Origin of the sequence: Bacillus salacetis, from assembly GCF_049177075.1 — a bacterium.
Taxonomy (GTDB): Bacteria; Bacillota; Bacilli; order Bacillales; family Bacillaceae_B; genus Rossellomorea; species Rossellomorea salacetis_A.
In genome coordinates this window covers 57,672-170,000 of record NZ_CP185377.1, presented here as the reverse complement: position 1 = coordinate 170,000, position 112,329 = coordinate 57,672, and the positions used below count along the sequence as shown (strand labels likewise).

Sequence of the window (112,329 nt, the reverse complement as noted above, 5' to 3'; positions counted from 1 at the left end):
TCTTCGGACATGCATATGTTAGAACAGGAAATCGTCTCTTGGAGGGATAGTATGAATGCTTTTTACACATTAAATGCCCGAAAAATAAAACAGGGTGTTCTTATTCTGGTCATTTCTTTTTTCACGGCTTTATTCATTTTTACCGGAACCCTTTCCGCTTTACCTGTTTTTTCGACAGAGGATGGACCGAAGGCCATTTATAAAGGGGATAAAGGGATAGCCCTCACATTCAACGTTGGGTGGGGTGACGAAAAAGCTGAACCTATTCTTGAAGAACTTAAGAAGCAGGGAGTGCAGTCTGCTACTTTCTTTCTTTCAGGCGCGTGGGCGGAAAGGCATCCTGATATAGTAGAGAAGATCAATAAGCAGGGGTATGAAATCGGAAGCCTTGGATATGCTTATAAAGATTATAGTGAAATGGAAGATGCCAAGGTACGGCAGGATATCCTAAAATCACAAGAAGTGTTTGAGAAGCTGAATATTAAAGATGTCAATCTTCTCCGCATGCCGACCGGCCATTTCGACAAGCGCGTTTTATCCATTGCTGATAAGCTGGGGTTTACTGTCGTTCACTGGAGTGTCAATTCCCAGGATTGGACGAATCCAGGAGCAGAGCAAATAGTTGAAAATGTATCTTCCGCAAAAAAAGGAGATATTGTTCTTCTGCATGCCTCGGATTCCGCTAAACAAACCCAAAAGGCTCTTCCACAGATCGTGAAAACCCTTAAGGCCAAGGGAGAATTCATCAGCGTTTCAGAAATGATTGCAAACGGCAAAACCAAAACCACTTTGATTCCTTAAAATAAAAAGGACTGATCCTGCAGCGGATCAGTCCTTCTTTTATTTTTTCGCTTGTCTCTCTTCTTCCGACCGCTTGTTGTACTTTGGCAAAGCAAGCAGCTGATAGGCGTTACAGGACAATAGGGCAAATAACATCAAGAAAAGCCAATTGCTTTCTTTTGCCTGCAAGACCGGAAGCCATTCCAGGACCGTTACTACCACCATAAAGAAGATAGCAGAGACAAATGTGTTTTGCCCCGACTGTTTATTCTTCAAAAAAGCCACCACAAGTCCGGTTACGACAATCAATAAAAATAAGATGATATACGAATACTTGATATCCCCATCGATGGTAAATCCATCGAATCGGAAATAGATCAGATCAAATAAAACAAAGAGGGTTATAACAATTTGGACGCTGTTCCAAAAAGACCGGAACATGCCGAGACCAAACTGATGAACAGTCAAATACGCGAAGAAGCCCATTTGACTGATGACACTGAATGTAAACCCTACCACAATCAGCCATAAGAAAACAGATATAATTCTGCCCAGGTCAAAATCCGAGAACCAAGGCTCAAATTCATTCCACCTTAATATTACTCCTGAAATACCAGTAACAATTCCACCTACCATGAGAGTGGAGAAAAATAATCGAATCCAATTCCGGATAGTCACTTAAGAAATGCCTCCATTACAATTTTTTGCACTTCTTTGATTGTACCAAACGACCATTTGAAAAATCCACATCAACCTTATCCCCCGGTATATTTTTTTTCATTTGATCCATATTAACTGTAGGGATATTTTGAATTGAAAGGGGCTTTAAGATGAAAAAATTATCCTTTCTCTTTCTACTGCTGCCGCTTCTAATTCTTTCTGCCTGCGGTGGAGGAGGCGGACAAGCAAGCGCCAATCAGCCTGACTACGAAGAGACCAAGAAAATGGTTGTTGATATACTGAAAACAGATGATGGAAAAAAAGCTATACAGGATATTATGTCCGATGAAAAAGTGAAGCAGAAGCTCATCATGGATGAAGGGGTTGTAAAGGAGACCATCATAACCACCCTCACTTCCGACAAAGGCAGTGAATTCTGGAAGAAGTCGTTTGAAGACCCGAAATTCGCCGAAGCCATGGCAAAGAGTATGAAGGGTGAGAACGAAAAACTGTTGAAAGATCTGATGAAAGACCCGGAATACCAGGGAATGGTGATGGATATTCTAAAAGACCCGGAAATCCAGAAAGAAATTGGGGAAACCCTGAAAAGCAAAGAATATAGGGAACACCTTCAGCAAGTAATGACCGAAACCTTCGAAAGCCCGCTGTTTAAAGCCAAAATTCAAGATCTCCTGCTGAAAGCAGCAAGTGAAATGAAAAGCCAGGGCGGAGAACAAGGCGGCCAAGGCGGCGGTGAAGGCGGTGGAGGCGAATCCGGCGGCGGTGGAGGCAGTGCAGAGTCCGGCGGCGGAGAAGGAGCCTAAAGAAATAAAACAAGCGGCGTATATCTAAGCCGCTTGTTTTATTTCTTTTCCAGGTTAAATGTTTCCGTATTGCCATTCCATTCAACAGTTACCTCCACTTTCGTATTTTCATCTACTTTAGCATTGGTGGGATTCGCCTCATCAACATGTCGTATAGAACCGTTTTCCTCCAGCGTTACACCTTCCCGTCCAAATCCGCCGACACTTTCGACATGATAAGCAATCTCTCCAATAGAACTAATATCCTCCCCTTTATATTTCAATAAAAATTCCTGTTTTTGAAAACCACTGGATTGATTGACTTTTAATTCTGCTGACCAATTATCTGTTTCACCTGCAAAAGAAAAGGTTCTGGAATTGCATGCGGTTAACAAAAAGATTACAAGGATTAATAAGCTTAACGTTTTTTTATGCATCTGCACCCCTCCCATATTCCATTCCTATTACGTTTTTCCCTTAACATACCTTCAACTAACAAAAAGTTCCAAAATCAGCTCTAGCTAAAAAAAACAACGCCCCGTTATTTCAGGACGTTGTTCATCTTCTATGTTTCTTATGATAATAACTCAATCACTTTATAAGCAATATCTCCGTAAATCTTTCCAATTCGGTGATCCACGTCATATACGGATGGCGCAAAGTCTTCTTCATTCCAATCCGGCTGCTGAAGCGGAAGCTTTCCAAGAAGGTCGGTTCTCAATTCTTCAGCAAGCTTCTCTCCGCCGCCTCTTCCGAATACATATTCTTTCTCTCCAGTCGTCTTGCTCTCGAAATAGGACATGTTTTCGATAACACCCAAAATCTCATGGTCGGTGCTCAGTGCCATTGCTCCTGCACGAGCAGCAACAAATGCCGCTGTAGGGTGAGGAGTTGTGACGATGATCTCCTTACACTGTGGAAGCATTGTATGGATATCCAGGGCAACATCCCCTGTACCCGGAGGCAGGTCAAGCAGCAGGTAATCCAGGTCGCCCCACTCTACCTCACCAAAGAAGTTGTTCAACATTTTCCCAAGCATCGGCCCTCTCCAGATGACCGGCGCATTGTCTTCAACAAAGAAGCCCATGGAAATGACTTTTACTCCAAATCTCTCTACTGGAATGATTTTTTCTCCCCTGACAACAGGTCTTTTCACAATGCCCATCATATCAGGGACACTGAAACCATAGATATCAGCATCAACGAGTCCCACTTTTTTCCCTGCACGTGCCAAGGATACTGCAAGGTTAACAGAGACGGTTGATTTACCGACTCCCCCCTTACCGCTGGCAATCGCAATAAATGTTGTTTTGCTTCCAGGAGAGAGCAGGCTGCCCGACTCCTCGCCTTCCCCTTGGGAACCTCTGTGCTTCTCCAGCTCTTCCGGTGAAAGATCCGCAAAACGAATACCGACCGTTTCTGCTCCATTTTCTTTAAGGACTTTCACAATTTCCTGCTGCATCTTCATCTGTTCAGCCGTGCCGGTCTTAGCAATAGCTACCTTGACGCTGACATGGTTTTTCTCTTCTTTTATACTTACTTCAAGAACACCGTTCGTTTCCTCCAGCGTTTTATGTAAGAAAGGATCTTTCATTTTATATAATAAATCTTTAACTTGTTGTTCTGTTAACATGCTTACACCTTCCTTTGATCTTGAATTCGTTTTCATCCTATTTCAGTATAACATATTCTAATTGTATTGAATTGTCTTACAGCTTACAGAAATATAAAAAAACTGAGAGGTTACTCCTCATCAGTTTTCTCATCATAATACTCTAATACTCCCTCATAAATTGAAGCAGCAACTTTTTGCTGATATTTCTCGGTAATCAGGTTTGCCTTTTCTCCTGGATTGGACAGGAATCCGATTTCGACCAGTGCTCCCGGCTTGTTAATATTCTTCACCAAATAAACATTCTGGATGCCCTTTGCCTCTCTCTTCGTGTTCTCAAGATTCCTGATCAGCTCTGACTGAATCGCTTCCGCTATCTCTTTATTCTCTTTAAACTTTGGGTTGTAAAATGTTTGGGCTCCGCTCCACCTGCTTGAAGGAATTGCGTTCAAATGCACACTGAGATAAAGATCGGCCTCAGATGAATTGATCATTTCCAGCCGCTTTTTAAGATCTGCCGTTTTCCGTCTGCTGTATCCCTTCATTCCTTCAGGGGCTAAATCACGGTCATCTTCCCTCGTCAAAATGACAAGTGCCCCCTGCTCTTGAAAATAATCGCGCAGCATGAGCGACACATTCAGTGCTATATCTTTTTCCTGCACTTCATTATTTCCTGTACCGCTTTCCGCGCCTCCATCAGGGCCGCCGTGGCCGGGATCAATATAAATGATCTTGCCTGATAAAGGAAGATTCCAGGATTCCCATGTATCAGTATCGAGCAGCTTATATTGGAAAATCAAAAATATTATGATGACAATCCCGGCAAATCCCATCATCTTAAGTTTATTCTTCATCCAAATTCCCTCCCCCATCTCTATAAAAAATATGGGACAAGGAGTGATTTTAGAACTGCCGGAATAGAATTAATGCATTCTGAGTTTATGCCTCTTTATACCATTCTGATACCCTTCACTCCACCATGTCTCAACGAAGTGTTCACAGCTGTAGTAGAAGGATTCATCCACTGTATTGGAAACTCCGAGCTCTGACCAATAGAGCCAGAAATTATATAACGTATCTATATAGTGCTTCATTTCAGGATCGCACCGTTCTTGGACTTCTTGCTGCGACTCACCACTGTACCCGAATTTACTCAGCTTTCCGCCAAGCAAGTACGCTTCAATCGCCACATCAAAGCAAGCTTCATCAAAACCCTGCTGCATAAAGACACCGCCCTGGATCTTGATCTGCCCAAAATGCTTGCGGACACTTTCCTGCAGCATCTTTATCGAGATTTCCCGCAGCAGCTTTCTCTCATGCTGAATCTGCTTCTCTCGTCTCTTTGAATTAAATGAAGTAATAACGTTCAAAGGTATTCCCTCCCTTTGAACGTATTTTTTGCTTAAAGCTGTACTTCATTCGAGCAATGGTTTCCAATTCTGGCTGATTTGGCTCGTGACGGGTATGAGCCATGAATTGTTGAAATGATTTTTCTCGCTGGACGCGCGACAGACATCATTCCTTATGATCTGTTCATTTGATGTTCTAAATACCCCGTTTTCACTACATCATCTCGCTAGTTCCTTTTGTTTGATGTCCCTAAAACGCTCTTTTTACTACATCATTATCGTTACTCTCTACCTGTGATGTCCTTAATATCCTTCTTTGACTACATCATTTCTCTAATACACTGTACTTGATGTCCCTATTCACTCTCATTGACTACATCATCATTTCAAGGGAATGTATTTAATGTAGTCAAAAGAGTCTCTCCGCAAAAAGCTGATACAACAACAAAAAATCCCAGCTGGATAATCCAGCTGGGATTGAACGATAATAAAAATTAACGTTTTGAGAACTGAGGTGCACGACGAGCGCCTTTAAGACCGTATTTTTTACGTTCTTTCATACGAGCGTCACGAGTCAGTAATCCTGCGCGCTTAAGAGTTCCGCGGTATTCAGGATCTGCTTGAAGCAATGCACGAGCGATACCGTGACGGATTGCACCAGCTTGGCCAGTGTATCCACCACCGTGTACGTTTACCAATACATCGTAGTTGCCAACAGTTTCAGTTGCAACTAGAGGTTGTTTGATAACCTCACGTAGTGCTTCGAATGGGATGTAGTTTTCTACTTCACGATCATTAATAACGATGTTTCCGTTACCTGGTACTAGACGTACACGAGCTACTGAGCTCTTACGACGACCAGTTCCGTAATATTGAACTTGTGCCAAGATAATAACCTCCTCTTATTGATTATCCACGAAGTTCGTAAACTTCTGGTTTTTGTGCTTGGTGCGTATGTTCTGCGCCAGCGAATACGTGTAATTTCTTGAACATTTGACGGCCAAGAGAACCTTTTGGAAGCATACCTTTGATTCCAAGTTCAAGCATTTTTTCTGAGTAGTTTGTACGCATTTCAAGAGCAGTACGGGATTTCAAACCGCCTGGGTGTTGGCTGTGACGGTAGTAGATTTTGTCAGTAAGTTTCTTACCTGTTAATTCAATCTTAGATGCATTAATGATGATCACGTGATCACCAGTGTCAACGTGTGGTGTGAAAGTTGGTTTGTGTTTACCGCGTAAAATAGATGCTACTTCGCTTGAAAGGCGACCAAGAGTCTTGCCTTCAGCGTCGACAACGTACCATTTACGTTCGATTTCATTAGCTTTTGCCATATATGTCGTACGCATGAGTTACCCTCCTAATATTTATCATTCATATTTCATTAAAGTTCCGATAGTATATATCTTTAATCACAATAAGATTCCGGGGCTTATCGTGGGGTTAATAACATACCATATGTTATAATATCTTGTTCCCACTTGGATGTCAAGGGAATGTTACACCTGGATTAGTTGTTTTAGCAAAAAACTTTTCAGTAAAACACTTTCCATAGATATAACCCTTGCGGAGCAGCGGTTTTGCCTGCTGCATTCCGGTCTCTCGCCTCCAGCATGCCCCTTGCCTCTTCAGCAGTGTACTTGCCCCTGCCGACTTCGAGAAGCGTCCCTGAGAGGATTCTGACCATATTATAGAGAAAACCATTGCCTGTATATGAAAAGGTGATTTCTTCTTCATCTGCCTCTATTTTAATAGAGTATATCGTTCTGACCTTATCTTCAACTTCTGTCTTTGCAGAGCAGAAACTTGTAAAATCATGTTCTCCAATCAAATACCCCGCTGCTTTTTTCATTTCTGCTATATTCAACTGAAATGGATAATGCACCGCAAAATCCCTTTTGAAGGGATCAGTTGTTTTACTCCGATAAACCGAATAGCGGTATTCTTTTTTGACTGCCGAAAAACGGGCATGAAATTCAGCAGAAACGATTTCTGCAGAAGTCACCACAATCTCAGCTGGCAGCTTGCTGTTCAGCACTGTCGGCCACTTCTCTGCAGGGATGGAGAGCCCTGTGTCAAAGTGAAAGACCTGGCCCTTGGCATGGACCCCGGCATCCGTTCTGCCGGATGCTGTAATCTTCACTTCATCTCCTTTATGAATGTCAGAGAGAGCTTTCTCAATCTCCAGCTGGACCGTCCGCTTCCCAGGCTGTACCTGATACCCGGCAAACGGTGTGCCGTCGTAAGCCACTATACATTTTATTCGCTGCATAAGGACACTCCCATCAGCCTCTTAATACAATCAATATCGCTGCCAGGACGACAAGGGATCCAAGGACTGCCGTGTCCGTTCCTGTCCAGCGGAGAACCCTGTACTTCGTCCGGCCTTCGCCGCCTTTGTACCCTCTTGCCTCCATGGCTGTTGCCAGATCTTCTGCCCGTTTGAAGGCACTGACAAACAATGGGATCAATAAAGGAACAATCGACTTGATCCTTTCTTTTACAGGACCTGAAGCGAGTTCTGCTCCTCTGGCTGTCTGTGCTTTGATGATTTTGTCCGTTTCCTCCATCAAGGTCGGAATGAACCTTAGGGAAATACTCATCATCAAAGCCATCTCATGGACAGGAAACTTCACCTTTTTCAATGGGTCCAGCAGTGTCTCCAGGCCATCAGTAATCGAGATTGGCGATGTCGTGAGAGTCAGCAGCGTGGTCACAATGATTAGATAAGTGAAGCGCAATGAAATGAATACGGCCTGCCTAAGGCCCTCTTCATAAATTTTCAGGAACCCCAAGTCCAGCAGCACTTCTCCTTCTTTAGTAAAAAGAATATGGAGCAGGAAGGTGAAAAGCACAAGCCACATGACAGGCTTCAGCCCGCCAAGAAGGAATTTTAAAGGAACCTTCACTGATAGCATTGCTGCCAAGGTAAAAGCCCCCAGGACTGCATTAGTGGCAGCATTATTTGCCAGGAAAACAATACATATAAATGCAAAGACAAAAATCAGCTTGGAACGCGGGTCCATCCTGTGAACAAAAGAATCACTCGGTATATAACGGCCGAATATCATCTTATCCATCATGACCGTTCACCACGCTTCGTATAAGTCTTGATCTCATCTGCCAGTTCTTCGATTGTCAGGCAGGTCTTGCTGAACTTGTGCCCTAACTGCTGTTCCACGCTGTATTGGAATTTCACAACCTCAGGGACATCCAAGCCCATCGAGAATAACCATTCCGGTTTTGAAAAAATCTCTTGGGGCGATCCCTTTCCGACGAGCTTCCCTTTCTGCATGATGACAAGCTCATCCGCATACTGGGCAGCATCCTCCATGCTGTGAGTAACGAGGACTGTAGTAAGTCCCTTTTCAATGTGGATTCGATGGAACATGTCCATGATTTCCGTCCGCCCCCGCGGGTCAAGTCCTGCAGTTGGTTCATCAAGGACCAGAACATCCGGCTCCATAGCAAGAACACCTGCGATGGCCACCCTTCTCTTCTGCCCTCCTGACAAATCAAACGGGGAACGTTCGAGTATATCCTCGTTCAGCCCGACAGTGACAATCAGTTCCCTAGCCCTTCTTTCCGCCTCTTCCTCAGAAACACCGAAATTAAGGGGGCCATAGCAGATGTCTTTTAAGACAGTTTCCTCAAAAAGCTGGTGTTCCGGAAATTGAAATACAATGCCAACACGTTTTCTGATTGGTTTTAATTGTTTATTTTTCTTCTTAGGGGTTATTTCATAGTCGCCTATGACCACTTTGCCTGAAGTTGGTTTCAGCAATGCATTCAAATGCTGAAGGAGAGTGGATTTTCCCGATCCGGTATGCCCTATGATAGCTGTATACTTTTTTGAAGGCAGGAGGAGGTTGAGGTCCTCAAGTGCCAGCTTCTCAAAAGGGGTACCTGCCGAATACCGGTATTCTACTTGTTCGAGTGAAATGTCCATAAATCTCTCACCAATTCTTCTTGTGTTAAATAGGTTTCAGAAAGGGAAATGCCCCTTTTTCTCAACGCTTTTGCCATTCTGCCCGGAAACGGAATGTCCAGCCCTAAAGCTGTCAACTCCTCGTCCAGTTTAAAAATCTCCAAAGGAGACCCTTCTTTAAAGACTTCTCCCTTGTTCAAGACCAACATCCGGTCTGCCTTTGCAGCCTCCTCCAAGTCATGAGTGATCGAAATGACTGTCAGGTGACTGTTTTCCTTTAGTTCACGTATTGTTGCAAGTACTTCCTGCCGTCCTTGGGGATCCAGCATGGAAGTCGCTTCGTCCAATATAATGATATCAGGCCTTAAGGCTACAACGCCGGCTATGGCCACACGCTGCTTCTGGCCTCCTGATAAGTGGTGAGGTTCTTGATTAAGAAAATCACTCATATTGACCAGTTTAAGGGCACCCTTGACTCTCTCTGCCATAACATCCTGAGCGATTCCGTGATTTTCTAAACCAAAAGCCACATCGTCTTCTACTGTCGTACCGACAAACTGATTGTCAGGATTCTGAAAAACCATTCCTATCTTCGCCCTGATATCCCATACATTCTCTTCTGTAAGCGAGATGCCATCGACCGTAACCGTTCCTTTTTCGGGAAACAGCAGCCCGTTCAACATTTTAGCCAATGTTGATTTGCCTGACCCGTTATGGCCGACGATTGCAAGCCATTCAGAATCATAGACTTTCAAGGATATGTCATTTAAAGCATAGGTTTCCTGCTCATTATAACGATAGCTTACATTTTCTATGGAAATGAGTTCTTTCATCGTACCCCTCCTCTCATCTCTTCTATGCTCAATCTGTTCTCTTCTATTTTTCATTGAAATGGGAATGCTACTTGTAAAGCATAAAAAAGTCCCGAATACAAAAAAAAGCCTGCACCTCGTTCCATGGAAAGCAGCTGCTTTCTTGTTCACGGTATGAACGGACTTCTATCGGAATAGAAGCTGGAAGAGGTGCATGAGCTAGACGGGTCATTTCTAGGAATGCCCATCGTAACGCTCTGCTTTTTGTGTATTGACCAAGGTGTAAACAAAAAGGGCATAGAAGCAGTTAACAAAATAACTGTCCTGCCCTTGTTGTGTATGAATGAAATTATACTAGCTCAATGATGACCATTGGAGCACCGTCACCGCGGCGAGGTCCAAGCTTCATGATACGAGTGTATCCGCCTTGACGCTCAGAGTAGCGGCCAGCGATATCAGCGAACAACTTTTGGACTGCATCCTGGTTCTCTTCAGCATTAGCAACTTCATGACGGATGAAGCTTGATGCTTGACGACGTGCATGCAAGTCACCACGTTTTCCTAATGTGATCATTTTCTCAACAACTGAGCGAAGTTCTTTTGCACGAGCTTCTGTTGTTTCGATGCGTTCGTTGATGATTAGGTCAGTAGCTAAATCGCGAAGCATTGCTTTACGTTGAGCGCTAGTACGTCCTAACTTTCTGTATGCCATTTAAGATTCCCTCCTTTGTTAGATCGTTAAATAACTTGTTGCTTAACTCAGTCGTCCTTGCGTAAACCTAAGCCAAGATCTTCAAGCTTAACTTTTACTTCTTCCAAGGATTTACGTCCCAAGTTGCGGACTTTCATCATATCTTCTTCAGTCTTGTTAGCAAGTTCCTGAACAGTGTTGATTCCAGCGCGCTTCAAGCAGTTATATGAACGAACAGATAGATCAAGTTCTTCGATAGTCATTTCCAGAACTTTCTCTTTTTGATCTTCTTCTTTTTCTACCATGATTTCAGCATTCTGAGCTTCGTCAGTAAGACCGACAAAAATGTTAAGATGCTCATTTAGAATCTTAGCACCAAGAGAAATAGCTTCTTTCGGGCCAATGCTTCCGTCAGTCCAAACATCAAGGGAAAGTTTATCGAAATTAGTCAATTGACCAACACGAGTATTTTCAACTTGATAGTTAACGCGTGAAACTGGAGTGTAAATAGAGTCGATTGGGATCACGCCGATTGGCAGGTCCTCTCGTTTGTTTTGATCAGCAGGTGTATATCCTCGACCTCGTTGAGCTGTCAGACGCATGCGGAAGTTGCTGTTCGCAGACAATGTAGCAATGTGCAGTGCAGGGTTAAGAACTTCTACATCACTATCATGAGTAATATCAGCAGCTGTTACTACTCCTTCACCATTCACGTCAATTTCAAGCGTTTTCTCTTCATCAGAATAGATCTTCAGAGCAAGCTTTTTGATATTCATGATGATTGTCGTTACATCTTCCACGACACCTTCAATTGTTGAAAATTCATGCAGTACTCCATCGATTTGAATGGACGTTACAGCAGCACCAGGTAGTGAGGACAATAGGATACGACGTAAGGAGTTACCCAAAGTTGTACCATATCCACGCTCAAGTGGTTCCACGACGAATTTTCCAAATGCGGCATCATCGCTGATCTCAACCGTTTCAATTTTTGGTTTCTCAATTTCGATCATTAATATTTACCCTCCTTCAAAACGTCGAAATCCCGGCTTAGGCTGGGCCGAAATTTCCCATGTTTACGTTCCCGATTGTATACCAACAACTGGTTTAACCCTCTCCATGAAACGTATCATTTTATCATATCCATTATTGACAGGGATACGAAATTTATACAGAGAAATTAAACACGGCGACGTTTTGGTGGACGACATCCATTATGAGGAACTGGAGTAACGTCTCTGATTGCAGTAACTTCAAGTCCTGCAGCTTGAAGAGCACGGATTGCTGCTTCACGGCCTGCACCTGGTCCTTTAACGGTTACTTCAAGAGTTTTTAGTCCGTGTTCCTGGGATGCTTTTGCAGCAGTTTCAGCAGCCATTTGTGCAGCGAAAGGAGTAGATTTACGAGAACCTTTGAATCCTAAAGAGCCTGCACTTGACCATGCTACAGCATTACCATGAACGTCAGTGATCATTACGATTGTATTGTTGAATGTAGAACGAATGTGTGCAATACCAGATTCGATATTCTTTTTCACACGACGCTTACGAGTGTTAGTTTTACGTGCCATTTTAAGATGTAACCTCCTTTACCTATTATTTTTTCTTGTTCGCTACAGTCTTACGAGGACCTTTACGAGTACGAGCGTTGTTTTTAGTGTTTTGACCGCGAACAGGTAAACCTCTGCGGTGGCGAAGACCACGGTAAGAACCGATTTCCATTAGACGTTTGATGTTAAGGGAGATTTCACGACGAAGGTCCCCTTCAACTTTCAATTTGTCAACGATGTCACGGATTTTACCAAGTTCATCATCAGTTAGATCGCGAACGCGAGTGTCTTCAGAAACACCAGCTTCAGCAAGGATCTTTTGAGCAGTATTTTTACCAATACCATAAATGTATGTTAGTGAAATGACAATACGTTTGTCACGTGGGATATCTACACCAGCAATACGTGCCATATTAAGCGCGCACCTCCTTCTTTATTAGCCTTGTTTTTGTTTGTGTTTAGGGTTTTCACAGATAACCATTACTTTACCGCGACGGCGAATAACTTTACATTTTTCGCAGATCGGCTTTACAGATGGTCTGACTTTCATCTTATTCTAACCTCCTTGAGAGTACGGAGTGCAATAGATTATTTATAACGATAAGTGACTCTTCCGCGAGTCAGGTCATATGGAGATAGTTCAACAGTAACTTTATCTCCTGGCAGGATTCGGATGAAGTGCATGCGAATCTTACCGGATACGTGAGCAAGTACCGTATGACCATTTTCTAATTCTACCTTAAACATAGCGTTAGGCAAAGTTTCAACTACTGTGCCTTCCACTTCGATTACATCATCTTTCGCCATCGAATTCGTCTCCCTTCTTAACATCTTCTAAGACTTCGTTCAAAAACTTTGTTAATGCATAACGCAGTTTTCCGTTTGTCACTCGCCCAGTTTCTGCTAAACTGTTCTGAACTTCTGGAGAGATATAATTGTGAAAATAGAGATGTTGAATGTTTTTCTTCTTTGGACGATCAAACTTTCGTTTATCTCCATCAGCAATTAACACAAACCGTTCATCCACCTGCCGGATGACAACCGAGTACTGCCCGGCATCCCTTCCTTGTTTGGTTGAAACGATTTGCCCTATACACGGAGTCGTATCGGACTCGATCAATCAGATCACCTTCACTTAGGCTTTCGTTAAAATCTCGTAACCTTCTTCTGTAATAGCAATTGTGTGTTCAAAGTGCGCACACATTTTACCATCAACTGTAACAACTGTCCAGTTATCAGTCAATGTCCTTACATAACGACTGCCTGCATTCACCATAGGTTCAATAGCAAGTACCATACCAGGTTTAAGACGCGGACCTCTGTTAGGAGGACCATAATGAGGAATTTGGGGATCCTCATGTAAGTCTTGACCAACACCGTGCCCGACATACTCACGAACAATGGAAAACCCTTCTGCTTCAACAAAAGTCTGGATCGAATGAGAGATGTTCGATAGACGTTCACCTGGTTTTGCTTCTTTTAAGCCAAGATATAATGATTCCTCAGTTACATCCAGCAGTCTTTGAGTTTCGTCATCTATAGTTCCAACAGGATAAGTCCAAGCTGAATCGCCATGGTAACCCATATACTTCGCACCGATATCGATGCTGATTATATCGCCGTCTTTCAACGTACGGTCACCAGGAATTCCATGAACCAATTCATCGTTTACGGAAGCACAAATGCTGCCACGAAACCCATTATAACCTTTAAAAGAAGGAATTGCACCATTTTGACTTATGAATTTTTCAGCGATTGCATCCAATTCAAGAGTCGTTATTCCCGGGGCAATATGCTTTTGCAATTCCTTGTGAGTGAGTGCGACAATCTTACCTGCTTCACGCATGATGTCTATCTCACGAGGAGTTTTACAAATGATCATTAGCGGGAACTCCCGATTAGTTCATCGATTTCTGAGAATACTTCGTTGATGTCCCTCTGGCCATCGATGTTGACTAGGTAGCCTTTTTCCTGATAGAAATCAAGAAGCGGCTGAGTTTGTTTGATATTGACATCCAAGCGGTTCTGAACTGTTTCTGCATTATCATCAGCACGCTGATAAAGTTCTCCGCCGCAGCGGTCACAAACGCCTTCTTCGCTTGGAGGATTGAATACAAGGTGATAAGTCGCTCCGCAGTTTTTGCAGATTCGGCGGCCTGTCAGGCGTTCCATCAAGACCTCTTTATCGACCTGAATATTAATCACATAATCAATTTTTTTGCCAAGGTTATCAAGGATGTTCTCAAGAGCGTCTGCCTGTGCAACCGTTCTTGGGAAACCGTCCAAAAGGAATCCTTTATGTGCGTCTTCTTTGCTGAGACGCTCTTGAACGATACCGATCGTTACTTCGTCCGGTACCAATTCACCTTTGTCGATAAAAGATTTTGCTTTCAAGCCAAGTTCCGTTTCCTCTTTCATTGCGGCACGGAACATGTCGCCTGTAGAGATATGGGGAATCCCATACTTTTCAACGATTCTTTCAGCCTGAGTACCTTTTCCTGCACCTGGCAAACCCATTAATACTATGTTCACTCGAATTCCACCTCAGTCTCTATTGGGGTTTCAGGGAACAAAAGTCCCCAAAACCTTTTTTTATTTAATGAAGCCTTTATAGTGGCGTTTCACCAACTGAGCTTCCAGCCCTTTCATCGTTTCGAGTGCAACACCCACAACGATCAGCAAGCTTGTTCCTCCAATTTGAGCAGCAGGCGGTAAACCTGCGAACTTAATGAAGAAAACAGGAAGAATGGAAATGACAGCTAAGAATATCGCACCGACAAAAGTCAGACGATATAATACCCTTGTCAAATACTCTTGAGTGTTTTTACCAGGGCGAATTCCCGGAATATAACCACCTTGCTTTTTCAAGTTCTCTGCCATTTGCTCAGGGTTGACTTGAATGAAAGCATAAAAGTACGTGAATGCAATGATCAACGCAACATAAATGACCATACCGATCGGTTGAGTGTAATCAAATACATACTGAATCGTACTTGTTACATCATTCGTACCAAAGAATGATGCGATGGTTTGCGGTGTAATAATGAAGGAAATCGCGAAGATTACCGGAATTACACCTGCAGCATTAACTTTCAATGGCAAGTGAGTGGATTGTCCTCCGACAGGACTGCGGCCCACAAGACGCTTAGCGTATTGGATAGGGATCTTTCTCAGTGCCTGCTGGATGAAGATAACGCCAACCACGATTGCCACAATCGCTAATAGGATCAATAATGTCACAACGATGCGAAGGAAAAGGGCGTCGCCGGCTCCTTCAAGCTGTGATGCATAATATTGGTTTACTGCATTAGGAATAGCTGCTACGATACCTGCGAAAATCAAGATCGAAATACCGTTTCCAACACCTTTGGCAGTGATTTGTTCACCTAGCCACAATAAGAACGCCGTACCAGCAGTTAAAATTAATGCAATTAAAAGGTACGTCGTAATGCTTGGGTTCGGGATCAAGAATCCACCGTATAATTGGTTAAATCCATAAGACATACCCAGTGCCTGGATAAAACCTAATACGATAGTGAAATAGCGGGTAAACTGAGCTAATTTACGGCGGCCAACATCCCCCTGCTTAGACCATTCCGTAAATTTTGGCACAACATCCATCTGCAGTAGCTGCACAATGATAGATGCTGTGATATACGGCATGATCCCCATAGCAAAGATCGAGAAGTTCTTAAGCGCTCCTCCGCCGAATGTATTTAGGAAGCCGATCAATCCGGCTTGTTCTTGCATTTTCAGCACTTCTGCGTCCACGCTTGGTACTGGAATGAACGTACCTAAGCGAAAGACAACAAGCATAAGAAGGGTGAAAATAATTTTGTTTCTTATATCACCCACGCGCATAAAATTGGAGATTGTCTGAAACATTAAATCACCTCAGTTTTACCGCCAGCAGCTTCGATTGCTTCTTTAGCAGTAGATGAGAATTTGTTTGCTTTCACTGTAAGCTTTTTCTCAATATTACCTTTACCAAGAATCTTGATTCCAGCTTTTTCGCTGCTTACTACACCAGTCTCGATTAGAAGCTCAGGTGTAACTTCAGTTCCATCTTCAAAGCGATTTAATGCATCAAGGTTAACAATTGCGTATTCTTTACGGTTAATGTTTGTGAAACCGCGCTTAGGAAGACGTTGGAATAAAGGTGTTTGACCACCTTCGAAACCAGGACGAGTTCCACCGCCAGAACGAGCGTTTTGACCTTTATGACCTTTTCCGGCAGTTTTACCATTACCAGAACCGATACCACGGCCTACACGATTGCGCTCTTTGCGAGAACCTTTAGCAGGTTTTAATTCATGTAATTTCATGTCGGCACCTCCTTATTTACAAAGAATCTAATTAAGCTTCTTTTACCGTGACTAAGTGAGCAACCTTGTTGATCATACCGCGGATAGCAGCATTATCTTGTTGTTCAACTGTTTGATGAAGCTTACGTAAGCCTAGAGCCTTTACTGTTTCGCGTTGGTCTTTAGGACGACCAATCACACTGCGAGTGAGGGTAATTTCTAGTTTGTTTGCCATCGTTATCCCTCCCTTATCCTAACAGTTCTTCTACTGATTTACCACGTAGTTTAGCTACGTCTTCAGCACGTTTTAGTTCTTTCAATCCTTGGATTGTAGCACGAATCATGTTGATTGGAGTGTTGGAACCCAATGATTTAGAAAGGATATCCTGTACACCAGCAAGTTCAAGTACCGCACGGACCGGACCACCAGCGATGATTCCTGTACCGGCAGAAGCAGGCTTGATAAGGATCTCACCAGCACCAAAACGACCGATTACTTGGTGAGGAGTAGTTCCACCTACCATAGGTACTTCAACAAGATTTTTCTTCGCATCTTCAATCGCTTTGCGGATAGCATCAGGTACCTCTTGAGCTTTACCAGTACCGAAACCTACATGACCGTTCTTGTCTCCGACTACTACAAGAGCAGCGAAGCGGAAACGACGTCCACCTTTAACAACCTTTGCAACACGGTTGATCGTTACTACGCGTTCTTCAAGTTCTAGTTTGTTTGGATCAATACGACGCATCTATATGTCCCTCCTTTTTTATTAAAATTCTAAGCCGTTTTCACGAGCTGCATCGGCTAATGCTTTAACGCGACCATGGTATAGGTAACCTCCACGGTCAAATACTACAGATTTCAAACCTTTTTCAGTTGCACGTTTGGCAATTAGTTCACCGACTTGAGCAGCTGCATCTACGTTTCCAGTAGAATCAAGGTTGATTTCTTTATCTACAGTAGAAGCACTTGCCAAAGTTACACCATTAACATCGTCGATCAATTGAGCGTAGATGTTTTTATTTGAGCGGTATACGTTTAGACGAGGACGTTGTTCTGTACCAGTGATCTTTGAACGTACACGAGCATGTCTTTTCTTACGCGTTTTGTTTTTAGATGGCTTAGTGATCATTAAGGTCACTCCTTTCTACTGCCTAAGCGGCATTATTTACCTGTTTTACCTTCTTTACGGCGTACGTATTCGCCTTCGTAACGGATACCTTTACCTTTGTAAGGCTCAGGAGGACGTACAGCGCGGATGTTGGAAGCAATTGCACCAACGCGCTCTTTGTCGATACCTTTGATTGATACTTTTGTATTAGAAGGAACTTCGATTTCGATTCCAGCTTCTGGTTCGAATTCAACTGGGTGAGAGTAACCAACGTTCAATACAAGCTTCGTTCCTTGTTTTTGAGCACGGTAACCTACACCGATAAGTTCAAGGTTTCTTTCGAATCCTTTAGAAACACCTTCAACCATGTTAGAGATCAAAGCACGAGTCGTTCCGTGTAATGAACGATGTTCTTTTGATTCAGATGGACGAGTGATGCTTACTACGTTCTCTTGGATTTCTACATTAATATCCGGGCTGAATGTACGAGACAATTCACCTTTAGGACCTTTTACAGTTACTTTATTGGCATCAGTAGTAATTGTAACGCCTTCTGGCAACTCGATAGGTTTTTTACCTACACGTGACATACTGTTGCACCTCCATTCATTTCAAAAAATATTACCAAACGTATCCTAGTACTTCTCCGCCGACTTGCTTAGCGCGAGCTTCTTTGTCAGTCAACACTCCTTGAGAAGTGGAAACAAGAGCTACACCTAGTCCGTTAAGTACTTTAGGAACTTCATTAGCTTTTGCATATACGCGTAGACCTGGTTTAGAGATACGCTTTAATCCAGTGATTACACGTTCGTTGTTAGAACCATATTTCAAGAAAATGCGGATAACACCTTGCTTGTTATCTTCTACAAATTCCACGTCACGCACGAAACCTTCACGTTTAAGGATTTCAGCGATTTCTTTTTTGATGTTAGAAGCAGGTATTTCTAGCTTCTCGTGACGTACCATGTTCGCATTACGGATGCGAGTAAGCATATCTGCAATTGGATCTGTCAATGTCATAATAATTTACCTCCTTCCCAATGTAGGGTTTTACCAGCTAGCTTTTTTAACGCCAGGAATTTGACCCTTGTATGCAAGTTCACGGAAACAGATACGGCAAAGTTTGAATTTGCGGATTACTGAATGTGGACGGCCACAACGCTCACAGCGAGTGTATCCTTGAACTTTGTACTTAGGTTCACGTTTTTGTTTTGCGATCATTGATTTTTTAGCCACATTTTCGCCTCCCTTATTTAGAGATTACTTTTGAAATGGCATTCCGAATTGAGTCAATAACTCACGTGATTCTTCATCAGAGTTTGCAGTTGTAACGATAACGATATCCATTCCGCGTACTTTGGAAACTTTATCATAATCGATCTCTGGGAAAATCAGCTGCTCTTTAACACCAAGAGTGTAGTTACCGCGACCATCGAATGCTTTTTTAGAAATACCGCGGAAGTCACGTACACGTGGTAGAGATACAGAGATTAATTTATCTAGGAACTCATACATGCGTTCGCCGCGAAGTGTTACTTTCGCACCGATAGGCATACCTTCACGAAGACGGAAACCTGCGATAGATTTTTTTGCTTTAGTTACAACTGGTTTTTGACCAGTGATTAATGTTAATTCTTCAACAGCTGTGTCCAATGCTTTTGCATTTTGAACAGCATCGCCGACACCCATGTTAACTACGATTTTTTCGAGTTTAGGTACCTGCATAACAGATTTATAGTTGAATTTGCTCATAAGAGCTGGAGTAATTTCGTCATTAAATTTTGCTTTTAGGCGGTTCATTTGAGTACCTCCCTTCTACTTTGAACTATTTATCTAGAACTTCACCAGATTTTTTTGCTACACGTACATTCTTACCATCAACCTTCTTGAAACCTACACGAGTTGGTTCGTTCGTCTTAGGGTCAAGCAGCATAACATTCGATACATGAACAGGTGCCTCTTGGCTGATGATTCCGCCTTGCGGATTTGCTTGAGAAGGCTTTGAATGTTTTTTAATAACATTGATTCCTTCTACGATCACACGGTCTTTCTTTGGCAATGCTGACAATACGACACCAGTTTTGCCTTTGTCTTTACCTGTGATAACCATTACTTTATCGCCTTTTTTAACATGCATTAGTCGCACCTCCTCTTAACGCACAATGGGTTCTATTAAAGAACTTCTGGAGCTAAAGATACAATTTTCATAAAGTTGTTTTCGCGCAATTCACGTGCTACAGGTCCGAAGATACGAGTACCACGCGGTCCCTTATCATCACGGATGATTACACATGCGTTTTCGTCAAACTTAATGTAAGTTCCGTCTGTACGGCGAACACCGCTCTTTGTACGAACAACAACAGCTTTTACTACGTCGCCTTTTTTAACAACGCCACCTGGTGTTGCTTGTTTTACTGTACATACGATAACATCACCGATATTAGCTGTTTTACGGCCAGATCCGCCAAGGACTTTAATAGTCAATACTTCACGAGCACCAGAGTTGTCGGCAACTTTCAAACGAGATTCTTGTTGAATCATCTAGGTAACCTCCCTTCGGAAAACAAATATCCGAACATTTATTAGATAATTACTGCTTTTTCTACTACTTCAACTAAGCGGAAACGTTTTGTAGCTGAAAGCGGGCGAGTTTCCATGATACGTACGATATCGCCTGTTTTAGCTTCGTTTTGCTCATCATGAGCTTTGAACTTTTTAGAGTACTTTACGCGTTTGCCGTATAGTGAATGTTTCTTGTAAGTTTCAACTAGAACTGTAACTGTTTTATCCATTTTGTCGGAAACAACACGTCCAGTGTAAACCTTACGTTGGTTGCGTTCACTCATTCTGCAAACCTCCTCTCATTTATCGATTGTTAACGCCGATCTCTCTTTCATGGATTACAGTTTTCATACGAGCGATCGCTTTGCGCACTTCACGAATGCGGGCAGTGTTTTCAAGCTGTCCTGTCGCAAGCTGGAAGCGAAGGTTAAATAGTTCTTCTTTTAAGGATTTTACTTTTTGATCAATTTCGGCAGTGGTTAAGTCACGGATTTCATTAGTTTTCATTTGATTCACCACCAATTTCTTCTCGTTTCACAAACTTAGTTTTGATAGGAAGTTTGTGTGATGCAAGACGAAGTGCTTCACGAGCTACCTCTTCAGATACACCTGCAATTTCGAACATAATCTTTCCAGGTTTTACAACTGCTACCCATCCTTCAGGAGCACCTTTACCAGAACCCATTCGGACTTCTAGAGGTTTTGCAGTGTAAGGTTTGTGAGGGAAAATTTTAATCCAAACTTTACCGCCACGTTTCATGTAACGAGTCATAGCAATACGAGCAGCTTCGATTTGACGGTTAGTGATCCAAGAAGCTTCAACAGCTTGAAGACCGTATTCTCCGAACGCAACCTCTTGACCGCCTTTAGCGCGACCACGCATTTTACCACGATGTTCACGACGATACTTAACGCGTTTAGGCAATAACATAATTATTTTCCTCCTTCCTCTGATTTCTTCTTAGCAGGAAGGACCTCTCCACGATAGATCCATACTTTAACACCAAGTTTACCGTAAGTTGTGTCAGCTTCAGCATGAGCATAATCAATGTCAGCGCGAAGTGTATGAAGTGGAACTGTTCCTTCGCTGTAATGTTCAGCACGAGCGATATCTGCACCGCCAAGACGACCAGATACTTGAGTTTTGATACCTTTAGCTCCTGCGCGCATTGCACGTTGGATAGATTGTTTTTGAGCACGACGGAAAGATACACGGTTTTCCAGTTGACGAGCGATGTTCTCTGCAACTAGTTTAGCGTCAAGGTCAGCTCTCTTGATTTCAACGATGTTGATGTGTACACGCTTAGAAGTAAGCTCGTTCAAAGCTTTACGTAAAGCTTCAACCTCTGTACCACCTTTACCGATAACCATACCAGGTTTTGCTGTATGAATTGTAATATTGATGCGGTTTGCCGCACGCTCGATTTCTACTTTAGAAACAGATGCGTCAACTAGGCGTTTCGCAATATATTCACGTACTTTAAGGTCTTCGTGCAGAAGATTGGCATAATCTTTATCAGCGTACCATTTTGATTCCCAATCACGAATAACTCCTACACGCAGTCCGACTGGATGTACTTTTTGACCCACGAATTATCCCTCCTTCTTTTCTGATACCACGATAGTGATGTGGCTTGTGCGTTTGTTGATTTGGCTTGCGCGTCCCATCGCACGTGGGCGGAAGCGTTTCATTGTTGGACCTTCGTTAACAAAGGCATCAGAGATGACTAAGTTGTTCACGTCCATGTCATAGTTATGTTCTGCGTTAGCGATAGCAGATTTTAATACTTTCTCAACTACTGGAGAAGCAGCTTTAGGAGTAAGATTTAAAATCGCTACAGCTTCACCTACTTGCTTACCTCGGATTAGATCAACCACTAAACGTACCTTACGAGGAGCAATACGAACTGTTTTAGCGACAGCTTTAGCTTGCATTAGGATACCCTCCTCTCAATTAGCGTCTTGTTTTCTTGTCATCATTTCCATGACCTTTGTAAGAACGAGATGGTGCGAATTCACCAAGCTTGTGTCCTACCATGTCTTCTGTTACGTATACCGGTACATGTTTACGACCATCGTAAACCGCGATTGTATGACCGATGAAATTCGGGAAGATTGTAGAGCGACGAGACCAAGTTTTCACAACTTGTTTCTTCTCACCTTCGTTAAGCTTCTCGATTTTGTCCATCAAATGGTCATCAACAAAAGGTCCCTTTTTTAAGCTACGACCCATGTTTGAACCTCCCTTCGTGATTGTTCTACGGCTCTATTGGTGAACCGTAGGTCAATCCCGTTATTTTTTGCGACGGCGCACAATAAATTTGTCAGATTTGCTCTTCTTCTTACGAGTCTTGAATCCAAGAGTTGGTTTACCCCATGGAGACATTGGTGATTTACGTCCGATAGGAGCGCGTCCTTCACCACCACCGTGTGGGTGATCGTTAGGGTTCATTACAGATCCACGTACAGTTGGGCGCTTGCCTAACCAGCGAGAACGACCTGCTTTACCGATGTTGATAAGTTCGTGCTGTTCGTTACCTACTTGACCGACTGTTGCACGGCAAGATGAAAGGATCATGCGAACCTCACCAGAGTTCAAACGTACAAGAACGTATTTACCTTCTTTACCAAGAACCTGTGCAGATGTACCAGCAGAGCGTACCAATTGTCCGCCTTTACCTGGTTTAAGTTCGATGTTGTGAACTACTGTACCTACAGGAATGTTGATAAGTGGTAATGCGTTACCTACTTTGATATCTGCTTCAGGACCAGACATTACTTCTGTACCTACTTGAATTGTCTTAGGTGCAAGAATGTAGCGTTTTTCTCCATCCACATAGTTGATTAGTGCAATATTTGCTGAGCGGTTTGGATCATACTCGATTGTAGCAACGCGTCCTGGTATACCATCTTTATCACGTTTGAAGTCGATAACACGGTATTGACGCTTATGACCGCCGCCTTGATGACGAACTGTTAACTTACCTTGGTTGTTACGGCCGCCTTTTTTGTGTAAAGGCGCAAGTAATGACTTTTCTGGTTTGTCAGTAGTGATTTCTGCAAAATCAGAAGTAGTCATACCGCGACGACCATTAGAGGTTGGTTTATACTTTTTAATCGCCATGTTTTTCCCTCCTCTTCTAAATTTTAATTATTATACTTCAAAGAATTCGATTTCTTTGCTCTCAGCTGTAAGAGTGACTACTGCTTTACGACGTTTGTTCGTGTAACCAGTATGACGTCCCATACGCTTGAATTTACCTTTGTAATTCATAACGTTCACTTTTGCAACTTTAACGCCGAAGATTTCTTCAACTGCATCTTTAACTTGAGTTTTGTTCGCTCTAGTGTCGACTTCAAAAGTGTACTTTTTATCAGCCATAAGATCAGTTGAAAGTTCTGTAATTACGGGGCGCTTAATGATATCGCGTGCATCCATTATGCAAGCACCTCCTCTACTTTTTCAACTGCTGCTTTAGTGATGATTAGTTTATCATGAGCAACAACGTCCAGTACGCTGATTCCGTTAGCTGCAACAACTGTCACACCAGGAATGTTACGTGCTGATAGTGCTACGTTATCTTCTGAACCTTCTGTTACCACTAATGTTTTAGCATTAACTGAAAGGTTTTTCAATACGTTAGCGAATTCTTTTGTTTTTGGTGCATCAAAAACAAGAGATTCCAATACTAGGATGTTTTCTTCTGCTACCTTAGTAGATAGAGCAGATTTGATAGCTAAGCGACGAACCTTCTTAGGAAGCTTGTAGCTGTAGCTGCGTGGAACCGGTCCAAATACAGTACCACCGCCGCGCCATTGTGGAGATCTGATAGATCCCTGACGTGCACGTCCAGTACCTTTTTGACGCCATGGTTTACGTCCACCGCCTCTTACTTCAGAACGGCCTTTTACTTTGCTTGTACCTTGACGCTGAGATGCTCTTTGCATGATAACAGCTTCGTAAAGTACGTTTTGATTTGGTTCGATACCAAATACTGAATCATTAAGTTCTACATCACCAACTTGTGATCCGCTTTGGTTAAATAATGCTACTTTCGGCATTCGTGTTTCCTCCTTTCCAAAAAAGTTCTATTATTTTGTTGTTTTTACGCCAGTTTTAACTTTAAGCAATGCTTTTTTAGGTCCAGGAACGTTTCCTTTTACTAGAAGCAAGTTGCGCTCAGCATCAACTTTGACGATTTCAAGGTTTTGGATAGTGATCTGCTCTCCACCCATGCGTCCAGGTAATAGTTTACCTTTGAATACACGGTTTGGATCAACTGGTCCCATTGAACCAGGACGACGATGGTAGCGGGAACCGTGGGACATAGGTCCGCGGGATTGGTTATGACGCTTGATAGCACCTTGGAAACCTTTACCCTTTGAAATTCCTGTTACATCTACGATATCGCCTTCTGCGAAAATTTCTACTTTGACTTCTTGACCTACTTCATATTCTGAAGAGTTAACTCCGCGGAATTCACGGATGAAGCGCTTAGGAGCAGTTTCTGCTTTAGCAACGTGTCCTTTTTCCGGTTTGTTAGAAAGCTTTTCGCGTTTGTCTTCGAAACCGATTTGGATAGCTTCGTAGCCATCAACTTCTGCAGTTTTCTTTTGAAGAACAACGTTTCCAGCTGCTTCGATAACTGTTACCGGGATAAGATCACCGTTTTCAGCAAAAACTTGAGTCATACCGATCTTTCTACCTAAGATTCCTTTGGTCATAAGTCACACCTCCTGAGTTGTTTTTGTATAGTAATTAAAGTTTGATTTCAATATCGACACCAGATGGAAGATCTAAACGCATTAGCGCATCAACCGTTTGTGGTGTTGGGTTAACAATATCGATTAAGCGTTTATGCGTACGCATTTCGAATTGCTCACGAGAATCTTTATACTTGTGAACCGCACGAAGGATTGTGTAAACAGACTTCTCAGTCGGAAGCGGGATTGGTCCGGATACTGCCGCACCAGAACGCTTTGCTGTTTCAACAATTTTCTCTGCTGATTGATCAAGGATTCTGTGATCATACGCTTTTAAACGGATACGAATTTTTTGTTTTGCCATTATTTTCCCTCCTTTTTCGCCTACTTTAGATAGACATTCTCCACGGAAATTTCCCACACACTCGCCATGGCAAAGCGGCCGGGTGTGTCAGCAACCTTCCATTTCATCGCAGTCAAAGACCAACATTGTCTATTATACCTAAATCACAATCGATATGCAACCTTTTCTTGAATATCTTTATGATCAGTGCACTTTTACAATTATACAAATCTATTTGGGTGTTTGCAAGGGTACAATAAGAATTCAAAATATTTCTATTTGGGGTGTTTGGTTTTGTGCCGGGTTGGCAGGATAGGGTGATGCGGGTGTGGGGGTTATATAATAGAAGGAGTTGGTTTTTGAGTTTGAGGTTTATTTGGTTTAGAGGCGGATTTTTTCAAGGGCGGTCTAGTTGAGGGTAGGTTTTCGATAGCGAGCTCCAGATTTATATAATGGTAGGAACTGTTCTTTATTGGACCATTATCGCGTTATCCTCTTCTTTAAATGGTAGGATTCTTTGTTAATCGTACCACTAGCTGCTTATTCTCTTCCTATAATGGTACGTTTCTCCTCTAATCGTACCACTAGCTGCTTATTCTCTTCTTATAATAGTACGTTTCTTCTCTAATCGCACCACTACCGATTATTTCTCTTCTTATAATAGTGCGTTTCTCATCTAATCGCACCATTACCTGCTTATTCTCTTCTTATAACGGTACGTTTCTTCTATAATCGTACCACTAGCTGCTAATTCTATTCCTATAATGGTGCGTTTCTCACCTAATCGCACCACTAGCTGCTTATTCTCTTCTTATAATAGTACGTTTCTTCTATAATCACACCACTACCGATTATTTCTCTTCTTATAATAGTACGTTTCTTCTCTAATCTAATCTCCATGCCACTTTCTCAATACTAAAATAATAAGAAAAGCGGCCATCCCTGCATATCAAACCTATTCTAAGCATATAAAAAAGCAGATGGGCTCCGGATCCCATCTGCTTTATATTATCGTCAGAGTAAAATTACTCTTGGATAGAAGCAACTACTCCAGCGCCTACAGTACGTCCACCCTCACGGATAGAGAATTTAGTACCTTCTTCGATAGCGATTGGAGAGATTAGTTCAACTGTCATTTCGATGTTATCTCCAGGCATAACCATTTCTACGCCTTCAGGAAGATTACAGATACCAGTTACATCAGTTGTACGGAAGTAGAACTGAGGACGGTAGTTAGTGAAGAATGGAGTGTGACGTCCACCTTCTTCTTTAGAAAGAACATAAACTTCTGCTTTGAACTTTGTGTGTGGAGTGATTGTACCTGGCTTTGCAAGTACTTGACCACGTTGGATGTCTTCACGTGCTACACCACGAAGAAGAGCTCCGATGTTGTCTCCAGCTTCAGCATAGTCAAGAAGCTTACGGAACATTTCTACACCTGTTACAGTAGTAGATTTAGGCTCCTCAGAAAGACCGATGATGTCTACAGTGTCGCCGACTTTAACTTGTCCACGCTCAACACGTCCAGTTGCAACTGTTCCACGACCTGTGATTGAGAATACGTCCTCAACAGGCATCATGAATGGCTTTTCAGTGTCACGCTCTGGAGTTGGGATGTAAGAATCTACAGCTTCCATTAGCTCATAGATTTTTTCTTCCCACTGAGGGTCTCCCTCAAGAGCTTTAAGAGCAGAACCTTTGATTACTGGTACATCGTCACCAGGGAAGTCGTATTCAGAAAGAAGGTCACGTACTTCCATTTCTACTAGTTCAAGAAGCTCTTCGTCGTCTACCATATCACATTTGTTCATGAAAACAACTAGGTATGGTACACCAACTTGGCGAGAAAGAAGGATGTGCTCACGAGTTTGTGGCATTGGGCCATCAGCAGCAGAAACAACTAGGATTCCGCCGTCCATTTGAGCAGCACCAGTGATCATGTTTTTAACGTAGTCAGCGTGACCTGGGCAGTCAACGTGTGCATAGTGACGAGTATCAGTTTCATACTCAACGTGTGCAGTAGAGATTGTGATACCGCGCTCTCTTTCTTCTGGTGCACCATCAATTTGGTCATAAGCCATAGCTGTTCCACGACCATACTTCTTGTGAAGAGTAGTTGTGATAGCAGCTGTTAATGTAGTTTTACCATGGTCAACGTGACCAATTGTACCGATATTAGCATGTTGCTTGGAACGATCGAATTTTTCCTTACCCATTAGGAAATCCTCCTTTAAATTATAAGAAATTAAGTATATTTTATATGATAGTCAGAAGGCGGTCGCCCACCTTCATAGACACCATAGCTTACACTAGTATTTATACTTGATTACAGTGAATAAATCAATTATTCACCTTTATTTTTTTTGACGATTTCTTCAGCGATTGATTTAGGTACTTCTTCATAGTGGTCGAAGTGCATAGAGTATGTTCCGCGACCTTGCGTGTTAGAACGCAATGAAGTTGCATAACCAAACATTTCAGAAAGTGGAACGAATGCTTTAACTACCTGCGCGTTACCGCGGGCTTCCATTCCTTCAACACGTCCGCGACGAGAAGTGATATCACCCATGATGTCTCCCATGTACTCTTCAGGAATAACAACTTCAACCTTCATCATTGGCTCAAGGATTGCTGGATCACACTTAGAAACTGCGTTCTTAAGTGCAAGTGATGCAGCTACTTTAAAGGCCATCTCAGAAGAATCGACGTCATGGTATGAACCATCTACAAGTTTAGCTTTTACATCGATTAGCGGGTAGCCGGCGATAACACCATTTTCCATAGCGTCTGCAAGACCAGCTTGTACTGCAGGGATGTATTCACGTGGAACTACACCACCGACAATGCCGTTTTCGAATTCAAAGCCTTTTCCTTCTTCGTTTGGAGAGAACTCGATCCAAACGTGTCCGAATTGTCCACGACCACCAGATTGACGGGCAAATTTACCTTCAACCTTAGCAGAACCGCGGAATGTCTCACGGTAAGATACCTGAGGCGCACCAACATTTGCTTCTACTTTGAATTCGCGTCTCATACGATCCACGATGATATCCAAGTGAAGTTCACCCATACCAGCGATGATTACTTGTCCAGTTTCCTGGTCAGTATGCGCACGGAATGTAGGATCTTCTTCTTGAAGCTTTTGAAGTGCAGTCGTCATTTTATCTTGGTCCGCTTTAGACTTCGGTTCAACAGATAGAGAGATAACCGGTTCTGGGAATTCCATAGACTCAAGAATTACAAGACTCTTTTCGTCACATAGAGTATCTCCAGTAGCAGTGTCTTTCAGACCAACTGCAGCAGCGATGTCTCCAGCGTATACTGTTGAGATTTCCTCACGAGAGTTAGCATGCATTTGCAGGATACGTCCCACACGCTCACGCTTGCCTTTCGTAGAGTTTTGTACGTATGAACCTGAATCTAATGTTCCAGAATACACACGGAAGAATGTAAGCTTACCAACATAAGGGTCAGTCATAACTTTGAACGCCAATGCAGAGAAAGGAGCATCGTCTGTTGAAGGACGAGTTACTTCTTCTTCTGTGTCAGGAAGCATACCTTTGATGTCGGCTACATCAGTAGGAGCCGGCAGGTAGTCAATGACAGCATCGATCAATAACTGAACACCTTTGTTCTTGAATGCAGAACCACAAAGCACAGGGTAGAAATCTACTGTTAAAGTAGCTGTACGAACTGCAGCTTTAAGTTCTTCATTTGTGAACTCTTCACCTTCAAGGTATTTCATCATGAGTTCTTCATCAAGGTCAGCTACCGCTTCAATCAGCTTGCCGCGGTATTCTTCAGCTTGATCTTTGTACTCATCAGGGATATCACGAGCTTCTGCGCGTGTTCCAAGATCATCTTCATAGAAATAAGCTTTCATTTCCAGAAGGTCGATGATTCCTTCGAATTCATCCTCAGCACCGATTGGAAGCTGTACAGGATGTGCATTCGCTTGAAGACGGTCATGCAAAGTTCCTACAGAGTATAGGAAGTCTGCACCGATTTTATCCATCTTGTTTACGAATACAACACGTGGAACACCGTAAGTTGTTGCTTGGCGCCAAACTGTTTCAGTTTGAGGCTCAACTCCAGACTGAGCGTCCAGAACTGCTACTGCACCATCAAGTACACGAAGGGAACGCTCAACCTCAACAGTGAAGTCTACGTGTCCTGGTGTATCAATGATGTTGATACGATGGTCTTTCCAAGAAGCTGTTGTCGCAGCAGATGTGATCGTGATTCCACGCTCCTGCTCCTGCTCCATCCAGTCCATTTGGGAAGCACCTTCGTGAGTTTCACCGATTTTGTGAATACGTCCAGTATAGAAAAGGATACGCTCTGTTGCAGTTGTTTTACCGGCATCGATGTGAGCCATGATCCCGATATTACGAGTCTTTTCTAAGGAGAACTCTCTAGGCATGTCGTCTTTCTCCTTCCATTAATGAAAATTAGTTTATATAGTAGAAGATTACCAGCGGTAGTGAGCAAACGCTTTGTTCGCTTCAGCCATTTTGTGCATATCTTCACGCTTCTTAACAGAAGCACCTGTGTTATTTGCTGCATCAAGGATTTCGTTAGCTAAACGCTCTTCCATAGTCTTTTCACCGCGAAGACGAGAGTAGTTTACTAACCAACGAAGACCAAGTGTAGTACGACGCTCAGGACGAACTTCTACAGGAACCTGGTAGTTTGCACCACCAACACGACGAGCTCTTACTTCCAATACCGGCATGATATTTTTCAAAGCTTGATCGAATACTTCCATTGCATCTTTACCTGTACGCTCAGCAATGATATCAAACGCAGCGTATAGTTTCTTTTGAGCTTTACCTCTCTTACCGTCAATCATGATTTTGTTGATTAGACGAGAAACTAATTTTGAATTGTACATTGGATCAGGCAATACGTCTCTTTTTGCTACAGGACCTTTACGTGGCATGTGTTTTCCTCCTTTCAACGAAAGTTATCTATTCGTTAAGTTCGTGATTAATTATTTTTTAGCTGCTTTAGGACGCTTAGTACCGTATTTAGAACGGCCTTGCATACGACCTTCAACACCAGCTGTATCTAGCGCACCGCGAACGATGTGGTAGCGTACTCCTGGTAAGTCTTTAACACGTCCGCCGCGGATAAGCACAACACTGTGCTCTTGAAGATTGTGGCCGATTCCAGGAATGTATGCAGTTACCTCGATTCCGTTTGTTAAACGTACACGAGCGTATTTACGCAACGCTGAGTTCGGCTTCTTCGGAGTCATTGTACCAACACGAGTACAAACACCGCGTTTTTGTGGAGAAGAAAGGTTAGTGTTCACTTTTTTGAAGCTGTTGTAACCTTTGTTCAATGCAGGTGAGTTAGACTTTGTTGATTTAGATTGGCGTGGTTTACGCACTAATTGGTTAATAGTAGGCATGTATATATCCTCCCTTCTTGCATTTTATAAGCCCACACATCCAGGTGGTTCATTTTTGTGTAAAAACAAAGTCTTTGCAGTATCTGTGCTGCAAAAACTATTTTACTTAATAATAGCAACAGCTGCTGCTCCAACGTCTATTCCGCATGACTTCCCTAGCTTTCGCATGGAATCAACTCGTGCCACTGGAACGTTCATGTCGTTGGCTGCCTGTATCACCTTGGAAGTAACTTTGCGATCAGCATCATCGGCTACGACCAGTTGCGATACAAGACCGCTTTTAAGAGCTTTGACTGTCTGCTTTGTTCCTACAATGATTTCACTAGCCTGTGATACTTTTTCATAAGACATAAATTCATCCTCCAAAGTAACAGGTTACAATATAGGAGCAACCTTGAATATATTATCATCTTAGAAATCTATTGTCAACAACAGAAAGAAATAATTTATAAAGGCTGTGTATTTATATACTGTTTAAATAAGATTCTAAATGATTTCCGCTCTAGGTGCGCGACTCCGCGGGGCTCGCGGTGAGCCTCCTCGGCTTCGCCTGCGGGGTCTCACCTGTCGAGCTGATCCCACAGGAGGTCGCACACCTTACGCTCCAATCAAAATTGAGAGCAGAAAAGCGGTTAAATCATATTCGTATTCTTAATGACAGCATATGGATACACTGTGCCATTTATAAATTATTCTACTGTCACTGTTTCTTCTGTTTCTTCTTCCATCAAAGGTTCTGCTTTGCGGTAGCGCTGCATTCCTGTTCCGGCTGGAACAAGTTTACCGATGATGACATTTTCTTTCAGGCCAAGAAGTTCATCGCGCTTGCCTTTGATCGCTGCATCTGTAAGGACACGAGTCGTCTCCTGGAAGGATGCGGCAGACAAGAATGAGTCTGTTTCAAGAGATGCTTTGGTGATACCAAGCAATACAGGACGGCCAGTAGCTGGTACAGCACCTTCAAGGATCGCTTTTTCATTGGCATCCGTAAACTGGTGGATGTCGAGTAGTGTACCAGGAAGAACATCAGTTTCTCCTGCATCGATTACTCTGACTTTTCTCAGCATTTGACGTACCATTACTTCTACGTGCTTATCGCCGATTTCAACACCCTGCATACGGTATACTTTCTGAACTTCACGCAGCAAGTATTCCTGAACAGCATTTACGTCGCGGACTTTCAATAGTTCCTTTGGATCGATGGAACCTTCAGTAAGCTCCTGACCTCTCAACACACGGTCGTTAACACCGAATTTCAAGCGGGCAGTATAAGGAGCTGTGTAGGTTCTTGTTTCCACTTCACCCTGAACTGTGATTTCGTATTGACGATCCTTGCCTTCTGATATAGAGGTAATGACACCTTCAATTTCAGAAATGACAGCTTGACCTTTCGGATGACGGGCCTCGAAGATCTCCTGGATACGAGGAAGACCCTGAGTGATATCGTCTCCGGCAACCCCTCCTGTATGGAAGGTACGCATCGTAAGCTGTGTACCTGGCTCACCGATAGACTGGGCAGCGATGATACCGACTGCTTCCCCTACTTCTACCTTCTGGCCTGTAGCAAGGTTTGTTCCGTAACACTTCTCACACACACCATGGCGTGTGTTACATGTGAATGCAGAACGGATATAAACGGATTCGATTCCAGAATCAACGATTGTTTTGGCAAGATCCTGAGTAATCAGCTGGTTTTCTTCAACGATTACTTCATTTGACTCAGGATGCTTGATTCCCCTGCGGGAATAGCGTCCGATAAGACGTTCTTCCAAAGGCTCGATGATTTCTGTACCGTCTTTGATTGATGCAACATGAAGGCCGCGGTCTGTTCCACAGTCTTCTTCACGGACGATGACATCCTGTGCAACATCAACAAGACGGCGTGTAAGGTAACCTGAGTCGGCTGTCTTAAGGGCCGTATCGGCAAGACCTTTACGCGCACCGTGAGTGGAGATGAAGTACTCTAGTACTGTCAGACCTTCACGGAAACTTGATTTGATAGGAAGCTCGATGATTCGTCCAGCCGGGTTGGCCATCAGTCCGCGCATACCTGCAAGCTGAGTGAAGTTCGATGCGTTACCACGGGCACCGGAATCACTCATCATGAAGATAGGGTTGCTTCGGTCAAGAGTAGCCATCAATTTGCCTTGGATTGTATCCTTGGCAGCACTCCAGATGGAAATGACTCTGTCATAACGCTCATCTTCTGTGATCAAACCGCGCTTGAATTGCTTAAGCACGTTATCCACTTTGGATTGCGCCTCTTTCAGGATTTCTTCTTTTTCGCCCAATACCACGATGTCGGCGATACCAACCGTGATACCTGCTTTAGTAGAATATTTGAATCCAAGGTCCTTCATGCGGTCAAGCATGCGGGATGTTTCAGTGATCGCGAAGCGTTTGAAGACCTCAGCGATAACATTTCCAAGGAATCCTTTTTTGAACGGGTTGATCAATTCTCTATTTTTAAATTCTTCTTTAATGTCAGTTGTCGGGTCAACAAAGTAGTTCTCAGGTGTCACTGTTTCCAGGTTGCTCTGAGTCGGCTCGTTGATGTAAGGGAAACTGTCTGGAAGAATTTCGTTGAAAACAATTTTACCAACCGTTGTTAATAGCAGCTGCTTATTCTGCTTTTCAGTAAACGTCTTATTGTTAACGGAGCTGGCCGCAATCGCAATACGGCTATGCAAGTGAACATATCCGTTTTGGTATGCAAGCAGGGCTTCGTTTGCATCAGCAAATGTGCTTCCTTCACCTTTGGCACCTTCACGTTCCATAGTCAGGTAGTAGTTACCAAGGACCATATCCTGAGATGGTGTTACGACCGGTTTACCGTCTTTCGGGTTCAGGATGTTCTGAGCTGCAAGCATAAGCATTCTTGCTTCCGCCTGTGCTTCAGAAGACAATGGTACGTGGACAGCCATCTGGTCACCATCGAAGTCTGCGTTATAAGCAGTACATACAAGAGGGTGAAGACGGATTGCTCTTCCTTCTACCAATGTCGGTTCAAATGCCTGGATTCCCAATCTGTGAAGAGTCGGTGCACGGTTAAGCAATACAGGGTGCTCTTTGATTACCTCTTCAAGCACATCCCATACCTCAGGTTGAATTCTTTCAATTTTACGTTTTGCACTCTTGATATTGTGTGCAATGCCTTTTTCAACTAGTTCCTTCATGACGAATGGCTTGAACAGCTCCAGCGCCATTTCTTTCGGAAGACCGCACTGGTACATTTTCAAGTTTGGTCCAACGACGATTACGGAACGGCCGGAATAGTCAACACGTTTACCAAGAAGGTTCTGACGGAAACGTCCCTGTTTCCCTTTAAGCATATGGGAAAGAGATTTCAAAGGTCTGTTACCAGGACCTGTTACAGGACGCCCTCTGCGGCCGTTATCAATCAGCGCATCAACGGCTTCCTGAAGCATACGCTTCTCGTTTTGCACGATGATGCTAGGCGCGCCAAGATCCAGTAAACGCTTCAAGCGGTTATTACGGTTGATTACACGGCGGTAAAGGTCATTCAAATCAGATGTTGCAAAACGTCCGCCATCAAGCTGAACCATCGGGCGCAGTTCCGGCGGGATGACAGGAAGGACATCAAGGATCATCCAGTCAGGATTGTTTCCTGAGTTACGGAATGATTCAACTACTTCCAATCTTTTAATTGCACGGGTGCGGCGTTGACCTTGAGCTGTTTTCAGTTCTTCTTTCAAAAAGTCGGCTTCTTTATCCAAGTCGATGTCCTGAAGAATCTTTTTGATTGCTTCAGCACCCATTGCAGCCTGGAATTTCACCCCGTACTTTTCACGGTATGCACGATACTCTTTTTCAGATAGAAGCTGTTTCTTCTCAAGAGCTGTATCGCCAGGTTCTGTTACTACATAGGAAGCGAAGTAAATGACTTCTTCCAAAGCGCGGGGGGACATGTCTAAGACAAGTCCCATACGGCTTGGAATACCTTTGAAGTACCAGATGTGTGATACAGGTGCTGCAAGCTCGATATGCCCCATTCTCTCACGGCGCACTTTTGCTTTTGTGACTTCTACTCCGCATCGGTCACAGACAACACCTTTATAACGGACGCGCTTGTACTTACCGCAGTGACATTCCCAGTCCTTTGTAGGTCCGAAAATACGCTCACAGAACAAGCCGTCTTTCTCAGGTTTTAACGTACGATAATTGATTGTTTCCGGCTTCTTGACTTCACCATATGACCAAGAACGAATCTTGTCAGGTGATGCAAGGCCAATTTTCATATATTCAAAGTTATTAACATCTAGCAAGGGGCCTACCTCCCTTTTAATCTACAGGTTCTAACCCTAATTGCTCAGAATCCGATTACTCTTTTGACCCAACTGTTTCGGATTCCTGTTCATCCTTGTCTGCGATATTTAAAGTATCTGCCTGCTGTGATTCCTCTTCATCTTCCAAGTCACGCATCTCGATTTCTTCATCGTTGCTTGAAAGGATCTTAACATCCATACCCAAGCTTTGAAGTTCTTTGATCAATACTTTGAATGACTCAGGAACTCCAGGTTCAGGTACATTTTCGCCTTTGACAATCGCTTCATATGTCTTCACACGACCGACAACATCATCGGATTTGACTGTAAGGATCTCTTGCAGAGTATAAGCAGCTCCATATGCTTCGAGTGCCCATACTTCCATTTCACCGAAACGCTGTCCACCGAATTGAGCTTTACCGCCCAATGGCTGCTGCGTAACAAGTGAGTATGGTCCAGTTGAACGGGCGTGAAGTTTATCGTCAACCATGTGAGCAAGTTTGATCATGTACATGATACCCACTGATACACGGTTATCGAACGGTTCACCCGTACGACCGTCATAAAGGACTGTTTTGGCATCTCTCGCCATGCCAGCTTCTTCGATTGTAGCCCAGACATCTTCTTCACGGGCACCGTCAAATACCGGTGACGCCACATGGATTCCCAGATATCTTGCAGCCATACCAAGGTGAAGCTCAAGCACCTGTCCGATATTCATACGAGATGGAACTCCCAATGGGTTCAACATGATATCGATTGGTGTTCCGTCTGGAAGGAACGGCATATCTTCCTCTGGAAGGATACGTGAAATAACACCCTTGTTACCATGTCGTCCGGCCATTTTATCCCCTTCAGAAATCTTACGCTTCTGAACGATATATGCACGGACCAGCTGGTTGACACCTGGAGGAAGCTCATCGCCGTCTTCACGGTTGAAGACTTTGACATCCAAGACAATACCGCCGCCGCCATGAGGTACGCGAAGAGAAGTATCGCGGACTTCACGTGCCTTTTCACCAAAGATGGCATGCAGTAATCTTTCTTCTGCAGTAAGTTCCGTTACACCCTTAGGCGTTACTTTACCTACAAGAAGGTCGCCGTCTTTAACTTCAGCACCAATGCGGATGATTCCGCGCTCATCAAGATTGCGAAGGGCATCTTCACCGACATTCGGGATATCTCTTGTGATTTCTTCCGGTCCAAGTTTTGTATCTCTGGATTCTGATTCATATTCTTCAATATGGATAGATGTATAAACATCATCTTTCACAAGGCGTTCACTCATGATGATCGCATCTTCATAGTTGTAACCGTCCCAAGTCATGAAACCAACCATGACGTTGCGCCCAAGAGCAAGTTCACCTTTTTCCATTGAAGGACCGTCTGCAAGAATTTCACCTTTTGTCACCCTGTCGCCTTCACTTACGATCGGACGCTGGTTGTAACAAGTTCCCTGGTTGGAACGGATGAATTTCTGCATTCTGTATTTATCAAGATCGCCTTTAACTTCCTGGCCATCGATTTCTTTAACTTGGCGTACCCAGACCTGTTTTGCTTCAACGCGTTCCACAATACCTTCGTGTTTACAGATAACAGCAGCACCCGAGTCTTTAGCAGACACGTGCTCCATACCTGTACCTACGATAGGAGATTCAGGATTCATCAATGGTACAGCCTGACGTTGCATGTTCGCTCCCATAAGGGCACGGTTCGAGTCATCATTCTCTAAGAAAGGAATACAAGCCGTCGCAGCAGAAACAACCTGTTTTGGTGATACATCCATATAATCGATGCGTTCACGCTTAACGACTGTGTTCTCACCGCGGAAACGGGCAATGACTTCCTCATCAAGGAATGAGCCGTCATCACTCAAGCGGGCATTAGCCTGCGCCACAACATAGTTATCTTCCTCATCCGCAGTCAAGTAATCCATACGGTTCGTGACCTTTCCTGTATCAGGATCGACACGGCGGTAAGGAGTTTCGATGAAACCGAAACGGTTCACTTTCGCGAAAGAAGATAAAGAGTTGATCAATCCGATGTTCGGACCCTCTGGTGTTTCAATCGGACACATACGGCCATAGTGGGAGTAGTGAACGTCACGGACTTCGAATCCTGCACGCTCACGAGTCAGACCACCAGGTCCCAATGCTGAGAGACGTCTCTTATGAGTCAATTCTGCAAGCGGATTTGTTTGGTCCATGAACTGTGAAAGCTGTGAACTACCAAAGAACTCTTTAATAGAAGCAATAACTGGTCTGATATTAATCAATTGCTGTGGAGTGATTGTGTTCGCATCCTGAATGGACATTCTTTCACGCACTACACGCTCCATACGGGAAAGACCAATTCTGAATTGATTTTGCAGCAATTCACCAACAGAACGAAGACGTCTGTTTCCTAAATGGTCGATATCATCCGTATCACCGACTCCGTGAAGCAAGTTGAAGAAGTAACTAATAGAAGAAATGATATCAGAAGGTGTAATGTGTTTGATTTCTTCTTCTACGAACGCATTACTGATAATGTTGATTTCTTTTTCTCCTTCTTCATTCGGAGCATAGATTTTAATAGACTGAAGAACTACATCTTCTTCCAAAACTCCGCCAGATTGCTGGTAGGTCTTGAAGCCGATGCCGTTTTCTAAGTAAGGAATAATTTTGTCAAGAGCACGGCGGTCAAGCACAGTACCCTTTTCAGCTACAATCTCACCTGTTTCCGGATCTGCCAGCGTTTCCGCAAGAGTCTGTCCGAAAAGTCGGTTTTTGATGTGAAGCTTTTTGTTCATTTTGTAGCGTCCCACATTTGCAAGATCATATCTTTTAGGATCAAAGAAACGGGAAACTAAAAGACTCTTTGCATTTTCAACTGTAGGCGGTTCACCCGGACGAAGGCGCTCATAGATTTCAAGAAGCGCTTTCTCAATACCTTCTGTGTTATCCTTTTCGAGTGTATTGCGGATATACTCATTGTCGCCAATCAGATCGATGATTTCTTGATCAGAACCAAACCCTAGTGCACGCAAAAGAACCGTAACCGGTAATTTACGTGTGCGGTCAATACGCACATGCACTACATCTTTCGCATCTGTTTCATATTCCAGCCACGCACCGCGGTTTGGAATAACGGTAGCTGTGAAACCTTTTTTGCCGTTTTTGTCCATTTTGCCGCTGAAGTAAACACTAGGTGAACGAACAAGCTGTGATACAATGACGCGTTCCGCCCCATTGATCACGAATGTTCCCGTATCTGTCATTAACGGGAAATCACCCATAAATACATCCTGGTCCTTAACTTCGCCGGTTTCCTTGTTTAACAAACGGACCTTTACTCTTAACGGCGCTGAATATGTTACATCTCGCTCTTTTGATTCTTCCACCGAGTACTTTGGCTCTCCAAGGCTGTAATCAATAAACTCCAAGGAAAGATTACCAGTGAAGTCCTCAATCGGAGAAATGTCGCGAAACATCTCTCTTAATCCCTCATCAAGAAACCATTGATAGGAGGATGTTTGAATTTCGATTAAATTTGGTAAATCTAATACTTCACTGATACGCGCAAAACTTCTGCGTTGGCGGTGTCGTCCATACTGAACTAGTTGACCTGTCAACTGATTCACCCCTCAAATCAAACGTTTTGGTTGCCTCTATTGGTCTTAAAGCAGCACAACCACTCTACCATAAGACAAAAAGAAAAAGGGTTTTACTCCATAAAACCTCATTTTCCACATAACGAGCTATTATTTTATAATCTTTTCCATATAATCCATACTTTATACATATGGACATAATTCCGGAAAATAATATTTTTGCATTTTATAATACTAACATAGCCCCTATGTTACGTCAATTAATTTTCTTTTACGGATTTTAAAATCTGATAGCCTTTTTTCTTGGCCGCGACTTCTGCATTCCCGTAGACTTCTTCCATCTTTTTCTGCGCTGATGCGGCACCTTGCTTCTTCTGGATCACAACCCATAACTCGCCGCCTTCAGCCAGATGATCATAGCTGTCTGCAAGTATTTCATGAACAACCGATTTACCAGCCCTGATAGGCGGGTTTGTCAGAATGGCGGAGAAGTGATTCTCGCTGACATTCTCAAAGCAGCTGCTTTCATAAATTGAAACATTCGATATTCCATTACCACTCGCATTTTCTTTCGCAAGACCCAATGCTCTCTCGTTGACATCCACCATATGAACGGTGCGTTCCGGAAATGATTTAGCCATTGAAAGTCCGACCGGCCCGTAACCACAACCCACATCAAGAAGCGGCCCTTCAACTCCATTTTCCTTAAATGCATCGATCAGCAGACGGGAACCAAAGTCAATTTCATTCTTCGAAAAAACACCCTGGTCTGTCTTAAAACGAAACTTAAACTCTCTCAACACTGTTTCTACATTCTGAGGATCACTCTCCACCTCAGGTGTACGGGAATAATAATGATTTGTCATCAAAAGCCTCCCATCCGGTGTTTTCCAGCCAGACACTGAAACCCGGCTTGAATTATATGCGGGAATTCTCAACTAACAGAACAAAAAAGCTCGCTATATAAGCGAGCTTTTAAATCTGTCGTGAATTACTTAACTTCTACGCCAGCTCCAACTTCTTCAAGTTTAGCTTTAAGTTCTTCAGCTTCCTCTTTAGAAACGCCTTCTTTAAGCGCTTTAGGAGTGTTATCAACAAGTTCTTTCGCTTCTTTAAGACCAAGGCCTGTGATTTCACGAACAACTTTGATAACTTTGATTTTTTGAGAACCAGCGCTCTCAAGAACAACGTCAAATTCAGTTTGTTCTGCAGCAGCGTCTCCGCCACCAGCAGCGCCCATTGCTACAGGAGCAGCAGCAGTTACACCAAATTCTTCTTCAATAGCTTTTACAAGATCGTTTAATTCAAGAACAGACATTTCTTTGATAGCATCGATAATTTGCTCTTTACTCATTTTATATTTCCTCCTATATTATAAGGTTAATTTTAATTTTGTTTGCAAGTTAACTTGCAGGATTAAGCGCCTTGCTCTTCTTTTTGGTCCGCAACTGCTTTCGTCGCCAACGCGAAGTTGCGCATTGGTGCTTGAAGCACGCTGAGAAGCATGGAAAGAAGACCTTCGCGAGATGGAAGTTCAGCGATCGCTTTAACTTCTTCTACAGAAGTAACCGTGCCTTCGATAATACCCGCTTTGATTTCAAGAGCTTCGTGGTCTTTAGCGAAGTTGTTAAGGATCTTCGCAGGAGCCACAACCTCTTCTGTACTGAACGCAATTGCGTTCGGTCCAGTCAACACTTCATTTAAACCTTCGAAACCAGCCGCTTCAGCTGCACGACGTGTCATTGTATTTTTGTATACTTTGAAGTCGATTCCAGCTTCACGAAGTTGTTTACGAAGTTCAGTAACCTCAGATACGTCTAATCCACGGTAATCTACGATGATAGTAGATACACTGTTTTTCATCTTATCAGAGATTTCTTCAACTAGTTGTTTCTTTTGATCAAGAATGCTGCTCATCATTACACCTCCTGTAGATTTCTGATGAACATTCATACCGGTCTATCACAATAAAAATGCCTTCATATCGCAAATAGACATGAAGGCATTGCATACGAATTCTGTAAGAATCGTTATATCGCAATTACCTCGGCAGGATTTTAAGCTTGTCAGCCCCTGCTGTCTACGGTACAAATGTTATTTATTTTTTAACAACAGAATGAATTATATAACACCCAATCTGTTAAGTCAATATCAATTTTAAATTATTTTACAGCGAATGTTGAAGGATCTACTTTTACTCCAGGACCCATTGTTGAAGTAACAGCTACGTTTTTCACGTAAGTTCCTTTAGCAGCAGCTGGTTTCGCTTTAAGCATTGTATCGTACATTGTAGTGAAGTTCTCAACAAGCTTGTCTGTATCGAATGATACTTTACCGATTGGAACATGTACGTTACCAGCTTTGTCAGCACGGTATTCTACTTTACCAGCTTTGATTTCGTTAACCGCTTTTTCAACATCGAATGTTACCGTACCTGTTTTAGGGTTTGGCATTAGACCTTTTGGTCCAAGGACACGTCCAAGTTTACCAACTTCACCCATCATGTCAGGTGTAGCAACGATTACATCGAAATCGAACCAGCCTTGGTTGATTTTCGCGATTAAGTCTGATTCGCCTACGAAGTCAGCGCCAGCAGCTTCTGCTTCTTTTGCTTTCTCGCCTTTTGCGAATACAAGAACTTTTTGAGTTTTACCAGTTCCGTGTGGAAGTACAACTGCTCCACGGATTTGCTGGTCATTTTTACGAGTGTCTACTCCAAGACGGAAAGCCACTTCTACAGATGCATCAAACTTAGCAAAGTTTGTCTTTTTCACTAGTTCAACCGCTTCAGCTACATTGTAAGCTTGAGAGCGATCTACCAGCTTTTGAGCTTCAAGATACTTCTTACCTTTTTTAGCCATTATTATTTCCTCCTTGATTGTGGTTTTAGCGGAATAACCTCCCACGAATAAAGGTTGCGAGTGAAACAACCATTTCATCATCGCAACCTCGTCCAACATGCACATTCAACTAAACAGGTATTAGTCTTCGATGACAATACCCATGCTGCGCGCAGTACCTTCAACCATTAACATAGCCGCTTCTACGCTTGCAGCGTTTAAGTCAGGCATTTTCGTTTCAGCGATTTCACGTACTTTGTCACGTTTAACCGTTGCAACTTTGTTACGGTTTGGTTCACCAGAACCTGACTCGATACCAGCTGCTTTTTTAAGTAAAACTGCAGCAGGTGGAGTTTTAGTGATGAATGTAAATGAACGGTCTTCAAATACCGAAATTTCAACAGGGATAATCAAGCCAGCTTGATCAGCTGTGCGAGCATTAAACTCCTTACAGAATCCCATGATATTAACACCAGCTTGACCAAGTGCTGGACCAACCGGCGGCGCTGGATTTGCTTTACCAGCAGGGATTTGCAACTTAACAACCTTAACTACTTTTTTAGCCACGAGACACACCTCCTTAAAGTCCGTGATGTGGTAATAGGGCCAGTATTGCCCTCCCACTCAATGTAAAAAATGTCTTTATCAACATAAAGAACTTAATTTGTAGTACAGCAGTCTCTCTTGGAGACAGACTGACTTATGAAATATTATCACTTTTCAAATGTAATTTCAAGTTCTTTTAGATTATAATTTATCAATTTGTGTAAATTCCAGCTCTACCGGTGTTTCCCGGCCGAACATATTTACCAGTACTTTGACTTTCGCTTTAGCTGCATCGATCTCTTCGATTGTGCCTGTGAAATTGGCAAAAGGACCTTCTGTTACTGTAACCGTTTCGCCTAATTCGAAGTTCACATCGATCTTCTTCTCCACCATGCCCATTTGCTTCAGGAGCGTATTCACTTCTTCAGGAAGAAGCGGCGTCGGTTTAGAACCGGAGCCTGTGGAGCCAACGAATCCTGTTACTCCAGGTGTGTTGCGCACAACATACCATGAGTCATCCGTCATGACGATTTCCACGATCACATAACCAGGGAACACTTTCTTTTTGACTACTTTTTTCTTGCCGTTCTTAATTTCTGTTTCTTCTTCTTCAGGTACGACCACACGGAAAATCTTGTCTTGCATTCCCATTGATTCAACACGTTTTTCCAAATTTGCCTTTACTTTGTTCTCGTATCCTGAGTAAGTATGGACAACATACCAGTTCTTCTCCATTTATTAGGACTTAAAGTCCGTCCCTCCTCTAAATAAACATAATCAAAACTTTTTTTCGCCCAAATGAAAAAACCCGGTTTTCAACGGGTTCCTAGAAGTTTTGCGCTATTAAATGTCATTATACCATGAATTCTATCTCTATATACAATGCATTCTGCATTTCTCTATTATTGTGACAGGCCGCTATAAAACTATAGAGTTTTATCTGCCGGGAATAAGACGGATGATTTCAGAGATTCCCAAATCAATAACTGTAAAGAAAAGTGCAACAAAAATAACAGTAGAAATGACAGTAATTGTGTAGCGGGTAAGTTCCTTGCGTTTAGGCCAGCTTACCTTTTTCATCTCTGATGAGACATTGCTAAAGAATTTAAACATCTGTTGTTACCTCCAACTTGTATATATCACCGGGCATCTATCATAAAGTGTTCTTACTTGGTCTCTCTATGAATTGTGTGGGCATTGCATGTACTGCAAAACTTTTTCAACTCTAATCTATCTTGCTTTCCGCTTCTGTTATTGGGAGCGGTATAATTCCGGGAACCACATTCATTGCACGCTAAAACAATTTTGCTGCTCATAATTTCACCTGCTGTGCATAATACTAGTAAAGTCCTATCAAAAATAACACGGTGATGCCCTTATGTCAATAAGGCGCCGGGAGCCCTAAAGGGTGATTTCCCTTACTTCCAAGTACCTTTCAAGCTTTCGTTTGACCCTTTGCAGAGCGTTGTCTATCGATTTCACATGGCGGTTCAATTCCTCAGAGATCTCCTGATAGGATTGGCCGTCAAGATAAAGTGATAATACTTTCCGCTCAAGGTCACTCAAGAGTTCTGCCATCTTATCTTCCATGCTGTCAAACTCTTCCCTGTTGATGATCAGTTCTTCAGGATTGGTTATTTTGGCACCCGTTATGACATCCAGAAGGGTCCTGTCCGATTCTTCATCATAAATAGGCTTGTCCAATGACACATAGGAATTCAACGGAATATGCTTTTGCCGCGTCGCTGTTTTGATGGCTGTGATGATCTGCCTGGTAATGCAAAGCTCGGCAAATGCTTTAAAAGAGGTCAGTTTGTCCTCTTTATAATCGCGTATCGCTTTGTACAGCCCGATCATGCCCTCCTGAACAATATCCTCTTTATCCGCGCCAATCAGAAAATACGATCTTGCCTTCGCTCTCACAAAATTCCGATATTTTTTGATAAGAAAATCCAGCGCTTCACTTTCTCCCTGGTGAACCATCTCAATCACGGCTTCGTCGTCCATCGTCTCTAGTAGAGCTTTCAGTTCTCCTGTGCTGCTGTGAATGTCCACACATATCCCCCTCGCGCAAACAATAGATAGAAATATTATACAGTACAGTTTTTGTAAGCGTCAACAGGTCATCGCTGTCCTCTGCGCCATTTTTCAAAAATTTCTGCCACTTCTTCTGTCAGGGTGATCTTGGACGAAGGCTTGCCCTCAACCGTTTTCTTCACATTTTTTTCAATCTTTTTTTGTATGGACTGCCATTCATTAAAAAGTTCGCGCGCTGATTTCCGCAGTGCCCCCTGTCCGAATATGGCCCACTGCTCGGTGAAGTCGGAGGTAGCGACATAGATTTGGGTTTTAATATTGTTCAGCTCGATTGCCAGCTTTTCAATTCTTTCATCCGCTGTCTCGTTTTCCCTTGTATAAAAGACATCGACTCTGGAATTTTTATATTTTCTTTCAATACCACTTACATACTGAGCATCAAAAACAACAATGACCCTGTAACCTGTATACCCTTGATACTCGGCCATACATTCCACCAGGCGGTCCCTGGCCGCAGCAAGGTCTTTGTTCTTCAAATCCCTAAGCTCCGGCCAGGCCCCAATAATGTTGTATCCATCTACGAGGAGAATGTTCATCTTCCCCTACTCTCCCAAAGGATGGCGTTTGCGGTAGACCTCATACATCAGAATGCTGGCTGCGACAGAGGCATTCAATGATGTTACATGCCCAACCATAGGCATCTTAATAAGAAAATCACACTTATCTCTTATTAAACGGCCAATTCCTTTCCCTTCACTGCCGATGACAAGGCACATGGGCAAAGTCCCATCAAGCCTGCGGTAATCGTCGGCGCCTTTTGCATCCGTTCCGGCTACCCAGATGCCTTTATCCTTTAACTCATCAATCGTCTGTGCGAGATTAGTGACGCGTGCTACAGGAATATGTTCAATCGCTCCAGTCGATGCTTTTGCCACTGTAGCCGTAAGGCCCACTGCCCTTCTTTTTGGAATGATGATCCCATGGACACCCGACGCATCAGCCGTCCTCATGATCGAGCCAAGATTGTGGGGATCTTCAAGTTCATCCAACATTAAAAAGAATGGTGTCTCACCCCGCTGCTCTGCTCTTGCATACAGCTCGTCCATATCTGCATACTGGTAAGCCGCTACCGATGCGACAACTCCCTGATGGTTTTCCTTGACCATCCCTTCTATCTTCTGTTTCGGTACAAACTGGATCAGGACTTTCTTTTCTTTTGCCAGCTTGGTGATTTGCCCCATGGACCCTTTTTGCGAGCCTTCTGCAATCCAAATCTTATTGATTTCCCTGCCTGACTTAAGTGCTTCCATTACAGGATTTCTGCCAGCGATAAATTCACTGCTCATCATGATCCTCCTTTCTGGTCGGTGTTCTTATTATCTTCCAAAATCATTTGTATCAGTTCTTCAAGGCGTTCTTTCCGGTTCTGCAAAAATAAATAACCAATTAACGCTTCAAAAGCTGTGCTGTATCTGTAAGTCTGCACATCCGTATTCTTCGGGATGGTTCCGGATTTGGCGTTTCTCCCCCTGCGGACAATTGCCCATTCCTCTTCGGACAGCAAATCCCTGTCTGAAATAACTTTAAGTGCAGCCGCCTGTGCTTTTGCCGAAACATAGCCAGTCGCCGCCCGGTGCAGCTGGTTTGGTTTTACCCTCCCTGTCTGGAGAAGGAACTGCCGTACATAGGTTTCATATACGGCATCCCCCATATAAGCCAGAGTCAGGGCATTCATTTGTTTAGCATCGATATTTTCATTTTGCTGGTATAACATGATTATCCTCTTTTCCAGCGCGTTCCCTGTGCCGTGTCTTCAAGAATGATGTTCAAGTCTTTCAGCTTGTCGCGAAGCTCATCTGCGAGTTGGAAGTTACGGTCTTTTCTCGCCTGGTTGCGCTGGTTGATCATTTCTTCGATTTCTTCATCCAGCAATCCTGTTTCTTCGAGTTTCAGCCCCAGCACTTCGAAAAACTCCTGGAAATGCTTTATGAATTCATCGATCACTGTAACGGATGTATTCTTTTCCATAAGGTAATAGTTCGCTTGCCTGGAGAGCTCAAATAAAACAGAAATTCCGTTGGCTGTATTGAAATCATCGTCCATTTCCTTGATGAATTCGGTTTTCAGTGAAGCAATCTTTTCAAGCCAATCCTGATTATTATCAGTCAGCTCCGCGGATACTTCCCTTCTGTGTTTCAGGTTTTCATAAGATGTCTTCAGACGATCCAACCCTGTCTTGGCATTTTCGAGCAGTTCCAAGTTGTAATTGATCGGATGGCGGTAATGGACGGACAGCATGAAAAATCTCAGGACTTGCGGATCTTGTTCTTTAATGATGTCATGCACAAGAACAAAGTTTCCAAGCGACTTGGACATCTTTTCATTATCGATGTTAATATAGCCGTTATGCATCCAATAGCGGGCAAATGTCTGGTTATTGAGCGCTTCAGACTGTGCAATTTCATTTTCGTGATGCGGGAAGGCTAAATCCTGTCCGCCTGCATGGATATCGATCGTCTCGCCCAGATACTTCTTCGCCATTGCGGAGCACTCGATATGCCAGCCCGGTCTTCCTTGGCCCCAAGGGCTCTCCCAGAATATTTCACCTTCCTTGGCTGCTTTCCAAAGTACGAAGTCCAATGGGTCTTCCTTTTTTTCTCCTGCCTCAATCCTTGCTCCGACCTTCAATTCATCAATCGATTGATGGGAAAGTTTGCCGTAACCTTCAAACTTTCTTGTTCTGTAGTAGACATCCCCTTGAGATTCATAGGCATATCCTTTGTCAATCAAGGCCTGGATAAAATCAATGATAATGTCCATATTCTCTGTTACACGCGGATGGACATCCGCTCTCTGGCATCCCAGAGCCCCAGTGTCTTCATGATATGCCTCAATGAAACGCTCGGCGATGGTTGGCACGTCTTCTCCTAGTTCATTTGCAGCTTTGATCAATTTATCATCGACATCCGTGAAATTTGATACAAAGTTAACATCATAGCCCCTGTATTCAAAATAACGATGAACCGTATCAAAGACGATAGCCGGGCGTGCATTTCCTATATGAATATAATTGTATACCGTTGGACCGCAGACATACATCTTTACCTTTCCTTCTTCAAGCGGTTTGAATTCTTCTTTTTTCCTGGTTAGTGTATTGAAAATTTTAATGGTCATTTTGCCGGATATCCCCTTTCTTTTGCGCTTCTGCGAGCATTTTTTTCAGTGACAGTATTTGATTTTCCAAGTCGTTGCACCGGTCTGCCACCGGATCTGGAAGATCAGTGTGATTGAAGTCTTTCTCTTTTACCTTCACGCCGTCTTTAATGACGACTCTGCCTGGAATACCGACTACGGTTGAATTAGGCGGAACATCCTTCAGAACCACCGAACCTGCTCCTATTTTAGAATTCTCTCCAACAACGATTGAACCTAGTACTTTTGCGCCTGTGGCAACCAGTGCATTGTCTTTGATGGTCGGATGGCGTTTCCCTTTTTCCTTGCCGGTTCCACCCAGGGTGACTCCCTGAAAGATGGTCACGTTATCCCCGATTTCACATGTTTCCCCAATGACGACGCCCATTCCATGGTCAATGAAGAATCCTCTGCCGATCACCGCTCCAGGGTGAATTTCGACACCTGTAAAGAAGCGGCTTATCTGGGAAATCACTCTGGCAATGAAATAGAATTTCCGTTTATAAAATGCGTGGGCAAGTCTGTGGGCCCAAATCGCATGTAATCCTGAATACGTTAATATCACTTCAATTGAATTGCGTGCTGCCGGATCCTGCTCGAACACGGTCTGTATGTCTTCTCTTAGACGCTTGAACAACTGCGTTCCCTCCTTTCTTGCAACATATGCATGTTGATTTCCACTACAGGTGCTCGACTCCGCGGGGCGGGCGGTGAGCCTCCTCGGCTGCGCCTGCGGGGTCTCACCTGTCCCGCTAATCCCGCAGGAGTCGGACACCTTTCGTTCCAATCAACAAAATGATAACTAAGTGATTTCACTTCTTCCAAATCATAAGAATCAAACACCTTCATCAAAAATGATGTCAGCCTCCAATATACTCATTTCTCTGATTAAAACCAGAAACTACCGGTATTTTCAGGAAACAAAAAAACGCCTCTGTCCTTAAGACAGAGACGCTTTCGGCGCGGTTCCACTCTGTTTGGGTAAAACACGCAGTTCTCCCCCAACTTTATTCCTTGTAACGGAAGGAAACCGCCTTTACATACTATTTTCAATAAAGGACTCAGAGGTGCATTTCAAAAAACGAGAGGCTTAAACCACTTTCAGCCGGTGATGGTTCTCTCTGGAAAGCTTCGTTTTTTTACTTCTCCTCATCAACACTTTTTCATATTCGATTTATAGTACTTTTAATATATTACAATCTCGAGGAAATGTTAACCCAAAAGACTCTCAATTCGATGTTTTACTTTATCTTTCCCTAAAAGTTCAATGGCATTCGGAAGCTCAGGGCCATGTGTCTGGCCGGAGACTGCCGCACGGATCGGCATGAACAGCTTCTTCCCTTTTTGGCCGGTTGACTTTTGTACTGCTTTGATTGATTTTTTGATTTCCGCTGCTTCGTAATTTTCCAGCTGGTCGATTTCATTTACGAAAGCACGCAGTACTTCCGGCACCTGCTCTTCGTCAAGCACCTCTTTTGCCTCTTGGTCGTACTCGATATCGTCCTTGAAGAACATTCCGGAAAGCTCAACGATTTCAGCACCGTAGCTCATTTGCTCCTGATACAATGCGATCAATTTAAGTGCCCAGTCTCTTTCTTCTTCTGTAGGATTTTCACTGATTTTGCCAGCCTTCACTAAATGAGGGATCGCTAAAGCAGCAACCTGTTCAAGATCAAGATTCTTCATGTACTGGTTGTTCACCCAAAGAAGCTTCTGCTTATCGAAAACAGCAGGTGAAGTTGATAAGCGTTCAGGATCAAAGATATCTATGAACTGCTCTTTACTGAACAGCTCTTCTTCCCCTTTTGGAGACCAGCCCAATAATGCAATAAAGTTGAATAGTGCTTCAGGTAGATACCCAAGCTCTTCATATTGCTCGATGAACTGGATGATCGTTTCGTCGCGCTTGCTCAGCTTTTTACGGTTTTCATTGACGATCAATGTCATATGTCCATAAACAGGCGCTTCCCATCCGAATGCTTCAAAAACCATCAACTGTTTCGGCGTATTGGAAATATGGTCATCGCCACGGAGCACATGAGTGATCTTCATCAGATAATCATCGACTGCAACAGCAAAGTTGTATGTCGGAATTCCATTCTTCTTTACGATAACGAAATCGCCGATTCCATCCGATTCGAAGGAAACATCGTCTTTTACGATATCATTGAACTTGTATACTTTTCCTGCAGGTACTTTAAAACGGATGCTCGGCTGGCGTCCTTCAGCAGCAAGCTTCTCTTGGTCTTCCTGAGAAAGGTTGGCACATTTTCCGGAGTATCTTGGCATTTCGCCTCTTGCCTGCTGTGCTTCACGTTCCGCTTCAAGCTCTTCTTCTGTACAGTAACACTTATATGCAAGGCCTTTATCTAATAGCTCCTGATAATACTTGCTGTAGATATGGTTTCTTTCAGACTGGCGGTATGGGCCATATTCGCCGCCTTTGTCCACACTTTCATCCCAGTCGATGCCGAGCCATTGCAAGTATTTCAGCTGACTTTCTTCGCCGCCTTCAATGTTTCGTTTTTCGTCTGTATCTTCAACCCTGATAATGAACTTTCCGCCTGTATTACGGGCAAAAAGGTAGTTGAAAAGCGCTGTTCTGGCATTACCGATATGTAAATGTCCTGTTGGACTCGGAGCATAACGCACTCTGATTTCGTTTGTCATGAGTATTTCCTCCTCGATTCTCAGTATCTCTGCAATATTTTATCACCGTTGGGTTCATGAATAAAGTTATATTATTATTTTGTTGTTTTTACAACCAGCACGGTAGCTTGCGCGGCTATTCCTTCTCCTCGGCCGGTGAAGCCCAGTTTTTCTGATGTGGTTGCTTTTACGTTCACCTGGGAAATATCCGCTTCAAGGAGTTCCGCGATTCTTTCTCTCATTTGTGTGATATACGGAGCCATTTTTGGCATCTGGGCAATGATGGTGCAATCGATATTGGCCAGTTCATAGCCTTCCTCTTTCACCAGATTCCAAACATGGCTTAATAATTTCCCTGAGTCTGCATCTTTGAATTCAGGGTCTGTATCAGGGAAATGCTTTCCGATATCACCTGCCGCTATGGCACCAAGGCATGCGTCTGCAACTGTATGCAGGAGCACATCCGCATCAGAGTGACCAAGCAGTCCCTTTTCATAGGGGATGGTGATTCCTCCGATGATCAGCGGCCTCCCTTCCGTCAATTGATGAACATCAAACCCTTGTCCGATCCTGAACATGAATAATACTTCCTTTCCATAGCTAGTTATTTTGCCTTCTCTTTGCCAGGATTGCTTCTGCAAAGTATAAATCCTCCGGCGTTGTTATCTTAATATTATCATAGTCACTTTCAATAATTCCGACTTCCTCGCCCATCCGCTCTACAAGCGAGGCATCGTCTGTTCCTGTAAAGCCTTCCCGTTCAGCCCTCTGGTGGGCATCCATCAAAAGCTGGGTGCGAAAAGCCTGCGGAGTCTGGACCTGCCATAAGCTTGAACGCTCAATCGTCTCCTGTACTACACCATCCGCCGCTTTCTTAATCGTATCCTTTACAGGGGCAGCCGCGATGGCCGCTCCTCTTATTTCGGCTTCTTTCACCAGTTCTTTAATGACGCTTCCCGCAATGAATGGGCGGGCACCATCATGAACTAGCACCATTTCCGCATTTTCAACAGACTTAAGTGCATTGTATACGCTGTCCTGGCGTTCTTTACCGCCAAGGACCATGTTCTTCACCTTCGTTATTTCATGCGTTACGGCCAGTTCTGCCAATGCCTCTTTATCATCGGAATGAACTGCGAGGATAATTCCTTCACAATCAGAATCCCTTTCGAATACTTCCAGTGTATGAATAAGGATTGGACGCCCTTCTAATTCCAGCAGCAGCTTGTTCTTACCCGCTTTCATTCTTTTCCCCTGTCCTGCCGCCGGGATAATTACCTGGTATTTCATATGTATACTCCTATCTCCCTTATACTGATAAAAAGGCGGTGACGGAACTCTTTCCAGAGAACATTCGCCACCGCCGGTTTACCATGCTGTTATTTACACCTATGGATTATAACGCTTTTTCCAATTGTTTCGGTTTAGCAAAAATCATTCTTCCGGCAGAAGTTTGAAGTACGCTTGTCACAAGCACTTCAATGCTCTTGCCGATATAGTTCCTGCCTTCTTCTACAACAATCATTGTGCCGTCATCCAGGTATGCAATACCTTGCTTTTGTTCTTTCCCATCCTTAATGACCTGGACGCGCAATTCTTCTCCAGGCAGAACGACAGGCTTGACTGCATTTGCAAGATCATTGATATTCAAAACCTGCACACTCTGCAAGTCACATACTTTATTTAAGTTAAAGTCATTCGTTACGACAATCCCGTTCGTAATCTTTGCCAGCTTCACAAGCTTGCTGTCCACTTCCTGGATTTCCTCAAAGTCCCCCTCATAAATCTGGACTTCGATCGGAAGTTCTTTTTGGATCCGGTTCAGGATATCAAGTCCGCGTCTTCCCCGGTTTCTTTTTAACACATCTGAAGAGTCGGCGATATGCTGCAGTTCTTCCAGTACGAATTGCGGAATGACAATAATCCCTTCAAGGAATCCGGTTTGACAGATGTCGGCAATGCGTCCATCGATGATGACACTCGTATCCAGAATCTTAAGCGTCTTCTCCGGAGCATCAATCTCATCTTCAGACCCTTTCTTTTTCCCTTTGTCTTTGCTGCCCATCGAGAATAGGTTGATCAGTTCATCTCTTTTCTTGAACCCAACCTGGAATCCAAGATATCCCAGCAGAAGGGTCAGCAGGATCGGCACGACTGTATTGACAATCGGGATCTCCATAGAGTTAAAAGGAATTCCGAAGAGATAAGCGACGAATAAACCGAGAATTAATCCCAAGCTTCCGAAAAGGAGATCGGTTACCGGCGCTTTCACCAGCGTATCTTCAAACCACTTCACAAAGTTCTCCACGTACTTAACTGCCCAGAAAGTTAATATATAAAAAATAATAGCTCCTAAGATGGCAGTTATATAAGGGTTGTTTAATAACGGTTCATCTGACAAATTTATTAGTGTTAGTAAATCGGGAAGAAGAAAAATCCCTAATGTCCCCCCAAGAATAAGGAAACATGCTTGAACGATTCTCTTTAACATCCCCTCACCTCCTCCTACTCATTATAAACAATTTCCTATTTTTGAAACGTATAAAATCGCAATATTTTTTGAATGTAACTAAAAAGATACACTACTGTTATATTAGTATAGTTCCTTATGCTTCCAGCCTTTTTAAAAAGGCTAACACTTAATCAATAGGGTGTCAATTTTAAAAAAGTCATATTTTAACATAAAGCTGCTGGTGTGACAAATGACCTAAAGCTGCCTGTCCGCAAACGTTTGTTCCCTGATCAATTTCAACCCCTGTTTGATTTTGCGGGCCCTGACCTCCCCGATTCCTTCAACATCATCCAAAGCCTCTACGTCTGCTTTCAGGATATTCGGCAAGATCTCAAAATTGGTCACAAGGTTCTCAATGATGACGATCGGCAGCCTCGGGATTTTATTCAATACACGGTAACCTCTCGGACAGATGCCATCGTCCAAATGGATGTATCCATTATAGCCCAGCAGCTTGAGGAGCACCGTGTCATCCAGTACTTCGGAATGGACAAGCTCCTGAAACTTATGCAGAACATCGAATGGTTTGATATCCCGGGCATGGGAGTAATCTCTGATAATCAGCATCGCTTCCTCTTCTATGTCTGAAAGCAGTTCATTCATCTGCAGCCGGATCAGCCTTCCTTCTGTTCCAAGCTCACTTAAATAGGTCAAGAGTTCATTTTTGATCCTAAGGACCATTTCAAATCGGTGAAGGACCTGAAGGAGATCACTGTAGGTCACCAGCTCTTCGAATTCAAGCACGGAAAGGTTAGAGATGCTTTGGTCGAGCACAACCTTGTACTTCTCGAGCGTCTGGATCGCCTGGTTGGCTTTTGTAAGGATATTGGATATATCCTTCAAGGCATACCTGAAATTGCCTTGATATAAGGTGATGACATTTCTTCTTTGCGAAATGGCAATCACAAGGCACTTGGTCTGCTTGGCAACACGCTCTGCCGTCCGGTGCCTCATGCCGGTCTCAGAAGAAGGTACAGTGGCATCGGGGGCGAGCTGCGCATTGGCCAGGATGATCTTGGTCCCTGAATCATTTAAGATGATCGCTCCGTCCATTTTAGCCAGTTCATAAAGATAACTCGGCGAAAATACACTGTTTATATGAAAGCCGCCATCCACTAATGATTTCACTTTATCATTGTAGCCAATAACAATAAGCCCTCCCGTATTTGCTCTAAGGACATTATCGATGCCCTCGCGGAGCGGCGACCCCGGAGCAACGAACTGCAAGATATCGGACATCGACTTATCCTGTACCTTCTTTTCATTCATGTATTTATCCTCCTAAAATTTGCTTCAGCGCTTCATTGATATTTTTCACACCGATGATCTCAATTCCGGAAGGTGCCTTCCACCCCCCGATATTATTAGCAGGAATGATGACTCTTTTAAAGCCCAGCTTCGCCGCTTCCTGAACACGCTGTTCAATCCTGGACACACGGCGGATCTCACCCGTCAGTCCAACCTCGCCGATAATGCAATCGAATGGGTCGGATGACTGGTCCCGGAAACTGGAGGCAATGGATGCTGCAACCGCCAGGTCAATGGCAGGTTCATCAAGCTTTACACCGCCTGCCACTTTCAGGTAGGCATCCTGATGCTGAAGCAGAAAGCCGGCACGCTTTTCAAGAACAGCCATGATCAATGACACTCTGCTGTGGTCGATTCCTGTCGCCATCCTCCGTGGATTGTTGAAGCTTGTCGGCGTAACAAGTGCCTGGATTTCGACAAGAACCGGCCTCGTGCCTTCCATGGAGGCGACTACCGTCGAACCCGCAGCTCCCTGCGACCTTTCTTCCAGGAAAATCTCGGACGGGTTATCCACTTCCTCAAGGCCCAGTTCCTTCATTTCAAAGATTCCCATTTCATTCGTCGAACCAAACCGGTTTTTGACCGCTCTCAGAATCCTGTAAGCGTGATGCCTCTCGCCTTCAAAATACAGGACGGTATCGACCATATGTTCCAATAGCCTCGGACCTGCAATGGACCCCTCTTTTGTAACATGCCCGACTATAAATATCGCAATTCCTTTTGTTTTGGCAATCCTCATTAATTCTGCCGTACATTCCCGGACCTGTGATACACTTCCCGGGGCAGACGTCACTTCCGGATGGAAGATGGTCTGGATGGAGTCCACAATCACAAATTCAGGAGAAAGCTCCTCAATGGTCCCATGAATGGCTTCCAGGTTGGTTTCTGCGTATATATAAAGATCATCCGCTTTGATCTCCAAACGGTCTGCTCTCAGCTTTGTCTGTTTAATTGATTCCTCACCGGATATATATAGAACTTTATGTTTACCCTCAGCTAACTGGGATGAAACCTGTAAAAGCAAAGTCGATTTTCCGATACCTGGATCTCCGCCGATGAGGACAAGAGAACCGGGGACCACTCCCCCTCCAAGCACCCTGTTTAACTCTCTGGAATCCGTTTCTACCCGGGGCTCCTGTTTCGATTCAATGGATACAAGTTTTTCAGCTTTGGACGGACCCTGCTGTACGGAATGCTTAAAGGCCCCTCGAGGCTGTTTACCCGTGATCTCTACTTCTTCCACCATCTTATTCCATTCAGAACAGCCTGGACATCTTCCCATCCATTTTGCTGATTCATATCCACAGGACTGACACATGAATTTTGTTTTCTTTTTCGCCAACTGTATAACCTCTCTCTTTTATATCTATGTAAATTATTTTATTGAAATACTACTTAGGGAACGATTGCAGCTCATTTGCAGGATAGTGACAAATTAGGGGGGAGTAAAAAGACCCGGATAGCAATTTTCCTCTCTCAATCCAAGGGAATGTGGCAAATTGCCGCATCATTATGATCCTTTTGTAAAATGAAAAAAGGCAAGCCAAGAGCAGCCTTCCCTCTGATGGAACCCCTGCCTTGCAGCAGAGTCTTCCATCAGGGAATAAAGTGACTGCCCTTGATTGCTTGACCTGATCATTATGAAGGTGTGTTGCTCGTTTCTTTCATACGGACTGTGAACTCTTTATCTTCTACATCAATGACGACGTTTTGACCCGTAAGAACCGTTCCTTTCAGCAGTTCTTCAGATAGACGGTCCTCGATATGTTTCTGGATGGCACGGCGTAACGGACGTGCTCCGTACTCAGGATCGAAGCCTTCATCGGCAATCTTCTCTTTTGCCGCCTCTGTAAGCTCAAGAGAAATATCCTGTTCTTTCAGTCTGTTTGTCAATTGATCGGACATCAATGTCACAATCTCTTTCAGATGTTCTTTTTCCAGTGAATGGAAGACGATGATTTCATCGATACGGTTCAGGAATTCCGGACGGAAGGCTCTCTTCAGTTCCTCCATCACTTTTCCTTTCATATCTTTGTAATCCTGTTCCCCATCCTGGATGTTAAAGCCGACATATTTATTCTTCTTAAGTGATTCCGCTCCGACGTTTGACGTCATGATCAGAACTGTATTACGGAAGTCCACTGTACGTCCTTTACTGTCAGTCAACCGGCCGTCTTCCAATACTTGAAGAAGGATGTTGAACACATCTGGATGGGCTTTTTCGATTTCATCCAGCAGGATGACGGAATAAGGCTTGCGGCGTACTTTTTCGGTAAGCTGTCCGCCTTCTTCATATCCGACATAACCAGGAGGCGACCCGACAAGACGGGAAGTCGAATGTTTTTCCATGTACTCGGACATATCAATCCGGATCATCGAATCCTCATCACCGAACATGGATTCTGCCAGTGCTCTTGCCAATTCTGTTTTTCCTACACCAGTAGGCCCAAGGAAAACGAATGAACCGATCGGTCTTTTCGGATCTTTCAAGCCGGCTCTTGCTCTTCTTACAGCCTTCGATACAGCTTTAACCGCTTCATCCTGGCCGATTACACGGGAGTGAAGGATTTCTTCCAGCTTCAGAAGCTTATCCGTTTCAGTCTGTGCAAGCTTGCTTACAGGGATACCGGTCCAGCTGGATACAACCTTGGCTATATCCTCGACAGTCACTTCTGTGTTCTCCTGCCCCTGCTTTTCTTTCCAGGTTTTCTTCGTATCTTCAAGCTCTTCTCTCAAGCGCTGTTCCGTATCTCTTAGGGAAGCCGCCTTTTCGAATTCCTGGCTTTGGACCGCAGCATCTTTCTCTTTTCTAATCTCTTCAAGCTTCACTTCCAGCTCTTTCAGATTAGGAGGAGTGGTGTAAGAACGCAGCCTCACCTTTGAACCTGACTCATCGATAAGGTCGATCGCTTTATCCGGAAGGAACCGGTCTGAGATATAGCGGTCTGATAGCTTGACTGCCGCTTCAATCGCCTCATCCGTTATGGATACACGATGATGGGCTTCATAACGGTCACGAAGGCCTTTCAAGATTTGAATGGACTCTTCTGTTGTCGGTTCATCCACCTGGATTGGCTGGAACCTTCTTTCTAAAGCCGCATCTTTTTCGATGTATTTACGGTACTCATCCAGAGTCGTCGCACCGATACATTGCAATTCACCACGTGCCAATGAAGGCTTCAGGATGTTGGATGCATCAATGGCACCTTCCGCTCCGCCGGCACCAATCAATGTATGCAGCTCATCGATGAAGAGGATGATGTTGCCCGCCTGGCGGATTTCATCCATCACCTTTTTCAAGCGGTCTTCAAATTCCCCGCGGTATTTCGTTCCTGCAACAACCGTTCCCATATCCAGGGTCATGACGCGTTTGTCACGAAGGATCTCAGGAACTTCGTTATTGACGATCTGCTGTGCAAGTCCTTCAGCAATCGCTGTTTTACCTACCCCAGGCTCACCGATCAATACAGGGTTGTTCTTTGTTCTTCTGCTTAATACTTCGATGACACGCTGGATTTCCTTGCTTCTTCCGATTACCGGATCAAGGCTGTCTTCTCGCGCAATGGCTGTCAAATCTCTTGCAAGACTATCCAAGGTCGGCGTGTTCGCATTTGTGTTAGTGCCGCCCTGATGCCCATTTGATTCATTGCTGCCGAGCAGTTGAAGCACTTGCTGTCTGGCTTTGTTCAGACTGACACCAAGATTATTCAATACACGGGCCGCTACTCCTTCTCCTTCTCTGATCAGGCCAAGGAGGATATGCTCTGTCCCAACATAGGAATGTCCCAGTTTTCTGGCTTCGTCCATTGACAGTTCAATGACCTTCTTTGCTCTCGGTGTGTAATGGATCGTCTGGGAGTTCTCCTTGCCCTTCCCAATAAGGCTTTCCACTTCTTTCTGGATTTTTTCAGGGCTTAATCCAAGGGCCGTCAATCCTTTCGCTGCAATCCCTTCACCCTCACGAACCAATCCTAAAAGAATGTGTTCCGTACCAATGTTGCTGTGTGATAAGCGGATTGCCTCTTCCTGTGCTAAAGCCAACACCTTCTGGGCTCTTTCAGTAAATCTGCCAAACATCATATTCGTCTCCTCCTAACTACTTCTATTCTCAAGTTTAAGTCGTTCCCGAATAAATGCCGCTCTTCTTATGTCTCTTTCATCTGGGCGGAGCGGACCGCCTGAATATTGTTGTAAAAACCCTGGCTGGGTAAGAATCATTAATTCATTCAAAATATTGCGGGATATATTTTGTATATACCCTAAATCAATCCCCAATCTCACATCTGACAAACATTTAGCAGCTTCTTTTGACTCGATTACCCTGCAATTCTCAAGGACACCCAGAGAGCGGAACACTCTGTCTTCTAATTGTATGTTCGAAGTTTTCACTAATGCTTCCCGTGCTGATTGTTCTTGAGCAATAATCTGTTTGACGACTCCCGTTAAATCATCTACGATATCTTCTTCCGATTTTCCGAGAGTGATTTGATTGGAAATTTGAAAGATGTTACCTAAAGCTTCGCTGCCTTCACCATAAATTCCTCTAACAACCAGACCTAATTGGTTGATGGCAGGAATGATCCTGTTCATCTGCTGTGTGATGATCAAGGCAGGAAGGTGCATCATGACGGAAGCTCTCATTCCGGTTCCGACATTGGTCGGGCACGAAGTAAGATAACCGCTCTTTTCATGAAAGGCAAAATCCAGCTTGCTTTCCAGCCAGTCATCGATTTCATCAGCTTTTTTCAATGCCTCTTTCAACTGGAGACCAGGAAATAAACACTGAATCCGGATATGGTCTTCCTCATTTACCATGATGCTTATATCTTCTTTTTCTGAAAGCACAACTGCTCCATAGCTTGAGTCATCTGTGAGATTCGGGCTCACAAGATGCTTTTCCATCAGGACCCGCTTTTGAAGCGTCTGCATTTCTGACATTTTTAATAGTTCAAGATTCCCGTGCTCGCCTGATTCCTCGTCAATGCACCCCTGCACCTTTCCAAGAATCTTATTTGCTTCCTCTGAAGAAAAAAGTGTCGGAAACAAATATTCTTTTAAGTTGCGGGCAAGGCGGATCCGGGTGCTCAAAACGATATCTGAGTTAGGGCCGTCTTCACTCATCCAAGAGCTTGATGCCTGGCTCAAGAATTTCTCGATCGACATTACTGCTCTCCTCCCTCTTGGCGGATTTCCTTCTCAAGGGAGCGAATCTCATCCCTTACCCCTGCAGCCTGTTCAAATTCTTCATCCTGGATCAGCTGCTGCAGCTGTGCCCTTAATTCTGTAATCTTCTTCTTTAAATGGATGGTGCCTCCCATACGTGCGGGAACCTTCCCATGATGTTCGACATTCCCGCTGTGGACCCTCCGCAATATCGGGGTCAACTCATCTTTAAATGTCTCATAACAGTTCGAACAGCCAAAACGGCCTACATTAATGAACTGCTGAAAGGTCATCTTGCACTTATCGCATTGAAGCACTTCCTCTTGCTGTATCTGTGCTTCCTGCTGTTTCATTGCTGGACTCAAATTTAAAAGTCCTGAAAGGAGACTGTTGACCGAAAAGGCAGGAGATCCATCAAACATGAACATCTCCCCTTTTTCCTGGGCACATCTTTCACATAAATGGACTTCTGTCTTTTCCCCGTTCACTATCTTTGTAAAATGGAGAGTGGCAGGTCTTTCATTGCACTCCTGACAAATCAATTAACTCACCTCTCCTATTTATATTTTAAGGTAATCAGCATCGCCTTCAGCATCCTTGCCCGTAACTCATCCCTGTCAGGCAGATCAATATAAAGGACTGAGCGATCCATCACGCTTATCATTATTTTCGCTTCTCTTAAGGTAATAACCTCTTCTTCAACCAATCTATATACCAAATCTTCTGCAGTACTTTGAGAGACTCTATTATCTACCAGTGAAATCAACTGATCGACTAGATGGGCATGATCAAGGGACTGCACTTTCATAATGCGGATATATCCCCCGCCGCCCCGTTTGCTCTCGACCATATACCCTCTCTCAATCGTAAATCTCGTATTGATCACATAGTTGATCTGGGAGGGGACACACTGAAACTTGTCAGCAATCTCGCTGCGCTTTATCTCGACAATCTCATTGCCGCTTGACTCAAAAACCTTCTTAAGATAGTTTTCGATGATATCGGAAATATTCCTCATCAGGCCTCCTCCTCTTTTGACTTTGACTATATTTGACTAAGATTATACACCAGAACAACTTGTCATTGCAATCCATTAAATCTGCCTTAAAAGTTTTCCCAGGAGAAGGGGTTTCTTAAACCTGCGAATTGAGGTTTTATGTGGAATTAATGTGGCTGGTTGTTAACTTTGGAAGAATGGTAAAGGAGGAGGATGATATTTATCTACCGCTGTTGAGTTCATCGTACCGGATTTTATATTATCATGCTGGATCTGGAATTATTCTGTCTGAAAGCAGAAAAAACGTGCGAACAGACTTTTTTGTCGGGTAATGACGCTTTTTATTTTTGTTTATGCATGGATTTTGAGCGGGTATGCATCAAAGTACTTTCCGGATTGGGATTGAAAATAATTTCTTCACTTTTAATTGCTTCTAATTCTGAATTATTGCGTCGATTATTCTATAATTGCGTCTAATCAGAGGGGAATTGCGTCTAATTCCAAATTTTTGCGTCTAGCGCTTCTCCCCGCCCTAGTTCCTGCTTTTGCTGATATCCATAAAATAAGGGGTAAAATTCCCCTTAAACTGCATAACATGGCTGAGTTAGCGATAAATAAGGGTAAATTCTCCCCTTATTCCTGGCCCTTCTCCCCATTTTTCATGATTTTAAAGGAATAGCGGTAAAAACTCCCTTTATTTCAACTATTTTTTAGTGTCATTCCCTAAATAAGGGAAGTTTTTCCCCTTAATTTTAAACACAAAAAAAGAGCACCCATCAAGGTACTCTCTCATTTGCCTGGCGACGTCTTACTCTCACAGGGGGAGCCCCAACTACCATCGGCACTGAAGGCTCGGCCGGCGATGAGCGGCGAATCTCTTCGTCCGCTTCGCTCGTTCACATCCTCATGGGCAGAGCCCACTCCGGTGCTCTCTCCCTCGCGTCCTCGACCTTCTTGCTCCTCCCCGACCTCGCTCCTGCTTTTGAAGAATATTTAGGAAAGACCTCTCCAAACCTTTCGATTTCACCTCTCTTTAAACACAAAAAAGAGCACCCATCAGGGTACCCTCTCATTTGCCTGGCGACGTCCTACTCTCACAGGGGGAGCCCCCAACTACCATCGGCTCTGAAGGCTCGGCCGGCGATGAGCGGCGAATCTCTTCGTCCGCTTCGCTCGTTCACATCCTCATGGGCAGAGCCCACTCCGGTGCTCTCTCCCTCGCGTCCTCGACCTTCTTGCTCCTCCCCGCCCTCGCTCCTGCTTTTGATGAATATTCAGGGTAGTGCTTTCTAAACCTTTCGGTTTCATTCTTTCAAAACACAAAAAAAGAGCACCCATCAGGGTACCCTCTCATTTGCCTGGCGACGTCCTACTCTCACAGGGGGAGATCCCCCAACTACCATCGGCGCTGAAGAGCTTAACTTCCGTGTTCGGCATGGGAACGGGTGTGACCTCTTCGCCTTAATCACCAGACTATGTATGAAGTTGAAAGAACATCGTTCTCTCAAAACTAGATAAAGGTATGAAGAAAAGAAAGTATTCCGAGTTCGCTATAAATTGTGGTTAAGTCCTCGATCGATTAGTATCTGTCAGCTGCACGTGTCGCCACGCTTCCACCTCAGACCTATCTACCTGATCATCTTTCAGGGATCTTACTCACATAAAGTGATGGGAAATCTCATCTCGAGGGGGGCTTCATGCTTAGATGCTTTCAGCACTTATCCCTTCCGCACATAGCTACCCAGCGATGCCTTTGGCAAGACAACTGGTACACCAGCGGTGCGTCCATCCCGGTCCTCTCGTACTAAGGACAGCTCCTCTCAAATTTCCTGCGCCCACGACGGATAGGGACCGAACTGTCTCACGACGTTCTGAACCCAGCTCGCGTACCGCTTTAATGGGCGAACAGCCCAACCCTTGGGACCGACTACAGCCCCAGGATGCGATGAGCCGACATCGAGGTGCCAAACCTCCCCGTCGATGTGGACTCTTGGGGGAGATAAGCCTGTTATCCCCGGGGTAGCTTTTATCCGTTGAGCGATGGCCCTTCCATGCGGAACCACCGGATCACTAAGCCCGACTTTCGTCCCTGCTCGACTTGTAGGTCTCGCAGTCAAGCTCCCTTGTGCCTTTACACTCTGCGAATGATTTCCAACCATTCTGAGGGAACCTTTGGGCGCCTCCGTTACTCTTTAGGAGGCGACCGCCCCAGTCAAACTGCCCACCTGACACTGTCTCCCACCCCGATCAGGGGCGCGGGTTAGAAGTTCAACACAGCCAGGGTAGTATCCCACCGACGCCTCCACCGAAGCTGGCGCTCCGGTTTCCAAGGCTCCTACCTATCCTGTACAAGCTGTGCCAAAATTCAATATCAGGCTACAGTAAAGCTCCACGGGGTCTTTCCGTCCTGTCGCGGGTAACCTGCATCTTCACAGGTACTATAATTTCACCGAGTCTCTCGTTGAGACAGTGCCCAGATCGTTGCGCCTTTCGTGCGGGTCGGAACTTACCCGACAAGGAATTTCGCTACCTTAGGACCGTTATAGTTACGGCCGCCGTTTACTGGGGCTTCGGTTCGCACCTTCGCTTGCGCTAAGCACTCCCCTTAACCTTCCAGCACCGGGCAGGCGTCAGCCCCTATACTTCGCCTTACGGCTTCGCAGAGACCTGTGTTTTTGCTAAACAGTCGCCTGGGCCTATTCACTGCGGCTCTCTCGGGCTTGCACCCTACCAGAGCACCCCTTCTCCCGAAGTTACGGGGTCATTTTGCCGAGTTCCTTAACGAGAGTTCTCTCGCTCACCTTAGGATTCTCTCCTCGCCTACCTGTGTCGGTTTGCGGTACGGGCACCTTTTTCCTCGCTAGAGGCTTTTCTTGGCAGTGTGGAATCAGGAACTTCGGTACTATATTTCCCTCGCTGTCACAGCTCAGCCTTAACGGTGACGGGATTTGCCTCATCACCAGCCTAACTGCTTAGACGCGCATATCCAGCAGCGCGCTTACCCTATCCTCCTGCGTCCCCCCATCACTCAAACGGAAAAGAGGTGGTACAGGAATATCAACCTGTTATCCATCGCCTACGCCTTTCGGCCTCGGCTTAGGTCCCGACTAACCCTGAGCGGACGAGCCTTCCTCAGGAAACCTTAGGCATTCGGTGGACAGGATTCTCACCTGTCTTTCGCTACTCATACCGGCATTCTCACTTCTAAGCGCTCCACCAGTCCTTACGGTCCAGCTTCACAGCCCTTAGAACGCTCTCCTACCACTGACACCAGACGGTGTCAATCCACAGCTTCGGTGATACGTTTAGCCCCGGTACATTTTCGGCGCAGAGTCACTCGACCAGTGAGCTATTACGCACTCTTTAAATGGTGGCTGCTTCTAAGCCAACATCCTGGTTGTCTAAGCAACTCCACATCCTTTTCCACTTAACGTATACTTTGGGACCTTAGCTGGTGGTCTGGGCTGTTTCCCTTTCGACTACGGATCTTATCACTCGCAGTCTGACTCCCATGGATAAGTCTTTGGCATTCGGAGTTTGTCTGAATTCGGTAACCCGATGAGGGCCCCTAGTCCAAACAGTGCTCTACCTCCAAGACTCTTACTACATGAGGCTAGCCCTAAAGCTATTTCGGAGAGAACCAGCTATCTCCAAGTTCGATTGGAATTTCTCCGCTACCCACACCTCATCCCCGCACTTTTCAACGTGCGTGGGTTCGGGCCTCCATTCAGTGTTACCTGAACTTCACCCTGGACATGGGTAGATCACCTGGTTTCGGGTCTACGACCACATACTCATTCGCCCTGTTCAGACTCGCTTTCGCTGCGGCTCCGTCTTTCCGACTTAACCTTGCATGGGATCGTAACTCGCCGGTTCATTCTACAAAAGGCACGCCATCACCCGTTAACGGGCTCTGACTACTTGTAGGCACACGGTTTCAGGTTCTATTTCACTCCCCTTCCGGGGTGCTTTTCACCTTTCCCTCACGGTACTGGTTCACTATCGGTCACTAGGGAGTATTTAGCCTTGGGAGATGGTCCTCCCAGCTTCCGACGGGATTTCACGTGTCCCGCCGTACTCAGGATCCACTCAAGAGGGAACGAAGTTTCGACTACAGGGTTGTTACCTTCTGTGACGAGCCTTTCCAGACTTCTTCGTCTACTTCATTCCTTTGTAACTCCGTATAGAGTGTCCTACAACCCCAAGAGGCAAGCCTCTTGGTTTGGGCTAATCCCGTTTCGCTCGCCGCTACTCAGGGAATCGCGTTTGCTTTCTCTTCCTCCGGGTACTTAGATGTTTCAGTTCCCCGGGTCTGCCTTCCATACCCTATGTATTCAGATATGGATACTGCACCATTACGTGCAGCGGGTTCCCCCATTCGGAAATCTCCGGATCAAAGCTTACTTACAGCTCCCCGAAGCATATCGGTGTTAGTCCCGTCCTTCATCGGCTCCTAGTGCCAAGGCATCCACCGTGCGCCCTTTCTAACTTAACCAAAAGGTTAATCAAACAAAATATCTCATAAGAGATATCCTAAAACGGCGAATTCTCGGTTATTTCTTGACTTTCTTCATATATCTTTATCTAGTTTTCAAAGAACAATGTTTTAGATGGTGGGTTATTTTACTTTCGCAAAAAACCTTATTAAACCATCAAAACTGAACAAAACAAAATCAAATCGTCACGTCTCATATATCCTTAGAAAGGAGGTGATCCAGCCGCACCTTCCGATACGGCTACCTTGTTACGACTTCACCCCAATCATCTGTCCCACCTTAGGCGGCTGGCTCCAAAAGGTTACCTCACCGACTTCGGGTGTTACAAACTCTCGTGGTGTGACGGGCGGTGTGTACAAGGCCCGGGAACGTATTCACCGCGGCATGCTGATCCGCGATTACTAGCGATTCCAGCTTCATGCAGGCGAGTTGCAGCCTGCAATCCGAACTGAGAACGGTTTTATGGGATTTGCTGAACCTCGCGGTCTCGCTGCCCTTTGTACCGTCCATTGTAGCACGTGTGTAGCCCAGGTCATAAGGGGCATGATGATTTGACGTCATCCCCACCTTCCTCCGGTTTGTCACCGGCAGTCATCTTAGAGTGCCCAACTGAATGCTGGCAACTAAGATCAAGGGTTGCGCTCGTTGCGGGACTTAACCCAACATCTCACGACACGAGCTGACGACAACCATGCACCACCTGTCACTCTGTCCCCCGAAGGGGAAAGCCCTATCTCTAGGGTTGTCAGAGGATGTCAAGACCTGGTAAGGTTCTTCGCGTTGCTTCGAATTAAACCACATGCTCCACCGCTTGTGCGGGCCCCCGTCAATTCCTTTGAGTTTCAGTCTTGCGACCGTACTCCCCAGGCGGAGTGCTTAATGCGTTAGCTGCAGCACTAAAGGGCGGAAACCCTCTAACACTTAGCACTCATCGTTTACGGCGTGGACTACCAGGGTATCTAATCCTGTTTGCTCCCCACGCTTTCGCGCCTCAGCGTCAGTTACAGACCAGAAAGTCGCCTTCGCCACTGGTGTTCCTCCACATATCTACGCATTTCACCGCTACACGTGGAATTCCACTTTCCTCTTCTGCACTCAAGTCCCCCAGTTTCCAATGACCCTCCACGGTTGAGCCGTGGGCTTTCACATCAGACTTAAGAGACCGCCTGCGCGCGCTTTACGCCCAATAATTCCGGACAACGCTTGCCACCTACGTATTACCGCGGCTGCTGGCACGTAGTTAGCCGTGGCTTTCTGGTTAGGTACCGTCAAGGTGCCGCCCTATTCGAACGGCACTTGTTCTTCCCTAACAACAGAGCTTTACGATCCGAAAACCTTCATCACTCACGCGGCGTTGCTCCGTCAGACTTTCGTCCATTGCGGAAGATTCCCTACTGCTGCCTCCCGTAGGAGTCTGGGCCGTGTCTCAGTCCCAGTGTGGCCGATCACCCTCTCAGGTCGGCTACGCATCGTCGCCTTGGTGAGCCGTTACCTCACCAACTAGCTAATGCGCCGCGGGTCCATCTGTAAGTGGCAGCCGAAGCCGCCTTTCCACCATCCCCCATGCGGGGAAAAGAACTATCCGGTATTAGCCCCGGTTTCCCGGAGTTATCCCAGTCTTACAGGCAGGTTACCCACGTGTTACTCACCCGTCCGCCGCTGACTTCAGGGAGCAAGCTCCCATCAGTCCGCTCGACTTGCATGTATTAGGCACGCCGCCAGCGTTCGTCCTGAGCCAGGATCAAACTCTCCGATAGAAGTTTGACTTGCTCATTTGCTAATTTAAGTGTTAGCAACTTTGTAAGAACTAGGTTCTTACTAGAATTAACGTTGACGTTTTTTGTCTTGTTTTGTTCAGTTTTCAAGGTTCAATCTGAATGTGCTCTCAAGAGCAGCTTTTATATATTAACACCTTTGAAATGATGTGTCAATATGTTTTTTAATGAAGTTTATTTACTCGCTTTGCTTCGTAAAAAACTAAGTGGAGCCTAGCGGGATCGAACCGCTGACCTCCTGCGTGCAAAGCAGGCGCTCTCCCAGCTGAGCTAAGGCCCCGTATTGTAATAATTCATTGAAGTGGTCGGGAAGACAGGATTTGAACCTGCGACCCCTTGGTCCCAAACCAAGTGCTCTACCAAGCTGAGCTACTCCCCGATATATAAGGATATTTTAATGGCGCGCCCGAGAGGAGTCGAACCCCTAACCTTTTGATCCGTAGTCAAACGCTCTATCCAATTGAGCTACGGGCGCAATATTTTTTCTTTTCACCGAGAATAACATTCTGGTGCCGAGGACCGGAATCGAACCGGTACGGTAGTCACCTACCGCAGGATTTTAAGTCCTGTGCGTCTGCCAGTTCCGCCACCCCGGCAAGAAAACTGCAATGGAGCGGAAGACGGGATTCGAACCCGCGACCCCCACCTTGGCAAGGTGGTGTTCTACCACTGAACTACTTCCGCGTAAAAATATGGTGCGGGTGAAGGGAGTCGAACCCCCACGCCTTGCGGCGCCAGATCCTAAGTCTGGTGCGTCTGCCAATTCCGCCACACCCGCATATTATATATGTTTTCCAAGAAAGAAAACAATGGTGAGCCATGAAGGACTCGAACCTTCGACCCTCTGATTAAAAGTCAGATGCTCTACCAACTGAGCTAATGGCTCGTACAAATTAGAAGTGGTGCCGGCAAGAGGACTTGAACCCCCAACCTACTGATTACAAGTCAGTTGCTCTACCAGTTGAGCTACACCGGCAGGTGTTTTTATCTTGCAAGAAGTGATTATATTGATTTCTAAATAAGAATTCAATGTTAGTTTATGGCAGATTATTTTACTCCGCTTTGCTTTGTAAAAAATCATGGTGGAGGATGACGGGATCGAACCGCCGACCCTCTGCTTGTAAGGCAGATGCTCTCCCAGCTGAGCTAATCCTCCGATGTAAAGCCTGGCGACGTCCTACTCTCACAGGGGGAGATCCCCCAACTACCATCGGCGCTGAAGAGCTTAACTTCCGTGTTCGGCATGGGAACGGGTGTGACCTCTTCGCCTTAATCACCAGACTGTATGAAATTGAAAGAACATCGTTCTCTCAAAACTAGATAAAGGTATGAAGAAAAGAAAGTATTCCGAGTTCGCTATAAATTGTGGTTAAGTCCTCGATCGATTAGTATCTGTCAGCTGCACGTGTCGCCACGCTTCCACCTCAGACCTATCTACCTGATCATCTTTCAGGGATCTTACTCACATAAAGTGATGGGAAATCTCATCTCGAGGGGGGCTTCATGCTTAGATGCTTTCAGCACTTATCCCTTCCGCACATAGCTACCCAGCGATGCCTTTGGCAAGACAACTGGTACACCAGCGGTGCGTCCATCCCGGTCCTCTCGTACTAAGGACAGCTCCTCTCAAATTTCCTGCGCCCACGACGGATAGGGACCGAACTGTCTCACGACGTTCTGAACCCAGCTCGCGTACCGCTTTAATGGGCGAACAGCCCAACCCTTGGGACCGACTACAGCCCCAGGATGCGATGAGCCGACATCGAGGTGCCAAACCTCCCCGTCGATGTGGACTCTTGGGGGAGATAAGCCTGTTATCCCCGGGGTAGCTTTTATCCGTTGAGCGATGGCCCTTCCATGCGGAACCACCGGATCACTAAGCCCGACTTTCGTCCCTGCTCGACTTGTAGGTCTCGCAGTCAAGCTCCCTTGTGCCTTTACACTCTGCGAATGATTTCCAACCATTCTGAGGGAACCTTTGGGCGCCTCCGTTACTCTTTAGGAGGCGACCGCCCCAGTCAAACTGCCCACCTGACACTGTCTCCCACCCCGATCAGGGGCGCGGGTTAGAAGTTCAACACAGCCAGGGTAGTATCCCACCGACGCCTCCACCGAAGCTGGCGCTCCGGTTTCCAAGGCTCCTACCTATCCTGTACAAGCTGTGCCAAAATTCAATATCAGGCTACAGTAAAGCTCCACGGGGTCTTTCCGTCCTGTCGCGGGTAACCTGCATCTTCACAGGTACTATAATTTCACCGAGTCTCTCGTTGAGACAGTGCCCAGATCGTTGCGCCTTTCGTGCGGGTCGGAACTTACCCGACAAGGAATTTCGCTACCTTAGGACCGTTATAGTTACGGCCGCCGTTTACTGGGGCTTCGGTTCGCACCTTCGCTTGCGCTAAGCACTCCCCTTAACCTTCCAGCACCGGGCAGGCGTCAGCCCCTATACTTCGCCTTACGGCTTCGCAGAGACCTGTGTTTTTGCTAAACAGTCGCCTGGGCCTATTCACTGCGGCTCTCTCGGGCTTGCACCCTACCAGAGCACCCCTTCTCCCGAAGTTACGGGGTCATTTTGCCGAGTTCCTTAACGAGAGTTCTCTCGCTCACCTTAGGATTCTCTCCTCGCCTACCTGTGTCGGTTTGCGGTACGGGCACCTTTTTCCTCGCTAGAGGCTTTTCTTGGCAGTGTGGAATCAGGAACTTCGGTACTATATTTCCCTCGCTGTCACAGCTCAGCCTTAACGGTGACGGGATTTGCCTCATCACCAGCCTAACTGCTTAGACGCGCATATCCAGCAGCGCGCTTACCCTATCCTCCTGCGTCCCCCCATCACTCAAACGGAAAAGAGGTGGTACAGGAATATCAACCTGTTATCCATCGCCTACGCCTTTCGGCCTCGGCTTAGGTCCCGACTAACCCTGAGCGGACGAGCCTTCCTCAGGAAACCTTAGGCATTCGGTGGACAGGATTCTCACCTGTCTTTCGCTACTCATACCGGCATTCTCACTTCTAAGCGCTCCACCAGTCCTTACGGTCCAGCTTCACAGCCCTTAGAACGCTCTCCTACCACTGACACCAGACGGTGTCAATCCACAGCTTCGGTGATACGTTTAGCCCCGGTACATTTTCGGCGCAGAGTCACTCGACCAGTGAGCTATTACGCACTCTTTAAATGGTGGCTGCTTCTAAGCCAACATCCTGGTTGTCTAAGCAACTCCACATCCTTTTCCACTTAACGTATACTTTGGGACCTTAGCTGGTGGTCTGGGCTGTTTCCCTTTCGACTACGGATCTTATCACTCGCAGTCTGACTCCCATGGATAAGTCTTTGGCATTCGGAGTTTGTCTGAATTCGGTAACCCGATGAGGGCCCCTAGTCCAAACAGTGCTCTACCTCCAAGACTCTTACTACATGAGGCTAGCCCTAAAGCTATTTCGGAGAGAACCAGCTATCTCCAAGTTCGATTGGAATTTCTCCGCTACCCACACCTCATCCCCGCACTTTTCAACGTGCGTGGGTTCGGGCCTCCATTCAGTGTTACCTGAACTTCACCCTGGACATGGGTAGATCACCTGGTTTCGGGTCTACGACCACATACTCATTCGCCCTGTTCAGACTCGCTTTCGCTGCGGCTCCGTCTTTCCGACTTAACCTTGCATGGGATCGTAACTCGCCGGTTCATTCTACAAAAGGCACGCCATCACCCGTTAACGGGCTCTGACTACTTGTAGGCACACGGTTTCAGGTTCTATTTCACTCCCCTTCCGGGGTGCTTTTCACCTTTCCCTCACGGTACTGGTTCACTATCGGTCACTAGGGAGTATTTAGCCTTGGGAGATGGTCCTCCCAGCTTCCGACGGGATTTCACGTGTCCCGCCGTACTCAGGATCCACTCAAGAGGGAACGAAGTTTCGACTACAGGGTTGTTACCTTCTGTGACGAGCCTTTCCAGACTTCTTCGTCTACTTCGTTCCTTTGTAACTCCGTATAGAGTGTCCTACAACCCCAAGAGGCAAGCCTCTTGGTTTGGGCTAATCCCGTTTCGCTCGCCGCTACTCAGGGAATCGCGTTTGCTTTCTCTTCCTCCGGGTACTTAGATGTTTCAGTTCCCCGGGTCTGCCTTCCATACCCTATGTATTCAGATATGGATACTGCACCATTACGTGCAGCGGGTTCCCCCATTCGGAAATCTCCGGATCAAAGCTTACTTACAGCTCCCCGAAGCATATCGGTGTTAGTCCCGTCCTTCATCGGCTCCTAGTGCCAAGGCATCCACCGTGCGCCCTTTCTAACTTAACCAAAAGGTTAATCAAACAAAATATCTCATAAGAGATATCCTAAAACGGCGAATTCTCGGTTATTTCTTGACTTTCTTCATATATCTTTATCTAGTTTTCAAAGAACAATGTTTTAGATGGTGGGTTATTTTACTTTCGCAAAAAACCTTATTAAACCATCAAAACTGAACAAAACAAAATCAAATCGTCACGTCTCATATATCCTTAGAAAGGAGGTGATCCAGCCGCACCTTCCGATACGGCTACCTTGTTACGACTTCACCCCAATCATCTGTCCCACCTTAGGCGGCTGGCTCCAAAAGGTTACCTCACCGACTTCGGGTGTTACAAACTCTCGTGGTGTGACGGGCGGTGTGTACAAGGCCCGGGAACGTATTCACCGCGGCATGCTGATCCGCGATTACTAGCGATTCCAGCTTCATGCAGGCGAGTTGCAGCCTGCAATCCGAACTGAGAACGGTTTTATGGGATTTGCTGAACCTCGCGGTCTCGCTGCCCTTTGTACCGTCCATTGTAGCACGTGTGTAGCCCAGGTCATAAGGGGCATGATGATTTGACGTCATCCCCACCTTCCTCCGGTTTGTCACCGGCAGTCATCTTAGAGTGCCCAACTGAATGCTGGCAACTAAGATCAAGGGTTGCGCTCGTTGCGGGACTTAACCCAACATCTCACGACACGAGCTGACGACAACCATGCACCACCTGTCACTCTGTCCCCCGAAGGGGAAAGCCCTATCTCTAGGGTTGTCAGAGGATGTCAAGACCTGGTAAGGTTCTTCGCGTTGCTTCGAATTAAACCACATGCTCCACCGCTTGTGCGGGCCCCCGTCAATTCCTTTGAGTTTCAGTCTTGCGACCGTACTCCCCAGGCGGAGTGCTTAATGCGTTAGCTGCAGCACTAAAGGGCGGAAACCCTCTAACACTTAGCACTCATCGTTTACGGCGTGGACTACCAGGGTATCTAATCCTGTTTGCTCCCCACGCTTTCGCGCCTCAGCGTCAGTTACAGACCAGAAAGTCGCCTTCGCCACTGGTGTTCCTCCACATATCTACGCATTTCACCGCTACACGTGGAATTCCACTTTCCTCTTCTGCACTCAAGTCCCCCAGTTTCCAATGACCCTCCACGGTTGAGCCGTGGGCTTTCACATCAGACTTAAGAGACCGCCTGCGCGCGCTTTACGCCCAATAATTCCGGACAACGCTTGCCACCTACGTATTACCGCGGCTGCTGGCACGTAGTTAGCCGTGGCTTTCTGGTTAGGTACCGTCAAGGTGCCGCCCTATTCGAACGGCACTTGTTCTTCCCTAACAACAGAGCTTTACGATCCGAAAACCTTCATCACTCACGCGGCGTTGCTCCGTCAGACTTTCGTCCATTGCGGAAGATTCCCTACTGCTGCCTCCCGTAGGAGTCTGGGCCGTGTCTCAGTCCCAGTGTGGCCGATCACCCTCTCAGGTCGGCTACGCATCGTCGCCTTGGTGAGCCGTTACCTCACCAACTAGCTAATGCGCCGCGGGTCCATCTGTAAGTGGCAGCCGAAGCCGCCTTTCCACTCTTCCCCATGCGGGGAAAAGAACTATCCGGTATTAGCCCCGGTTTCCCGGAGTTATCCCAGTCTTACAGGCAGGTTACCCACGTGTTACTCACCCGTCCGCCGCTGACTTCAGGGAGCAAGCTCCCATCAGTCCGCTCGACTTGCATGTATTAGGCACGCCGCCAGCGTTCGTCCTGAGCCAGGATCAAACTCTCCGATAGAAGTTTGACTTGCTCATTTGCTAATTTAAGTGTTAGCAACTTTGTAAGAACTAGGTTCTTACTAGAATTAACGTTGACGTTTTTTTGTCTTGTCTTGTTCAGTTTTCAAGGTTCAATCTGCGTCGCTCGTTTTTGGCGACTTGATAATCTTAACATCTTTCAAAAGCCGAGTCAACAACTTTTTTAAAATGTTTTTTTGTGTTGGCCGCCGTGTTTCGCGGCAACAGATAATAATATACCACCTATTCGAAGGGCATGCAATACTTTTTTAAAATAAAATAAAAAAAGCTCTGGCTGATGACAGCCAGAGCTAACTATTAGTCACGGTGACGCATTAATGGGAATAACAGAACGTCCCGGATGGATGGTGAATTTGTAAGGAGCATCACCAGACGGTCGATACCAATTCCCAGTCCTCCTGTTGGAGGCATTCCATATTCCAGCGCTTCAATGAAGTCATCATCCATCATATGTGCTTCATCGTTTCCTTCTTCTCTTTCTTTCAACTGAGCTTCGAATCTTTCTCTCTGATCGATAGGGTCGTTTAACTCAGTAAAAGCATTCGCATGTTCACGGCCGACAATAAATAGTTCGAAACGGTCCGTGAAGCGCCCATCTTCATCATTCTTCTTTGCTAGCGGAGAGATCTCCACCGGATGGCCATAGATGAAGGTTGGCTGAATCAATTTATCTTCAACCTTTTGCTCGAAGAATTCATTCAGGATGTGACCGTACTGCATACTAGGCTTCACTTCGATTCCATGTTCCTTCGCAAGAGCATGGGCTTCTTCATCGCTCATTTCCTTCCAGAAATCGGCCCCTGTATGTTCTTTGACGGCATCCACCATGTGAAGACGTGTCCACTCTGGTTCAAGGTTTACTTCGTATTCCCCGTACTGGACAGTGGCAGAACCGAATACTTCTTTCGCAATATGAGCAATCAGATTTTCAGTAAGCGCCATGATATCACGGTAGTCAGCATATGCTTCGTACAGCTCTATCATTGTGAATTCAGGATTGTGACGAGTCGACACACCCTCATTACGGAATACTCGTCCAATTTCATAGACCTTCTCCATACCTCCGACAATCAGCCTCTTCAGGTGAAGCTCGATTGCGATACGCATGTACAGCTGCATATCAAGTGCATTATGGTGGGTGATGAATGGACGCGCGGATGCTCCGCCGGCAATTGCATGCATCATTGGCGTTTCCACTTCAAGGTATCCGTTGTTATCCAAGTATCTTCTCATGGATTGGATGATCTTGCTTCGGGCAATGAACGTCTGTTTGCTTTCCTGGCTTGTGATCAAATCCAGGTATCTTTGGCGGTAACGCTGCTCGACATCTTTCAGTCCATGGAATTTTTCCGGGAGAGGTCTTAAAGACTTTGTAAGAAGGATGAATTCCTTTGCTTTGATGGAAAGCTCCCCTACTTTTGTTTTGAAAACCGTTCCCGTGATACCAATCAAGTCGCCAAGATCAGCGGTGTTGAAGATTTCATATTCTTCGTCACCAACAGCATCTTTACGGACATATATCTGAATTTGGCCGGCAAGGTCCTGGACGTGGGCAAAGCCCGCTTTTCCTTTTCCTCTTTTCGTCATGATTCTTCCGGCAATTGTAACGGACTCTTCTTTCTCTTCCAATTCTTCCTTAGTGAAAGAATCATATTGTTCTTTGATTTCTTCTGAAGTATGTGAACGATCAAAACGTTTACCGAATGGATCCAACCCTTTTTGACGAAGGTTCTCCATCTTTTCACGTCTCACCCGCAGCTGGTCATTAATTTCTTCGTGACTCATTACTTTCACTCCTGTTCTATCTGCTAGTTTTAGATAAAGCTGCTTTATTCTAAAAGGATCTTTCTACACATGTTTACGAGAAGAGCCTTTTTAAATTAGCTTATATGATTTTATACCCTACTATTTTACACAATATATGTAATTCGAACACCCCTAAAGGTCTTTTTAATTGAAAAAGGTTGATTTTTGCTTATGAAAACTCTAATCCCTCTTCTTATCTTAAAAAAAGGACTGACAGCAAATATGCTTTCAGTCCCCTTCAGGTAAATCTGCCATGATTAGTTCTCTCTTTTAACACAATAATTTTATTGACCATCCGATGGTTCAAGATCTTCACGGTGAATCCCCAGGATTTCTGCTACTTCCTCCAGGAAATCTTCTGTCGGCAGACGGCTGCCTCTCTCGATTTCACCAAGGATGGAAACGGAAATGCCAAGCTTTCTGGCCAGTCCCTCCTGCGTCAACCCTTTCAGCTTTCTAAATGCACGTATACGTCTTCCCCACTTATCTGTTTCCATAACCGAACTCCTTCTTTATCAGGTATTTCGTCTAGAAGAGCACTCATAGGGGTATTGTACTTAGGATGTTTAAGTGTCTGGGACAGTTCCGCGAGAGGCACAAGCACAAATGCGCGTTCATGCATCCGAGGATGAGGAACAATCAGTTCTTCTGTTTCAATATTTTCATGATTATAGAGTAAAATGTCAAGGTCAATTGTTCTCGGCCCCCACCGGAATTCCCGCTCCCGCCCCAAGTCCTTTTCCACCTGAAGGCATTGGCATAGGAGGATTTCAGCCGGTAAAGATGTTTTAATCTCCAGCACTAAATTCAAGAATTGACCCTGTTCCGTGAATCCTACCGGATCGGTTTCATAAATGGAGGAAATCCTTGTCACTTCTATTTCATGGTGTTGATTCAGCAGTTTTATGGCATTTTTCAAGTATTGTTCCCTGTCTCCCACGTTGGAACCCAGCGATAGGTATGCGATTGATTCCATATCAGCGCCCCCTGGTGATTTCAACCGATACTGAACGATAATGTCCTGGAATCGGTGGATCAGGTTTGATGACCTCGACTGTACAATTTTCGACTTTCGAGAAATCATGGAGGATCCGCTCTGCCAGTTTTTCCGCCAATGCTTCCAGCAGTTTATATGGTTCGCCCTCCACAATTTCTTTACATAGGGAGTATACTTCCCCGTAATTGACAGAGTCCTGGAGGTCGTCGCTTTTCCCCGCTTGAGAAAGATCGACTTCAAGCGATAAACTGACACGGAACCTCTGCCCCAGTTTGGTTTCTTCAGGGAAAACCCCATGGTAGCCGTAAAACTCCATATCTTTTACCTTGATTTTATCCACCATATTCACCCTTCCCCAGCATAGCGTCCATCATGACAGCCATCCGTTTCATTTCTTTAACATCGTGAACACGGACCAACTGGCAGCCCTTCTGGATACCAAAACAAACGGTCGCCCCTGTTCCTTCCATACGCTCCTCAACCGGGAGGTCAAGAATGGTACCGATCATGCGTTTTCTCGATGTGGCCAGAAGGACCGGATAGCCCATTTCTACAAGGCGGTCAAGATTCCTCATCATTTCAAGGTTGAGTTTCAGGTCTTTCGCAAACCCGATTCCCGGATCCAGGATGATGTTCTCTTTTGGCACACCCGCTTTCAATGCAATGTCCACACTTTCCTGTACATCTTTCAGAGCGTCAGCGACAAAATCGCTGTAATCCATATTATCCCGGTTATGCATCAGGATGATCGGTGCATTGAACTCTGCCGCAACTCTCGCAATTTCAGGCTCTTTCTTAGCTCCCCAGACATCGTTGATAATATGGGCACCTGCTTCCAATGCTTTTCGGGCTGTTCCGGCTTTATAGGTATCAATGGAAATCGGTACATCCACTTCTCTTGAAATCGCCTCGATAATAGGACAGACCCTCTGGATTTCATCTTCTTCGGACACCGGAGCATGGCCCGGCCGTGTCGACTCACCGCCGACATCAATAATGTCAGCCCCTTCCGCTGCCATCTCCTTCGCACGTTGAACCGCTTGCTCCAGGGCGTTGTATTTTCCGCCGTCAGAAAAAGAGTCCGGAGTCACATTCAAAATTCCCATAATGAGTGTTTGTTTCTGATATTCAAGCTGATAAGGGCCGGCTTTAATCACTGAAGTCATGTTCATCAGCTCCCATGTAGTTCATTTTTTGTAAGTAACACGCCTGCGTCACGTTCATAATGAGTATATAAAGCTTTTGTTATTTCTCCCTCTTTACCAGGAAAAGCTTGTCCTGCAAAAGAATGAATCGGAATAATTTCCTGGACGGAATTCGTAAAGAAGGCCTCACTGGAATGAAGAAGATCTTCTGTCCGATATAACCCTGCCTCCCAGGTGATTCCGATTTTTTGGGCTACCTCAATGATATACTCCCTGGTAATTCCATTCAATATCCCTGTCTCCAGGGAAGGTGTATAAAGCGTCCCTTCCTTGACCCAGAAGATGTTTGACGTAACGCCTTCTGCCAGATAGCCGTTCTCTGTTAAAAACAACCCTTCTTTTCCGGGGTCGTCCCCAATTTCTCTTTTTGCCGCAATGTTATTGAAGTAGTGATGGGATTTGAGCCTCAAGGAAGTTTCAGGTGTATTCCTTTTCAGGTTCAGCAAGACTGCCTCCTTTTCCCGCAGCGGCATTAACGGGGGAAGCTCCTTTTGAAACAGGAGGATGTTCGGCTTTTCATACGGGGCTGTCCTCAAGCCTATTTCTCCATCGCCTGCTGAGATATTCAAGCGCAGATAGGAGTCCGGCAATCCATTCTTCTCAGAAAGGGAAGCAATCACATCCGGAATATCCAATGCCTTCAGATCCAGCTTGATATTCAACATATTCAATCCACTCTGCAGACGAACTAAATGATCGTCCAACAAAAAAGGGTGGCCATTGTAAGTCCTCATTGTTTCAAAAAGACCCATACCGTATAAAAATCCATGATCAAAGGGAGAAATTTTCGCTTCTTCTTTAGGCAGTATTTCTCCATTAAAAAATAAATACACCTATTCAGCCTCCTAAACGGGTATTGCTGATTTCTTGTAGGTAGTAAGGAAGTTGGCCAGGAGCTGCTTTCCTTCTTCAGTGATTATGGATTCCGGATGGAACTGGACTCCCTCAATAGGAAGGTGCTTATGCCGGATAGCCATAATTTCCTTATCTTCAGTTTCAGCTGTAATCTCCAGGCAATCAGGCAGCGTCTCTCTCTTTACAATCAATGAGTGATAACGCCCTGCTTGAAAAGGATTCGAGATGCCCTTAAAGGTAGTATTCCCATCATGAGTGACGGGTGATGTTTTCCCATGCATCAGCTTTTCAGCCTTTACTACTTGTCCTCCAAACACCTGGGCAATGGCCTGATGCCCCAGGCAGACTCCGAATATCGGGATCTTCCCGGCAAAATATTCGATTGCTTCCAGGCTGATCCCAGCTTCATTCGGCGTGCATGGCCCCGGGGATATCATCAAATAATCCGGTGCCAGCAATTCAATTTCGGCAATGTTGATTTCATTGTTTCGTTTGACGACAATCTCTTCGCCCAGCTCCCCTAAATATTGAACGATGTTATAGGTAAAAGAATCAAAGTTATCAATCATTAAAATCATTTGTCTGCACCCTCTGCCAGTTCTTTTGCTCTCCAAACAGCTTTTGCCTTTTTCAACGACTCTTTGTATTCGTGCTTTGGATTGGAATCAATGACGACTCCCGCTCCAGCCTGAATATAAGCCTGTCCATCCTTGGCAAACAGTGTCCGGATGACGATGTTCAGTTCCATATCTCCATTGAAGCCAATCCACCCAATCGAGCCTGTATAAATCCCTCTTCTCACCGGCTCCAGTTCTTCGATGATTTCCATCGTCCTGACCTTGGGAGCGCCTGTAATGGTTCCGCCTGGGAAGACGGACCGGATTAAGTCTTTGCCATTCTTGTTATTAGCGATCATTCCTCTAACATTGGAGACGATATGCATTACGTGTGAATACTTCTCAATGACCATAAATTCATTCACTTCTACAGTTCCATACTGACAAACCCGCCCAAGGTCATTCCGCTCAAGATCCACCAGCATGACATGCTCTGCCCGCTCCTTCTCATTATGGATCAGTTCATCCGCAAGTTGTTGGTCTTCGACTTCGTTTCCGCCGCGCGACCGGGTTCCAGCTATAGGTCTGGTACTGACCTCGCTCCCTTTCTTTTTCACAAGAAGTTCAGGAGATCCTGATGCAATTTGAAAATCAGGTGTATGGACGTAGCTCATATAAGGAGACGGATTCAATTCCCTGAGCTTTTTGTATATGGCATAAGGGGAAGCCGCCAATTTCTGTGACTGCCTTACCGATAGATTGACCTGGAAGACGTCACCTTCTCTTATATACTGCTGGATTTTCTCCACAGCCAAGATGAATTCTTCTTCTCTCATGGCAACTGATCGATCAACTGAACCCGCAGCTTCAAGAACTTGTTCTTTAATCGGAAGCGGCTGTTTCAAGGCTTCTTTCCATGATACGCAATAAGATTCAAAAGTTTCGGCTCGTTCATCATCCGCCATCAACCAGATCTCTTCTGTTTCATGGTCGTACACAGCCCACTGGTTAAATATCATATAATAAAGGTCAGGTAGTTTGAGATCATCCTTCGCCCTGGTTTCCAACTTTTCAATTTGACGTGCATAATCATAGCTGATGAACCCCATGGCCCCTCCTTGGAAATCAGGCAGCAGCGGGTCTCTATCTCTATGCCTCTTTTGAAGAAGACTGTACAAAACATCAAGAGGATCTCCATTAACGGTGTCGAATTTGCCGTTTTCGTGTATCTCCACTCGATTATCCTTTGCATCTATTATGGATACCGGGTCGAACCCGGCAATGCTGTATTTTCCGCCCCGGCCGCTTTCCAGAAGGATATGATGACTGATTTCTGCCGTCAGCATTTCATAGGCATGAAAAAAATCTTCTTTCGAGGAACGTATTTTTTCATAATGAAGTTGTTTGGTCTTCACGGATGGTTCACTCTCCTAGTTTTTCTCTCCCTACATCATACATGAACAACAGTGTTGTTTCATAGTCAAAATCATTGCTGTGCCTTATGGTATTTGTTGAAAATCGGCCATCAAAAAAGGACCAGGGAGATTCCTGGTCCTTCATGATTAGTCTTCAAATTGGTATAGAGGCGTGCTTAGATATCTTTCACCGTTACTTGGAATGACGGCCAAGACTTTCTTTCCTTTGCCTAATTGTTTGGCGACTTTCAATGCGGCACTGATGGCAGCACCTGAAGAAATTCCTCCGAGGATTCCTTCTTCTTTAGCAGCGCGGCGGGCAAAGTCAAATGCTTCCTCATTTTGGACGGTGATGACTTCATCATAAACATTCGTGTTCAAAGTGTCAGGAACAAAGCCTGCACCGATTCCCTGAATTTTGTGAGGTCCCGGGCTTCCGCCTGATAACACAGGGGAATCAGCCGGCTCGACAGCATAGATTTTTACATTCGGGAAATTTTCCTTCAGCACCTGGCCTGCGCCTGTAATGGTGCCTCCAGTACCGATACCAGAAATGAAGGCATCCAAACTGTCCATCTGCTCAACGATTTCCTTTCCTGTCGTTCTTCGGTGGACTTCAGGGTTGGCTTCATTTTTAAACTGCTGAGGCATGAAATAGCCTTTTTGTTTGGCGAGCTCTTCCGCTTTACGGATGGCACCGCCCATTCCTTCAGAACCAGGTGTAAGAACCAATTCAGCCCCGTAAGCACGGAGAAGATTCCTTCTTTCCATACTCATTGTATCCGGCATAACGAGTACCGCTTTATAACCTTTTGCGGCAGCAACCATCGCAAGCCCGATCCCCGTGTTCCCGCTTGTCGGTTCAACGATCGTATCACCCGATGTTAAATTCCCGGATTCTTCAGCAGCTTCGATCATCGCAAGGGCGATTCTATCTTTAACACTGCTCCCAGGGTTCATGTATTCTAATTTCAAGTAAACATCTGCACTATTCTCATCCACGAGGCGATTCAATTTTACAATTGGCGTTTGTCCTACTAAATCTGTGATGGAGTTTGCTATTCTTGCCATGGTACCCCTCCTAATCCCAAGTAATTCGATTGGGTTTTAGTTAAAATTATCAATTTTCTGTCAAAGTGTCAATTAATTGGATTGACCAGCTAATACTGACTTAGCAAGTTTCTGCTGGTTATCAACTTTCAAAAAAGAAGCCGGCAATAACCTGACTTCTTTTTGGGTAATAGATTTAAAGGCTTCCTTCATAAAACCAATCGACATCAAGCTCTTCCCAGAAGTCTTCGGGCTTTATTGATTTTTCCACCTGTTCAATTGCAAGTCTGCGACGGATTTGGTCTTTCACATCTTCCAGGGAGTAATCATGGGCTTCGAGCATATCATTCAACTGGAATATGTAATAGTTCCCTTCCAATTCGATGACATCTGATACCTCGCCTTTATCCAAGGATTGAATGGATTTGCCGGCTTCCCCTGCTAATATATGCGAGACTGCTGGAATATATCCGATATTTCCGCCTTGGACAGCTGAGATATCATCGATGGAACGCTCCATTGCCAAAGCCTGAAAGCCTGACCCATCTTCTATTTCATTTGCTATTTGATCTGCTTCTTCCTTAGTTGAAGCAACGATTTGCGAGAGATTATACATCTCTGGTATTGTGTATTGGTCTTGGTTTTCCTTGTAGTATCTCTCTATATCCTCAGAGGGTATATTAACATCCTTTGTGAGGACTTTCTCCAGAAGGAGTTCGGTCCTTACTCTATCCCTCAATATTTCCTCATCAGCCAACAAGTCTTTATCGTAGCTGTTATATACACTCTTGATTAATGTTATTTCCTTATCAAGCTCTTCTTCAGTCACCTTAATATCATACTTCTCTGCAAGCTGATCCATTACATTTTGATTAATCAGTTCCCGAAGGACTTCTTTTCCATACCGCTGCTCCATCTCAAACATCCATGATTCACGGCTGATCGTTTCCCCGCCTACCGTGGCAGCTGTTTCGGTCCCTGCCAGTTTTGATGTAACCGAGCCCGATTCTCCTTTTGTAAAATAAAACAGGAGCGTTACCGCATTGGCTGCGATCAGAATGAATATCAATGCAATTAAAACCGATCTCTTCAATTTCACCTTTGCACCCATCCCCTTAGATGTTTACTGCAGATTTTCTCCTTCATTCTTCAGTTCGTTCAATTCTTCCACTGAATAATGATACGTTTCATTACAGAAATGGCACTGTGTTTGAGCGCCCTCATCCTCATCAATCATTTCCTGGATTTCATCTGCACCTAAGCTTGCAATGGCAGCCCCAAAACGCTCCTTGGAACAACGGCACTCGAATTGGACAGGCATTTTATCAAGGATCTTCACGTTATCTTTTCCAAGAAGTTCGTGAAGAAGTTCTTCCGGGCTAAGGCCTTTTTCAATGAGCTTGGATACTGGCGGGATTGATTGCAGCCTGTTCTCAATTAGAGTGATTGTTTCCTCCGGGGTTCCAGGCAGCAATTGAATGATGAATCCGCCCGCAGCAAGGATGGAATTATCCGGATTGACCAGAACTCCCACACCGACGGAAGAAGGCACCTGTTCAGAGGTTACAAAGTAGTAAGTAAAGTCCTCTCCCAACTCTCCTGAAACAATCGGAACCTGGCCGGTAAAATGATCGCGCATACCAATATCTTTAACAACAGATAATGTACCGGATGTTCCTACCGCTCTCCTGACATCGAGCTTTCCATGTTCATTCAAATCAAAGTGGACCTGCGGATTGGTAACATATCCCCTTACATTCCCTTTTGCATCACTGTCTACGATAATGGCACCAAGAGGACCGTCCCCTTCTACTTTGATCGTTAATTTGTCTTCACCTTTCAACATGGCACCCATCATGACACCTGCACTCATCGTTCTCCCGATAGCCGCAGAAGCCGTCGGCCATGTACCATGCCTTCTTTGTGCTTCATTTATAGTGTCAGTGCTTTTGACTGCATACGCCCTGACTTGTCCATCAAATGCTAATGCTCTTACTAAATAATCGCTCATATTATATCCTCCTATACTGTGCTGTTTCTCTCATAAATGAGCTTTAAGCCTTTTAACGTTAAGAACGGATCCACAACATCAATGATATCGGATTCCTTGGAGATCAATTGCGCCAGTCCTCCGGTGGCAATGACTAATGGATCGCTGTCTCCCGTCGCTTTCATCCTTTTTACGATTCCTTCTACCTGCCCGACATAACCATATAAGATACCGGACTGCATGGCAGATACGGTATTCTTTCCGATTATATGATCGGGGCGCCCGATTTCAATTCTTGGCAACTTTGCAGCCTTTGAATAAAGGGCTTCAGTCGATATTCCGATCCCCGGAGCGATTGCACCGCCCATATATTGCTTCTCCTCATTTATATAGCAGTAGGTTGTGGCCGTACCAAAGTCGACAATGATCAATGGCCCGCCGTATTCCTTGATACCTGCAACGGCATTGACGATACGGTCTGCCCCCACTTCACGAGGGTTTTCATATTTTATATTCAACCCTGTTTTGATTCCAGGGCCTACAACCAATGGTGTAATGTTGAAGTATTTTTCACACATTCTTTCTAATGAGAACATGATGGGAGGAACTACGGATGAGATGATGATTCCCTCAATGTCGCTTAATGATAGTTGGACATGTTCAAACAGGTTCTTAACGATCATTCCATACTCGTCTTCTGTTTTATGGCGATTTGTTTCCATCCGCCAGTGATATTTTAGTTCTTCGCCTTCATAAACCCCTAGTACTATATTGGTATTCCCTACATCCAAGACAAAAATCACTTTTTTCACCCACTAATACATTGATTTCATTCTGCCAACATCATACCACAATTGAATCCATTTGGTGAAAACTGTTGTTTTGTAAAACATCCGATTTTTTATTAGTCAGTGCTAATTGATTTTCGCTTCAGGTGCACGACTCCGCGGGGCGGGCGTTGAGCCTCCTCGGCTGCGCCTGCGGGGTCTCACCTGTCCCGCTAGTCCCGCAGGAGGTCGCACACCTTCCACTTCAATCAATACAAGAAATCCATTTGTTGCTTTCAAACTGTTATGTTTTAAAGGTGAGCAAAAAAATCACCTTTTTGTTTTAAATGCATAAAAAGACACCAGCAGGGCTGGTGTCTTTTTTAACGATTATTCTTTTTTATCGCCTTCAACTGACTCTTTTGATGTTGTTTCTGTTTCATCCTTCTTCTGGATGTTCACTTTCACATCATCATTTTTGTCAGAGACTTTATCAGGTTCACCGTAACCGCGGTCCGGAAGTTTGCCATGATCCATCAAATGCTTGATTTGACCAGCATCCAATGTTTCCACATCCAATAGTGTTTTGGCGATAAGCTCCAGTTTTTCACGGTTCTCTGTAAGAATCTTTCTTGCTCTTTCATAAGATTCCTTAATGAAGCGCTGGATTTCTAGATCGATCTCATATGCAATCGCATCTGAATAGTTTTGTTCGTTGTTAATGTCTCTTCCAAGGAAGACCTGGCCGCCTTGTGTGGAACCGAATTGAAGCGGTCCAAGTTTCTCACTCATACCGAATTCGGTAACCATTCTGCGGGCAATGCCTGTCGCACGCTGGAAGTCATTGTGGGCGCCTGTGGAAACTTCACCAAAGATAATTTCTTCAGCAACACGTCCGCCAAGCAATCCAGTGATTTTATCCAGCAACTCGGGCTTCGTCATGAAGTAACGATCTTCTTTTGGAAGCATTACTGCATATCCGCCAGCCTGGCCGCGTGGTACGATTGTAACCTTGTGAACCATATCTGCCTCATCCAGGATCAGCCCGATAACAGTATGACCGGCTTCGTGGAATGCGACGATTTTGCGTTCTTTTTGCGATACAACTTTGCTCTTCTTAGCAGGACCGGCAATGACGCGGTCAGTTGCTTCGTCAATATCAACCATATCGATTTTCTTTTTATCTGAACGGGCAGCGACAAGCGCAGCTTCATTCAGAAGGTTCTCCAAATCGGCTCCGGAGAATCCAGGAGTTCTTGCTGCAATTGCTTTTAAGTCAACGGACTCATCAAGCGGTTTGTTTCTTGCATGTACCTTAAGTACTGCTTCACGGCCTTTTACATCAGGACGGTCGACCGTAATTTGACGGTCAAAGCGTCCAGGACGCAATAAGGCTGGATCCAGAATGTCAGGACGGTTTGTCGCAGCTACGATGATGATACCTTCGTTTGCTCCGAACCCATCCATTTCAACAAGTAACTGGTTCAAAGTCTGTTCACGTTCATCGTGGCCTCCGCCAAGACCTGCTCCACGCTGGCGTCCCACTGCATCGATCTCATCAATGAAGATGATACAAGGAGCGTTTTTCTTTGCGTTTTCAAACAAGTCACGAACACGTGATGCACCGACACCGACGAACATTTCGACGAAGTCAGAACCACTGATGGAGAAGAACGGTACTCCGGCTTCTCCGGCAACAGCACGGGCAAGTAATGTCTTACCTGTACCCGGAGGTCCTACAAGAAGAACCCCTTTAGGAATCCGCGCTCCGACCTCAGAGAATTTCCTTGGGTCCTTAAGGAATTCCACGACCTCGACAAGTTCATTTTTCTCTTCGTCTGCTCCTGCTACATCTTTGAAGCGGACTTTCTTCTTCTCTTCACTATAGAGCTTGGCTTTACTCTTACCGAAGTTCATAACCCGGCTTCCGCCGCCCTGCGCTTGGTTCAGCAGGAAGAAGAATAGAATAAAGATGATAACAAACGGTATGATGGTGGTAAAGAAAGATACCCAGCCGCTTGTTTCTTTTGCCATCAAGACATCGACTTCGATGCCGTTTTCAGCTGCAGCTGCATTGATACGTTCCAATACTCCTGAATCATTACCCAATACATTCGTAAGGAAATATTGTTCCTCACTATATCCAGTCAGTTGTCCCCTTACCTGATAAACTCCTCTTTCAGGCTGGATGGAAAACGACTCTACCTCACCATTTTCCAAGTGAGTCAGGAATTCGTTATATTTAATGTTTTCTGTTGGCTCGTTGCTGTTGTTAAAGTAACTCACCACACCTATTATGACGAGAAATACTAGTAAGTAGAATATGGTGTTTCGAAAGATCCGGTTCATCCCTTACCTCCTCCCACGGTAAAAAAAGCTATATAAAATAGTATCATAGAAAATCATGGTATTACAACAAATTAGCTGTCTCCAGGGTTATTCCCAACAGAAGTACATTCTACATTAGATTATACTTAATCGTTAGTAGTATACACTTCAGGCTTCAGAACGCCGATGTATGGCAGATTACGATACTTTTCAGCATAATCAAGCCCATAGCCGACAACAAATTCATCCGGCACAAGGAACCCGACATAGTCTGCCTTGATATCCGCTTTTCTTCCAGACGGCTTATCCAAAAGCGTAACAATCTTAATGGATTTAGCTTTTCGGTAACGGAACAGTTCGACCAGATAGCTTAAAGTCAATCCACTGTCGATAATATCTTCTATAATGAGAATGTCTCTGCCCTCGACTTTTGTATCAAGGTCTTTGACAATTTTCACTTCTCCAGAAGAAACGGTCGAGTTACCATAGCTGGAAACATCCATGAAATCCATTTCCAAGTATGTATCCATGCGTTTAAGCAGGTCACCCATAAATGGCATAGCGCCTTTTAATACTCCGATCGCTAAAGGAAAACGATCTTTGTACTCTTCAGTAAGCTCAGCGCCCAGTTTCTTGATTTTCTCTTGAAGTTCTTCTTCAGTAATAAGCACTTTCTCAATATCTTTGTTCAACACTTGGTCTGCCTCCTAGGAAGATGTTTGCTCTGAAAAGATTAACCTTACATAGTTACCTGGATCACTTGCTTGGCTGCAGGCAAAGTCAGATATTTTCAGGTTGGGGATCCAGAGGATATTGCCGTTATCATCTTCGACAATCGGCCATGTGTCCCTGAGCCTGACTGGTATCTTTTCATCGATAAATATATCTTTTACCTTTTTGGTACCATTCAACCCTTTTACTTTCATACGATCTCCTGGTTTCCTGTTCCGGATCCTCAACGGAAAGGCGACACTGCCTTTTTGGAAAATGACGGAATTCGCATGAATGGGGTGAAAATCAGCCTCTTGCAAATCAAATACTCGCTGATCAGGCAATTCAATTCTCTCACCTATGTTCAATGAATAACAAAAATCGCCGCTGCCCTCTGTTCTTCCATCAAATCTAAATGTACATTGATTATAGGAACGGATTACTTTGAGGTTTCCCGGAAGATCGAGACTTAGTGAGGGGCTGTCTTTCATTATTATTGCTAAAACATCTTGAATATGTATAGATGATAATGATGAAGGCCTATCTTTGTAAAGATAATTTAATATTAGATGAATCACTCTTCTTTGTAAAGGCAGAGGCATCGGCCGGAATGCTTGTATATCAACAATGGCTTCATCCTCCGTCCTGGTAAGGACCTTGGCCATTTTCTCTTCAGCCAATGAAAGCAAGAAAACTTCATCCTCAGCAGTCTCTTCACTGAATTGTTGAAATTTAAGGTGGACTAAAGGATTCTCCTTCTTAAGAAACGGCAGCACCTCCCGGCGGAACCTGTTCCTTGTATAATCACCTTTTTCATTGCTTGGATCGAACCTTGGATCCAACCCGCTCTCAGAGCAGTAGTTTGAAATTTCCTGTTTCGATAGACAAAGAAGCGGACGGATGATTTCGGCCTCGTGAAATTCTCTCTTGACGGGGATTCCACTCTTCGCCATCCCGCTGCTCCCTTTGGTCATCCGCATTAAAATGGTTTCAACCTGGTCATCACCATGATGCCCGAATGCAAGCTTTGTAAATCCTTCTTCTTCAATCAAGCGGGCAAAGAGGTTGTACCTGATGTTCCGGGCACCTTCCTGTAACCCCGCATTGTGCTCATCCAAAAACTCCTGCACATTGACCCTCTCACCAAAAAAGGGTATGTCCATTTCTTCACAAGCTCTTTTAACAAAGAGAAGCTCTTCATGGGATTGTTCCCCTCTGAACATATGATCGACACAGACAGCAGCAACCTTTACTTTCAAGAATCTTTTATATTTATTCAAGAAGTGAAGAAGCGATAATGAATCCGGACCGCCGGACACCGCAGCCAGTATGGAGTCTCCCGCTTGGATTAAATCGTGCTTTTCAATGAATTTCAGAACTTTTCTTTCATAAGTCTTCATAATGCCTCTTCCTGATTCTGTTTTACTTCTATTTTAACAATAATCAAGCCGCAATACACTTTCCGCAGCATCTTTGAAGCAGAATTTAAGGAAAACCTATAAAAGCTCTCCATAGATATAAAGAACATATAGAAGGGTGACGATCAGGACAACCAGAACTGTTTCAAGGAACCCTCCACCGGACTTCTGCTTTTTAAGCTGCTGGCGGGTTACTTTCATAGGTTTGCTTCGAGGCTTTGAAGCAGATGGGCTTCCCTGGCTCTCAGCGGTTTTCACCGATAAGGTTTCCAGCATGGATTGGCGCATTTCATGAGCTGAAGCAAATTTACCTTCAATGGCATGCATTATTGGGACCCTGAATTTCTTCAGTTCGGGCTTTGCCATTACTGCGCTCTTTAATTGCTCTATTCCCCCGCCGCCGTTCTTGTTAAACCTTTTTGGATACGATAGGTTAATAAGGATCATCGCCGCCGAGAATAAATCATAAGAGGGTTCAGCTTTCCTGGAATGACCGAGCCAGTATCCCCTGTCAAAGAACTCTGTGAACTCCTTTATCGCTCTTCCCTGCATCGTTGTCCCGCCCACGTCTATGCAGCGTATCTTATAAGGGGGTCCAGTCACGATAAGATTGTCGGGCTTCAAGTCACCGAAAACCCATCCTTCCTGATGAATTCGATCAAGGTCATTAAGGAGCTGGACAACCAGGACGCCGGTCCAGGAAAAGCCCTTGGACTGCACAAATGACAGAAGGTCCGGGCCCTGGATATATTCCATTACATAAAAGGGTATTTTCCTTCCTCTTATTTCCCAGTCATCTACATCAAGCAAAGAAGGTCCAAGGGGTGCTCCTTGGACCTTGGCAAAAGCCTTTAAAACATTTACTTCCGAAGTTACCGACATCGAGCTGTCACTCATTTTCAGCGCAACATGATCTGCCCCGTTTCGAGCAAGATAGACGATGCCATTGGCCCCGAATCCAAGTTCTTTAATTATCGTATATTGTTGTTTATGCCATTTTCCCGTGATTTTCGTTCCTGAAGAAAATTTATATTGTTTCTTCAAAGTATTGTTCATCATCACGTGAGAGCAAACCCCTTAATGAACGTTTTTTCTTGAATGAAGAAATGGCTTCGCTGATTGCAGGCCCGGTTGGTGTTATTCCCCCTGAAGACAACTTTGAGAAAACGCTCGTCAGCGATTCAAGTTTAGGGGTCCAGTCCAGCAATTTTTCGACATCTTTTCTTTTCCCGGGAAATACGAAAACAGAAAACATATTATCGCCCATTCTAGCATTCATGCTTAAAGACAGATCCAATAAGGCTTCTTTGACTGTAGGGAGCTTATGCTTCATGCTTGCTGATGTATCGACAAGAATCAACACTTCCAAGTCTGCTGACTCTCCCAGTTCATCCACCACTTCCATCACTTCTCCGCGCTGTTCCGGCGGAAGCTCTTCCATTGAAGTATTTTTGCCTAGTATCTGTTTCAGCTCTTTATTGACGACTCCCTGCAGGGTTTGCGTCATTGCTTTTCTCGTGACCATCTGCACGGTCTGTGAGAGCTGCTGAGCGTATACAATCTGGCTTACACCGCCGCCTGACATGGCAATCCCTTCAATTTCTTCCATGCCTCTCTCATCAATTGAATCATTCTCCATGACACCAATAACATTTACAGTGATCCCTTGTTCCTTTGCCAATGCCGCCATCGCCACTGGATCTTCGCCTTGATTCGAGCAACCATCCGTAATTAATAGAACTTGTCGAAGTGTACCTGTCTTCAACAGTTTCCCCTCCTCTAACTTAGTTTGTTACCATCATCGCCGAGTAGAGGGGGTTTTATACGTATAACTGTTGTCAAAACTAGCTTTCTACTTTGATTTCCAATTCAAATAACTTACTCCTCTTTCAGGAAATCTTCTCCTTCCTTTTGAATTTTTGAACAGGTATGGAACTCCACTTTGGTATATTGTGTTTGATTTTCGAAACAACGATGGTCATGTCATCTTCTATTTCTCCCGATCTGGTCCTTATCACTTCCTCCATAATGATATCTGCCATGGCTTGCGGATCCTCTGTATCTATTTCTTTTACCTTTCTCTTCATCCAGATATCATAGTTTTCTACATGTTTCGGCCCTTCAAATACACCATCACTCATCATGATCAGCAGGTCGCCTGCCTTTAATTGTTCACTGACTACGTCAACGTCGAATTCATAAAAAATCCCCATTGGAAGATTCCCAGCCTCGACTTTCACCACCTTATCTCCTCTTTTTATAAAGCTCGGGGTGGAACCGATTTTCAAAAACTTTGAAGAAGCATCCTGCAAATCTATCATGGCTAAGTCGAGCGTCGAAAATATTTCATCATTGGTCCTTAATGAAAGGATCGAGTTCACTGCTTTAATCGCTACCTTTTCTTCTATTCCTGATTGTAAAATCTTCTGCAGCAGGCTTAACGTTTCATTGCTTTCATAGTGGGCACGCTCCCCATTGCCCATTCCGTCACTGATTGCCACCGCATATTTACTGGCACTCAATTCAATCATTGAATAGCTGTCCCCCGAAATCAGTCCTCCTCCTTTTGCTGCATGAGCCACCCCTGTTTCCACAACGAACGCTTTGGCCGATCCAAACGTCAATTGACAGTGTCCGCTCGGAAAAGCGGCCGGGTCCTCTCTTTGAACTATAATATTTTCTCCAAGAATATCTGACAGCATCGGCGCAATCAGCTTTTCTCCTTCCCCGTGTCCATTTCCATTCGGCAGGGTCATCTCAATATCCACACTTCCTTTATCAAGTGAGTAAATCTCGACATTTTCGATTTCCATCCCGAACTCCTGCAGGGACTCCAGGATCTGTTCCTCCTGCTGCTGATGATTCTCTCTTTCTCTTTGAATTTCCCGGGCAAAATCCCCCATAACTTCAGAGACACCCAGTAATTGGTCCGCAACGAGCTTCCGGCTTTCCTGCACCTGTTTTTTCAGTTTTAAATTTGCTTGATAATACGTAAGTTCCTGGGAAATGACATCCTGGACCTTCTTAGCACGGACACAGTGCTTTTCCAGTTCCCTCCCCACTTTTCCGTTCAGCGGCACATGTCCCTGATCGACTTCATACATGACATCTTTCATTAAATCGTAGGTATGGTTAAAGTTCCTTGCCCAGCACTGTTCCTTCTTGAAGCAAGTCTGGCATGTTTTTTCTGTTACATTGCTCAAAAACTGGTCAAATTCCCTCTCATCAGCCTCATCATGATCCAGCTGCTCCTCCAAACTGACAAAGCTGTTCGATAATGCCTGGAAGACGGAGGAGAATTGTTCTACTCTGCTTGCTGTTACATCACGGACCTTTCTGATATATTGCTGCTGCTCTTGATTATACTCAGCCGTTCCAGGTATATGTTTTGCGAGTTTCGTAGTCAGGACGGCCGGCGTCAAAAATAACAGCAGGATGGCGATGCCAGATTCATAAAGAGTTTTGGTCAAAGACGTATCGCTCTCCCCGTACATTCCGATCAATAAGGTTGCGATCAAGAGCCCTATGGCCGCCCCTGTCTTTTTCCCCTCTTTTAACAAACCTCCTAAAAGACCCGAAAACGCTAGTAAACTCATTTGATAGAAGCTTGCCACGTTTGCCAGGCTGAAAATCAATCCTGTCACGACCCCGACCGTAGAACCGACAGTAGCCCCGGCGACAAACGAAAACAGCAATACCAAATAACGGGATAATATATGTTCAATTGAAAGGTTATAAACCGACCAGCCGATTGTGCCTGTCATAACAGAAGCAAGCAGGATGATCAGGCTGACCACCTCTTCGGTCTTCAGTGATTTTTTGCGCTTACTGATTGAAAAAAGCGGTACACTTTGGATGAAAATCAATGTCAGAATAAAGGAAAGGGTGGCTTCCACACCAGCCATCGCTCCATCATACACACTCAATGCCTGTCCATTCGTTATGTAGTCGAATGCGAGGCTGGCAGCTATTGTCGAGAAAAATACAAAGTAAGGAACAGCCTTGAGCTCATTCTTTTGAAACTTCCTTGTGATCCTAAAAATAATCAGGAATAAAATTGTACTGGCAAACGTATACGTAATATTAGCAATCGATAATGTCAGCGACCCTGCAAGCAGACCCATTAAAGCCACAGGGGCACGATCTCTTCGCACCATGTAAACAGCTGCGAAAAAAGGCATGGCAAATGGAGTCAGGTGTGACAGGATCAGGGCACGCCCGAGAAGAAACCCCAAACCGAAGAGAACAAATCCTTTCTGAACGAAGAACCACTCCATTTTTTGAAGAATTGTTTTCATCCCCATAGAGAACTCTGATTTTGTATGTTCGAGGTCGACTTTCCCAACCGGTTCCATGACACTGTGCTCAACTTTTTCCATACTTATCCTCTCCCCTGGTCTTATTCATTGTAGACATTATAAAACGGACAAGCTTAGAAGTTTGTCAAAACAGGGATAGTAATTGAAAGAAAAGTTCGACTTCTTTCTGCGAAATGGCAGAAAAACTGTAGGGAAACGAGAGAAGTCCAGCTCCTGAAGCAGCAAGGATTAAGAGGCAAAATAAGGAATAATAGTTTTGACATTTTTCTTGAATAATCTGTTGACAATTTTTTTATTCCTATGTATTATATTACTTGTGTCTCAAAACATTTTTAATAAATATGGCGGTGTAGCTCAGCTGGCTAGAGCGTACGGTTCATACCCGTGAGGTCGGGGGTTCGATCCCCTCCGCCGCTACCATATTTGTTTTGGCCCATTGGTCAAGCGGTTAAGACACCGCCCTTTCACGGCGGTAACACGGGTTCGAATCCCGTATGGGTCATATCAAAACACGACAGGAATCCTGTCGTGTTTTTTGTTTGTCTTTTTCAGTTGAAGAGTGTTGTTGTTTTGCCCTGCTTTTGCAACAAGAATCGCGACTCTCTTGACTGCTTTTCTTCTCTTGGTGTCGCAATTCCATCCGGATTGCGACTCACTCCACTGCCTTTTTTCCTTTACTGTCGTAATTCCACCAAGATTACGACTCTCTCCACTGCTTTTTCCCCTTTACTGTCGCAATTCCAACACAATCGCGACTCCCTTGACTGCTTCCTTCCCTCTACTGTCGCAATCCCACCACAATTGCGACTCCTTCCACTGCTTTCTTCCCTCTACCGTCGCAATACCTGAGCAATTCTCTATTGGTTCCTTCCTATAAAGACAGAAACTCTTATCATGGTCATATGAATCTAAAAAAAACAAAAAAACAACCGGCTGCTTTCCAGGGTGAAATGCAGTCAGTTGTTTTCAGTTGAAGGTCCTGTTCAGGGTCTCCTCTATAAACCTGCTATATATAAATAGACAGCAAGTTAGCCTCTCTTTGCTCCTCGGCCGCCACGTTTAGATTCTGTATGGCGTTTTAATGAAGATAAACGATCTTCGCTATCCTTTAAGAAACGTGCCATCTTCTGTTCAAAGTTCTCTTTTGGGCGAGTGTCATTCATTTTGTTATTGCGTGGACGCTGAGGACGCTGCGGGCGCTGGGGGCGTTGCGGCTGGTCTTTAGCCTTCCGGATGGATAAACCGATCTTTCCGTCTTTCTCAACATTAAGGACTTTTACCGTTACTTCGTCACCGACTTTAAGGTGCTCGTTGATATCTTTTACATAATTATCGGCAACTTCACTAATGTGGACAAGACCTGTTGCACCTTCCGGCAATTCTACGAACGCTCCAAAATTTGTAATCCCTGTTACCTTACCCTGTACCTTGCTGCCTACTTCAATTGACATAAAAAGAATGCTCCTCCTTAAAATTATAAAAAATATACCTTACTTTATATTATAGCCAAACAAAAAAAAGAGTGTCAATAAGACGACTCTTCTTCTTCTTTTTTCTTTTCAGGCTCAGGAATGTTGAAAATAATTTCACCTTCGTCTGAAAGAAAATAGTCTCTTCTGGCCAATTTGGCGATGTACTCATCATCATTCAGCTTGACGATCTCGTCTTCCAAGATTGCCTGCTGTCTCTCGAGTTTCTCCAGCTTGGCTTCCAGTTTTGCTTTTTCTGCTTCCTTCTCTTCAAGGACAGAAGCGCGTGAGATGAGGGCTGAAACGAGAAAACCGCTGATTGTCAAGGCGAGGATAAATAGTAACGCCAAGCGGCGAAAAAGCTTCTTTTTTCTATGATGACTAATTTTCTTCTTTAATTCCTGCTGACGTACATAAGCATTTTCCATCGATGTGATATTTCGTTCCCGGCTCATCTCCTGCACCTCCTTTATCTTTTAAGCCATTTTTTAAGCTTTGTATTAATAACTTTAACAAATGGAAATAAATATCCTGCAATTTTATTATATAACTTCTCGACGAATTTTTTAAGATTTTTCGGCAGAAGGCTTGAGATTAATTTTACCACCCATAGAATCGGTGTAAACACGATTTTCAAGATGGAAAGAATTACTTTCATCAAGAACCCCAGGACTGCCCAAATCCCTTTCCCCAGACCGAGGATAATCGATACCAGAAGCAATACCAACCATTTTATCGGCGAATAAACAAGATTTTTCACCATTCTTACGGAAAACTTGTAGATTGAAATACAAGCTTGGATGAATTTCTCCAACAGCTTTTTATAAAGGTCCTTGAGGAGAGCCTGATAACCCGCAAAACCGCAAAGCAAAGCGATAAAAATATAAAAGCGTACTTCACCGAAGTTGACTGAAAACAGGATGTAGAAAATAAAAAGGGCTTGCAGAATCCAAAACAAGACATCGTTCAGGAAAACAAGCCAGCGTTTTCTTGATTTTCTGTTCAGAAAACGGTTATACGTATCCAGAGCCGCTCCAAAAATACTGCCCATGCCGACCATGGCCAGCATGGTATAAAATTGAACCGAGAGTGTCATCGGAACAGCTTGCTAAAGAACCCTTTAGCTTTTTCTCCACTTTGCTCGTCTAAATAAACGATATCAAATACTTTGCCTTTAATGGAGACGATCCCTTTGTCTACATCCAGGTTCTTCATTTGCAGGTTCTGGCCCCGGATGGACAGGAATCCCATCACTGTTTCCAGCAGGAATTCTTCATTATCGAAGCTTTCCACCTGCTTCACTCCGGTAATGTCCAACAGGCGTCTGCCCCTCATCATGACGTCATGTTCCTGCATTGTTCCTTTGTTACTTCCATTATCATGATACTGATTCATTTTCATCCCCCACATTCACAAAGTACAGGCTTTGTAACTATATGTATGCGGCAGGAAGGAAAATAGAACAAGCTGTCCTTTACTCTTGAGGCTCTTCCGCTACTCTTTCTTCACTCGTGATTGTAAACATTGTACCCGCTTCTTCTTTCCGGGTTGATTCCTGGAGTCGGTCGACCGTCGCCGTTACTACTTTCTGTCCAAAACGGATTTGCAGTTCATCTCCCACTTTCACATTGGAGCTTGCTTTGGCCTGCAGGCCGTTGATGGTGATTCTGCCTTTGTCAGCCACCTCTTTTGCCAGTGTCCGTCTTTTGATCAACCGTGATACTTTTAAAAATTTATCCAGGCGCATAGTTGCCATTCTCGATCTCTCCTTTGTTTTTTCATCTGTTTTGTATAATGTTCTTCTTAATTGACTGTGCTGGTTCGATATGGTTCAGTGAATCCCTTTTTCTTTCGCTTCATTCCAGAACTGGTCCAGTTCATCCAGGGAAAATTCCTCAAAAGCCTTGCCGCTTTCTTTTACCTTTTGTTCAACATAGGCAAAACGGTTGAAAAACTTTTTGTTGGCCATCGCCAATGCCTCTTCGGGATGAATTTTATAAAAACGGGCAATATTGACCATGGAAAACAGCAGGTCGCCAAACTCGCTTGTTTGAGCGTGTTTATCTCCATTCGCTGCTTCAGCACGGAATTCCTCTATTTCTTCGTTTACTTTTTCCCATGCATCATCCGTCAGCTCCCAGTCAAAACCCGCTTTGGCGGCTTTTTTCTGGTACTCATATGCTTTCATTAAAGATGGATACCCTTTGGCAATCCCTTTTAGCAGCGGCTTTTCCTGACTGCCCTTTTCCGCCTTTTTGATTGTTTCCCAATTGGCCTTTACCTCTTCCGAATTCTCCACTGTAACTTCACCGAATACATGAGGATGGCGGCGGACCATTTTCTCTGCGACATTTTCAATAACTTCATTTATGGTAAACATTCCTTCATCTTCACCAATTTGTGCATGAAGCATGATTTGAAGAAGGACATCTCCCAGTTCTTCAATAATATGGTCCGTATCTTCCTCATCAATTGCTTCCAGTAATTCATATGTTTCTTCTATTAAATATTTCTTCAGCGAATGATGAGTCTGTTCAATATCCCATGGACAGCCTCCTGGCCCCCGCAGTCGTGCGATAATATTCCTGAATGTCGAAAACTGTTTATACCTCATAGCCATTTCCCCAGCGGGAGGAACATATAAGCTGGTGAGGTTATTTAACTCCATTTCACGATCGAGTTCCACAAGCGGAATGGTTTTTACCAGCTCATTCTTTGTCCCTGCAGCAGTTACAATCTTTACTGTATAGTCATAGGGATACAGTTCCATCAGTGTCAGTTTCACGTCTGAGGCTACAAACGCATCATACACCTGGCCAATGATCAAATGCTGATCCATTTTTATGTCTTCCTGGTGCAGGTCGGTTCCATCCAGCAGCTGAAACCCTTCAATCGGATCCGCTTTGACCGCCGCAAACAAAGGATCCAGGAAACTCTGCCCGCCTATGATGTCCAGCTCAAAGCCTTCCCGGTCGGAAGCCTCAATCAACAGCTGGACCGTCTTTTCTGCGACTAAAGGATGTCCCGGTACCGCGTATAGAATCTCACTTTTGCCAGCTTCGCCTATCAGCACCTCAACAATTTCCTCATAAACCTCTTCAAAGCTTTCATGCTTTTCGTATATGGAATCAAAAGATTGATATACAAAGCCTTCAGCCTTAAGCTCCGCTACCACTGGGTGACTTTCCGTTCGCAGAAAGGTTCTTCTTTCACTTTTTAACTGCCTATATACACCAAGCGGCAATTGATCCAAATCGCCTGCTCCAAGTCCGGCTACTGTAATTTTAAACATACTGTACCTCCACTGGTCTTATTTAATTCGTTCAGAAATCGAATTCAGTTTGCCGCCCATTGGCAGCTGTTCCAGTTCATCTGGTGAAAAGATTTTACCTTTTAAAATGATCAGAATAAAAACGACGGCTCCCAACGCTGCTCCTGTCAGGGATTGGATTGTGGCAAGCAGCCGGGATTCTTCACCCGCCAGCATAGTAAAAAGAAAGGAATATAATTGCAAAGCCAGCGTCATCCCCAAGCCGGCTGTTCCGGTAACCATATAAAAACGGGGCGATAGAAATAAAAATGCAAATTGTTTCTTTAGGCGGATAATGAGAATAACGGCAATAGCACCTAAAGCGATAACCGTCGAAACCGATGCCCCCATTGTTCCATACCGGCTGACCAGCAGGAAATTCAGTGCGAATTTGACGGACAGCCCTCCAAGAATGGTCAATGCCGGGAAATAGATAAGTTCCATCCCCTGTAGGATCCCGGATATCGTCAATATAATGGAGCTGAATAAGATCGATAAACAAAATACCGCAATGACATCAGAACCATTGCTATTTTGAAAAAGCATAGTATTGGTAGGCTTCATAATATTGATCAGACCGAGGGAAGCCGCAAAACCTGCAAGGCTTCCGATTTTCAATGCCAGCCTGATTTTCTCGTTCATTTCAGTCGTCTTTCCTTTACGAAAGGCAGCGGTAATCATCGGTACAAGCGTTAGCGAAAGGGAAGTGCTGACGACGGTACCCAGCTGAATGAAAGGCTGTCCCCTGTCATAAATCCCCTTTAGCTGCTTTGCCTCCGCCGCTGATATGCCAGACTGCAGCAACAACGAGTAAACATTCAGCGCATCAATCAATTGAAGCAAAACAAGCAGCATCCCGCTGACACATATAGCCGTTCCATGCTTCAAAAGCCGTGACCAGATTCCTTTGTGTCCTGTCCCTCGCTTGATTGACATCAGCCCTAATATAGGGTTTTTATCCTTCCATACGAACGTCAAAAGGATAAGGATACAGATCAGCCCTCCTGTAATGGACCCGAAAAGGGCACCCGCACCAGCCATGTACAGAGAATATCCCTTGGCGGTCAAGACAGCCGAAAAGGTGATGATGGTAATGACCCGGACAAGCTGTTCCCCGACCTGTGAATATGCAGTGGGTACCATATTGCCCATTCCCTGGTAAAACCCGCGAAGACCCGATATAAAGGGAAGCAGCAAGAAAGTCACGCTGATCAACTTGATCAAGTCTTCCAGATGGGGATCGCCCATTAGGGATGCAATCGGACCTGCACCAAAGTAAATAAGTAAAAACCAAAGCACTCCCGTGACACTTAGAAAAAGAAAAGAAGACTGTATGACAGCCTGTACTTCCTTCTCATTCTTTCCTTCCTGCCGTTCCGCAATCATCTTTGAAATAATAACCGGAAATCCATATGTAGAAAGGGCAAGGGCTATTCCGTAGAAAGGATAGACCTGCTGATAAATATAAAAGCCAATATCTCCGACGATGTTTTGAAATGGAACCCGGTAAACCGCACTGAGAATCTTGGTAATCAAAGCTGCGGCTGTAAGAATAAAAGTTCCCATCAACATTTTTTTAGATGTGTTTTCGTAAGGCAATCGTTGATTCCTGCCTTCCTATGCAAATTAATGTACTGTATTATAACACAAAATGCCCTTTTACCTTTAGTTCCGAATTTCTGGAATGCCTTTGTACACAAAAAAAAGAAGCGGTGTCGACCGCTCCAATTTTAGGATTCCATTTGTCTTGCTAAAAAGCCAGCTGCCGTTTCTACTGCTTTTTGCTCAACTTCTCCAATTGTCTTATCTTTCGAGAAGATCGTCACTGTACCAATAGGATCGCCATTTGCGATAATCGGGGCGATTGTGTATGAAGAAACTTCTTCTTCCACACCATCCACAAGCTCGATTTTCCCTTGCTGTGTATGAAGTACAGAATTGCGTTCTCCCATTTGTTTTTCAATAAGATCACTGATATTTTTATTTAAATATTCTTTCTTAGAGCCGCCTGCAATGGTAATTACAGCGTCCCTGTCTGAAATGATTACGGAGCTTCCAAGGCTGTCATACAGTGCCTCAGCATATTCTTTTGCAAAATCGCTTAACTCACTGATCGGTGAGTATTTCTTTAAGATGACCTCGCCGTCACGATCAACGAAAATCTCCAGCGGATCACCTTCGCGAATTCTTAGAGTCCTGCGAATTTCCTTAGGAATTACGACACGACCTAAATCATCAATACGACGAACAATACCAGTTGCTTTCATCTATAGTTGCCTCACTTTCATCAGATGATTTTTATTCGGTAATTACTCTTGTATTCATTACCAAAGTTGATTTTAGTATCCTTCAAGAGGAAACTTCTATGCACAATACACTATTTTTTCTGCAATTACGTTTTTGTTCTAGTTGAGGTTTATTTTACCAAAACGGCAGCTGCATTAAATTAAATACCCTGACTACTCCAAAATAAACAAAATCTGTGGATTACATTTTAGTTACATATTATAAGGCGGAAGCGGCCGTTAAGCGTCGTACGGATTGGAGGGCTTCTGTATGAGATAAAGGAATCACAACGAACAAAGTGAGTTGATGATGACTTATCGCAAGGAAGAAGACCGAAATCCGCTAGGCGCGGCCGCTGGAACTGGATTGATTTAGCTTGCGGTCCAGCATCACCTCGAAAATTCATTCTCATTGGACCGATATTTTCTTTTACGGCCCAACATCTTCACAAAAGCTCATTCTCATTGGACCGATAACCTCCTTTACGGTCCAACACCTCGCCAAAAATTCAATCTCCTTGGCCCGATATATCAATTTCCCCAGTCCCTTCCGTACTTTAACCCTTTAAAGCGCGAAGAGGGACTGTCCCTTTTAGTGCTTTAACGCACGAAAACACCCGGCGCTCGGCCGGGTGTTTTTGTTTATGAATGAACTTCTGCATCCTTTCTGGCAAATTGGATGTTTTTGACGATGTCATAGGCAATGTTGAACCATTGGGATGTTTTCATTCTGTTCGTATTGATGGTGATTTTCAGTTTTTGCTCTTCCATGCCGAGCCCGACTGCGCGTCCGTGTTTGTTGCAGATATCGAAGACTTTGCTGCCGTCGATTTCCTGAGTACCCTCAGGCGACATATAAATCGAGATTTCTTTTTTGTTCTGTTTGATGCTCTCAAGCTTCGCCTGCCTTGCATAGACCTTCATTTCAGCAATCTGGAAAAGATAAGCTGTTTCTTCAGGATATTCTCCAAAACGGTCGAGCATTTCATCCTGCAGCTCCTCCACCTCTTTTAAGGTAGAGACAGAACGGAATCGCTTGTACATCTCAATTTTTTGATGGCCGTCTTTGATATAATCATCCGGAATGTAAGCATCGATTTCCATATCGACTTCAAAGGAGTATTCCTTCTCTTTCGGGAGATCTCCTTTTCTTTCTTCGATGGCCTCTTTCAGCATTTGTGAATAAAGATCGAAACCGACGGAGTCAATGAATCCATGCTGCTGGGCACCCAGAATGTTACCCGCTCCCCGGATCGTCAAATCACGCATGGCAATTTTAAATCCAGAACCAAGTTCAGTGAACTCTTTTATCGCCTGCAGCCTTTTCTCTGCAACCTCTGTCAGCACTTTATCTTTGCGATATGTGAAATAGGAATACGCAACCCTGTTGGAACGGCCGACCCTTCCTCTTAACTGATAAAGCTGGGAAAGACCCATCCGGTCCGCATCATACACAATCAGAGTGTTGACATTCGGGATGTCGACACCCGTTTCAATGATGGTTGTCGTAACAAGGACATCGAATTCACCATCTAGGAAGCCCAGGATAATTGATTCGAGCTCGTTTTCGTTCATTTTCCCATGGGCAAATGCGACCCTTGCATCCGGAACAAGCATAGATATTTCCTCTGCTTTCCGTTCGATATCTTCCACCCGGTTATAGAGGAAATACACCTGTCCATCCCGGGCAAGTTCCCGTTCAATCGCTTCCTTGATCAGGACACCATTGTATTCCATGACATAAGTCTGCACAGGGAAGCGGTTTTCCGGCGGCGTTTCTATGACAGAAAGGTCCCTTACGCCAAGCATCGACATATGCAAGGTCCGCGGGATTGGTGTAGCCGTCAATGTCAGCACATCGACATTAGTCTTCAACTGCTTGATCTTCTCTTTGTGTGTAACCCCAAACCGTTGTTCTTCATCAATGATCAGCAAACCTAAATCACGGTACTGTATATCTTTTGATAAGATTCTGTGTGTACCAATGACAACATCGACGGTACCAGCTTTGATACCTTTGATCGTATCAGTCTGCTGCTTTTTCGTACGGAATCTGCTCAACAGGCCGACTTCAAGACCGAAATCCTGAAACCTTTCTTTCATGGTCTCATAGTGCTGCTGGGCAAGAATGGTCGTCGGCACCAATAAGGCAACCTGTTTTCCATCCACCACAGCTTTAAAGGCAGCCCGTATGGCTACTTCGGTTTTACCATAACCTACATCACCGCAAAGCAGGCGGTCCATAGGCCTCTCTCTTTCCATATCTTTTTTGATTTCATGGATGGAACGAAGCTGATCTTCCGTTTCCTGATATGGGAAGGATGTTTCAAATTCTCTTTGCATATCACCGTCAGGAGAAAACGCATATCCTTTGGCAGCTTCCCTCTCTGCGTAGAGCTTGATGAGATCATCGGCGATATCCTTGACGGAAGATTCAACTTTACTTTTAACCTTCTTCCATTCTGATCCGCCAAGCTTATAAAGCTTTGGCTCCTTGCTTTCAGATGCCACGTATTTTTGAACAAGATCGAACTGCTCAACAGGGACATACAGTTTGTCATTGCCCTGATACTTTATATGAAGGTAATCCTTGTGTACCCCATTGATTTCAAGGGTTTCAATTCCCAAGTACCTCCCGATCCCATGATTGACATGCACAACGTGGTCGCCGACTTTCAACTCGGAATAACTTTTGATTCTTTCCGCATTTGAAAGCTTTTGTTTTCGCGGAGCCTTCCTTGTCTTCTTGTTGAAAAGCTCTTCTTCTGTCAGGACGGCTATTTTCATCATCGGAAGTTCAAAGCCGTTGGTAAGGTGGCCGCTCATAATTTGTGCCTGGCCTTTTAACAGCTTGTCATTATCAGGCACAACCGCTACTTCGATATCATAGTCATTCAATACCCGTTGAAGCTTTTTGATCCGCTCTTCATCAGGACCTAATAGGATAATAGTGAAATTCCCTTTCTTCCAGCGATCCAGTTCAGCCTTTAGAACATGCATCTGTCCATGGAAGCTCTGCATCGGCTTGCTGGAAAGATTAAAGATGTTTTGAGGGCTGGTGTTCGGAATATGCCTAAGGAATAAAGAGAAATAAACCTTCGGCAAACTGGTTTGAACCAGCAGCTTTGAAAGGTTGTGCGAGACTTCGACATCATGGACGATTTCACCTTCCTGTAAAAGAGAGGTGTACCAGTCTGCTTCTTCTTTATCCAGTGACTCTCCCATCTCCTGCACTCTTCCCAGTTCATCAAGAAAGAATATGCCGTCTTCCGGAAGGTAATCTAGCAAGCTAGCAGCTTCCTCATAGGCGAATGATAGATATTTATAGATCTGCTGAGGTTTTTGGCCATTCCTCAATTGTTCCAATTCATAACCGATATTTTGAGTCAGTCTTTCTTTTACAGAGTCACTTTTAATCTTCTTCAGGCTTTTGGATAATCCGGTTTCCAGGCGGTCAATGATATTTTCCAAATGCTCGCCTTTCATGATGGTTTCGGATGCAGGACCGATATGGACTTCCTTAAGTTTCTCAATCGACCTTTGATCTTCTAATGAAAAAGAACGGATGGAATCCACTTCTGTATCAAATAATTCGATTCGGACCGGCGTTTCCAATGTGTGCGGAAAGATATCCAGAATACCTCCCCGTAAACTGAATTCACCTGGCGTCCCAACCATTTCACTGCGTTGGTATCCCATCACGAGCAGCTGGTCCAGAAGATTGTCCAAGTTGACATCTTCCCCCAGTGTAAAAGTCAGCTGCATGGATTTCCAAATCGATTTAGGCGGCAAAATCTTTCTCAAGCCTGCGGCCGGAACGACGAAGATCCCGTTTTGGTCTGTGGCCAGTCTGTTTAACACTTCAATTCGTTGTGACTTCAGTTCAGGACTTGCCACACTTAGTTCAGCAGCAATCAGCTCATTGGCTGGATATAGAAAAACTTCTTCATCAGACAGAAACTGAAGAAGGTCGTCATAGATTTTTTGCGCCTGCAGCAGATTGTGGGTAAGGACAATCGCTGATTTCCCCGTCTTACGATACATAGAAGCGATGAACACACTTCTGGAAGAACCAGAGAGCCCTGCGACAAGCTGCTCCTCCAGCCCCTCCTCTACTCCAGAAGCCAGAGCCTGCAATTCTTCATTTTGTCCAATGAAGTGTAAAATACTTTTCAAGGGAGTATTCCTCCTCTTTATTTCTTTTTTCTATAAAAAAGCTTCATGTCCCAGGGTTTCCTAAGGACAAAACGTTGATGATAATTTGCTCACAGTCTATTAATAAACGCATGTCTATTATAAATGCCTGTATTGTTACAATAGAAAAATGCTTTGGTGAAGACCAAAGCCAATTAATGAATCAGATAATCTGATTGGTGATAATCCGGATTTCGATTCAGCGATTCCTGGCAGTCCTCGCAAATCGTCTTGATATGGATATCTCCATTTTGTTCATATGATACCATATCCATGCGGTCTTCCTCAGAAAGTTTATGCAGACCCACTTGTTCGGAATGTACCGAAACTTGATCCAAACTTCCGACTTTATGACCGCAATGGCTGCAAAAATAATGTATCGCCATATTCTTCCTCCTTCATAAACACGCCTGCTATTAGTATGAACGTGTTAGGAAGGAGTTATACAGCTTCAACCTCAGTTAAACGTATTCATTACCTCCAGGAAAGGCTTTTCCAGCCATGCTTCACAAGCATCAGCACTGGATTTGATTACATCCTGCATCTCTGCCCACTCTTCCGGTGTGAATTTCCCTAATACATAATCAGGAACCTTCATGCCGCTTGGCGGACGGTCGATGCCCACCCTTATCCTGTTGAACTGCTGGGTCCCCAAATGGGCAATAATGGACTTCATGCCATTATGGCCACCGGGACTCCCCTTTTGGCGCAGCCTGAGTTTTCCCACCGGCAAGTCGAGGTCATCGTATATAACCACTAAATCCTCCTCATCAATATCAAAATAATCCATCAGGGGAACAATGCTTTCTCCCGATAAATTCATATATGTAAGAGGTTTAAGTAATATGACCTTTTCACCTTTATGATGGATACTTGTATATACCCCTTTGAACTTGGATTGATTCAGGGGGCTGTTGAATCTTTTTGCCAGTTCATCAATTATTTCAAAACCTATGTTATGTCTTGTGCGATCATATTGTGATCCCGGGTTTCCAAGCCCTACAATCAGTTTCATGAATTTCCACCTCATTTTCCTGCACTATCAATATCATAAGCATAAACGAAAAAGACGCAACCCGCAAAAGGCTGCGCCAGGAAAATTCATTTATATTATTCTTCTGCTCCTTCACTCTCGCTGCTTGCTTCTGTTTCACGGCCTTCCTCATTTTCAGGCTGGCCTGCTTCCTGCTCTTCGCCGGAGCTGATTTCTTCCTCTTGACGCGGCGCCAATACAGAGGCGATGGTTTGTTCATCATCTGTATTGATCGTGAAGGAATAGTTTCCTTTAACGTCTCCTACTGTAATGGTCTCACCCACTTGGAGATTTGAGATATCAACCTGAATGCTGTCAGGGATATCTGATGGTTTCGCTGTTACTGATACGTCATGAAGCGGCTGCTGTAATACGCCTCCGTCTTTCACACCTGCTGATTCACCAACAAGCTCAACGCGGACATCCGCGTCCATTTCACTGGACATATTAACAGCCAGGAAGTCTGCATGGATGACAGCATCCTTGATGTGGTCCTGCTGATAGTCACTTAGAACAACATTCTGTTTGTTTCCATTGATGTTCAGAGAGATAATTCCGTTCCGTCCAGCCTCTCTCATTGTTTTGATAAACTCAATAGAGTCAATTGCAATTGGTGTGTTTTCTGTTTTATATCCGTAAACTACTGCAGGAATACTCCCTTGATGTCTAAGTTTGGTTAAATCAGATCGTTTGTCGCCTGTACGGCTATTAGCTTTAAGTTCTACAGCCATTAATAAAACCCCTTCCTCAGTTTTCTATAATAGTCTCTCTATAGAAAATACCCTAAAGAAGGTAAAATTAAACAGGTTGCTTAGAATTTCTCTTCTGCTCCTTCCGAAAAATCTGGTCTATGAGCCACTTTCGCACTCCTATGAGCCACTTCTCCATTCTATAAGCCAGTTTTTTATTTCTATGAGCCAACTTTGCATGTCTTTGAGCCAACTCGTCCATTCTATGAGCCATTCCCATAATCTTCACCTATTAAGCTGGTCAGAGAGTACTTTTTCCACCTCCTTTCTCCACTGGAGGGAAGATTCATCTTCAATAATAATTTTCTCGCGACAGACCTTGATTCCAGCAGCAAAAAATCTCGTATTTGATTATTGGCCGCCTCTGTCCCGATCAACAAAGCATAGTCACGCAAGGCAGCGACGTGAGCATCCTTGGACTCGGCTCCGCAACGGCTGCAAGTCCAATTACCAAATGTACGCTTGCATTTAAAATTGCTGCACTGCGGACATCTGATTCCTCTAATCAATTCCTCAGATTTAATTCCATATTTTCTAAGGACATCTATATTTCTAGGCGTATTCCTTTCAATAATCTGATTTGAAATATCCAGCGCATCCTGGTCCTGTAGATATTTTCGAGTGTGTTTTTGTTGGAGGTTTATAAGGTGAAATGGAAGTTGTGCAGCAGGAATAACTTTATGGCGAATATTTTCTGAAGAGGATTTGATGATCGTACGGGGATTGCTTATAACGACAATTGTTTCGATAGGCAGATGAGTTAATTGGTAATGTACCAGCCAATTTCTTAATTGGAGTTTATGTCTCTTGACCTGGAGGATGGGGTCAGGAAAAGACTCTTCCCCGAATTCGTTCTTCCTGATCAATTGATTAAACTTAGTATCAAAATAAAGAACGCCCGAGATATTTTTCGCTTCAATTATAAGAATGAACTTCGTAGTGATAATGAGTGTGTCTATTTGAAAGTAACTTATCCCATCAAAGAGCCGCACATCATGAATGATAAACAAGTCTTTTGATGACAGCAGACTTAAGGGATAGCTTAAACTAACTTCACCTTGATAGCCTGCCTTTTTCATAGCAACCTCACTAAGGACTTGGTCTTTACCAGGGTGGTGGTCATATGTCCTAATCGACAGCGCTTCTAATTTCAATAGTTCTACTGGGGCAGCTCGTGGTTTTAATATCAATGTATCAACTCCTTTTTATTATTAATTTGACATCGTTCTCCTTTATCCTTTAAATATAAGACATAAAAAAACCAGACGAAGAGTCTCGTCTGGTTTATGGTAATGATCAATCAAACAATGTACTTACTGATTGTTCCTCGTAAACGCGGATGATGGCTTCGCTGATTAGAGGGGCAACAGAAAGCTGCTCGATTTTATCAATCATTTTGTCCTCAGTTAGAGGAATGGAGTTTGTTACTACCAATTCTTTGATTTTTGAATTCTGGATTCTTTCGATTGCAGGGCCGGAAAGAACCGGATGTGTACAGCAAGCGTAAACTTCTTTTGCACCATTTTCAACCAGGGCATTAGCTCCCAAGGTAATCGTACCAGCTGTATCGATGATATCATCAATCAGGATGGCAATCTTTCCATCGATGTTACCAACGATGTTCATGACTTCTGATACATTTGGTTTAGGACGGCGCTTATCGATGATCGCAATCGGCGCTTTTAATCTTTCAGCCAATTTACGGGCTCTGGTCACTCCGCCGTGATCTGGAGAGACAACCACGACATCTTCTGAGTTGAAGCCTTTTTCAAGGAAGTAATCCCCCAAAATCGGTACACCCATCAAATGGTCGATCAGGATATCAAAGAAACCTTGAATCTGAGGTGCATGCAAATCAAGCGTGATAACACGGAAAGCACCGGCAGTTTCAAGCAGATTTGCTACAAGCTTCGCTGTGATCGGCTCACGGGCACGCGCTTTACGGTCCTGTCTTGCGTAGCCGTAGTAAGGCATAACAATATTGATCGTTTTGGCAGATGCTCTCTTAAGGGCGTCAACCATGATCAGCAGCTCCATCAGGTTCTCGTTAACAGGAGCACTCGTGGATTGGATGACGAATACATCACACCCGCGGATACTTTCTTCAATGTTGATTTGGATTTCTCCGTCACTGAATTGTTTTACTGTACATTGACCAAGTGGAACTCCTACTTCTTTCGCAATTTCTTCTGCAAGGGCAGGATTTGAATTCAAAGAAAAGATTTTCAATTTAGAATTAGAGTAACTGTTAGGCATGGCAACCTCCAAATTAGTTGTTGTTAAGATTTAATTTATTGACATAGTTCTCTTTATTCACTTGACGCGCTCTTGCAATGGACAGGGACTCTCCCGGTACATCCTGGGTGATCGTGGAACCGGCAGCGACATAGGCACCTTTTCCAATGGTAACCGGAGCAACAAGGTTTGAATTACAGCCGACGAAAACGCCATCTTCGATTTTAGTCAGGTACTTATTCTTTCCATCATAGTTAACCGTAATGGATCCACAGCCGATATTCACATCTTCCCCTACTTCGGCATCTCCGATATAACTTAGGTGAGAGGCTTTGCTGCCTTTTCCGAACGTTACTTTTTTCAGCTCGACAAAGTTACCGATCTTGACTTCATCCATAACTTGAGACTGAGGCCGGATATGCGCAAACGGACCGATGTTCACTTCAGAACCAATCTCACTATCATGGGCGACTGATTGTTTGATCGTCGTATTATCTCCGATTTTACAGTCTATAACTTCTGTTTGAGGCCCTATGACGGAATCTTCACCGATAACAGTATCACCTTTGATTACTGAACCTGGATGAATAACTGTATCACGGCCGATTTCTACATCTGCTCCAATGTAAGTAGTATTGGTATCAATGATCGTAACACCATTGCGCATATGCTTTTCGTTAATCCGTTTCTTCATGATTTGCTCAGCCTGCGACAGGGCAACCCGGTCATTTACACCCAGCGTTTCTTCGAAGTCATCCGTTTGATAAGCACTGACGACTTCTCCCTCTGCTTTCAGGATTTCGATAACATCTGGTAAGTAGTATTCACCTTGGCTGTTGTCATTAGACACTTTCTTCAAAGCGTCAAAAAGCGCCTTGTTATCAAAGCAATAAGTGCCTGTATTGATTTCCTTTACAAGGCGTTCTTCTTCAGAAGCATCCTTGTGTTCGACGATCTTTTCAACTAAGCCTTCTTCATTGCGGATGATCCTTCCATAGCCAGTCGCATCTGCAGGCTTGCCAGTCAGGATGGTCGCTTTGGCATGCAGCTCATCATGATGCTTTAAAAGCGCTTCCATTGTTTCAGCTTTAATAAGCGGGGTATCTCCGCAGACAACAAGCGTCGTTCCTTCCAGTCCGCCAAGTACATCTTCCGCCTGCATAACCGCATGGGCCGTTCCGAGCTGCTCTGCCTGAAGGGCAAATTCACTTCTGCCATCGAGGTGTGTCTGGACAAGCTCAGCCCCATGTCCAACAATTGTTACGGTCTTATTTATATCAAGAGTGGTAATTTGGTCAACGACATGTTCTACCATCGGCTTATCACAAACCGGGTGCAACACTTTATATAACTTGGATTTCATTCTGGTTCCCTGTCCTGCTGCTAAAATCACGGCATATCTATTTGTCATATATATAGGGCCCTCCATTATCCTTTTTTCCATTACGAATATATCCTAAAAACCTGTATATTTCAAGGAATCTCTATAAAATACACATATTTGACAATGCTTAGGGAGGTATTAAGCGGAACAAACCAAGGATGACAAAATTGAATCATCAGCATTTGGCATAAGCGGGAAATACAAGAGGAGCTGTGCAGGGGGATCATATGAGGAAAAAAAAAGAGAGCCTTACTATAGAAGTAGGCTCCTGCTGTCACTATTCTATTAAGAAGCACTTCCTGCTTCTTCGAGTTCCACTTCTTCCAACTCACCTAAACGATGGTATTCTGTAAGAACGGCTTCCTGAATTTTACCGCGGGTACCTGAATTGATAGGATGAGCGATATCACGGAATTCCCCATCTGGAGTGCGTTTGCTTGGCATTGCCACAAACAATCCGTTGTTGCCATCAATTACACGAATATCATGTACGACAAATTCATTGTCCAGTGTAATGGAAGCAATGGCTCTCATTCGACCATCGGTATTCACACGGCGTAATCTGACATCTGTTACTTCCACTGTGTTCACCACCTTTTTCCCTAGATGAAATCTACTTAATGTATTCAACGAAATCTTTTCAATTCCTTCTTAATTTGTAAAATTTTTTGAAAAATTTCCGTTTTTTTAGAAATCTTCGATCAAAAGGCAGTTTAAACCTTGATATATAGGGAATAGTACCTGATTGATTATTATTGTTTTTTATTAAGAATTGAAGAAATGGACCAATTCTTGAAGACTTGAGAAGAAATTTGGTCAATTATCTTCGGAATAAACCAAATTTTTAACACTAAACGAGAAATTTGGTTGAATACTCTATGAAACCGACCAGATTTCAATCCACTTCTAAAAATTTTGGTGCATTCATCAAAGAAATGGACCAATTTTTGATGACCTGTAAAAAAATTCGGCTCAATACTATCAAAAGGGATATTGTCTAATAAAAAGAAAAAAGGTAACGCCTAATGCATTACCTGATCTGTCCATTATTTAACTAGTGCGATGACCTCAATCTCTACAAGAGCATCTTTCGGCAGTCTTGCCACTTCTACACATGAGCGGGCCGGTTTATGAGTATTGAAATACTCGCCATAAACTTCATTAATTGCACCAAAGTCGTTCATGTCCTTTATGAAAACCGTTGCTTTCACTACAGTTTCAAGTGAAGCTCCTGCCTCTTCCAGTACAGCTTGAAGATTTTTGAACACTTGATGCGTCTGTTCTTCAACTGTTCCTTCAACCATTATTCCCTCTGCGGTCAATGGAATCTGGCCGGAACTGTAGAATAGGTTGTTGACAATAATTCCTTGAGAATAAGGTCCGATAGCCGCAGGGGCTTTTGACGTGGAAACGCTTCTCATATTAATTTCCTCCCGTTTCTAAAAATGAAATGTTTGCCTGAAAGTAATTCCCTTCAGATACCCTGATCTGCTTTTCTTTTACATCGACATCAGACAATTTCACCAGGGAGATATATTCATCCACCAGTCGTTCGTCTGCATTCTCCGCTTCAACAAGAACAGCAATTCCCGATAGCTCGGCAGAAAACTCATCCAGGAGGTTCTTCATCCCATTTACGGTTCCCCCTGCTTTCATAAAGTCATCAACTATCAATACCTTGGAGCCTTCCTTTAAACTTCTTTTCGAAAGGACCATCGTCTGGATTCTCTTAGTGGACCCTGAAACATAGTTAATGCTCACAGTAGAGCCTTCTGTCACCTTGCTGTCCCTTCTCACGATTACCACAGGGACGTTCATGTGACTGGCTATTGCATGGGCAATAGGGATTCCTTTCGTGGCAACCGTCATGATCACATCAATATCACTGTCAGCAAAAGCAGAAGCAAGGAGCTTCCCTACCTTGTCCATCTCCCGGGGATTTCCAAGGAGATCAGTCATATATAAATAGCCTCCTGGCAGCAGTCTCTCAGGATTTGCAAGGTGCCCGCAAAGTTCTTCAATGACTTCCTTGGCATCGGAAACACTTACTTTAGGGATATATCTTACACCGCCAGCGGCACCCGGTACCGTTTGGACAGTTCCTACACCTCTTGTCTCAAAGGTCTCCTTGATGATTCCAAGATCTTCACTGATAGAAGATTTGGCTGAACTATATCGTTCAGAAAAGAACGTTAGAGGCACTAGTTGATGCGGACGTTCAAGCAAATAGTGTGTCATATCAATTAGCCGTTCACTTCTTTTGAATTTCACTTCATCGTCTACCTCCTCAAAATCCGAATATTTTAAGCTAAATATAACATTAATATACGGATTTAGGCAAGCGTATTTCGATCTCCTTGCATCCTCACAGCAAAGACCTGGTCGCAAAATCCGCGAAGTCCGTTATAAATTCTCGGCAGTCTTGATTCATATTGAACCAGCCCGAAAACAGTAGGGCCGCTTCCGCTCATTAAAACAGCATCCGCCCCGAACCGCTCCATTTGTTCCTTGATCTGCTGGACCTCTGGATGCATTTTCAGTGTCACCGACTCCAAGACATTCCCCAAGCTGTCGCACATACGGTCATAATCACCATATTCCAGAGCGGACAGCATTCCTTTTGTGTCAGGATGGGTAACCTGATCAAGCTTGAGGTTCTTGTATACATCCCCGGTGGATACTCCTATCGACGGCTTGGCTAAAATGACCCAGCAGTTTGGCGGAGCTTTAATGTGCTGAATCTTCTCACCTCTTCCTTTTGCTAAAGCCGTCCCTCCATACACACAGAAAGAAACATCTGATCCAATTTCCGCCCCCATCTCAGCAAGTTCGTCCAAGGAAAGTCCCAAGTTCCATAAGTCATTCAACCCTCTGAGTGTGGCTGCAGCATCACTGCTCCCGCCTGCCAGTCCGGCTGCAACAGGAATGACTTTATCTATGGAAATCGAAACGCCTTTTTTGATCCCAAGTCTTTCCTTCAATAAATGAGCAGCCTGATATGCAAGGTTGCGCTGATCGTCAGGGACAAACCGGTTGTGCGATAATATTTGGATCGTGTCTTCTTTCAACTCATTCAATTCAATACGGTCAGCTAAATCAATGGTTGTCATGATCATCTCGACCTCATGGTAACCATCCGGGCGTTTATGGAGGACATCAAGAGTAAGATTGATTTTAGCTGGCGCCTTTACTAATGTTCTCAAATTAAATCACCTACTTTTATAAAAACCAATTCAACGAACATTCTTCCTTAAAACAGAATAATGGATGGTCGAATGTCCTTTTCGTTCGCTTTTATGCTTTTCTTGGAAATATCTATGGAAACTATTTTAGCATATTCCTTCTTTCGCATGCTGCAAAACCCCCACTTTTTTGTACAGTTTACTTTCATGCTAGCCTTTAATACTAAAGATAATTCATGAACCGCATGTTTTGATGCAGTTTTTTTCGTTATGTACAGAAAAAAGATCGGCTTGAAGGCGTTTTTTCCTTCGAGCCGATCCTCTTATCGCGGCAAATCAGCAATTGCATCTTTCAGGAATCTAGGAATGATTATTGACCATTCATTTTTGCGCAAGCTCTACTGCTCTTTTGACCATATTGCCGGCATCCTTTGACCGGATGCCTCCCCAGCCCTCACGCTGGACAGTATCATAAAAGCCAAGTTCTTTTGCGATTTCTTCCTTTAAACGGTCGGACATCACGCCTCGTCTTCTGCTCATCACTATTCCTCCTTATTTAAGGGCCGCATGTTTAGCATGAGCAAAATGGCGTGAAATCTTACAAGGGGACTTTTTCATGTAATTCCAATTTAAACGTGTCCGCCTGTCTTATGTAAAACTTTCATCTCACACAGCAGGCCAATTCATTTTTATTTCAAATGAAAAAGCAGTAAACAAAGTTGTTTACTGCTCAAGGATCATTGCTCCTGCTGCTTCATCATAGAAAGTTAACTCAACTGTATCAGTGAGTACATCTGCATAGCTGTAAGAAACTCTTTCAAACGCATTTTCTTCTTGATCTAATTGAACGACGAATACTGAAGGATAAGTCTCTGCTAACACACCAGAACGTTCAATCGTTTTGCGACGTCCGCCATTGGCTTTAAGCATCAAGCGTTTTCCTAAATTAGAATCAAGGGATTTTTTTATGTCGGC

General features: G+C 44.4%; 114 protein-coding genes, 11 tRNA genes, 6 rRNA genes and 2 other annotated features (1 of these 133 cut by a window edge). Of the genes, 4 read left to right on the top strand and 127 right to left on the bottom strand.

Annotated features, from left to right (window positions below; translation table 11 throughout):
* The first annotated feature begins 51 nt into the window (after nt 1–51).
* Complete coding sequence (gene pdaB / locus ACOJQI_RS00945) at nt 52–801, top strand: polysaccharide deacetylase family sporulation protein PdaB (RefSeq protein ID WP_421382707.1); 750 nt, start codon at nt 52–54, stop codon at nt 799–801.
* Nucleotides 802–840: 39 nt separating this feature from the next.
* Here pdaB and ACOJQI_RS00940 read toward each other — a convergent pair whose 3' ends face one another.
* Nucleotides 841–1,458, bottom strand: a complete 618-nt coding sequence (locus tag ACOJQI_RS00940; RefSeq protein WP_421382705.1) for a KinB-signaling pathway activation protein — start codon at nt 1,456–1,458, stop codon at nt 841–843.
* A gap of 152 nt (nt 1,459–1,610) precedes the next feature.
* On the opposite strand from ACOJQI_RS00940, the gene gerD reads away from it, so the two are divergent.
* Nucleotides 1,611–2,264 (top strand): spore germination lipoprotein GerD, encoded by a 654-nt coding sequence (gerD, locus tag ACOJQI_RS00935; RefSeq protein ID WP_421382703.1) that lies wholly within the window; start codon nt 1,611–1,613, stop codon nt 2,262–2,264.
* 38 nt (nt 2,265–2,302) lie between these two features.
* On the opposite strand, the gene ACOJQI_RS00930 is transcribed toward gerD, so the two are convergent.
* The 105 genes from ACOJQI_RS00930 to spoIIE all read right to left on the bottom strand — a co-directional run bounded on the left by ACOJQI_RS00930 (nt 2,303) and on the right by spoIIE (nt 91,573).
* Nucleotides 2,303–2,680, bottom strand: coding sequence for a hypothetical protein (locus ACOJQI_RS00930; RefSeq protein ID WP_421382701.1), 378 nt, complete (start codon nt 2,678–2,680; stop codon nt 2,303–2,305).
* A gap of 137 nt (nt 2,681–2,817) precedes the next feature.
* Complete coding sequence (locus ACOJQI_RS00925; RefSeq protein ID WP_421382699.1) at nt 2,818–3,876, bottom strand: P-loop NTPase; 1,059 nt, start codon at nt 3,874–3,876, stop codon at nt 2,818–2,820.
* Between the two features lie 110 nt (nt 3,877–3,986).
* A complete protein-coding gene (gene cwlD / locus ACOJQI_RS00920) occupies nt 3,987–4,709 on the bottom strand; it encodes an N-acetylmuramoyl-L-alanine amidase CwlD (RefSeq protein WP_421382697.1) in 723 nt (240 codons plus the stop codon).
* Nucleotides 4,710–4,778: 69 nt separating this feature from the next.
* Nucleotides 4,779–5,225, bottom strand: a complete 447-nt coding sequence (locus ACOJQI_RS00915) for a DUF2521 family protein (protein ID WP_421382695.1) — start codon at nt 5,223–5,225, stop codon at nt 4,779–4,781.
* Nucleotides 5,226–5,698: 473 nt separating this feature from the next.
* Complete coding sequence (rpsI, locus tag ACOJQI_RS00910) at nt 5,699–6,091, bottom strand: 30S ribosomal protein S9 (protein WP_421382693.1); 393 nt, start codon at nt 6,089–6,091, stop codon at nt 5,699–5,701.
* Between the two features lie 22 nt (nt 6,092–6,113).
* Entirely contained in the window at nt 6,114–6,551 is a 438-nt protein-coding gene (gene rplM, locus ACOJQI_RS00905; RefSeq protein WP_421382691.1) for a 50S ribosomal protein L13, read from the bottom strand.
* 185 nt (nt 6,552–6,736) lie between these two features.
* Nucleotides 6,737–7,474, bottom strand: coding sequence for a tRNA pseudouridine(38-40) synthase TruA (gene truA / locus ACOJQI_RS00900; RefSeq protein ID WP_421382689.1), 738 nt, complete (start codon nt 7,472–7,474; stop codon nt 6,737–6,739).
* 13 nt (nt 7,475–7,487) lie between these two features.
* On the bottom strand, nt 7,488–8,285 hold the full coding sequence (locus ACOJQI_RS00895; protein ID WP_421382687.1) for an energy-coupling factor transporter transmembrane component T family protein: 798 nt from the start codon (nt 8,283–8,285) through the stop codon (nt 7,488–7,490).
* Nucleotides 8,282–9,151, bottom strand: a complete 870-nt coding sequence (locus tag ACOJQI_RS00890; RefSeq protein WP_421382685.1) for an energy-coupling factor ABC transporter ATP-binding protein — start codon at nt 9,149–9,151, stop codon at nt 8,282–8,284. The genes ACOJQI_RS00895 and ACOJQI_RS00890 overlap by 4 nt, the downstream gene beginning before the upstream one ends.
* On the bottom strand, nt 9,127–9,963 hold the full coding sequence (locus ACOJQI_RS00885; protein WP_421382683.1) for an energy-coupling factor ABC transporter ATP-binding protein: 837 nt from the start codon (nt 9,961–9,963) through the stop codon (nt 9,127–9,129). The genes ACOJQI_RS00890 and ACOJQI_RS00885 overlap by 25 nt, the downstream gene beginning before the upstream one ends.
* A 328-nt stretch (nt 9,964–10,291) precedes the next feature.
* Nucleotides 10,292–10,654, bottom strand: coding sequence for a 50S ribosomal protein L17 (gene rplQ, locus ACOJQI_RS00880; protein WP_421382681.1), 363 nt, complete (start codon nt 10,652–10,654; stop codon nt 10,292–10,294).
* Between the two features lie 47 nt (nt 10,655–10,701).
* Nucleotides 10,702–11,646 (bottom strand): DNA-directed RNA polymerase subunit alpha, encoded by a 945-nt coding sequence (locus ACOJQI_RS00875; RefSeq protein ID WP_421382679.1) that lies wholly within the window; start codon nt 11,644–11,646, stop codon nt 10,702–10,704.
* Nucleotides 11,647–11,813: 167 nt separating this feature from the next.
* Nucleotides 11,814–12,203: a 30S ribosomal protein S11 gene (rpsK, locus tag ACOJQI_RS00870; RefSeq protein WP_113929780.1), complete on the bottom strand. Its 390-nt coding sequence runs from the start codon at nt 12,201–12,203 to the stop codon at nt 11,814–11,816.
* A gap of 25 nt (nt 12,204–12,228) precedes the next feature.
* Nucleotides 12,229–12,594 (bottom strand): 30S ribosomal protein S13, encoded by a 366-nt coding sequence (gene rpsM / locus ACOJQI_RS00865; protein WP_409252548.1) that lies wholly within the window; start codon nt 12,592–12,594, stop codon nt 12,229–12,231.
* 24 nt (nt 12,595–12,618) lie between these two features.
* The gene (rpmJ, locus tag ACOJQI_RS00860) at nt 12,619–12,732 is read right to left on the bottom strand and encodes a 50S ribosomal protein L36 (RefSeq protein ID WP_000868344.1); all 114 of its coding nucleotides are present in this window, start codon (nt 12,730–12,732) and stop codon (nt 12,619–12,621) included.
* Between the two features lie 38 nt (nt 12,733–12,770).
* Nucleotides 12,771–12,989, bottom strand: coding sequence for a translation initiation factor IF-1 (infA, locus tag ACOJQI_RS00855; protein WP_113929778.1), 219 nt, complete (start codon nt 12,987–12,989; stop codon nt 12,771–12,773).
* Nucleotides 12,976–13,302 carry an RNA-binding protein gene (locus ACOJQI_RS00850; protein ID WP_421382676.1) on the bottom strand — a complete coding sequence of 109 codons (327 nt, stop codon included), beginning with the start codon at nt 13,300–13,302 and terminating at the stop codon, nt 12,976–12,978. The genes infA and ACOJQI_RS00850 overlap by 14 nt, the downstream gene beginning before the upstream one ends.
* 15 nt (nt 13,303–13,317) lie before the next feature.
* The gene (map, locus tag ACOJQI_RS00845; RefSeq protein ID WP_421382674.1) at nt 13,318–14,064 is read right to left on the bottom strand and encodes a type I methionyl aminopeptidase; all 747 of its coding nucleotides are present in this window, start codon (nt 14,062–14,064) and stop codon (nt 13,318–13,320) included.
* Complete coding sequence (locus ACOJQI_RS00840; protein ID WP_421382672.1) at nt 14,064–14,714, bottom strand: adenylate kinase; 651 nt, start codon at nt 14,712–14,714, stop codon at nt 14,064–14,066. The genes map and ACOJQI_RS00840 overlap by 1 nt, the downstream gene beginning before the upstream one ends.
* A 60-nt stretch (nt 14,715–14,774) precedes the next feature.
* Complete coding sequence (secY, locus tag ACOJQI_RS00835) at nt 14,775–16,067, bottom strand: preprotein translocase subunit SecY (RefSeq protein ID WP_421382670.1); 1,293 nt, start codon at nt 16,065–16,067, stop codon at nt 14,775–14,777.
* Nucleotides 16,067–16,507: a 50S ribosomal protein L15 gene (rplO, locus tag ACOJQI_RS00830; RefSeq protein ID WP_421382668.1), complete on the bottom strand. Its 441-nt coding sequence runs from the start codon at nt 16,505–16,507 to the stop codon at nt 16,067–16,069. Before rplO ends, secY begins: the two co-directional genes overlap by 1 nt.
* A gap of 31 nt (nt 16,508–16,538) precedes the next feature.
* A complete protein-coding gene (gene rpmD, locus ACOJQI_RS00825; RefSeq protein ID WP_409252542.1) occupies nt 16,539–16,721 on the bottom strand; it encodes a 50S ribosomal protein L30 in 183 nt (60 codons plus the stop codon).
* A 13-nt stretch (nt 16,722–16,734) separates the two neighbouring features.
* Nucleotides 16,735–17,235, bottom strand: a complete 501-nt coding sequence (gene rpsE / locus ACOJQI_RS00820) for a 30S ribosomal protein S5 (protein WP_421382666.1) — start codon at nt 17,233–17,235, stop codon at nt 16,735–16,737.
* A gap of 21 nt (nt 17,236–17,256) precedes the next feature.
* A complete protein-coding gene (rplR, locus tag ACOJQI_RS00815; RefSeq protein WP_409252540.1) occupies nt 17,257–17,619 on the bottom strand; it encodes a 50S ribosomal protein L18 in 363 nt (120 codons plus the stop codon).
* 32 nt (nt 17,620–17,651) lie between these two features.
* Nucleotides 17,652–18,188, bottom strand: coding sequence for a 50S ribosomal protein L6 (gene rplF, locus ACOJQI_RS00810; RefSeq protein WP_421382664.1), 537 nt, complete (start codon nt 18,186–18,188; stop codon nt 17,652–17,654).
* 31 nt (nt 18,189–18,219) lie between these two features.
* Nucleotides 18,220–18,618 (bottom strand): 30S ribosomal protein S8, encoded by a 399-nt coding sequence (gene rpsH / locus ACOJQI_RS00805; RefSeq protein ID WP_119548612.1) that lies wholly within the window; start codon nt 18,616–18,618, stop codon nt 18,220–18,222.
* Between the two features lie 30 nt (nt 18,619–18,648).
* The gene (locus ACOJQI_RS00800; protein WP_119548613.1) at nt 18,649–18,834 is read right to left on the bottom strand and encodes a type Z 30S ribosomal protein S14; all 186 of its coding nucleotides are present in this window, start codon (nt 18,832–18,834) and stop codon (nt 18,649–18,651) included.
* A gap of 24 nt (nt 18,835–18,858) precedes the next feature.
* On the bottom strand, nt 18,859–19,398 hold the full coding sequence (rplE, locus tag ACOJQI_RS00795) for a 50S ribosomal protein L5 (protein WP_421382661.1): 540 nt from the start codon (nt 19,396–19,398) through the stop codon (nt 18,859–18,861).
* A 25-nt stretch (nt 19,399–19,423) separates the two neighbouring features.
* Complete coding sequence (gene rplX, locus ACOJQI_RS00790) at nt 19,424–19,735, bottom strand: 50S ribosomal protein L24 (protein ID WP_119548615.1); 312 nt, start codon at nt 19,733–19,735, stop codon at nt 19,424–19,426.
* Nucleotides 19,736–19,770: 35 nt separating this feature from the next.
* Entirely contained in the window at nt 19,771–20,139 is a 369-nt protein-coding gene (gene rplN / locus ACOJQI_RS00785) for a 50S ribosomal protein L14 (RefSeq protein WP_119548616.1), read from the bottom strand.
* 41 nt (nt 20,140–20,180) lie between these two features.
* Nucleotides 20,181–20,444: a 30S ribosomal protein S17 gene (gene rpsQ / locus ACOJQI_RS00780; protein ID WP_006838979.1), complete on the bottom strand. Its 264-nt coding sequence runs from the start codon at nt 20,442–20,444 to the stop codon at nt 20,181–20,183.
* A gap of 19 nt (nt 20,445–20,463) precedes the next feature.
* Nucleotides 20,464–20,667 (bottom strand): 50S ribosomal protein L29, encoded by a 204-nt coding sequence (gene rpmC / locus ACOJQI_RS00775; RefSeq protein ID WP_113929762.1) that lies wholly within the window; start codon nt 20,665–20,667, stop codon nt 20,464–20,466.
* On the bottom strand, nt 20,657–21,091 hold the full coding sequence (gene rplP / locus ACOJQI_RS00770) for a 50S ribosomal protein L16 (protein WP_113929761.1): 435 nt from the start codon (nt 21,089–21,091) through the stop codon (nt 20,657–20,659). The genes rpmC and rplP overlap by 11 nt, the downstream gene beginning before the upstream one ends.
* Nucleotides 21,092–21,093: 2 nt before the next feature.
* Nucleotides 21,094–21,750, bottom strand: a complete 657-nt coding sequence (rpsC, locus tag ACOJQI_RS00765; protein ID WP_421382657.1) for a 30S ribosomal protein S3 — start codon at nt 21,748–21,750, stop codon at nt 21,094–21,096.
* Nucleotides 21,751–21,753: 3 nt separating this feature from the next.
* Nucleotides 21,754–22,095 (bottom strand): 50S ribosomal protein L22, encoded by a 342-nt coding sequence (gene rplV, locus ACOJQI_RS00760; RefSeq protein WP_006838981.1) that lies wholly within the window; start codon nt 22,093–22,095, stop codon nt 21,754–21,756.
* A gap of 19 nt (nt 22,096–22,114) precedes the next feature.
* Nucleotides 22,115–22,393 (bottom strand): 30S ribosomal protein S19, encoded by a 279-nt coding sequence (rpsS, locus tag ACOJQI_RS00755; RefSeq protein ID WP_006838982.1) that lies wholly within the window; start codon nt 22,391–22,393, stop codon nt 22,115–22,117.
* A gap of 60 nt (nt 22,394–22,453) precedes the next feature.
* The gene (gene rplB / locus ACOJQI_RS00750) at nt 22,454–23,284 is read right to left on the bottom strand and encodes a 50S ribosomal protein L2 (protein ID WP_421382654.1); all 831 of its coding nucleotides are present in this window, start codon (nt 23,282–23,284) and stop codon (nt 22,454–22,456) included.
* Nucleotides 23,285–23,314: 30 nt separating this feature from the next.
* A complete protein-coding gene (gene rplW / locus ACOJQI_RS00745) occupies nt 23,315–23,599 on the bottom strand; it encodes a 50S ribosomal protein L23 (RefSeq protein ID WP_421382652.1) in 285 nt (94 codons plus the stop codon).
* Nucleotides 23,599–24,222, bottom strand: a complete 624-nt coding sequence (gene rplD, locus ACOJQI_RS00740) for a 50S ribosomal protein L4 (protein WP_421382650.1) — start codon at nt 24,220–24,222, stop codon at nt 23,599–23,601. The genes rplW and rplD overlap by 1 nt, the downstream gene beginning before the upstream one ends.
* A gap of 30 nt (nt 24,223–24,252) precedes the next feature.
* Nucleotides 24,253–24,885 (bottom strand): 50S ribosomal protein L3, encoded by a 633-nt coding sequence (gene rplC / locus ACOJQI_RS00735; protein ID WP_421382648.1) that lies wholly within the window; start codon nt 24,883–24,885, stop codon nt 24,253–24,255.
* A 34-nt stretch (nt 24,886–24,919) separates the two neighbouring features.
* Nucleotides 24,920–25,228 (bottom strand): 30S ribosomal protein S10, encoded by a 309-nt coding sequence (gene rpsJ / locus ACOJQI_RS00730; RefSeq protein WP_007085291.1) that lies wholly within the window; start codon nt 25,226–25,228, stop codon nt 24,920–24,922.
* A gap of 1,004 nt (nt 25,229–26,232) precedes the next feature.
* Complete coding sequence (gene tuf / locus ACOJQI_RS00725) at nt 26,233–27,423, bottom strand: elongation factor Tu (RefSeq protein WP_421382645.1); 1,191 nt, start codon at nt 27,421–27,423, stop codon at nt 26,233–26,235.
* A gap of 128 nt (nt 27,424–27,551) precedes the next feature.
* A complete protein-coding gene (fusA, locus tag ACOJQI_RS00720) occupies nt 27,552–29,630 on the bottom strand; it encodes an elongation factor G (protein ID WP_421382643.1) in 2,079 nt (692 codons plus the stop codon).
* A gap of 48 nt (nt 29,631–29,678) precedes the next feature.
* Nucleotides 29,679–30,149 (bottom strand): 30S ribosomal protein S7, encoded by a 471-nt coding sequence (gene rpsG, locus ACOJQI_RS00715; RefSeq protein WP_409252529.1) that lies wholly within the window; start codon nt 30,147–30,149, stop codon nt 29,679–29,681.
* 51 nt (nt 30,150–30,200) lie between these two features.
* Nucleotides 30,201–30,623: a 30S ribosomal protein S12 gene (rpsL, locus tag ACOJQI_RS00710; RefSeq protein WP_409252528.1), complete on the bottom strand. Its 423-nt coding sequence runs from the start codon at nt 30,621–30,623 to the stop codon at nt 30,201–30,203.
* 102 nt (nt 30,624–30,725) lie between these two features.
* Nucleotides 30,726–30,974: a 50S ribosomal protein L7ae-like protein gene (locus ACOJQI_RS00705; RefSeq protein ID WP_421382641.1), complete on the bottom strand. Its 249-nt coding sequence runs from the start codon at nt 30,972–30,974 to the stop codon at nt 30,726–30,728.
* Nucleotides 30,975–31,312: 338 nt separating this feature from the next.
* Nucleotides 31,313–34,909 (bottom strand): DNA-directed RNA polymerase subunit beta', encoded by a 3,597-nt coding sequence (rpoC, locus tag ACOJQI_RS00700; protein WP_421382639.1) that lies wholly within the window; start codon nt 34,907–34,909, stop codon nt 31,313–31,315.
* A gap of 55 nt (nt 34,910–34,964) precedes the next feature.
* The gene (gene rpoB, locus ACOJQI_RS00695) at nt 34,965–38,522 is read right to left on the bottom strand and encodes a DNA-directed RNA polymerase subunit beta (protein WP_421382637.1); all 3,558 of its coding nucleotides are present in this window, start codon (nt 38,520–38,522) and stop codon (nt 34,965–34,967) included.
* Nucleotides 38,523–38,761: 239 nt separating this feature from the next.
* Nucleotides 38,762–39,367 carry a class I SAM-dependent methyltransferase gene (locus tag ACOJQI_RS00690; protein WP_421382635.1) on the bottom strand — a complete coding sequence of 202 codons (606 nt, stop codon included), beginning with the start codon at nt 39,365–39,367 and terminating at the stop codon, nt 38,762–38,764.
* Nucleotides 39,368–39,492: 125 nt separating this feature from the next.
* Nucleotides 39,493–39,855, bottom strand: coding sequence for a 50S ribosomal protein L7/L12 (rplL, locus tag ACOJQI_RS00685; RefSeq protein WP_421382633.1), 363 nt, complete (start codon nt 39,853–39,855; stop codon nt 39,493–39,495).
* 62 nt (nt 39,856–39,917) lie between these two features.
* Complete coding sequence (rplJ, locus tag ACOJQI_RS00680; protein ID WP_421385364.1) at nt 39,918–40,418, bottom strand: 50S ribosomal protein L10; 501 nt, start codon at nt 40,416–40,418, stop codon at nt 39,918–39,920.
* Between the two features lie 42 nt (nt 40,419–40,460).
* Nucleotides 40,461–40,605: a sequence feature (ribosomal protein L10 leader region), on the bottom strand.
* Between the two features lie 58 nt (nt 40,606–40,663).
* The gene (rplA, locus tag ACOJQI_RS00675) at nt 40,664–41,362 is read right to left on the bottom strand and encodes a 50S ribosomal protein L1 (RefSeq protein ID WP_421382631.1); all 699 of its coding nucleotides are present in this window, start codon (nt 41,360–41,362) and stop codon (nt 40,664–40,666) included.
* Between the two features lie 120 nt (nt 41,363–41,482).
* Complete coding sequence (gene rplK, locus ACOJQI_RS00670; protein ID WP_148941924.1) at nt 41,483–41,908, bottom strand: 50S ribosomal protein L11; 426 nt, start codon at nt 41,906–41,908, stop codon at nt 41,483–41,485.
* Between the two features lie 180 nt (nt 41,909–42,088).
* The gene (nusG, locus tag ACOJQI_RS00665) at nt 42,089–42,622 is read right to left on the bottom strand and encodes a transcription termination/antitermination protein NusG (RefSeq protein ID WP_421382629.1); all 534 of its coding nucleotides are present in this window, start codon (nt 42,620–42,622) and stop codon (nt 42,089–42,091) included.
* A gap of 201 nt (nt 42,623–42,823) precedes the next feature.
* Nucleotides 42,824–43,000: a preprotein translocase subunit SecE gene (gene secE, locus ACOJQI_RS00660; RefSeq protein WP_421382627.1), complete on the bottom strand. Its 177-nt coding sequence runs from the start codon at nt 42,998–43,000 to the stop codon at nt 42,824–42,826.
* Between the two features lie 53 nt (nt 43,001–43,053).
* Nucleotides 43,054–43,203 (bottom strand): 50S ribosomal protein L33, encoded by a 150-nt coding sequence (gene rpmG / locus ACOJQI_RS00655; protein WP_421382625.1) that lies wholly within the window; start codon nt 43,201–43,203, stop codon nt 43,054–43,056.
* Between the two features lie 85 nt (nt 43,204–43,288).
* The gene (gene sigH, locus ACOJQI_RS00650; protein ID WP_275887825.1) at nt 43,289–43,942 is read right to left on the bottom strand and encodes an RNA polymerase sporulation sigma factor SigH; all 654 of its coding nucleotides are present in this window, start codon (nt 43,940–43,942) and stop codon (nt 43,289–43,291) included.
* A gap of 68 nt (nt 43,943–44,010) precedes the next feature.
* Nucleotides 44,011–44,520: an NYN domain-containing protein gene (locus ACOJQI_RS00645; protein ID WP_421382623.1), complete on the bottom strand. Its 510-nt coding sequence runs from the start codon at nt 44,518–44,520 to the stop codon at nt 44,011–44,013.
* A gap of 6 nt (nt 44,521–44,526) precedes the next feature.
* Nucleotides 44,527–45,270: a 23S rRNA (guanosine(2251)-2'-O)-methyltransferase RlmB gene (gene rlmB, locus ACOJQI_RS00640; protein WP_421385363.1), complete on the bottom strand. Its 744-nt coding sequence runs from the start codon at nt 45,268–45,270 to the stop codon at nt 44,527–44,529.
* The gene (locus tag ACOJQI_RS00635) at nt 45,270–45,698 is read right to left on the bottom strand and encodes a Mini-ribonuclease 3 (protein WP_421382621.1); all 429 of its coding nucleotides are present in this window, start codon (nt 45,696–45,698) and stop codon (nt 45,270–45,272) included. The genes rlmB and ACOJQI_RS00635 overlap by 1 nt, the downstream gene beginning before the upstream one ends.
* Before the next feature lie 2 nt (nt 45,699–45,700).
* Complete coding sequence (cysS, locus tag ACOJQI_RS00630) at nt 45,701–47,098, bottom strand: cysteine--tRNA ligase (protein WP_421382619.1); 1,398 nt, start codon at nt 47,096–47,098, stop codon at nt 45,701–45,703.
* Complete coding sequence (cysE, locus tag ACOJQI_RS00625; RefSeq protein ID WP_421382617.1) at nt 47,088–47,753, bottom strand: serine O-acetyltransferase; 666 nt, start codon at nt 47,751–47,753, stop codon at nt 47,088–47,090. Before cysE ends, cysS begins: the two co-directional genes overlap by 11 nt.
* Nucleotides 47,754–48,060: 307 nt before the next feature.
* Nucleotides 48,061–48,281: a binding site (T-box leader), on the bottom strand.
* A 47-nt stretch (nt 48,282–48,328) separates the two neighbouring features.
* Nucleotides 48,329–49,786 (bottom strand): glutamate--tRNA ligase, encoded by a 1,458-nt coding sequence (gltX, locus tag ACOJQI_RS00620; RefSeq protein ID WP_421382615.1) that lies wholly within the window; start codon nt 49,784–49,786, stop codon nt 48,329–48,331.
* Between the two features lie 74 nt (nt 49,787–49,860).
* A complete protein-coding gene (gene ispF, locus ACOJQI_RS00615) occupies nt 49,861–50,343 on the bottom strand; it encodes a 2-C-methyl-D-erythritol 2,4-cyclodiphosphate synthase (protein WP_421382613.1) in 483 nt (160 codons plus the stop codon).
* A gap of 22 nt (nt 50,344–50,365) precedes the next feature.
* Nucleotides 50,366–51,055, bottom strand: a complete 690-nt coding sequence (gene ispD, locus ACOJQI_RS00610) for a 2-C-methyl-D-erythritol 4-phosphate cytidylyltransferase (RefSeq protein WP_421382611.1) — start codon at nt 51,053–51,055, stop codon at nt 50,366–50,368.
* Between the two features lie 106 nt (nt 51,056–51,161).
* Nucleotides 51,162–52,256 carry a PIN/TRAM domain-containing protein gene (locus ACOJQI_RS00605; RefSeq protein ID WP_421382609.1) on the bottom strand — a complete coding sequence of 365 codons (1,095 nt, stop codon included), beginning with the start codon at nt 52,254–52,256 and terminating at the stop codon, nt 51,162–51,164.
* A 216-nt stretch (nt 52,257–52,472) separates the two neighbouring features.
* Nucleotides 52,473–53,546: a DNA integrity scanning diadenylate cyclase DisA gene (gene disA / locus ACOJQI_RS00600; RefSeq protein ID WP_421382607.1), complete on the bottom strand. Its 1,074-nt coding sequence runs from the start codon at nt 53,544–53,546 to the stop codon at nt 52,473–52,475.
* A gap of 4 nt (nt 53,547–53,550) precedes the next feature.
* Nucleotides 53,551–54,927: a DNA repair protein RadA gene (gene radA, locus ACOJQI_RS00595; RefSeq protein WP_421382605.1), complete on the bottom strand. Its 1,377-nt coding sequence runs from the start codon at nt 54,925–54,927 to the stop codon at nt 53,551–53,553.
* A 296-nt stretch (nt 54,928–55,223) separates the two neighbouring features.
* A complete protein-coding gene (gene clpC, locus ACOJQI_RS00590) occupies nt 55,224–57,665 on the bottom strand; it encodes an ATP-dependent protease ATP-binding subunit ClpC (protein ID WP_421382603.1) in 2,442 nt (813 codons plus the stop codon).
* Between the two features lie 12 nt (nt 57,666–57,677).
* Nucleotides 57,678–58,748 (bottom strand): protein arginine kinase, encoded by a 1,071-nt coding sequence (locus tag ACOJQI_RS00585; RefSeq protein ID WP_421382601.1) that lies wholly within the window; start codon nt 58,746–58,748, stop codon nt 57,678–57,680.
* Nucleotides 58,748–59,290, bottom strand: coding sequence for a UvrB/UvrC motif-containing protein (locus ACOJQI_RS00580; protein WP_421382599.1), 543 nt, complete (start codon nt 59,288–59,290; stop codon nt 58,748–58,750). The genes ACOJQI_RS00585 and ACOJQI_RS00580 overlap by 1 nt, the downstream gene beginning before the upstream one ends.
* Nucleotides 59,291–59,304: 14 nt before the next feature.
* A complete protein-coding gene (locus tag ACOJQI_RS00575; protein ID WP_421385362.1) occupies nt 59,305–59,769 on the bottom strand; it encodes a CtsR family transcriptional regulator in 465 nt (154 codons plus the stop codon).
* Nucleotides 59,770–61,101: 1,332 nt separating this feature from the next.
* Nucleotides 61,102–61,218: ribosomal RNA gene (gene rrf / locus ACOJQI_RS00570) — 5S ribosomal RNA — on the bottom strand.
* 86 nt (nt 61,219–61,304) lie between these two features.
* Nucleotides 61,305–64,240, bottom strand: a 23S ribosomal RNA gene (locus ACOJQI_RS00565).
* 207 nt (nt 64,241–64,447) lie between these two features.
* Nucleotides 64,448–65,998, bottom strand: a 16S ribosomal RNA gene (locus tag ACOJQI_RS00560).
* Nucleotides 65,999–66,223: 225 nt separating this feature from the next.
* Nucleotides 66,224–66,296, bottom strand: a tRNA-Ala gene (locus ACOJQI_RS00555).
* A 22-nt stretch (nt 66,297–66,318) separates the two neighbouring features.
* Nucleotides 66,319–66,395, bottom strand: a tRNA-Pro gene (locus ACOJQI_RS00550).
* A gap of 19 nt (nt 66,396–66,414) precedes the next feature.
* Nucleotides 66,415–66,491 (bottom strand) — tRNA-Arg (locus ACOJQI_RS00545).
* Between the two features lie 32 nt (nt 66,492–66,523).
* Nucleotides 66,524–66,612: transfer RNA gene (locus ACOJQI_RS00540), tRNA-Leu, on the bottom strand.
* Nucleotides 66,613–66,625: 13 nt separating this feature from the next.
* Nucleotides 66,626–66,700: transfer RNA gene (locus ACOJQI_RS00535), tRNA-Gly, on the bottom strand.
* 9 nt (nt 66,701–66,709) lie between these two features.
* Nucleotides 66,710–66,794 (bottom strand) — tRNA-Leu (locus tag ACOJQI_RS00530).
* 32 nt (nt 66,795–66,826) lie between these two features.
* Nucleotides 66,827–66,902, bottom strand: a tRNA-Lys gene (locus tag ACOJQI_RS00525).
* Between the two features lie 14 nt (nt 66,903–66,916).
* A tRNA-Thr gene (locus ACOJQI_RS00520) sits at nt 66,917–66,992 on the bottom strand.
* 104 nt (nt 66,993–67,096) lie between these two features.
* Nucleotides 67,097–67,172 (bottom strand) — tRNA-Val (locus tag ACOJQI_RS00515).
* A gap of 8 nt (nt 67,173–67,180) precedes the next feature.
* Nucleotides 67,181–67,297 (bottom strand): 5S ribosomal RNA (gene rrf, locus ACOJQI_RS00510).
* Nucleotides 67,298–67,381: 84 nt separating this feature from the next.
* A 23S ribosomal RNA gene (locus ACOJQI_RS00505) occupies nt 67,382–70,317 on the bottom strand.
* 207 nt (nt 70,318–70,524) lie between these two features.
* Nucleotides 70,525–72,075, bottom strand: a 16S ribosomal RNA gene (locus tag ACOJQI_RS00500).
* Together the 16S, 23S and 5S rRNA genes with 9 tRNA genes alongside form the textbook arrangement of a ribosomal RNA operon.
* 317 nt (nt 72,076–72,392) lie before the next feature.
* The gene (gene lysS / locus ACOJQI_RS00495; protein ID WP_421382597.1) at nt 72,393–73,889 is read right to left on the bottom strand and encodes a lysine--tRNA ligase; all 1,497 of its coding nucleotides are present in this window, start codon (nt 73,887–73,889) and stop codon (nt 72,393–72,395) included.
* Nucleotides 73,890–74,185: 296 nt separating this feature from the next.
* Nucleotides 74,186–74,398, bottom strand: a complete 213-nt coding sequence (locus ACOJQI_RS00490) for a helix-turn-helix domain-containing protein (RefSeq protein ID WP_421382595.1) — start codon at nt 74,396–74,398, stop codon at nt 74,186–74,188.
* A complete protein-coding gene (gene folK, locus ACOJQI_RS00485; protein ID WP_421382593.1) occupies nt 74,350–74,877 on the bottom strand; it encodes a 2-amino-4-hydroxy-6-hydroxymethyldihydropteridine diphosphokinase in 528 nt (175 codons plus the stop codon). Before folK ends, ACOJQI_RS00490 begins: the two co-directional genes overlap by 49 nt.
* A 1-nt stretch (nt 74,878) precedes the next feature.
* Nucleotides 74,879–75,238 carry a dihydroneopterin aldolase gene (folB, locus tag ACOJQI_RS00480; RefSeq protein WP_421385361.1) on the bottom strand — a complete coding sequence of 120 codons (360 nt, stop codon included), beginning with the start codon at nt 75,236–75,238 and terminating at the stop codon, nt 74,879–74,881.
* Entirely contained in the window at nt 75,231–76,064 is an 834-nt protein-coding gene (folP, locus tag ACOJQI_RS00475; RefSeq protein ID WP_421382591.1) for a dihydropteroate synthase, read from the bottom strand. Before folP ends, folB begins: the two co-directional genes overlap by 8 nt.
* A gap of 5 nt (nt 76,065–76,069) precedes the next feature.
* The gene (gene pabC / locus ACOJQI_RS00470) at nt 76,070–76,936 is read right to left on the bottom strand and encodes an aminodeoxychorismate lyase (RefSeq protein WP_421382589.1); all 867 of its coding nucleotides are present in this window, start codon (nt 76,934–76,936) and stop codon (nt 76,070–76,072) included.
* A gap of 12 nt (nt 76,937–76,948) precedes the next feature.
* A complete protein-coding gene (gene pabA / locus ACOJQI_RS00465) occupies nt 76,949–77,536 on the bottom strand; it encodes an aminodeoxychorismate/anthranilate synthase component II (protein WP_421382587.1) in 588 nt (195 codons plus the stop codon).
* On the bottom strand, nt 77,533–78,930 hold the full coding sequence (locus ACOJQI_RS00460; RefSeq protein WP_421382585.1) for an anthranilate synthase component I family protein: 1,398 nt from the start codon (nt 78,928–78,930) through the stop codon (nt 77,533–77,535). The genes pabA and ACOJQI_RS00460 overlap by 4 nt, the downstream gene beginning before the upstream one ends.
* Nucleotides 78,931–79,077: 147 nt before the next feature.
* A complete protein-coding gene (cysK, locus tag ACOJQI_RS00455) occupies nt 79,078–80,001 on the bottom strand; it encodes a cysteine synthase A (protein WP_421382583.1) in 924 nt (307 codons plus the stop codon).
* Nucleotides 80,002–80,176: 175 nt separating this feature from the next.
* Nucleotides 80,177–81,079: a peptidyl-prolyl cis-trans isomerase gene (locus ACOJQI_RS00450; RefSeq protein ID WP_421382581.1), complete on the bottom strand. Its 903-nt coding sequence runs from the start codon at nt 81,077–81,079 to the stop codon at nt 80,177–80,179.
* Between the two features lie 24 nt (nt 81,080–81,103).
* Entirely contained in the window at nt 81,104–81,991 is an 888-nt protein-coding gene (gene hslO / locus ACOJQI_RS00445) for an Hsp33 family molecular chaperone HslO (protein ID WP_421382579.1), read from the bottom strand.
* An 11-nt stretch (nt 81,992–82,002) separates the two neighbouring features.
* Entirely contained in the window at nt 82,003–82,773 is a 771-nt protein-coding gene (locus tag ACOJQI_RS00440) for a type III pantothenate kinase (protein WP_421382577.1), read from the bottom strand.
* A gap of 354 nt (nt 82,774–83,127) precedes the next feature.
* Entirely contained in the window at nt 83,128–85,086 is a 1,959-nt protein-coding gene (gene ftsH / locus ACOJQI_RS00435; protein WP_421382575.1) for an ATP-dependent zinc metalloprotease FtsH, read from the bottom strand.
* A gap of 125 nt (nt 85,087–85,211) precedes the next feature.
* On the bottom strand, nt 85,212–85,760 hold the full coding sequence (hpt, locus tag ACOJQI_RS00430; RefSeq protein ID WP_421382573.1) for a hypoxanthine phosphoribosyltransferase: 549 nt from the start codon (nt 85,758–85,760) through the stop codon (nt 85,212–85,214).
* Nucleotides 85,761–85,772: 12 nt separating this feature from the next.
* Nucleotides 85,773–87,176 (bottom strand): tRNA lysidine(34) synthetase TilS, encoded by a 1,404-nt coding sequence (tilS, locus tag ACOJQI_RS00425; RefSeq protein ID WP_421382571.1) that lies wholly within the window; start codon nt 87,174–87,176, stop codon nt 85,773–85,775.
* Between the two features lie 96 nt (nt 87,177–87,272).
* Nucleotides 87,273–88,253, bottom strand: coding sequence for a protein kinase domain-containing protein (locus tag ACOJQI_RS00420; RefSeq protein ID WP_421382569.1), 981 nt, complete (start codon nt 88,251–88,253; stop codon nt 87,273–87,275).
* Nucleotides 88,222–88,959, bottom strand: a complete 738-nt coding sequence (locus ACOJQI_RS00415; RefSeq protein WP_421382567.1) for a VWA domain-containing protein — start codon at nt 88,957–88,959, stop codon at nt 88,222–88,224. Before ACOJQI_RS00415 ends, ACOJQI_RS00420 begins: the two co-directional genes overlap by 32 nt.
* A 124-nt stretch (nt 88,960–89,083) precedes the next feature.
* Nucleotides 89,084–91,573 carry a stage II sporulation protein E gene (gene spoIIE, locus ACOJQI_RS00410; RefSeq protein WP_421382565.1) on the bottom strand — a complete coding sequence of 830 codons (2,490 nt, stop codon included), beginning with the start codon at nt 91,571–91,573 and terminating at the stop codon, nt 89,084–89,086.
* Between the two features lie 283 nt (nt 91,574–91,856).
* Between spoIIE and ACOJQI_RS00405 the strand changes: the two genes are divergently transcribed.
* Nucleotides 91,857–91,933 (top strand) — tRNA-Met (locus tag ACOJQI_RS00405).
* A gap of 10 nt (nt 91,934–91,943) precedes the next feature.
* A tRNA-Glu gene (locus ACOJQI_RS00400) sits at nt 91,944–92,015 on the top strand.
* Nucleotides 92,016–92,541: 526 nt separating this feature from the next.
* Here ACOJQI_RS00400 and ACOJQI_RS00395 read toward each other — a convergent pair.
* The 21 genes from ACOJQI_RS00395 to veg form a co-directional block, all read right to left on the bottom strand.
* The gene (locus ACOJQI_RS00395; RefSeq protein WP_421382563.1) at nt 92,542–92,964 is read right to left on the bottom strand and encodes a S1 domain-containing RNA-binding protein; all 423 of its coding nucleotides are present in this window, start codon (nt 92,962–92,964) and stop codon (nt 92,542–92,544) included.
* Nucleotides 92,965–93,038: 74 nt separating this feature from the next.
* Nucleotides 93,039–93,437 (bottom strand): FtsB family cell division protein, encoded by a 399-nt coding sequence (locus tag ACOJQI_RS00390; protein WP_421382561.1) that lies wholly within the window; start codon nt 93,435–93,437, stop codon nt 93,039–93,041.
* Nucleotides 93,438–93,451: 14 nt separating this feature from the next.
* A complete protein-coding gene (yabQ, locus tag ACOJQI_RS00385; protein WP_421382559.1) occupies nt 93,452–94,078 on the bottom strand; it encodes a spore cortex biosynthesis protein YabQ in 627 nt (208 codons plus the stop codon).
* Nucleotides 94,075–94,377, bottom strand: a complete 303-nt coding sequence (yabP, locus tag ACOJQI_RS00380) for a sporulation protein YabP (protein ID WP_421382557.1) — start codon at nt 94,375–94,377, stop codon at nt 94,075–94,077. The genes yabQ and yabP overlap by 4 nt, the downstream gene beginning before the upstream one ends.
* 79 nt (nt 94,378–94,456) lie before the next feature.
* Nucleotides 94,457–94,729, bottom strand: a complete 273-nt coding sequence (locus tag ACOJQI_RS00375; RefSeq protein WP_421385360.1) for an RNA-binding S4 domain-containing protein — start codon at nt 94,727–94,729, stop codon at nt 94,457–94,459.
* 84 nt (nt 94,730–94,813) lie between these two features.
* The gene (gene mazG, locus ACOJQI_RS00370) at nt 94,814–96,274 is read right to left on the bottom strand and encodes a nucleoside triphosphate pyrophosphohydrolase (RefSeq protein ID WP_421382555.1); all 1,461 of its coding nucleotides are present in this window, start codon (nt 96,272–96,274) and stop codon (nt 94,814–94,816) included.
* Nucleotides 96,275–96,292: 18 nt separating this feature from the next.
* Complete coding sequence (locus ACOJQI_RS00365; protein WP_421382553.1) at nt 96,293–97,891, bottom strand: putative polysaccharide biosynthesis protein; 1,599 nt, start codon at nt 97,889–97,891, stop codon at nt 96,293–96,295.
* 131 nt (nt 97,892–98,022) lie between these two features.
* Entirely contained in the window at nt 98,023–98,559 is a 537-nt protein-coding gene (gene spoVT / locus ACOJQI_RS00360) for a stage V sporulation protein T (protein WP_421382551.1), read from the bottom strand.
* Between the two features lie 660 nt (nt 98,560–99,219).
* Nucleotides 99,220–102,753 carry a transcription-repair coupling factor gene (gene mfd / locus ACOJQI_RS00355; protein WP_421382549.1) on the bottom strand — a complete coding sequence of 1,178 codons (3,534 nt, stop codon included), beginning with the start codon at nt 102,751–102,753 and terminating at the stop codon, nt 99,220–99,222.
* Between the two features lie 173 nt (nt 102,754–102,926).
* Entirely contained in the window at nt 102,927–103,157 is a 231-nt protein-coding gene (locus tag ACOJQI_RS00350) for an anti-sigma-F factor Fin family protein (RefSeq protein WP_421382547.1), read from the bottom strand.
* A gap of 71 nt (nt 103,158–103,228) precedes the next feature.
* Nucleotides 103,229–103,786: an aminoacyl-tRNA hydrolase gene (gene pth / locus ACOJQI_RS00345; protein ID WP_421382545.1), complete on the bottom strand. Its 558-nt coding sequence runs from the start codon at nt 103,784–103,786 to the stop codon at nt 103,229–103,231.
* Between the two features lie 95 nt (nt 103,787–103,881).
* Nucleotides 103,882–104,535: a 50S ribosomal protein L25/general stress protein Ctc gene (locus tag ACOJQI_RS00340; protein WP_421382543.1), complete on the bottom strand. Its 654-nt coding sequence runs from the start codon at nt 104,533–104,535 to the stop codon at nt 103,882–103,884.
* A gap of 221 nt (nt 104,536–104,756) precedes the next feature.
* The gene (locus ACOJQI_RS00335; RefSeq protein ID WP_421382541.1) at nt 104,757–105,743 is read right to left on the bottom strand and encodes an NERD domain-containing protein; all 987 of its coding nucleotides are present in this window, start codon (nt 105,741–105,743) and stop codon (nt 104,757–104,759) included.
* A gap of 106 nt (nt 105,744–105,849) precedes the next feature.
* On the bottom strand, nt 105,850–106,809 hold the full coding sequence (locus ACOJQI_RS00330; protein ID WP_119548677.1) for a ribose-phosphate diphosphokinase: 960 nt from the start codon (nt 106,807–106,809) through the stop codon (nt 105,850–105,852).
* A 13-nt stretch (nt 106,810–106,822) separates the two neighbouring features.
* The gene (gene glmU / locus ACOJQI_RS00325; RefSeq protein WP_421382539.1) at nt 106,823–108,199 is read right to left on the bottom strand and encodes a bifunctional UDP-N-acetylglucosamine diphosphorylase/glucosamine-1-phosphate N-acetyltransferase GlmU; all 1,377 of its coding nucleotides are present in this window, start codon (nt 108,197–108,199) and stop codon (nt 106,823–106,825) included.
* A gap of 258 nt (nt 108,200–108,457) precedes the next feature.
* Entirely contained in the window at nt 108,458–108,754 is a 297-nt protein-coding gene (gene spoVG, locus ACOJQI_RS00320) for a septation regulator SpoVG (RefSeq protein WP_113928178.1), read from the bottom strand.
* Nucleotides 108,755–109,218: 464 nt separating this feature from the next.
* The gene (ridA, locus tag ACOJQI_RS00315; protein ID WP_421382537.1) at nt 109,219–109,593 is read right to left on the bottom strand and encodes a 2-iminobutanoate/2-iminopropanoate deaminase; all 375 of its coding nucleotides are present in this window, start codon (nt 109,591–109,593) and stop codon (nt 109,219–109,221) included.
* Nucleotide 109,594: 1 nt separating this feature from the next.
* Nucleotides 109,595–110,443 carry a pur operon repressor gene (gene purR, locus ACOJQI_RS00310; RefSeq protein ID WP_421382535.1) on the bottom strand — a complete coding sequence of 283 codons (849 nt, stop codon included), beginning with the start codon at nt 110,441–110,443 and terminating at the stop codon, nt 109,595–109,597.
* Nucleotides 110,444–110,505: 62 nt separating this feature from the next.
* Nucleotides 110,506–111,375 carry a 4-(cytidine 5'-diphospho)-2-C-methyl-D-erythritol kinase gene (ispE, locus tag ACOJQI_RS00305; protein WP_421382533.1) on the bottom strand — a complete coding sequence of 290 codons (870 nt, stop codon included), beginning with the start codon at nt 111,373–111,375 and terminating at the stop codon, nt 110,506–110,508.
* 360 nt (nt 111,376–111,735) lie between these two features.
* Entirely contained in the window at nt 111,736–111,894 is a 159-nt protein-coding gene (locus ACOJQI_RS00300; protein WP_421382531.1) for a small, acid-soluble spore protein, alpha/beta type, read from the bottom strand.
* Between the two features lie 183 nt (nt 111,895–112,077).
* Nucleotides 112,078–112,329: the 3' portion of a biofilm formation stimulator Veg gene (gene veg, locus ACOJQI_RS00295; RefSeq protein ID WP_409252466.1), read on the bottom strand. The gene runs 15 nt beyond the window's last position; the window shows 252 of its 267 coding nt (coding positions 16–267); its start codon lies off the right edge, out of view; it ends in the stop codon at nt 112,078–112,080.

Excerpts from the sequence above, each read along its gene's own strand:
- rpmD (WP_409252542.1), bottom strand. The coding sequence starts at position 16,721 with ATGGCAAACAAACTAGAAATTACCCTCACTCGCAGTGTGATTGGTCGT.
- hslO (WP_421382579.1), bottom strand. The coding sequence starts at position 81,991 with ATGAGCGATTATTTAGTAAGAGCATTAGCATTTGATGGACAAGTCAGG.
- tilS (WP_421382571.1), bottom strand. The coding sequence starts at position 87,176 with ATGAAGACTTATGAAAGAAAAGTTCTGAAATTCATTGAAAAGCACGAT.
- ACOJQI_RS00300 (WP_421382531.1), bottom strand. The coding sequence starts at position 111,894 with ATGAGCAGAAGACGAGGCGTGATGTCCGACCGTTTAAAGGAAGAAATC.
- rpsK (WP_113929780.1), bottom strand. The coding sequence starts at position 12,203 with ATGGCACGTAAAACTAACACTCGTAAGCGTCGTGTGAAAAAGAATATC.
- ACOJQI_RS00390 (WP_421382561.1), bottom strand. The coding sequence starts at position 93,437 with ATGAGCCGGGAACGAAATATCACATCGATGGAAAATGCTTATGTACGT.
- rplE (WP_421382661.1), bottom strand. The coding sequence starts at position 19,398 with ATGAACCGCCTAAAAGCAAAATTTAATGACGAAATTACTCCAGCTCTT.
- rlmB (WP_421385363.1), bottom strand. The coding sequence starts at position 45,270 with ATGAGCAGTGAATTTATCGCTGGCAGAAATCCTGTAATGGAAGCACTT.
- rplO (WP_421382668.1), bottom strand. The coding sequence starts at position 16,507 with ATGAAATTACATGAATTAAAACCTGCTAAAGGTTCTCGCAAAGAGCGC.
- gltX (WP_421382615.1), bottom strand. The coding sequence starts at position 49,786 with ATGACAAACGAAATCAGAGTGCGTTATGCTCCGAGTCCAACAGGACAT.
- cysK (WP_421382583.1), bottom strand. The coding sequence starts at position 80,001 with ATGGCAAGAATAGCAAACTCCATCACAGATTTAGTAGGACAAACGCCA.
- rplW (WP_421382652.1), bottom strand. The coding sequence starts at position 23,599 with ATGGATGCACGCGATATCATTAAGCGCCCCGTAATTACAGAACTTTCA.
- ACOJQI_RS00605 (WP_421382609.1), bottom strand. The coding sequence starts at position 52,256 with ATGTTAAAGAGAATCGTTCAAGCATGTTTCCTTATTCTTGGGGGGACA.
- rplC (WP_421382648.1), bottom strand. The coding sequence starts at position 24,885 with ATGACCAAAGGAATCTTAGGTAGAAAGATCGGTATGACTCAAGTTTTT.
- glmU (WP_421382539.1), bottom strand. The coding sequence starts at position 108,199 with ATGACAAATAGATATGCCGTGATTTTAGCAGCAGGACAGGGAACCAGA.
- truA (WP_421382689.1), bottom strand. The coding sequence starts at position 7,474 with ATGCAGCGAATAAAATGTATAGTGGCTTACGACGGCACACCGTTTGCC.
- rplD (WP_421382650.1), bottom strand. The coding sequence starts at position 24,222 with ATGCCGAAAGTAGCATTATTTAACCAAAGCGGATCACAAGTTGGTGAT.
- rplL (WP_421382633.1), bottom strand. The coding sequence starts at position 39,855 with ATGAGTAAAGAGCAAATTATCGATGCTATCAAAGAAATGTCTGTTCTT.
- spoVT (WP_421382551.1), bottom strand. The coding sequence starts at position 98,559 with ATGAAAGCAACTGGTATTGTTCGTCGTATTGATGATTTAGGTCGTGTC.
- ACOJQI_RS00690 (WP_421382635.1), bottom strand. The coding sequence starts at position 39,367 with ATGACAAATCATTATTATTCCCGTACACCTGAGGTGGAGAGTGATCCT.
- rplP (WP_113929761.1), bottom strand. The coding sequence starts at position 21,091 with ATGTTATTGCCTAAACGCGTTAAGTATCGTCGTGAACATCGTGGTAAA.
- ACOJQI_RS00930 (WP_421382701.1), bottom strand. The coding sequence starts at position 2,680 with ATGCATAAAAAAACGTTAAGCTTATTAATCCTTGTAATCTTTTTGTTA.
- pth (WP_421382545.1), bottom strand. The coding sequence starts at position 103,786 with ATGAAACTGATTGTAGGGCTTGGAAACCCGGGATCACAATATGATCGC.
- ridA (WP_421382537.1), bottom strand. The coding sequence starts at position 109,593 with ATGAGAAGCGTTTCCACGTCAAAAGCCCCTGCGGCTATCGGACCTTAT.
- ACOJQI_RS00375 (WP_421385360.1), bottom strand. The coding sequence starts at position 94,729 with ATGCGCCTGGATAAATTTTTAAAAGTATCACGGTTGATCAAAAGACGG.
- rpsL (WP_409252528.1), bottom strand. The coding sequence starts at position 30,623 with ATGCCTACTATTAACCAATTAGTGCGTAAACCACGCCAATCTAAATCA.
- ACOJQI_RS00895 (WP_421382687.1), bottom strand. The coding sequence starts at position 8,285 with ATGATGGATAAGATGATATTCGGCCGTTATATACCGAGTGATTCTTTT.
- rplQ (WP_421382681.1), bottom strand. The coding sequence starts at position 10,654 with ATGGCATACAGAAAGTTAGGACGTACTAGCGCTCAACGTAAAGCAATG.
- rplA (WP_421382631.1), bottom strand. The coding sequence starts at position 41,362 with ATGGCTAAAAAAGGTAAGAAGTATCTTGAAGCTCAAAAGCTGGTAGAT.
- rpmC (WP_113929762.1), bottom strand. The coding sequence starts at position 20,667 with ATGAAAACTAATGAAATCCGTGACTTAACCACTGCCGAAATTGATCAA.
- ACOJQI_RS00585 (WP_421382601.1), bottom strand. The coding sequence starts at position 58,748 with ATGTCGATCGAGAAATTCTTGAGCCAGGCATCAAGCTCTTGGATGAGT.
- infA (WP_113929778.1), bottom strand. The coding sequence starts at position 12,989 with ATGGCGAAAGATGATGTAATCGAAGTGGAAGGCACAGTAGTTGAAACT.
- ACOJQI_RS00925 (WP_421382699.1), bottom strand. The coding sequence starts at position 3,876 with ATGTTAACAGAACAACAAGTTAAAGATTTATTATATAAAATGAAAGAT.
- rpmJ (WP_000868344.1), bottom strand. The coding sequence starts at position 12,732 with ATGAAAGTCAGACCATCTGTAAAGCCGATCTGCGAAAAATGTAAAGTT.
- ACOJQI_RS00490 (WP_421382595.1), bottom strand. The coding sequence starts at position 74,398 with ATGGAAACAGATAAGTGGGGAAGACGTATACGTGCATTTAGAAAGCTG.
- ACOJQI_RS00350 (WP_421382547.1), bottom strand. The coding sequence starts at position 103,157 with ATGGCGATACATTATTTTTGCAGCCATTGCGGTCATAAAGTCGGAAGT.
- spoIIE (WP_421382565.1), bottom strand. The coding sequence starts at position 91,573 with ATGGAAAAAGTTGAGCACAGTGTCATGGAACCGGTTGGGAAAGTCGAC.
- rplF (WP_421382664.1), bottom strand. The coding sequence starts at position 18,188 with ATGTCACGTGTAGGTAAAAAACCTATCGAGTTGCCAGAAGGCGTTACA.
- ACOJQI_RS00705 (WP_421382641.1), bottom strand. The coding sequence starts at position 30,974 with ATGTCTTATGAAAAAGTATCACAGGCTAGTGAAATCATTGTAGGAACA.
- yabP (WP_421382557.1), bottom strand. The coding sequence starts at position 94,377 with ATGAATCAGTATCATGATAATGGAAGTAACAAAGGAACAATGCAGGAA.
- tuf (WP_421382645.1), bottom strand. The coding sequence starts at position 27,423 with ATGGGTAAGGAAAAATTCGATCGTTCCAAGCAACATGCTAATATCGGT.
- ACOJQI_RS00635 (WP_421382621.1), bottom strand. The coding sequence starts at position 45,698 with ATGTTATACCAGCAAAATGAAAATATCGATGCTAAACAAATGAATGCC.
- disA (WP_421382607.1), bottom strand. The coding sequence starts at position 53,546 with ATGAATGAAAAGAAGGTACAGGATAAGTCGATGTCCGATATCTTGCAG.
- rpsE (WP_421382666.1), bottom strand. The coding sequence starts at position 17,235 with ATGCGTCGTATTGATCCAAACAAACTAGAACTTGAAGAACGCGTAGTA.
- rpsH (WP_119548612.1), bottom strand. The coding sequence starts at position 18,618 with ATGACATTGACAGATCCAATTGCAGATATGCTTACTCGCATCCGTAAT.
- ACOJQI_RS00330 (WP_119548677.1), bottom strand. The coding sequence starts at position 106,809 with ATGCCTAACAGTTACTCTAATTCTAAATTGAAAATCTTTTCTTTGAAT.
- ACOJQI_RS00645 (WP_421382623.1), bottom strand. The coding sequence starts at position 44,520 with ATGAACATTCTCCTCGTAGATGGATACAACATTATTGGGGCCTGGCCG.
- secE (WP_421382627.1), bottom strand. The coding sequence starts at position 43,000 with ATGTTTAAATTCTTTAGCAATGTCTCATCAGAGATGAAAAAGGTAAGC.
- ispD (WP_421382611.1), bottom strand. The coding sequence starts at position 51,055 with ATGAAATACCAGGTAATTATCCCGGCGGCAGGACAGGGGAAAAGAATG.
- fusA (WP_421382643.1), bottom strand. The coding sequence starts at position 29,630 with ATGCCTAGAGAGTTCTCCTTAGAAAAGACTCGTAATATCGGGATCATG.
- rplR (WP_409252540.1), bottom strand. The coding sequence starts at position 17,619 with ATGATCACTAAGCCATCTAAAAACAAAACGCGTAAGAAAAGACATGCT.
- gerD (WP_421382703.1), top strand. The coding sequence starts at position 1,611 with ATGAAAAAATTATCCTTTCTCTTTCTACTGCTGCCGCTTCTAATTCTT.
- folP (WP_421382591.1), bottom strand. The coding sequence starts at position 76,064 with ATGACTTCAGTGATTAAAGCCGGCCCTTATCAGCTTGAATATCAGAAA.
- rpsG (WP_409252529.1), bottom strand. The coding sequence starts at position 30,149 with ATGCCACGTAAAGGTCCTGTAGCAAAAAGAGACGTATTGCCTGATCCA.
- ACOJQI_RS00885 (WP_421382683.1), bottom strand. The coding sequence starts at position 9,963 with ATGAAAGAACTCATTTCCATAGAAAATGTAAGCTATCGTTATAATGAG.
- cysS (WP_421382619.1), bottom strand. The coding sequence starts at position 47,098 with ATGACCATTAAAATTTTCAATACACTAACCAGGAAAAAAGAAGAATTC.
- mazG (WP_421382555.1), bottom strand. The coding sequence starts at position 96,274 with ATGTTTAAAATTACAGTAGCCGGACTTGGAGCAGGCGATTTGGATCAA.
- rplB (WP_421382654.1), bottom strand. The coding sequence starts at position 23,284 with ATGGCGATTAAAAAGTATAAACCAACCTCTAATGGTCGTCGCGGTATG.
- cwlD (WP_421382697.1), bottom strand. The coding sequence starts at position 4,709 with ATGAAGAATAAACTTAAGATGATGGGATTTGCCGGGATTGTCATCATA.
- rplM (WP_421382691.1), bottom strand. The coding sequence starts at position 6,551 with ATGCGTACGACATATATGGCAAAAGCTAATGAAATCGAACGTAAATGG.
- rpmG (WP_421382625.1), bottom strand. The coding sequence starts at position 43,203 with ATGAGCAGCAAAATTGTTTTAGCGTGCAATGAATGTGGTTCCCGGAAT.
- nusG (WP_421382629.1), bottom strand. The coding sequence starts at position 42,622 with ATGGAGAAGAACTGGTATGTTGTCCATACTTACTCAGGATACGAGAAC.
- map (WP_421382674.1), bottom strand. The coding sequence starts at position 14,064 with ATGATCATTTGTAAAACTCCTCGTGAGATAGACATCATGCGTGAAGCA.
- folK (WP_421382593.1), bottom strand. The coding sequence starts at position 74,877 with ATGGAATCAATCGCATACCTATCGCTGGGTTCCAACGTGGGAGACAGG.
- rpsJ (WP_007085291.1), bottom strand. The coding sequence starts at position 25,228 with ATGGCAAAACAAAAAATTCGTATCCGTTTAAAAGCGTATGATCACAGA.
- pabA (WP_421382587.1), bottom strand. The coding sequence starts at position 77,536 with ATGATTTTAATGATTGATAACTTTGATTCTTTTACCTATAACATCGTT.
- rplJ (WP_421385364.1), bottom strand. The coding sequence starts at position 40,418 with ATGAGCAGCATTCTTGATCAAAAGAAACAACTAGTTGAAGAAATCTCT.
- ACOJQI_RS00420 (WP_421382569.1), bottom strand. The coding sequence starts at position 88,253 with ATGATGAACAATACTTTGAAGAAACAATATAAATTTTCTTCAGGAACG.
- pdaB (WP_421382707.1), top strand. The coding sequence starts at position 52 with ATGAATGCTTTTTACACATTAAATGCCCGAAAAATAAAACAGGGTGTT.
- rplX (WP_119548615.1), bottom strand. The coding sequence starts at position 19,735 with ATGCATGTTAAAAAAGGCGATAAAGTAATGGTTATCACAGGTAAAGAC.
- rplV (WP_006838981.1), bottom strand. The coding sequence starts at position 22,095 with ATGCAAGCTAAAGCTGTCGCTAAAACAGTTCGTATTGCTCCTCGTAAG.
- rpsM (WP_409252548.1), bottom strand. The coding sequence starts at position 12,594 with ATGGCACGTATTGCTGGTGTAGATATCCCACGTGACAAACGTATTGTC.
- ACOJQI_RS00890 (WP_421382685.1), bottom strand. The coding sequence starts at position 9,151 with ATGGACATTTCACTCGAACAAGTAGAATACCGGTATTCGGCAGGTACC.
- yabQ (WP_421382559.1), bottom strand. The coding sequence starts at position 94,078 with ATGACACTCTCGGTTCAATTTTATACCATGCTGGCCATGGTCGGCATG.
- ispF (WP_421382613.1), bottom strand. The coding sequence starts at position 50,343 with ATGTTCAGGATCGGACAAGGGTTTGATGTTCATCAATTGACGGAAGGG.
- ftsH (WP_421382575.1), bottom strand. The coding sequence starts at position 85,086 with ATGAACCGGATCTTTCGAAACACCATATTCTACTTACTAGTATTTCTC.
- ACOJQI_RS00340 (WP_421382543.1), bottom strand. The coding sequence starts at position 104,535 with ATGGCTGTAGAACTTAAAGCTAATAGCCGTACAGGCGACAAACGATCT.
- ACOJQI_RS00395 (WP_421382563.1), bottom strand. The coding sequence starts at position 92,964 with ATGTCAATTGAAGTAGGCAGCAAGGTACAGGGTAAGGTAACAGGGATT.
- rpsS (WP_006838982.1), bottom strand. The coding sequence starts at position 22,393 with ATGGGTCGTAGCTTAAAAAAGGGACCTTTTGTTGATGACCATTTGATG.
- secY (WP_421382670.1), bottom strand. The coding sequence starts at position 16,067 with ATGTTTCAGACAATCTCCAATTTTATGCGCGTGGGTGATATAAGAAAC.
- rplN (WP_119548616.1), bottom strand. The coding sequence starts at position 20,139 with ATGATTCAACAAGAATCTCGTTTGAAAGTTGCCGACAACTCTGGTGCT.
- rpsQ (WP_006838979.1), bottom strand. The coding sequence starts at position 20,444 with ATGAGTGAACGCAACCAACGTAAGGTTTACACTGGACGTGTTGTTTCC.
- clpC (WP_421382603.1), bottom strand. The coding sequence starts at position 57,665 with ATGATGTTTGGCAGATTTACTGAAAGAGCCCAGAAGGTGTTGGCTTTA.
- ACOJQI_RS00875 (WP_421382679.1), bottom strand. The coding sequence starts at position 11,646 with ATGATCGAAATTGAGAAACCAAAAATTGAAACGGTTGAGATCAGCGAT.